This is a genomic window from Ruegeria aquimaris (genome assembly GCF_025751555.1).
Taxonomy (GTDB): domain Bacteria; phylum Pseudomonadota; class Alphaproteobacteria; order Rhodobacterales; family Rhodobacteraceae; genus Ruegeria_B; species Ruegeria_B aquimaris.
The window spans coordinates 55,860-143,036 of the sequence record NZ_JAOWLB010000010.1 but is presented as its reverse complement, the minus strand read 5'-3'; the positions used below and the strand labels follow the sequence as shown (position 1 = coordinate 143,036).

Annotated in this window: 87 protein-coding genes and 1 tRNA gene (1 of these 88 cut by a window edge); 54 read left to right on the top strand and 34 right to left on the bottom strand. The window is 63.1% G+C overall.

Annotated elements, in window-relative coordinates; all coding sequences use genetic code 11:
- From OE747_RS14800 to OE747_RS14790, 3 genes are all read left to right on the top strand, one after another.
- The coding region (locus OE747_RS14800; protein WP_450103999.1) for an oxidoreductase at positions 1 to 504 on the top strand (504 nt) is incomplete at its 5' end.
- A gap of 210 nt (positions 505 to 714) precedes the next feature.
- Positions 715 to 1,698 carry a tRNA dihydrouridine(20/20a) synthase DusA gene (dusA, locus tag OE747_RS14795; RefSeq protein WP_263829345.1) on the top strand — a complete coding sequence of 328 codons (984 nt, stop codon included), beginning with the start codon at positions 715 to 717 and terminating at the stop codon, positions 1,696 to 1,698.
- A 31-nt stretch (positions 1,699 to 1,729) separates the two neighbouring features.
- A complete protein-coding gene (locus OE747_RS14790) occupies positions 1,730 to 2,146 on the top strand; it encodes a VOC family protein (protein ID WP_263829344.1) in 417 nt (138 codons plus the stop codon).
- Between the two features lie 8 nt (positions 2,147 to 2,154).
- Here OE747_RS14790 and OE747_RS14785 read toward each other — a convergent pair whose 3' ends face one another.
- Positions 2,155 to 2,610 (bottom strand): Lrp/AsnC family transcriptional regulator, encoded by a 456-nt coding sequence (locus OE747_RS14785; protein ID WP_263829343.1) that lies wholly within the window; start codon positions 2,608 to 2,610, stop codon positions 2,155 to 2,157.
- A gap of 146 nt (positions 2,611 to 2,756) precedes the next feature.
- On the opposite strand from OE747_RS14785, the gene OE747_RS14780 reads away from it, so the two are divergent.
- The 5 genes from OE747_RS14780 (at position 2,757) to OE747_RS14760 (ending at position 7,593) form a co-directional block, all read left to right on the top strand.
- Positions 2,757 to 3,191, top strand: a complete 435-nt coding sequence (locus tag OE747_RS14780; RefSeq protein ID WP_263829342.1) for a universal stress protein — start codon at positions 2,757 to 2,759, stop codon at positions 3,189 to 3,191.
- A 23-nt stretch (positions 3,192 to 3,214) separates the two neighbouring features.
- Positions 3,215 to 4,759, top strand: coding sequence for an alanine/glycine:cation symporter family protein (locus OE747_RS14775; RefSeq protein ID WP_263829341.1), 1,545 nt, complete (start codon positions 3,215 to 3,217; stop codon positions 4,757 to 4,759).
- Positions 4,760 to 5,019: 260 nt separating this feature from the next.
- On the top strand, positions 5,020 to 5,805 hold the full coding sequence (locus OE747_RS14770) for an MBL fold metallo-hydrolase (protein ID WP_263829340.1): 786 nt from the start codon (positions 5,020 to 5,022) through the stop codon (positions 5,803 to 5,805).
- A 184-nt stretch (positions 5,806 to 5,989) separates the two neighbouring features.
- Positions 5,990 to 6,814, top strand: coding sequence for a sulfite exporter TauE/SafE family protein (locus OE747_RS14765; RefSeq protein ID WP_263829339.1), 825 nt, complete (start codon positions 5,990 to 5,992; stop codon positions 6,812 to 6,814).
- Positions 6,808 to 7,593: a hypothetical protein gene (locus tag OE747_RS14760; protein ID WP_263829338.1), complete on the top strand. Its 786-nt coding sequence runs from the start codon at positions 6,808 to 6,810 to the stop codon at positions 7,591 to 7,593. Before OE747_RS14765 ends, OE747_RS14760 begins: the two co-directional genes overlap by 7 nt.
- Before the next feature lie 71 nt (positions 7,594 to 7,664).
- Here OE747_RS14760 and OE747_RS14755 read toward each other — a convergent pair whose 3' ends face one another.
- From OE747_RS14755 to ccmI, 3 genes are read right to left on the bottom strand one after another with little or no spacing between them, the layout of a single operon-like run.
- Entirely contained in the window at positions 7,665 to 7,895 is a 231-nt protein-coding gene (locus OE747_RS14755) for a DUF1289 domain-containing protein (protein WP_263829337.1), read from the bottom strand.
- 11 nt (positions 7,896 to 7,906) lie between these two features.
- The gene (gene ruvX / locus OE747_RS14750; protein ID WP_263829336.1) at positions 7,907 to 8,371 is read right to left on the bottom strand and encodes a Holliday junction resolvase RuvX; all 465 of its coding nucleotides are present in this window, start codon (positions 8,369 to 8,371) and stop codon (positions 7,907 to 7,909) included.
- On the bottom strand, positions 8,368 to 9,591 hold the full coding sequence (ccmI, locus tag OE747_RS14745) for a c-type cytochrome biogenesis protein CcmI (protein WP_263829335.1): 1,224 nt from the start codon (positions 9,589 to 9,591) through the stop codon (positions 8,368 to 8,370). The genes ruvX and ccmI overlap by 4 nt, the downstream gene beginning before the upstream one ends.
- Positions 9,592 to 9,768: 177 nt before the next feature.
- Here ccmI and OE747_RS14740 point away from each other — a divergent pair, with 177 nt between their 5' ends.
- The 6 genes from OE747_RS14740 to OE747_RS14715 all read left to right on the top strand — a co-directional run bounded on the left by OE747_RS14740 (position 9,769) and on the right by OE747_RS14715 (position 15,952).
- Positions 9,769 to 11,013, top strand: coding sequence for a sarcosine oxidase subunit beta family protein (locus tag OE747_RS14740; RefSeq protein WP_263829334.1), 1,245 nt, complete (start codon positions 9,769 to 9,771; stop codon positions 11,011 to 11,013).
- Between the two features lie 80 nt (positions 11,014 to 11,093).
- Positions 11,094 to 11,423 (top strand): TfoX/Sxy family protein, encoded by a 330-nt coding sequence (locus tag OE747_RS14735; RefSeq protein ID WP_263829333.1) that lies wholly within the window; start codon positions 11,094 to 11,096, stop codon positions 11,421 to 11,423.
- A gap of 4 nt (positions 11,424 to 11,427) precedes the next feature.
- Positions 11,428 to 11,757, top strand: coding sequence for a sarcosine oxidase subunit delta (locus OE747_RS14730; protein ID WP_263829332.1), 330 nt, complete (start codon positions 11,428 to 11,430; stop codon positions 11,755 to 11,757).
- Between the two features lie 45 nt (positions 11,758 to 11,802).
- The gene (locus OE747_RS14725) at positions 11,803 to 14,835 is read left to right on the top strand and encodes a sarcosine oxidase subunit alpha family protein (protein ID WP_263829331.1); all 3,033 of its coding nucleotides are present in this window, start codon (positions 11,803 to 11,805) and stop codon (positions 14,833 to 14,835) included.
- On the top strand, positions 14,828 to 15,394 hold the full coding sequence (locus tag OE747_RS14720) for a sarcosine oxidase subunit gamma (protein WP_263829330.1): 567 nt from the start codon (positions 14,828 to 14,830) through the stop codon (positions 15,392 to 15,394). The genes OE747_RS14725 and OE747_RS14720 overlap by 8 nt, the downstream gene beginning before the upstream one ends.
- Before the next feature lie 135 nt (positions 15,395 to 15,529).
- Entirely contained in the window at positions 15,530 to 15,952 is a 423-nt protein-coding gene (locus tag OE747_RS14715) for a hypothetical protein (RefSeq protein ID WP_263829329.1), read from the top strand.
- 9 nt (positions 15,953 to 15,961) lie between these two features.
- On the opposite strand, the gene OE747_RS14710 is transcribed toward OE747_RS14715, so the two are convergent.
- On the bottom strand, positions 15,962 to 16,714 hold the full coding sequence (locus tag OE747_RS14710; protein WP_263829328.1) for an FkbM family methyltransferase: 753 nt from the start codon (positions 16,712 to 16,714) through the stop codon (positions 15,962 to 15,964).
- A gap of 102 nt (positions 16,715 to 16,816) precedes the next feature.
- On the opposite strand from OE747_RS14710, the gene OE747_RS14705 reads away from it, so the two are divergent.
- From OE747_RS14705 to rarD, 3 genes are all read left to right on the top strand, one after another.
- On the top strand, positions 16,817 to 17,416 hold the full coding sequence (locus OE747_RS14705; RefSeq protein ID WP_263829327.1) for a superoxide dismutase: 600 nt from the start codon (positions 16,817 to 16,819) through the stop codon (positions 17,414 to 17,416).
- A gap of 181 nt (positions 17,417 to 17,597) precedes the next feature.
- The gene (locus OE747_RS14700; RefSeq protein ID WP_263829326.1) at positions 17,598 to 18,365 is read left to right on the top strand and encodes an enoyl-CoA hydratase-related protein; all 768 of its coding nucleotides are present in this window, start codon (positions 17,598 to 17,600) and stop codon (positions 18,363 to 18,365) included.
- A 72-nt stretch (positions 18,366 to 18,437) separates the two neighbouring features.
- Positions 18,438 to 19,358, top strand: a complete 921-nt coding sequence (gene rarD, locus OE747_RS14695) for an EamA family transporter RarD (RefSeq protein WP_263829325.1) — start codon at positions 18,438 to 18,440, stop codon at positions 19,356 to 19,358.
- Here rarD and OE747_RS14690 read toward each other — a convergent pair.
- Positions 19,295 to 19,846, bottom strand: coding sequence for an LOG family protein (locus OE747_RS14690; protein WP_263829324.1), 552 nt, complete (start codon positions 19,844 to 19,846; stop codon positions 19,295 to 19,297). The two genes, rarD and OE747_RS14690, sit on opposite strands and share 64 nt — an antisense overlap.
- A 135-nt stretch (positions 19,847 to 19,981) precedes the next feature.
- Between OE747_RS14690 and OE747_RS14685 the strand changes: the two genes are divergently transcribed.
- The 3 genes from OE747_RS14685 to xrtE all read left to right on the top strand — a co-directional run bounded on the left by OE747_RS14685 (position 19,982) and on the right by xrtE (position 25,322).
- The gene (locus OE747_RS14685; RefSeq protein WP_263829323.1) at positions 19,982 to 21,742 is read left to right on the top strand and encodes a LysM peptidoglycan-binding domain-containing protein; all 1,761 of its coding nucleotides are present in this window, start codon (positions 19,982 to 19,984) and stop codon (positions 21,740 to 21,742) included.
- Between the two features lie 60 nt (positions 21,743 to 21,802).
- Complete coding sequence (locus tag OE747_RS14680) at positions 21,803 to 23,629, top strand: ABCB family ABC transporter ATP-binding protein/permease (RefSeq protein ID WP_263829322.1); 1,827 nt, start codon at positions 21,803 to 21,805, stop codon at positions 23,627 to 23,629.
- Between the two features lie 109 nt (positions 23,630 to 23,738).
- Complete coding sequence (xrtE, locus tag OE747_RS14675) at positions 23,739 to 25,322, top strand: exosortase E/protease, VPEID-CTERM system (protein WP_450103998.1); 1,584 nt, start codon at positions 23,739 to 23,741, stop codon at positions 25,320 to 25,322.
- A gap of 9 nt (positions 25,323 to 25,331) precedes the next feature.
- On the opposite strand, the gene OE747_RS14670 is transcribed toward xrtE, so the two are convergent.
- The 3 genes from OE747_RS14670 to OE747_RS14660 all read right to left on the bottom strand — a co-directional run bounded on the left by OE747_RS14670 (position 25,332) and on the right by OE747_RS14660 (position 30,815).
- Complete coding sequence (locus OE747_RS14670; RefSeq protein WP_263829320.1) at positions 25,332 to 25,574, bottom strand: VPEID-CTERM sorting domain-containing protein; 243 nt, start codon at positions 25,572 to 25,574, stop codon at positions 25,332 to 25,334.
- A 217-nt stretch (positions 25,575 to 25,791) separates the two neighbouring features.
- Positions 25,792 to 29,589, bottom strand: coding sequence for an efflux RND transporter permease subunit (locus OE747_RS14665; protein ID WP_263829319.1), 3,798 nt, complete (start codon positions 29,587 to 29,589; stop codon positions 25,792 to 25,794).
- The gene (locus OE747_RS14660) at positions 29,586 to 30,815 is read right to left on the bottom strand and encodes an efflux RND transporter periplasmic adaptor subunit (protein ID WP_263829318.1); all 1,230 of its coding nucleotides are present in this window, start codon (positions 30,813 to 30,815) and stop codon (positions 29,586 to 29,588) included. The genes OE747_RS14665 and OE747_RS14660 overlap by 4 nt, the downstream gene beginning before the upstream one ends.
- A gap of 250 nt (positions 30,816 to 31,065) precedes the next feature.
- Between OE747_RS14660 and OE747_RS14655 the strand changes: the two genes are divergently transcribed.
- From OE747_RS14655 to OE747_RS14635, 5 genes are all read left to right on the top strand, one after another.
- The gene (locus OE747_RS14655) at positions 31,066 to 31,731 is read left to right on the top strand and encodes a hypothetical protein (protein ID WP_263829317.1); all 666 of its coding nucleotides are present in this window, start codon (positions 31,066 to 31,068) and stop codon (positions 31,729 to 31,731) included.
- A gap of 62 nt (positions 31,732 to 31,793) precedes the next feature.
- Positions 31,794 to 33,110: a PQQ-like beta-propeller repeat protein gene (locus OE747_RS14650; protein WP_263829316.1), complete on the top strand. Its 1,317-nt coding sequence runs from the start codon at positions 31,794 to 31,796 to the stop codon at positions 33,108 to 33,110.
- Positions 33,111 to 33,159: 49 nt separating this feature from the next.
- On the top strand, positions 33,160 to 34,629 hold the full coding sequence (gene der, locus OE747_RS14645) for a ribosome biogenesis GTPase Der (protein WP_263829315.1): 1,470 nt from the start codon (positions 33,160 to 33,162) through the stop codon (positions 34,627 to 34,629).
- Positions 34,630 to 34,799: 170 nt separating this feature from the next.
- A complete protein-coding gene (locus OE747_RS14640) occupies positions 34,800 to 35,786 on the top strand; it encodes a fatty acid desaturase (RefSeq protein ID WP_263829314.1) in 987 nt (328 codons plus the stop codon).
- Positions 35,787 to 35,870: 84 nt separating this feature from the next.
- Positions 35,871 to 36,425, top strand: coding sequence for a helix-hairpin-helix domain-containing protein (locus OE747_RS14635; RefSeq protein ID WP_263829313.1), 555 nt, complete (start codon positions 35,871 to 35,873; stop codon positions 36,423 to 36,425).
- Positions 36,426 to 36,461: 36 nt separating this feature from the next.
- On the opposite strand, the gene serS is transcribed toward OE747_RS14635, so the two are convergent.
- The 3 genes from serS to OE747_RS14620 form a co-directional block, all read right to left on the bottom strand.
- The gene (gene serS, locus OE747_RS14630; protein ID WP_263829312.1) at positions 36,462 to 37,754 is read right to left on the bottom strand and encodes a serine--tRNA ligase; all 1,293 of its coding nucleotides are present in this window, start codon (positions 37,752 to 37,754) and stop codon (positions 36,462 to 36,464) included.
- A gap of 125 nt (positions 37,755 to 37,879) precedes the next feature.
- Positions 37,880 to 38,296, bottom strand: a complete 417-nt coding sequence (locus OE747_RS14625) for an SET domain-containing protein (protein ID WP_263829311.1) — start codon at positions 38,294 to 38,296, stop codon at positions 37,880 to 37,882.
- Positions 38,297 to 38,458: 162 nt separating this feature from the next.
- Positions 38,459 to 40,093: a mechanosensitive ion channel family protein gene (locus OE747_RS14620; RefSeq protein ID WP_263829310.1), complete on the bottom strand. Its 1,635-nt coding sequence runs from the start codon at positions 40,091 to 40,093 to the stop codon at positions 38,459 to 38,461.
- Positions 40,094 to 40,270: 177 nt separating this feature from the next.
- Between OE747_RS14620 and yajC the strand changes: the two genes are divergently transcribed.
- The 10 genes from yajC (at position 40,271) to OE747_RS14570 (ending at position 47,312) form a co-directional block, all read left to right on the top strand.
- The gene (gene yajC / locus OE747_RS14615; RefSeq protein ID WP_263829309.1) at positions 40,271 to 40,555 is read left to right on the top strand and encodes a preprotein translocase subunit YajC; all 285 of its coding nucleotides are present in this window, start codon (positions 40,271 to 40,273) and stop codon (positions 40,553 to 40,555) included.
- Positions 40,556 to 40,588: 33 nt separating this feature from the next.
- Positions 40,589 to 42,250, top strand: a complete 1,662-nt coding sequence (gene secD / locus OE747_RS14610; RefSeq protein ID WP_263829308.1) for a protein translocase subunit SecD — start codon at positions 40,589 to 40,591, stop codon at positions 42,248 to 42,250.
- A 1-nt stretch (position 42,251) separates the two neighbouring features.
- Positions 42,252 to 43,220 (top strand): protein translocase subunit SecF, encoded by a 969-nt coding sequence (gene secF / locus OE747_RS14605; RefSeq protein ID WP_263829307.1) that lies wholly within the window; start codon positions 42,252 to 42,254, stop codon positions 43,218 to 43,220.
- A gap of 68 nt (positions 43,221 to 43,288) precedes the next feature.
- Positions 43,289 to 44,044, top strand: coding sequence for a sulfite exporter TauE/SafE family protein (locus tag OE747_RS14600; protein WP_263829306.1), 756 nt, complete (start codon positions 43,289 to 43,291; stop codon positions 44,042 to 44,044).
- Position 44,045: 1 nt separating this feature from the next.
- Positions 44,046 to 44,399, top strand: coding sequence for an Mth938-like domain-containing protein (locus OE747_RS14595; protein WP_263829305.1), 354 nt, complete (start codon positions 44,046 to 44,048; stop codon positions 44,397 to 44,399).
- Positions 44,400 to 44,541: 142 nt separating this feature from the next.
- Positions 44,542 to 45,156, top strand: a complete 615-nt coding sequence (gene ccmA / locus OE747_RS14590; protein ID WP_263829304.1) for a heme ABC exporter ATP-binding protein CcmA — start codon at positions 44,542 to 44,544, stop codon at positions 45,154 to 45,156.
- Positions 45,153 to 45,809: a heme exporter protein CcmB gene (gene ccmB / locus OE747_RS14585; protein WP_263829303.1), complete on the top strand. Its 657-nt coding sequence runs from the start codon at positions 45,153 to 45,155 to the stop codon at positions 45,807 to 45,809. Before ccmA ends, ccmB begins: the two co-directional genes overlap by 4 nt.
- Before the next feature lie 45 nt (positions 45,810 to 45,854).
- Complete coding sequence (locus OE747_RS14580; RefSeq protein WP_263829302.1) at positions 45,855 to 46,628, top strand: heme ABC transporter permease; 774 nt, start codon at positions 45,855 to 45,857, stop codon at positions 46,626 to 46,628.
- Complete coding sequence (gene ccmD / locus OE747_RS14575) at positions 46,625 to 46,783, top strand: heme exporter protein CcmD (RefSeq protein WP_263829301.1); 159 nt, start codon at positions 46,625 to 46,627, stop codon at positions 46,781 to 46,783. The genes OE747_RS14580 and ccmD overlap by 4 nt, the downstream gene beginning before the upstream one ends.
- The gene (locus OE747_RS14570; RefSeq protein ID WP_263829300.1) at positions 46,776 to 47,312 is read left to right on the top strand and encodes a DsbE family thiol:disulfide interchange protein; all 537 of its coding nucleotides are present in this window, start codon (positions 46,776 to 46,778) and stop codon (positions 47,310 to 47,312) included. The genes ccmD and OE747_RS14570 overlap by 8 nt, the downstream gene beginning before the upstream one ends.
- Positions 47,313 to 47,450: 138 nt before the next feature.
- On the opposite strand, the gene acnA is transcribed toward OE747_RS14570, so the two are convergent.
- A complete protein-coding gene (gene acnA / locus OE747_RS14565) occupies positions 47,451 to 50,141 on the bottom strand; it encodes an aconitate hydratase AcnA (protein ID WP_263829299.1) in 2,691 nt (896 codons plus the stop codon).
- Between the two features lie 250 nt (positions 50,142 to 50,391).
- Between acnA and OE747_RS14560 the strand changes: the two genes are divergently transcribed.
- Complete coding sequence (locus OE747_RS14560) at positions 50,392 to 51,090, top strand: DUF1223 domain-containing protein (protein WP_263829298.1); 699 nt, start codon at positions 50,392 to 50,394, stop codon at positions 51,088 to 51,090.
- Here OE747_RS14560 and OE747_RS14555 read toward each other — a convergent pair whose 3' ends face one another.
- From OE747_RS14555 to purB, 6 genes are all read right to left on the bottom strand, one after another.
- The gene (locus OE747_RS14555) at positions 51,091 to 52,017 is read right to left on the bottom strand and encodes a lysophospholipid acyltransferase family protein (RefSeq protein ID WP_263829297.1); all 927 of its coding nucleotides are present in this window, start codon (positions 52,015 to 52,017) and stop codon (positions 51,091 to 51,093) included. It lies immediately after the preceding gene.
- Between the two features lie 9 nt (positions 52,018 to 52,026).
- A complete protein-coding gene (locus OE747_RS14550; protein ID WP_263829296.1) occupies positions 52,027 to 52,881 on the bottom strand; it encodes a DMT family transporter in 855 nt (284 codons plus the stop codon).
- 96 nt (positions 52,882 to 52,977) lie between these two features.
- The gene (locus tag OE747_RS14545; RefSeq protein ID WP_263829295.1) at positions 52,978 to 54,063 is read right to left on the bottom strand and encodes a flagellar motor switch protein FliG; all 1,086 of its coding nucleotides are present in this window, start codon (positions 54,061 to 54,063) and stop codon (positions 52,978 to 52,980) included.
- A 115-nt stretch (positions 54,064 to 54,178) separates the two neighbouring features.
- Complete coding sequence (locus tag OE747_RS14540; RefSeq protein ID WP_263829294.1) at positions 54,179 to 54,733, bottom strand: tetratricopeptide repeat protein; 555 nt, start codon at positions 54,731 to 54,733, stop codon at positions 54,179 to 54,181.
- A gap of 92 nt (positions 54,734 to 54,825) precedes the next feature.
- On the bottom strand, positions 54,826 to 54,990 hold the full coding sequence (locus OE747_RS14535) for an adenylosuccinate lyase (RefSeq protein WP_263829293.1): 165 nt from the start codon (positions 54,988 to 54,990) through the stop codon (positions 54,826 to 54,828).
- A 114-nt stretch (positions 54,991 to 55,104) separates the two neighbouring features.
- Positions 55,105 to 56,409 (bottom strand): adenylosuccinate lyase, encoded by a 1,305-nt coding sequence (gene purB / locus OE747_RS14530; protein ID WP_263829292.1) that lies wholly within the window; start codon positions 56,407 to 56,409, stop codon positions 55,105 to 55,107.
- 88 nt (positions 56,410 to 56,497) lie between these two features.
- On the opposite strand from purB, the gene OE747_RS14525 reads away from it, so the two are divergent.
- From OE747_RS14525 to OE747_RS14510, 4 genes are all read left to right on the top strand, one after another.
- On the top strand, positions 56,498 to 56,830 hold the full coding sequence (locus OE747_RS14525) for a hypothetical protein (protein ID WP_263829291.1): 333 nt from the start codon (positions 56,498 to 56,500) through the stop codon (positions 56,828 to 56,830).
- Positions 56,827 to 57,249, top strand: coding sequence for a DUF6314 family protein (locus OE747_RS14520; RefSeq protein ID WP_263829290.1), 423 nt, complete (start codon positions 56,827 to 56,829; stop codon positions 57,247 to 57,249). Before OE747_RS14525 ends, OE747_RS14520 begins: the two co-directional genes overlap by 4 nt.
- Before the next feature lie 139 nt (positions 57,250 to 57,388).
- Positions 57,389 to 57,946 (top strand): hypothetical protein, encoded by a 558-nt coding sequence (locus tag OE747_RS14515; RefSeq protein ID WP_263829289.1) that lies wholly within the window; start codon positions 57,389 to 57,391, stop codon positions 57,944 to 57,946.
- A gap of 12 nt (positions 57,947 to 57,958) precedes the next feature.
- The gene (locus OE747_RS14510; RefSeq protein ID WP_263829288.1) at positions 57,959 to 58,249 is read left to right on the top strand and encodes a hypothetical protein; all 291 of its coding nucleotides are present in this window, start codon (positions 57,959 to 57,961) and stop codon (positions 58,247 to 58,249) included.
- Between the two features lie 6 nt (positions 58,250 to 58,255).
- On the opposite strand, the gene OE747_RS14505 is transcribed toward OE747_RS14510, so the two are convergent.
- Entirely contained in the window at positions 58,256 to 59,476 is a 1,221-nt protein-coding gene (locus OE747_RS14505) for a bifunctional alpha/beta hydrolase/OsmC family protein (RefSeq protein WP_263829287.1), read from the bottom strand.
- Between the two features lie 113 nt (positions 59,477 to 59,589).
- The gene (gene dddP, locus OE747_RS14500) at positions 59,590 to 60,933 is read right to left on the bottom strand and encodes a dimethylsulfonioproprionate lyase DddP (protein ID WP_263829286.1); all 1,344 of its coding nucleotides are present in this window, start codon (positions 60,931 to 60,933) and stop codon (positions 59,590 to 59,592) included.
- A 125-nt stretch (positions 60,934 to 61,058) separates the two neighbouring features.
- On the opposite strand from dddP, the gene OE747_RS14495 reads away from it, so the two are divergent.
- On the top strand, positions 61,059 to 61,799 hold the full coding sequence (locus OE747_RS14495) for a heme-dependent oxidative N-demethylase family protein (RefSeq protein ID WP_263829285.1): 741 nt from the start codon (positions 61,059 to 61,061) through the stop codon (positions 61,797 to 61,799).
- Between the two features lie 51 nt (positions 61,800 to 61,850).
- Here the strand turns inward: OE747_RS14495 and OE747_RS14490 are convergent, their stop codons facing one another.
- From OE747_RS14490 to OE747_RS14475, 4 genes are all read right to left on the bottom strand, one after another.
- Positions 61,851 to 62,777, bottom strand: coding sequence for a hypothetical protein (locus tag OE747_RS14490; RefSeq protein WP_263829284.1), 927 nt, complete (start codon positions 62,775 to 62,777; stop codon positions 61,851 to 61,853).
- Between the two features lie 192 nt (positions 62,778 to 62,969).
- Entirely contained in the window at positions 62,970 to 63,761 is a 792-nt protein-coding gene (locus tag OE747_RS14485) for a lytic murein transglycosylase (RefSeq protein ID WP_404818322.1), read from the bottom strand.
- A 29-nt stretch (positions 63,762 to 63,790) separates the two neighbouring features.
- Positions 63,791 to 64,627 (bottom strand): amino acid ABC transporter substrate-binding protein, encoded by an 837-nt coding sequence (locus tag OE747_RS14480; protein WP_263829282.1) that lies wholly within the window; start codon positions 64,625 to 64,627, stop codon positions 63,791 to 63,793.
- Positions 64,628 to 64,788: 161 nt separating this feature from the next.
- Positions 64,789 to 65,367: a hypothetical protein gene (locus OE747_RS14475; RefSeq protein WP_263829281.1), complete on the bottom strand. Its 579-nt coding sequence runs from the start codon at positions 65,365 to 65,367 to the stop codon at positions 64,789 to 64,791.
- A 204-nt stretch (positions 65,368 to 65,571) separates the two neighbouring features.
- On the opposite strand from OE747_RS14475, the gene OE747_RS14470 reads away from it, so the two are divergent.
- Both OE747_RS14470 and OE747_RS14465 read left to right on the top strand, forming a co-directional pair.
- A complete protein-coding gene (locus tag OE747_RS14470) occupies positions 65,572 to 65,835 on the top strand; it encodes a DUF4242 domain-containing protein (RefSeq protein WP_263388135.1) in 264 nt (87 codons plus the stop codon).
- A 104-nt stretch (positions 65,836 to 65,939) separates the two neighbouring features.
- The gene (locus OE747_RS14465) at positions 65,940 to 67,178 is read left to right on the top strand and encodes an adenylate/guanylate cyclase domain-containing protein (protein WP_263829280.1); all 1,239 of its coding nucleotides are present in this window, start codon (positions 65,940 to 65,942) and stop codon (positions 67,176 to 67,178) included.
- Between the two features lie 113 nt (positions 67,179 to 67,291).
- Here the strand turns inward: OE747_RS14465 and glnA are convergent, their stop codons facing one another.
- Positions 67,292 to 68,698 carry a type I glutamate--ammonia ligase gene (gene glnA, locus OE747_RS14460; RefSeq protein WP_263829279.1) on the bottom strand — a complete coding sequence of 469 codons (1,407 nt, stop codon included), beginning with the start codon at positions 68,696 to 68,698 and terminating at the stop codon, positions 67,292 to 67,294.
- 32 nt (positions 68,699 to 68,730) lie between these two features.
- On the bottom strand, positions 68,731 to 69,069 hold the full coding sequence (locus OE747_RS14455; protein WP_164132641.1) for a P-II family nitrogen regulator: 339 nt from the start codon (positions 69,067 to 69,069) through the stop codon (positions 68,731 to 68,733).
- A 169-nt stretch (positions 69,070 to 69,238) separates the two neighbouring features.
- On the opposite strand from OE747_RS14455, the gene OE747_RS14450 reads away from it, so the two are divergent.
- Positions 69,239 to 70,882 (top strand): NAD(P)H-hydrate dehydratase, encoded by a 1,644-nt coding sequence (locus OE747_RS14450; RefSeq protein WP_263829278.1) that lies wholly within the window; start codon positions 69,239 to 69,241, stop codon positions 70,880 to 70,882.
- Here OE747_RS14450 and OE747_RS14445 read toward each other — a convergent pair.
- Positions 70,879 to 71,388 carry a Hint domain-containing protein gene (locus tag OE747_RS14445; protein ID WP_263829277.1) on the bottom strand — a complete coding sequence of 170 codons (510 nt, stop codon included), beginning with the start codon at positions 71,386 to 71,388 and terminating at the stop codon, positions 70,879 to 70,881. The two genes, OE747_RS14450 and OE747_RS14445, sit on opposite strands and share 4 nt — an antisense overlap.
- A gap of 208 nt (positions 71,389 to 71,596) precedes the next feature.
- Here OE747_RS14445 and OE747_RS14440 point away from each other — a divergent pair.
- Positions 71,597 to 71,681 (top strand) — tRNA-Leu (locus OE747_RS14440).
- A 69-nt stretch (positions 71,682 to 71,750) separates the two neighbouring features.
- Here OE747_RS14440 and OE747_RS14435 read toward each other — a convergent pair.
- Positions 71,751 to 72,179 (bottom strand): carboxymuconolactone decarboxylase family protein, encoded by a 429-nt coding sequence (locus OE747_RS14435; RefSeq protein WP_263829276.1) that lies wholly within the window; start codon positions 72,177 to 72,179, stop codon positions 71,751 to 71,753.
- Between the two features lie 104 nt (positions 72,180 to 72,283).
- On the opposite strand from OE747_RS14435, the gene OE747_RS14430 reads away from it, so the two are divergent.
- The 6 genes from OE747_RS14430 to OE747_RS14410 all read left to right on the top strand — a co-directional run bounded on the left by OE747_RS14430 (position 72,284) and on the right by OE747_RS14410 (position 76,054).
- On the top strand, positions 72,284 to 72,778 hold the full coding sequence (locus OE747_RS14430; protein WP_263829275.1) for an RrF2 family transcriptional regulator: 495 nt from the start codon (positions 72,284 to 72,286) through the stop codon (positions 72,776 to 72,778).
- 150 nt (positions 72,779 to 72,928) lie between these two features.
- Entirely contained in the window at positions 72,929 to 73,600 is a 672-nt protein-coding gene (locus OE747_RS24595; RefSeq protein ID WP_318527316.1) for a serine hydrolase domain-containing protein, read from the top strand.
- Between the two features lie 39 nt (positions 73,601 to 73,639).
- A complete protein-coding gene (locus tag OE747_RS24590) occupies positions 73,640 to 73,930 on the top strand; it encodes a serine hydrolase domain-containing protein (protein ID WP_318527315.1) in 291 nt (96 codons plus the stop codon).
- Positions 73,864 to 74,589: a calcium-binding protein gene (locus tag OE747_RS14420; RefSeq protein ID WP_263829274.1), complete on the top strand. Its 726-nt coding sequence runs from the start codon at positions 73,864 to 73,866 to the stop codon at positions 74,587 to 74,589. The genes OE747_RS24590 and OE747_RS14420 overlap by 67 nt, the downstream gene beginning before the upstream one ends.
- Positions 74,564 to 74,770, top strand: a complete 207-nt coding sequence (locus OE747_RS14415; protein WP_263829273.1) for a hypothetical protein — start codon at positions 74,564 to 74,566, stop codon at positions 74,768 to 74,770. The genes OE747_RS14420 and OE747_RS14415 overlap by 26 nt, the downstream gene beginning before the upstream one ends.
- A gap of 60 nt (positions 74,771 to 74,830) precedes the next feature.
- The gene (locus OE747_RS14410) at positions 74,831 to 76,054 is read left to right on the top strand and encodes a helix-turn-helix domain-containing protein (protein WP_263829272.1); all 1,224 of its coding nucleotides are present in this window, start codon (positions 74,831 to 74,833) and stop codon (positions 76,052 to 76,054) included.
- Here OE747_RS14410 and OE747_RS14405 read toward each other — a convergent pair.
- From OE747_RS14405 to OE747_RS14395, 3 genes are read right to left on the bottom strand one after another with little or no spacing between them, the layout of a single operon-like run.
- Positions 75,966 to 77,243, bottom strand: a complete 1,278-nt coding sequence (locus OE747_RS14405; RefSeq protein WP_263829271.1) for an MFS transporter — start codon at positions 77,241 to 77,243, stop codon at positions 75,966 to 75,968. The two genes, OE747_RS14410 and OE747_RS14405, sit on opposite strands and share 89 nt — an antisense overlap.
- Before the next feature lie 26 nt (positions 77,244 to 77,269).
- Positions 77,270 to 80,404 (bottom strand): efflux RND transporter permease subunit, encoded by a 3,135-nt coding sequence (locus tag OE747_RS14400; protein ID WP_263829270.1) that lies wholly within the window; start codon positions 80,402 to 80,404, stop codon positions 77,270 to 77,272.
- A 3-nt stretch (positions 80,405 to 80,407) separates the two neighbouring features.
- Complete coding sequence (locus tag OE747_RS14395; RefSeq protein WP_263829269.1) at positions 80,408 to 81,580, bottom strand: efflux RND transporter periplasmic adaptor subunit; 1,173 nt, start codon at positions 81,578 to 81,580, stop codon at positions 80,408 to 80,410.
- A 209-nt stretch (positions 81,581 to 81,789) separates the two neighbouring features.
- On the opposite strand from OE747_RS14395, the gene OE747_RS14390 reads away from it, so the two are divergent.
- From OE747_RS14390 to OE747_RS14380, 3 genes are all read left to right on the top strand, one after another.
- The gene (locus tag OE747_RS14390; RefSeq protein WP_263829268.1) at positions 81,790 to 82,743 is read left to right on the top strand and encodes a GlxA family transcriptional regulator; all 954 of its coding nucleotides are present in this window, start codon (positions 81,790 to 81,792) and stop codon (positions 82,741 to 82,743) included.
- A gap of 78 nt (positions 82,744 to 82,821) precedes the next feature.
- Positions 82,822 to 83,580 carry a BKACE family enzyme gene (locus OE747_RS14385; protein ID WP_263829267.1) on the top strand — a complete coding sequence of 253 codons (759 nt, stop codon included), beginning with the start codon at positions 82,822 to 82,824 and terminating at the stop codon, positions 83,578 to 83,580.
- The gene (locus OE747_RS14380; protein ID WP_263829266.1) at positions 83,577 to 84,899 is read left to right on the top strand and encodes an aspartate aminotransferase family protein; all 1,323 of its coding nucleotides are present in this window, start codon (positions 83,577 to 83,579) and stop codon (positions 84,897 to 84,899) included. Before OE747_RS14385 ends, OE747_RS14380 begins: the two co-directional genes overlap by 4 nt.
- A gap of 127 nt (positions 84,900 to 85,026) precedes the next feature.
- Here the strand turns inward: OE747_RS14380 and metG are convergent, their stop codons facing one another.
- The gene (gene metG, locus OE747_RS14375) at positions 85,027 to 86,745 is read right to left on the bottom strand and encodes a methionine--tRNA ligase (RefSeq protein WP_263829265.1); all 1,719 of its coding nucleotides are present in this window, start codon (positions 86,743 to 86,745) and stop codon (positions 85,027 to 85,029) included.
- Positions 86,746 to 86,827: 82 nt separating this feature from the next.
- On the bottom strand, positions 86,828 to 87,177 hold the 3' portion of the coding sequence (locus OE747_RS14370; protein ID WP_263829264.1) for an MFS transporter. It continues 874 nt past the right edge of the window; 350 of the gene's 1,224 nt are visible here — the last part of the coding sequence; the start codon falls outside the window, past its right edge; it ends in the stop codon at positions 86,828 to 86,830.

Below are 87,177 nucleotides of genomic sequence, written 5' to 3'. Positions count from 1 at the left end.
GAGATTGCCGAGGCCGTTCGCGCAACGCTTCCCGACGATGTTCCGCTGTTCTTCAGAACGTCGGCCGTGGATGGGCCCCCGGATGGCTGGACGCTCGACGATACGGTCGTACTCGCCAGTCGGCTCAAAGAGATTGGCGTGGATGTTATGGACTGCTCGTCCAGCGGGATTTCCGGCGCGGCAACTGCTGGCGCAGGCAGCAAGCGCCAGCCGGGTTTCCAGGTGCCCTACGCCGAACGGGTCAGGAAAGAAACCGGCATGCTCACCATGGCCGTTGGTCTGATCACGCACCCGGTACAGGCGGAGACGATCCTAGAGCGTGGACAGGCCGATCTGATCGCAATCGCTCGCGAGGCACTGGTGGACCCGATGTGGGCGCTTCACGCTGCGCGCGACCTGGGCCACGACACGGTTTTTGCAAGCTGGCCGAAACAGTCCGGCTGGTGGCTTGCCGCCCGACAGAAGACTTGCGAGTTCTACAATCCCGACAACCCCGCGGGTTGAGCCTGATCAAGAGGCTTGATCGGCGCTACTTGCAGCGGCAACATCGAAGGGAGGGCCTTCTGCTTGGGGAATTCGGTTGGATTGTCATTCAAATCACAGCGTGTTTCTACGCGCAAACGGCTCGCTTGCCTGTTGGTGCGACGCAGGCAGCAAGGTAACGCTGACGACGGACAGTGTGTGCAATTTTAGTTGAAAACAGGTGTTTTATCGGTGTTTAAATCATTGAAATATAATGCAAGATTGTCGGTCGCCCCGATGATGGATTGGACCGACCGGCATTGTCGCTATCTGCATAGGCTGCTGAGTGGGAGAGCGCTGCTTTACACCGAGATGGTGACCGCGCCGGCTTTGGTGCGCGGGGGGGCGCTGCATCTGTTGGCGTTCAGCCCCGAGGAGCATCCCGTGGCCCTGCAACTCGGCGGGTCGGACCCCGAGGAGCTGGCGCAGGCCGCGCGGCTGGGGGGGGAGGCGGGGTATGACGAGATCAACCTCAACTGTGGCTGCCCGTCGGATCGGGTGCAATCGGGGACATTCGGCGCGGTGCTGATGAAACATCCCGGGCTGGTGGCCGAGTGCGTGGCTGCCATGCGCGCGGCGGTCGATGTCGAGGTGACGGTCAAATGCCGGATCGGGGTCGACGATCAGGACCCCGAGACCGTGCTGCCGCAGTTCCTGGAGCAGATCGCCGGGGCCGGGTGCCAGCGGGTGACCATCCATGCGCGCAAGGCCTGGTTGCAGGGGTTGAGCCCCAAGGAGAACCGGGACATCCCGCCGCTCGATTACGATCTGGTGCACCGGATGAAGGCGCGGTTTCCCGAACTGCATATCTCGCTCAATGGCGGTATCGACACGCTCGCGGCGGCGCGGGCGCATCTGGAGGCGGGGCTGGATGGGGTGATGATCGGGCGGGCGGCCTATCACCAGCCCGCCGATATCCTGTGCCAGGCCGATCCGCTGATCCATGGCACCGGAGAGGCCAGCGACCCGGTGACGGCGGCGCGCGCCATGCTGCCCTATATCGAGGCGCATCTGGCCTCTGGCGGGCGGTTGCATCAGGTGACCCGGCACATGCTGGGCCTGTTTGCCGGGCGTCCGGGCGCGCGCGGCTGGCGGCGGATGCTGTCCGAAGGCGCGGTGCGCCCCGGTGCCGGGCCGGAGCTGGTCGAGGCGGCGCTGGGACAGGTTGCAGGGTAAACACCGCGACCTTGGGAAAAGGGAGGGTAAGATGATTGCTTACGTCACCGTTGGGGCCGATGACATTGCTGCCGCGAAACGGTTCTATTCGGCCTTTCTGCCGGCGCTGGGCTATGGTCTGAAAGAGGGGCCCGAGGGCCTCAGCTATGCGCTGCCGGTGGCGCCGGGACAGGTCCCCGTCTTTCCGGATTTCTACGTCAAACCGCCCTTTGACGGTGGCCCGGCCACAGCCGGGAATGGTGCCATGGTCGCCTTTGAGGCGCGCAATCAGGCGCAGGTGCGCGCGCTGCATGCCGCGGCCCTGGCGGCGGGCGGCCATGACGAAGGGCAGCCGGGGTTCCGCGCCGCTTATGGACCGCACTTCTATGTGAGCTATCTGCGCGACCCGCAGGGCAACAAGATCGCGCTGTTCTCCAGCAACCCGGCGGACCCGGGACGGGACGGGTAACGCCGCAGTCAGCGCAGGTGATAGCCGCGAAACTCCTTGACCGTCGACAGGCTGAGCAGCGTCTTCATCTGCGACACCGCCGGGATGGCCGAAAGTGAACTGCGATAAAGCGCCTCGTAATCGGCGGGGGACTGCACGCAGACCCGGATCAGGAAATCGAACTCGCCGGTGATCATGTGGCATTCCAGAATCTCGGGCATTGACAGGATCGCCTTTTCAAAGGCTTCCAGATCCTCGCGGCGCTGCGAGTTCAGTTTCACCTCGATGAATACCTGCACCTCCAGACCCACGGTCTGGCGGTCGATCTGGGCGGCATAGTTGCGGATGATGCCCTCTGCCTCCATCAGCTTGACCCGCCGGTGGCAGGCCGATAACGACAGCCCGATCCGTTCGGACAGGGCCGCCATCGAGATCTGGCCGTCCTGCTGCAAGACGGAAAGAATCTTCTTGTCCAGCTGATCCATCGGAAAACTTCTCATCTTGCCCCCAATTTTGGGATAATTTCCGAAAACTTTCCCACAGGCAAGGAATTTTCGTAACAAATCGCCTGGTCTGTGGTGTAGTTTACAAGTGCGTCAGAAGGACGCGCAGCAGTCCCAGGGAGGAAGACATGACAACCAAATTCGTCGTCGGTTACGACGGCAGCGCGGCATCCCGGCGTGCACTGGACTTTGCGATGGAGCGTGCGGCGGCTGTTGGCGCCACGCTGATCGTTGCACATGTGCTGGAGTGGTCGCCCTATTCGTTCCTGACCCCAACCGAGCTGGAAGAGCGTCACAAGCGCCGTGGCGAGGAACTGGCCCGTGCGGAAAACCACCTGATGGCGCCGCTGAAAAGCCAGCTTGCAGGGCAGGGTGTGACCGTCGAGACAGTGATCCGGTATGGTCACGTAGCCGATACGATCTGTGATATCGCGACCGATAGCGGCGCCGCCCAGATCTTTGTCGCGCGCAAGGGCGAAAGCGGCCTGGCCGCGCGTGTCTTTGGATCGGTTGCGGGCACCCTGGCGCAATGTGCGCCGGTTCCTTGCACCATCGTGCCGTAACTCTCCAACAGTCGAGGTAACACATGACATCTCTCTCCAAAGCAGCGGCATTGGCCGCGCCGGTTGCCATGCTGTCCGCAGTTCCGGCACTGGCTCAATCCGTCGATGAAAAGGTCAACCAGATCTTTGCCAGTTCGACCGGTTGGTTCGTCAATTTCATCTTCAGCCCGTTCCCCGGCACTTCGTTCCCCTGGATCGTGATGTGGCTGGTGATCGCCGCGACGGTGTTCACGCTCTATTTCGGGTTCATCCAGTTCCGGGCCTTCCCGCATTCGATCGCGCTGGTCAAAGGCGACTATTCCGACCCGAACGACGCGGGCGAGGTCAGCCATTTCCAGGCGCTGGCCACCGCGCTGTCGGGCACCGTGGGTCTGGGCAACATCGCCGGTGTGGCCGTTGCAGTGGGCATCGGCGGTCCGGGCGCGACCTTCTGGATGATCCTTGCCGGTCTGATGGGCATGGCGTCGAAATTCACCGAATGTACGCTGGGTGTGAAATACCGCAACGAATATGCAGACGGTACCGTTTCGGGCGGCCCGATGTATTACATGACCAAGGGGTTCGAAGAGCGTGGCATTCCGGCGGGCAAGTTCATGGCCATCCTGTTCTCGATCTTCTGTATCCTCGGCGCCCTGGGTGGCGGCAACATGTTCCAGGCCAACCAGGCGCATGCGCAGATCACCAATGTGGTGGGCGAGTTCCCGGGCTGGATCACCGGCCTGATCTTTGCCGGTATCGTCTTTGCGGTCATCGTCGGCGGTCTGAAATCCATCGCCAGCGTGACCGAAAAGGTCGTGCCGTTCATGGGCGTGCTCTATGTGGCCACCGCGCTGGTGATCATCGCGATGAACGCGGACATGATCGGCTGGGCCTTCGGCCAGATCTTTGCCGGTGCCTTTACCGGGCTGGGCATTGCCGGTGGCATGGTCGGCGCGCTGATCCAGGGCTTCAAGCGGGCGGCGTTTTCGAACGAGGCGGGCGTCGGTTCGGCCGCCATCGCCCACTCGGCGGTGCGCACCAAGGAACCGATCACCGAAGGTTTCGTGTCGCTCCTGGAGCCGTTCATCGATACCGTGGTGATCTGCACCATGACCGCGCTGGTGATCATCATCACCGGTCAGTTGGTCAGCGATCCGAATACCGGCCTCTACCTGCTGGACGAGGGCGCAAGCACCATCCAGACCGTGGACGGCAACAAGGGCGTGGCGCTGACCTCGGCGGCCTTCTCCTCGGCCTTCCCGTTCTTCAAGTACATCCTGGCCATCGCGGTGATCCTGTTTGCCTTCTCGACCATGATCAGCTGGTCCTATTACGGCCTCAAGGCCTGGACCTTCCTGTTCGGCGAAGGCCAGACCAAGGAACTGGTGTTCAAGGTGATCTTCTGCATCTTCGTGGTGATCGGCGCGTCGGCCAGCCTGGGCCCGGTCATCGACTTCTCGGATGCGGCGATCTTTGCCATGGCCGTGGTCAACATCATCGCGCTCTACCTGCTGATGCCGATCGTCAAGCGCGAGCTCGACTCCTATCTGTCGCGGCTCAAGTCGGGCGAGATCAAGAAGTTCAGCTAACTGGCTGAGGTTTCGATGAAAAGGGCGGGGAGAACCCCGCCCTTTTTGTTGGGCAACTTATGTGAGCCTAACGCACCTACGGTCGCTCGCACTTTGGAGACGCAACACCGCCCCGGCCTAACATTGAGATGCGGCTCTATCTTGGGGTCATTTATCAAAGGGCTGGATGAGCGAGCTTTCCTGACGTTCGAGTGACTTCGTTTTTGAGCCGCTTTCGGCTATGCTGCTCTCCAATTCTTGAATTTCGCATGGTGAACAACATGAAGATCCGGCTGTTAAACGAGAACCTCGTGTCCGATCTTTGCTGGCTTGCGGAATATGGATTTTCGGCATGGATTGAATACGGCGATACGAACATCCTCTTCGATACGGGCTGGTCCGATGTTTGGCGTCGAAACGCCAAGACTGCGGGTATTGATCTGGACAAAGTGGGCGTAATTGCCCTGTCCCACTTCCACAGCGACCATTCTCGTGGCTTGCTGTATCATTCCTTCACACAGAAGAAAAAGCTTGTTCTGCACCCGCGCGTCATGACTGCGCTCCTCGATCCATTCATCGAGCCGGTTGATCGCCATCTCCCTCACAAGTACGCAGAGATTGAGCAGAAGATCCGCGCCGATTTCCAGGTTGTTGAAGCAAAAGAGCCGTTGGAGTTTGCCCCGGGAGCTTTCTTCCTTGGCCAAATTCCCAGGGTCACACCGTTTGAGCGCGGATATTACTACGAAGACCCGATGGACGACGACACTGCTTTGGCCTTTCGGACTAAACGCGGAGCGGTAGTGGTCACAGGATGCTCGCACAGTGGTATCTGCAATATTTGTACCCATGCCAAGGAAGTCACAGGGCAGGACTTGTACGCCGTCATCGGCGGATTTCATCTGGTCAATCCAGAAAAGCCTGCGGTGAATGAAACAATTGAGTGGTTCAAGACGGAGAATATCCCACATCTTTTTCCCGTTCACTGCGTCTCATTCGACATTCAGGCCCGCCTTCAAACCGAGTTTGGCTACGAACGTCCTGGTGCCGGTTCTTTGATCGAACTCTAGCAAGTGATCTGGCAGCTCTGGGCTCAATGTTGGCTTCGGCATCTCACAGAACTCCCGTGGCCGGATGATGACGCGACAGTGAACTGCATATGGGGTCCCGCACGGGGACTGACCCCACAAGACCGCTTTTCCTTGTCTTGCCGGCGTTGTACCCCTGTCGGAACCAAAGCGCGGAGACTGACCGATGCCCGACATGATGCTGCTGATGCAGATGCTGGCCCTGCTGATCGTCATCGGCGCCTTTGCCGGGGTGCTGGCGGGGTTGCTGGGTGTGGGGGGCGGTATCGTGCTGGTCCCGGCCTTCTTCTACGCCTTCCAGACGCTGGGCTATGGCGGGCCGCAGTTGATGCAGATGTGCCTGGCCACCTCGCTGGCCACCATCATCGTGACGTCGCTGCGCTCGGTCCTGGGCCATAACAAGAAGGGCGCGGTGGACTGGGATATCCTGCGTGGCTGGGGGCCGGGGATCGCGGTGGGTGCGGTTCTGGGGGTGATGGTCGCGGCCTCGCTGCGCTCGGTCGCGTTGCAGGCGCTGTTTGGCGTGCTGGGGATCGTGATCGGCGCCTATCTGGGGCTGGGCCGTGCCCATTGGCGGCTGGGCGAGGCGATGCCTGTCGGTCCGCGCCGGTTGATCCTGTCGCCCATGGTGGGCTTTCTGTCGGTGCTGATGGGCATCGGCGGCGGCAGCTTTGGCGTGCCGCTGATGAGCCTTTACAACACGCCCATTCACCGCGCGGTCGCCACCGCCGCGGGCTTTGGCGTGATCATCGCGGTTCCTTCGGTGCTGGGCTTCCTGCTCTTGCAGATCGACCCGGCGCAGCGGCCGCCGCTGACGGTGGGGGCGGTCAATCTGGTGGCCTTCGGTGTGGTCATCTGCATGACCCTGATCACCACCCCCTGGGGGGTGAAACTGGCCCATGCGATGGACCCCAAGCCGCTGAAACGCATCTTCGCGGTGTTCCTGACGCTGGTGGCGCTCAACATGCTGCGCAAGGCGCTGGGATGGTAGAGGATTTCCTGCGCCGGGGCTGGCTGCGGTTTCCGTTCGACCCGGTATTGGCCGGGTGGGTCAATCATGTTCTGCCTGCCGCGCGGCATGCGGTGACCGATCCGGTCCATTCGCAATGGCTCGATTGCGAGGGAACATGGTTCATCGGCGTCGATGCGCTGGACAATGACGAGATGGGCCGGGTGGGCGACGGTCCGGCGCTGGCGGGCCAGGCGATCGACTTCATCACCCGTCACCTGGGCATGCTGCCGCTGCATCGTGGTCAGGTCTCGGTCACCTATCCGGGATACCCCCGCCCGCGCCGGCGCGAGGGCGAGGCGGCCTTTCGCTATCGCCTGAACCGGGGGGCGGCGCATGTGGATGGGTTGAAACCCGAAGGCCCCGACCGGCGCCGCCATGTGGACGAGCCGCATGGCTGGATCCTGGGCCTGCCGCTGAGCGAGGCGCCGCCCGAGGCCGCGCCGCTGATCCTGTGGGAGGGTAGTCACCTTATCCTGGGTCCCGCGCTGGCGCGCGCGATGGAAGGGTATCCGCCCGAGGACTGGCCGCGCGTCGACGTGACCGAGGCCTATCAGGCGGCACGCCACGAGGTATTCGAAACCTGCCCCCAAATCGCCCTGCCTGCGCGGCCGGGCGAGGCCTATCTCTTGCACCGTCATTGCCTGCACGGGGTCGCGCCTTGGGCAGAGGGCGCCACTGCCGGGCCGGACGGTCGCATGATCGCCTATTTCCGTCCCCTAATGCCCGGTGGAGTGCCCACCTGGATCGGTGCGACCTGACCAGCTTTGTCTTTTCGGAAACTGCTCCCGCCGGAAGCTTGGCCCTTCAGAAGAAAGGACCAAACGGGGCGTCAGCCTCTGAGCCGCGCGGCGCGGCCGCCTCTGCGCTTGCTCAGGTTGGGGGCGCGGGCCGGCAGTTCGGCCATGATCTGGGCGCGCTCGTCGCTTTCCATGCGTGACCAGCGCGAGATCTCGTCGATGGTGCGAAAGCAGCCGGTGCAGATCCGCTCGGTCGGGTGCACCACGCAGATGCGGATGCAGGGCGAGTCGATTTCGTTGCGTTTCCAGACCGTGTCGGTCATCGCCGAAGCTCCTAGAGGTTGCGCAAACGATCCAGCGCGCCTTGCAAGATATAGCCCGCCGCGACGTGATCAATAACCTCGGAGCGACGTTTTCTGGTCGTATCCGCCTCGAGCAGCGCTTTTTCGGCGGCAACCGTGCTGAGCCGTTCGTCCCAGAAGGTGATCGGCAGCTCTGTCAGGCGGCTGAGGTTGCGGGCAAAGGCGCGGGTGGATTGGCAGCGCGGTCCCTCGGAGCCGTCCATGTTGCGCGGCAGGCCCAGCACCAGACCGGCGATCTGGCGCTTCTGGACGATGGTCAGCAGGTCGGCCGCGTCGAGCGAGAATTTGCGCCTGCGGATGGTTTCCAGCGGCGAGGCGACGCCGCGCATGGTATCGGAAACCGCGACGCCGATGGTGCGGTCGCCAAGGTCGAGCCCCGCCAGTGCGCCAAACGCGGGCAGAGCGGCGGCAAAATCCCGGATCTCGTCGCAGATCATTGACCGAGTCCCGCCTGTTGAGCGGCGGATTCGATCAGAGCCAAGGCCTCGGGGGTTTCGGCATAGACCTGGCGCGCTTCGGTCAGGATCGCGCCTGCGCGCTCTGTCTCGCCCAGCACAGAGAGGGCGCCGATCAGGCGCGCCCATTCCTGCGGCGTGCCGCCGTCGGTGGCCAGCCGCTCGGACAGGCGCTCGACCATGCCGCGGATCATCTCGTTGCGGGTATCGGGGTCCATCTCGGACGCCGCCTGCATGTCCTCCTGGCTGGGGCCGGGCAGGGCGGCGACGGGGGGCGGGGTGTAGTCCACCCCGGCGCGCAGGGCAACCTCGCCGATCCGGGTGCGGATCGCCTCGGCCCAGGACGCATCGGCAGGGGCGGCTTCGAGCGTGCGGGCCCAGATTTCAAAGGCAAGATCCGGGCGCCCGACCTGGATCAGCATCACACCCCAGTAATAGCGCGCGGGGCCGTATTCCGGGTCGCGCAGCAGCGCCTGGCGCAGAACCGCCTCGGCCTCGGGCGAGACATAGCCGCCGGCGGCCATGATCATCAGTTCCGCCTGTTCGGAGTAGTCGGCCGCCGTGGTGTCGCCTTGCAGCAACTCGATCACCCGCGCCTTGGCCGCGTAGGCGGCGCGCAGGTTGCCGGTATTGGCCTCGTGCTGGGCCAGCAGCATATGGCCCTGGATGTCGTCCGGGCGCTGCGCCACCGTCTCGCGCAGCTTTTGCAGCAGATCCGCGTATCCGGGTTCGATCTGGGGCTGCGCCTGGGCGGGCATGCGGGTCTCGGCCTCGCCCTGCGCCGGGCGGTCGGTCCGGTTCTGTTCGGCAATTTCAAGCCGGAGTTTCAGCGGCAGGTCGCCATAGCCCGGCGCGCCGAGGCTGGAATAGAACCACAGCGATCCGGCAACGATCACAAGGGCCGATGAAAGCGCAACGATCATCGCACCCCGGCGGGTCTGTGCGGGGTCCTTTGCCTCGGCCTGGATCTGGGTATCGGCGGCCAGAATGCGGCGCGAGATCTCGGTGCGGATGCGCTCGGCATCGGCGGCGTCGATCACGCCGCGCGCAAGGTCGCGGTCCACGCCCGCCAGCTGGTCGCGATAGACGCGCAGATCATAGGCCGCCGCCGGTTCGGCGGTGTTGCGCGCCCTGAGCGCGGCCAGCGCCAGCAGCCCCGCCACCGCAAGTGCCATCAGAGAGACGAGTATCCAGAAGATCATGAAAGCTCCGCTTTGTTCCCTGTCATCTAGCGGTGCACGACCGCCGAAAAAAGGGGCAAAAGGACGCGAGGCGGTCTCATGTCGCAATCTTGCGATATTGCGGCGGTATGCGGCGGGGGTATTCTGGACGTGCACGGCATACCTGCCGCAAGACACGAAACCGGATCGGATTCGCACATGAAGCACTATTCTGCCTTTGCCGTGGCGCGCGAAGCGCTGCGTTATCACACCGGATGGGAACGCGCCTGGCGTTCGCCTGAGCCGAAGAAACGTTATGACGTGGTGATTGTCGGTGCGGGCGGGCACGGGCTGGCGACGGCCTATTACCTGGGCAAGAATTACGGCATCCAGAATGTTGCGGTGATCGAGAAGGGCTGGCTGGGCGGCGGCAATACCGGGCGCAATACCACCATCATCCGCTCGAACTACCTTCAGGACCCTTCGGCGGCGATCTACGAGAAGGCGCGCGGTCTCTACGAGACCATGAGCCAGGACCTGAACTATAACGTGATGTTCAGTCCGCGCGGCGTGATGATGCTGGCCCAGACCCAGCATGAGGTGCGCGGCTACAAGCGCACCGCGCATGCCAACGCGCTGCAAGGGGTCAAGACCGAGTGGATCGGCCCCGAACGGGTCAAGCAGCTGGTGCCGATCATCAACCTGCACGGGCCGCGTTACCCGGTGCTGGGCGCGCTCTGGCAAGAGCGCGGCGGCACCGCGCGCCACGATGCGGTGGCCTGGGGTTATGCCCGGGCCTGTTCGGCCATGGGCATGGATATCATCCAGCAATGCGAAGTGACCGGTGTGCGCAGCGAGGCGGGGCAGGTCGTGGGTGTGGACACGACCAAGGGTCCGATCGATTGCGGCAAGCTGGGCATCGTGGTGGCGGGCCATTCCGGCCAGCTGGCCGAGATGGCGGGCTTCCGCCTGCCGGTCGAGGCGCTGGCGCTTCAGGCGCTGGTCAGCGAGCCGATCAAGCCCTGCATGGACGTGGTGGTGATGGCCAACACGGTGCATGGCTACATGTCGCAATCCGACAAGGGCGAGATGGTGATCGGCGGCGGCACCGACGGGTTCAACAACTTTACCCAGCGCGGCAGCTTCCACCATATCGAGGAAACCGTGCGCGCGCTGAACGAGACCTTCCCGATGCTGAGCCGGCTCAAGATGCTGCGGCAATGGGGCGGCATCGTCGACATGACCGGCGACCGCTCGCCCATCCTGTCCAAGACGCCGCTGGGCGGCTGTTTCATCAACTGTGGCTGGGGCACCGGCGGGTTCAAGGCGATTCCCGGTTCCGGCTGGGGCATGGCGCAGCTGATGGCCACGGGCCATTCGCCGCTGACCGAGGCGTTTTCGCTCGACCGCTTCAAGGAAGGCCGCTTCATCGACGAGAGCGTTGCCGCTGGGGTGGCGCATTGACCCAGATTTTTTCAATAAAAATCTGGTCCAAAGTTTTGTTCGAAAACTTTGGTGCCCTCCGGGTCCGGAGGGCGTGACCGGTGGCCTATTCCGAGACCATGGCCGAGATCATGCGCGCCGATCTGGGGGTTGAGCCGGGCCTGTCCGAGAAGAAGATGTTCGGCGGGCTCTGCTTTCTGTTGCATGGCAACATGGTCTGTGGCGTTACCCGCGACGGCGCCATGTACCGCCCCGGCAAGGCGCAGGAGGGCGCGGCGCTGGAACTGGGGGCGCAACCGCTGTCCTTCACCGGCCGCCCGATGGGCGGCATGGTGGAACTGGACGCCGGCACCTTTGAAGACGACGCGCTGCGCGCGAAACTGACCGAATTCTCGCTGGCCCATGCTGCCAGCCTGCCGCCGAAAGGATGACGATATGCTGATCCTCAACTGCCCCTATTGCGGCGTCGATGCCGATGAGACCGAGCTTGCCGCCGGTGGCGAAGCGCATCTGAAGCGTTTCGGACCGGGATCGAGCGATGACGAGCTGCATGACTATCTCTTCACCCGCGAAAATCCCAAGGGCGTGCATCTGGAACGCTGGCGTCATGCCTCGGGCTGCGGCAAGTGGTTCCATGCCGCCCGCTGTACCGCCACGCTGGAGGTGTTCGGCACCTACAAGGCGCAGGTCAGCGGCCCGCCGCAGGAAATCCGCGACGCGATCAGCGCAAAACGCCCCGGCTGGAGCTGGAGGGAATTCTCCTGATGTCCGCCACTTTTCCGTTCTTCTCTTGCGAAAGGTTCACGTAAGATGAGCACCCGTCTCGCAAAACAGGGCCGCCTGATCGACCGTTCGAAACAGGTGACCTTTACCTTCAACGGCACCACCATGCGCGGGTATGAGGGCGATACGCTCGCCTCGGCGCTGCTGGCCAATGACCAGATGATGATGGGCCGTTCGTTCAAGTATCACCGCCCGCGCGGGGTGGTGGCCAGTGGCGCCGAAGAGCCCAACGCGCTGGTGGGTCTGGGCGAGGGGACGCGGTTCGAGCCGAACCAGCGCGCCACCACGACCGAGCTCTTCGATGGGCTCAAGGCCGCCAGCCAGAACCATTGGCCGAACCTCGATTTCGATATCGGGGCGGTGAACACCTATCTGTCGCGCTTTCTGCCGGCGGGCTTTTACTACAAGATGTTCATCCACCCGGCGCCGTTCTGGAAACATGTCTACGAGCCGATCATCCGCCGCTCGGCCGGTCTGGGCAAGGCGCCCGACAAGGAGCTGGTGGATGCCGATACCTATGAGCATTTCCATGTCCATACCGATGTGCTGGTGATCGGCGGCGGCGTGGCCGGGTTGCAGGCGGCCAAGGTGGCCGCAAGCTCGGGCGCGCGGGTGCTGCTGATCGAGCAGACCGCCCATTGGGGCGGTCGCGCGCCGGTCGATGGCGGCACCATTGACGGCTTGTCGCCCGACGAATGGGTGAGCCGCACCGTGGCTGAGCTGGAAGCGATGGACAACGTCACCCTGCGCGCCCGCACCATGGGCGCCGGTGTCTACGACCACGGCTATGCGCTGGGATACGAGCGGGTGGCCGACCATACCCCCGGCGTGCCCGGGCCGCGCCATCGGTTGTGGCGGATTCGCGCCAAGCAGATCGTCAGCGCCACCGGAGCCATCGAGCGGCCGCTGTCCTTTGCCGGCAACGATGTGCCCGGCGTGATGCTGGCGGGCGCAATGCGCGACTATGTGGTGAACTGGGGCGTGACCCCTGGTCAGCGCGTGGTGGTTGCCACCAATAATGACGACGCCTATCGCACCGCGATCATTCTGAAAAAGGCCGGAGTCGACGTGCTGCGCATTCTCGACGCCCGCAAGGAGGGTGGCGGAGCACTGGCCGACGAAGCGCGCGCGCTGGGCATCCGGGTCGATCCCGGCAAGGCGATTGCCAAGGTAAAGGGCGGCAAGCGGGTCAGGAAGATCTCGATCTGCAATCAGGACGGCGTCGGCGGCGCCCGCGAAGAGGTCGAGGCCGACGCGGTCGCGATGTCGGGCGGCTGGTCGCCGGTGGTGCATATGTGGTCCCATTGCGGTGGCAAGCTGATCTGGGACCGCGCCAATGCGCATTTCCGCCCCGATCCCGACCGCCCGCCGCTGGGCGCGGATGGCAAGGGTTTTGTCTTGGCCGCCGGGTCCGCCAACGGCCCCTTGGCGCTGGATCAGGTGATGGCCGACGCCGATGCCGCGGGCAAGGCCGCGGCCAAGGCGGCGGGCTTTACCCCCAAGCGCACCAAGGCGCCCGAAGGCGCGGCCGAGGGCGAGAACGCAATGGAAGCGGTCTGGCTGATGCCCGCCAATGCGGAAATCCAGCTGCGAATGAAATCCTGGCTCGACTTCCAGAACGACGTCAAGGTCTCGGACGTACAGCTGGCCGCGCGCGAGGGGTATGAAAGCGTCGAACATACCAAGCGCTATACCACGCTGGGCATGGCGACCGATCAGGGTAAGTTGAGCAATATCAACGGTCTGGCGATCCTTGCCGATGCGTTGAACGCGGATATCCCGCAGGTCGGCACCACCACCTTCCGCCCGCCTTATACGCCGATCTCGATGGGCGCCATCGGCGGCGAGGCGCGCGGCGAGGTGTTCCAGCCGGTGCGCAAGACGCCGATCTATGACTGGAGCAACGCCAATGGCGCCGACTGGGAACCGGTGGGCCAGTGGCGGCGTCCCTTTGCCTATGTCCGTCCGGGCGAAAGCGTGCATGATGCGGTCAATCGCGAGGTCAGGAACACGCGCGAGAACCTCGGGCTGCTCGATGCCTCGACGCTGGGCAAGCTTATCGTCAAGGGGCCGGATGCGGGCAAGTTCCTCGACATGCTCTACACAAATATGATGAGCACCCTGAAACCGGGCAAGTGCCGCTATGGCCTGATGTGTTCGGAAAACGGGTTCCTCATCGACGACGGCGTGGTGGCGCGGATCGACGAGGACACGTTCCTGTGTCACACCACCACCGGCGGCGCCGAGCGTATCCATGGCCACATGGAGGAATGGCTGCAAACCGAATGGTGGGACTGGAAAGTCTATGTCGCCAACGTGACCGAGCAATATGCCCAGATCGCGGTGGTCGGCCCCAAGGCCCGCAAGGTGCTGGAAAAGCTGAACGCCAAGGCGGGCGGTGGCATGGATCTGTCGGCCGAGGCGCTGCCCTTCATGGAATGGCGCGACGGGCGGATCGGTGAATTCGACGCACGCGCCTATCGCATCTCGTTCTCGGGCGAGTTGAGCTATGAGATCGCGGTTCCGGCAAGCCAGGGCCTGGCCTTCTGGGAGGCGCTGGTGGATGCGGGCAAAGAGTTTGGCGTCATGCCTTATGGCACCGAGACGCTGCACATCCTGCGTGCCGAAAAGGGCTTCATCATGATCGGGGACGAGACCGACGGCACCGTGATCCCGCAGGATCTGGGGCTTGGCTGGGCGATCTCGAAGAAGAAGGACGACTATCTTGGCAAGCGCGCGCAGGAGCGCAGCCACATGGCCGACCGCGACCGCTGGAAACTGGTGGGTCTGGAATCGGTCGATGGTTCGGTCCTGCCGGATGGCGCTTATGCGGTGGGCGAGGGAGTCAATGCCAACGGTCAGCGCAACATGATCGGGCGGGTCACCTCGACCTATTACTCGGCCAATCTGGGCCGTGGCATCGCCATGGGTCTGATCCAGCACGGGCCGGACCGGATGGGCGAGATCGTCGAATTCCCCGGCACCGATGGCAAGACCTACAAGGCCAAGATCGTGGACCCGGTTTTCTATGACAAGGAAGGGGCGAAACAGAATGTCTGAACCTGTCAGCGCATTGATGGGTGCCGCCTATGACGGCATCGTGCGGGTCGAGGAATGCGGCCTGCAAGGCATGATCACCCTGCGGGGCGATCTGGCTTCGAGTCGGGTCATCGCGGCGGCCACCGGCGCCTCCGGGCAACAGATGCCCGGCCAGCGCCGCGCCAATGTGACGGGCCAAAGCGGACTGTGCTGGATGTCGCCCGATGAGTTGCTGGTGCTGGTGCCCCATGCAAAGGTCGGCGACAAGCTGGCCGCCATGACCAAGACCCTGGGCGATGCTCACAGCCTGGCGGTGGATGTGTCCGACGCCCGCGCGATGTTCCGTGTCTCGGGCGCAAATGCGCGCGAGGTGATGGCCAAGCTCGCCCCGGTCGATTTCGCCCCGGGCGCCTTTGGCCCCGGCGATTTCCGCCGCTCGCGCCTGGCGCAGGTGGCCGGGGCCTTCTGGATGGAGGAAGATGGCAGCTTCTGCATCATCTGCTTCCGTTCGGTCGCCGATTACGTGTTCAAGCTGCTGAAAGTGGCCGCTCAACCCGGAAGCGCTGTCGGCGTGTTCTGAAGCCAAGGGCGGCAGTCCCGCCCGCGAATGCATGGCCCGGCCTGGTATGTGGCCGGGCTTTTTCGTGTTCAGAGGCCGCCGTTTGCCCAAAAAGCCCTATCTGCCCTATGCTGTTGTCGAGAAAGGAGAGAACGCATGCCTTCCTCTTCAAGCTTTTTTCGGGTGGCGATACTGGCTTTGCTGGGATCTGTGTCGACCGCATCGGCCGCGAGCGCGGATACGACATGGGACTGTTCGTTCAAGGGGGCGGGCAAGGATCCTTATATTCCCGCCTCCGTTCGCTTTGTCATCGACGAAGCAAAGCTGACCGGTACGGTTCAGGATGCGCTGGTACTGGCCAAGCATGGCGGCCCGATCGCCGTCAGCATGTCCAAGCGCGACGGCAAGTCCTGGACCATCCTGTGGGAGGTCGAAGTGCCGTTTTCGCGCAACCGGACATCGCAGGCCGATTACCGGGTGATCCTGACGCATACCAGCGGCAAGGCGTCGATGCGGGCCGACGTGCCGGGGAACCTTGAGCCTTCGATGGGCCGGGGACAGTGCCGCCGGGCGGGATGATCCTTCACCTTACCGGGTGTACAGGAAACTGCGGAACCGGCTCAGCGCGTCGGGCGCGGTGAGGTCGGCGGCGGCGCCGGTCTCGTCCGTCGCGCGGGCATAGAAGTCGAGGTTCCGCGCCAGCCCGGTCATGGCCCCGGCCCGTGCGTTCTCCTCCAGAAATGGCGCGTGGGTCGACAGGTAGAAGGCCGGGCGATGGGCGCGCAGCCAGTCGGTCAGCGTCGGCACCACACCAAACTCTGCGCCCTCTACATCCATCTTGACCAGCGAGACGCCGGACAGGTCGACGGTTTGTGCGAACTGGTCCCAGCCGATGGTCAGCGCCTCGGTGCCATGGGTCCCGTCGGCCAGCAGTGAGGTCATCGAATCGCCGGCCTCGCCCCCGAAAGACGCCATGCGGGCCAGTCCGAACCCGTCCGACAGCGCCACGCCAAAGGCCGAGACATTGCGGATGTCGTTCAGCTCCAGGTTCCAGAGCAGATGGCGCAGCGCCACCGGATCGGGTTCGAAACACCAGACGTGGCGTGCGCGGCGCGCGGCATAAAGCACGGTCGGCCCGATCCAGGCGCCGATATCGACATAGTCGTGGTCCGGCGACAGATATTGGTCGAGCACGGCAAAGGTTTCGGGTTCCCAGGTGCCGGAACTGGCCTTGCGCCAGAATTTGGAATGATAGGGGTCGAGCCGGAACGGTTCGCCGTTCAGACGGCCGGGCACATGGCCACGGGCGCGGTAGATCATCTTGCGTATTCTGGTCAGCATCCGCCTCTTCCCGCCGCTTTTCTTGCATCGGCCCTTGACCTGCGGGCATGCCCAAAGCATGTAACCTTGGGAACGCAACATCAATTTCAACAGGGGGCCAAGATGGCTTTTGAACTTCCTGATCTTCCTTATGCACATGACGCGCTGGCATCCAAGGGCATGAGCGCCGAGACGCTGGAATATCACCACGACCTGCACCACAAGGCCTATGTCGACAACGGCAACAAGCTGATCGCCGGGACCGAATGGGAATCGAAGTCGATGGAAGAGATCATCATCGGCACCTATAACAAGACCGCCGTGGCGCAGAACGGCATCTTCAACAACATCAGCCAGCTGTGGAACCACAACCAGTTCTGGGAGATGATGGGGCCGGGCGAGAGCAAGATGCCGGGCGAGCTGGAAAAGGCGCTGGTCGAGAGCTTTGGCTCGGTCGACGAGTTCAAGTCGCAGTTTTCCGCCGCAGGTGCCGGGCAGTTCGGTTCGGGCTGGTGCTGGCTGGTCAAGAATGCCGATGGCTCGCTGGCGGTGACCAAGACCGAGAACGGTGTCAACCCGCTCTGCTTCGGTCAGACCGCGCTGCTGGGTTGCGACGTGTGGGAGCACAGCTATTACATCGACTTCCGCAACAAGCGTCCGGCCTATCTGTCGAACTTCCTCGACAAGCTCGTGAACTGGGAAAACGTCGCCTCGCGGATGTAATTCTGCGCAAGGCGTGTTTCTTCGGGCCCGGTCCCCGTTTGGGGGCCGGGTTTTTCTTTGGGCGGGAGGGGGCGCTGCCCCCGTCGCGCCTTGCGCGACTCCCCCGGAGTATTTTGGGCGAAATGAAGGGGCTGGTCAGGCCGGGCCATGCGCGGCATTCTGCGGCCGGGAGGATCAAGGCATGAACGAGATGTCGCACGGGCTGGTGAGCGAGGCGTTGAACGACGGCGTGCTGACCCTGACACTGGGGCGGGCGCCGGCGCATCCGCTGTCACGGGCGATGATCGGAGCGCTGCATGATGCGCTCGGCCGGGCCGGGCAGGACGATGCGGTCAGGGTGGTAGTGATCCACGGGCCGGGGCGGATCTTTTGCGCGGGTCACGATCTGAAGGAAATCGCGCGGCATCGCGCGGATGCGGATGAAGGCCGGGCCTATGTCGAGGATCTGTTCCAGGCCTGTTCGGCGATGATGCTGGACCTTACCCGGATGGTAAAGCCGACCATTGCGATGGTCGAGGGCATTGCCACCGCCGCCGGGTTGCAGCTGGTTGCGGCCTGCGATCTGGCCTATGCCACGCCCGAGGCCACGTTCTGCCTGCCCGGGGTTCAGAATGGTGGTTTTTGCACAACGCCTGCCGTGGCAGTGTCGCGTGCGATCGGGCGCAAGGCGGTGATGGAGATGGCCCTGACCGGTGCGGCCTATGATGCGGATTGGGCGCTGGCCGCCGGGTTGATCAACCGGGTTGTTCCGCAGGACGCGCTGCACGGGATGGTGCGCGATCTGGCCCGGACGCTGGCCGCGCGCAATCCCGGCCCGGTGGGATTGGGCAAGCAGACGCTCTATCGGCATCTCGAGCTGTCGCTGGAAGAGGCCTATGCCCTGGCGACGCCGGTGATGGTCGATCACTTCATGGATCCGGGCCGCAGACATCTGGACTGGAAGGTCTGACGCGACGTTCCCGTCTTGCCAATCCGGCCCGGGCGCGGCAAGAGCGGCGGGGAACAACATCCGGGGCAGGGCATGGGCGAGGTCGGGCGTGGCATTCTGGCGATGATCGGGGCCTGCGTGGTCTGGGGCCTGTCGCCGCTCTATTACAAGCTTTTGACGCATGTGCCGCCGCCAGAAGTGCTGTCGCATCGCACGCTGTGGTCCGTGCTGCTGTTCGGGGTGTACCTGACGCTCCAGGGGCGGCTCGGAGAGTTGCTGCGCGCCTATTCCGGCCTGCGCCAGACCGGACTGATCCTGCTGGCGGCGCTGATGATCTCGCTCAACTGGCTGGTGTTCATCTTTTCGGTGCAGGCGGGTCATGTGACCGAGGCCTCTCTGGGTTACTACATCTTTCCGCTGATGGCGGTGCTGGCGGGGCGGTTCATGTTTGCCGAACAGCTGGCGCGGGCGCAGTGGCTGGCCATCGGTCTGGCGGCGCTGGCGGTTCTGGTTCTGACCTGGGGGCTGGGGGTCGCGCCCTGGGTGGCGCTGATCCTGTCGACCAGTTTCGCGCTCTACGGCGCGGTCAAGAAGGGGTTGGCCCTGGGGCCGGTGATTTCGGTGACGACCGAAATCGTGATCCTGATGCCGATCTTTCTGTCGGTGTTGGCCTGGGCACATCTGCGTGGCGCGGGGGCGTTTGGCGCCGATCTGACCACATCATTGCTATTGATCGGGTCCGGGCCACTGACGGCGATTCCTCTGATCCTGTTCAGCTATGCCGCGCGGCGGGTGCCACTGTCGACGGTGGGCGTGTTGCAATACATCAACCCGACCCTGCAATTCCTGTGCGCGGTGCTGGTGTTCGGCGAGATCTTCACCCCATGGCACGGGGTGGCCTTTGCCCTCATCTGGCTGGCGGTGGCGGTGTTTTCGCTATCACTTTTGCGTCAGGACAGGCTGGCGCGCAGGGCGGCCATGGCCGCGACCGGCGTGTCGACCCAGGTCAGGTAATCCGCCAGCGAGGCATCGGCAAAACCCTGATCCACGGTGCGTTCGATCAGGCTGCGCAGCGGGTTCCAGTAGCCGTCCACATTCATCACCAGGATCGGTTTGTCATGCAGGCCGAGTTGCCGCCAGGTGAGCGCTTCGAACAGCTCATCAAGGGATCCGGGGCCGCCGGGAAGGACCACGACGGCGTCAGCGTTCATGATCATCACCTTCTTGCGTTCATGCATGGTCTCGGTCACGACAAAGGTGCTCAGGTCGGTCTTGCCGACCTCGCGGCGCAACAGGTGCACCGGGATCACGCCAAAGGTCTGGCCACCCGCCTGCTGCGCGGCGCGGGCAACCTCGCCCATCAGCCCCACGTCGCCCGCGCCATAGACCAGGCGCCAGCCCGCGTCCGCCAGCAGGCGTCCAAGGTCGCGGGCGGCTGCGGCATAGGCAGGCATTGCTCCGGATCGCGATCCGCAATAGACACAAACGGATTTGACGGTCATGGCGGCCTTTCCGGATTTCCTGTATTGGGGTGAAATCCTGATAGCGGGAATGAAAGCCGGGCTCAACCGGCGTCATGGATGGGGATATGGCCAGAGCAGCCGCAAAGCGGGCTTTGGGTATGGGGAAGGACGAAGATGGCCAAAGAAGCCGGAACTGGGGGGCTCAGCACGGGGGGCTGGGCGGTTGTCGCGGGCGGTGCGCTGTCGGCGGGATTGATCGCGCTTTATGCCTTGGGGGTGATCGGACCACGAGGGGCGGAGGAGACGGCGACGGCGGTACCCGCCCCGGCCCAGGAGGCCGAGGCCGACAAACCCGTGGCGGCAGAGACCAAGCCCGACGAGGCGGTTACGCCCGAGCCCAAGGCGGATCCTCAGGCCCAAGCTGCAACCGAGACTGTCGCGGAACCGGACGAGGCCAAGCCCGAACCGGAAGCCGCGCCCGCGGCCGAGCAGGCCGCCGCGCCCGCACCCGCCCCCGAACCTGAGCCGCAAGACGTTGCGCTGGCCGTGCCCGTGCTGGATCAGATTTTTGTCGAGCGGGACGGCACCCTGCTGCTGTCCGGTAGCGCCGAAGTCGGGAGCCGTATATCGGTGCTTCTGGACGGGGCAGAGATGCACGGCTTCGACGTGGCGGGCGACGGCAAGTTTGCCGAATTCCTGACGCTGTCCTTCAGCGAGGCGGCCCGTGTTCTGACCCTCAGGGCGGCCCGCGATGGCCAGTCGGCGATGTCGGGCGACTATATCATTGCGGCATTGCCCGCACCCGAACCGGTGCAAGCGGCGGAGGCCGCCGAAGAAAGTGCCGAGCCTGCCGCTGTGGAAACCGCCGAGGGGCAGACCGGTTCCGCGCCGGTACCTGCCGAAGCGACACAACCGGCGGTGAACGCGGATGCAACCGCGCAGGTTTCCGACGCGGCAAGCGACGTCGGGGCTCAGAACAAGGTGGCCGAGGCCCCGCAGCAAACGCAGCCCGTGCCGCAGGCTTCGCAGGCTGAAACGGTGGCGGTCGCACAGCCGCCAGCGCCGATTGCGTCCGAGACCGCGACGGAGGCCAGGGAAGAGCCGCAGACACAACAGGCCGAAGCTGCCCTGGCGCCCGCGCCGGTCGCAACAAGTGGTGAGGCGTCCGCCCCCGCGACCGACGCCCCGGCGGCGGCATCCGCGCAGCCCGAACAGACGGCGACAGCCGAGCCGGTCGCAACCGAGCAGGCCCCCACCAGCCCTGCGCCGGTCGAGGCTGAAGCTCCGGACACGGCCACCGCGGCGCAAGAGCAGGCCGCGCCTACGGTCGCCGCGACAGCGGAGCAGCCCGGGGCAGGAGAAGCGGTTGCGGCGCAAACCGCGCCGGTCGCCGTTCTGCGGTCGGATGCCTCGGGTGTCGACCTGGTGCAGGCACCGGAAGTGAAATCTCCGCTGGAGCCCGTGCGTGTGGCGCTGGACACGATCGGGTATTCCGATACCGGCAGCGTGCGCCTGACCGGACGGGCCAATGGCGGATCGGTGGTGCGGGTCTATTTCAACAACCGCGCGGTTTCCGATGTCTCGACGGATGACAAGGGCAAATGGCGTGGCGAGATCGATGGGGTCGAACCGGGCGTCTACACGCTGCGGCTGGACGAGTTGGGGCAGGGCGGCACGGTTCTCAGCCGGTTGGAAACGCCGTTCAAGCGAGAGGCCCCGGAAATATTGCGCCCGGCCGATCCGCAATCCGGCGAAGCTCCGGCGCGGCCACTGGTTCATGCTGTCACCGTACAGAAGGGCGATACGCTCTGGGCGATTTCGCGGGAGCGCTATGGCGAGGGCTTGCTGTATGTGAAGGTGTTCGATGCCAATCGCAGCAGCATCCGGAACCCTGACCTGATCTATCCGGGGCAGATATTCACTCTGCCGGATTAAGCCGCTGGACGGCCCGCCAGGGGCCGGTTTCCAACTACGTACCCAAGTCATAGGCACGCAATGAGACGACTGGCCCACACAGCACCGGCAGAGCAGAGCGCGGATGCCGAACGGCGTTCCGGTTGGCGCACGATCCGGCGGGTCGCGCCTTATCTCTGGCCCGAGGGCGAGGGATGGGTCAAACGCCGGGTGGTTCTGGCGATGGCGATGCTGGTGCTGGCCAAGCTGATCGCGGTCTATACCCCGATCCTCTACAAGGGCGCGGTCGACGCGCTGGCGGGCGAGGGCGTGCCGCCACTGGCGCTGGGCGCGGTCGGGTTGACCGTGGCCTATGGCGTGGCACGGATGATGACAGTGGGGTTCCAGCAATTGCGCGATGCGCTCTTTGCCCCGGTCGGGCAGCGCGCGCTGCGCGCGCTGGCGCTGGAGACCTTTCGCCATATCCACCGGCTGTCGATGCGCTATCATATCACCCGCAAGACCGGCGGGTTGAGCCGCATCATCGAGCGCGGGGTCAAGGGGGTCGAGTTCCTCCTGCGCTTCATGCTGTTTTCCATCGGGCCGCTGATGCTGGAACTGGTGCTTGTCGCGATCATCCTGATGTACCTGTTCGACATCTGGTATCTGGTGGTCGTCGTTGTCACCATCGCGCTTTATATCTGGTTCACCTTTGCGGTGACCGAGTGGCGGGTGAAGCTGCGCCGCGAGATGAACGACCAGGACACCGAGGCCAACCAGCGTGCCATCGACAGCCTGCTGAATTTCGAGACGGTCAAGTATTTTGGCGCCGAGGAGCGTGAGGCCCGCCGGTACGACCAGTCGATGCGGGCCTATGCGCAGGCGGCGCTGAAGACCGCGTATTCTCTGGCTTTCCTCAATTTCGGCCAGTCGATGCTGATCACCTGCGGCCTGATCGGGGTGATGGTTCTGGCGGCTTATGGCGTGCAGGCGGGACAGTTGACCGTGGGCGATTTCGTCATGGTCAACGCCTATATGATCCAGATCACCGTGCCGTTGAATTTCCTGGGCACCGTCTATCGCGAGATCCGCCAAGCGCTGGTCGATATGGGCGAGATGTTCGACCTGCTGGAACAGCCCGCCGAGGTGAGCGACAAGCCAGGCGCCGCGCCGCTCAAGGTCAGTGGCGGTGAGATCACGTTGAAGGATGTGCGCTTTGGCTATGAGGTGGAACGCGAGATCCTCAAGGGCGTATCGCTGACCGTACCGGCGGGCCAGACCGTGGCAATCGTGGGGGCCACCGGCTCGGGCAAGTCGACCATCGGGCGGCTGTTGTTCCGGTTCTATGATGTGACCGGCGGTGCGCTGAAGATCGACGGGCAGGACATCCGGGATGTGACCCAGACCAGCCTGCATGACGCTATCGGCGTGGTGCCGCAGGACACGGTGCTGTTCAACGATACCATCCGCTATAACATCGCCTACGGGCGCGAAGATGCGACCCAGGCCGATGTCGAGATGGCGGCGCGTGCGGCGCAGATCCACGATTTCATCGCCTCGCTGCCCGAGGGCTATGACACCAAGGTGGGCGAGCGCGGTCTGAAACTGTCGGGGGGAGAGAAACAGCGGGTGGGCATCGCGCGCACCCTGCTCAAGAACCCGCCGATCCTGCTGCTGGACGAGGCGACCAGCGCGCTGGACACCGAGACCGAGCAGGAGATCAAGGAAGCGCTGGCGCTTGCGGGCGAGGGGCGCACGGTTATCACAATCGCGCATCGTCTCAGCACCATTGCCGAGGCCGACAAGATCGTGGTGCTGGAGAAGGGCGAGATCGTCGAACAGGGCACCCATGACGCGCTGCTGTCGCGCGGCGGACGCTATGCCCAGCTTTGGACGCGCCAGCAGGCAGGCGAGGACGAGGCGGCCTGAGCAGCCCACCCACCATGGGACGGTCATTTATCCTTCATAGTCATGCCCATTTTACGCGATAGGGAACACGCGTTCTCGAGAGTGGGCAGACTACGGAATAGATCAGACGTTGCGACACCAGTTTTACAAGTTGACAGTGCTATTCGCCCTGGAGATGCTGGCCATCGTCCTGATCTTTCAGGTGTTCTCGTCGGTCGAATGCCGCTTGACCGGGATCGAAACCGTCTGTCGCGCGCTGCGCAGCGCCACCATCCGCATACTCTGTGTCGGAATCGGTCTGGGTCTGTTCATCTGGTTCCGCCCGCATCTGCACCGCCGTCTGGTAACCGCCGCCGACTCCGTGGATGGCGAGGCGCGGCGCTGGTGGGCGGTACATCTGATCGGCCTGGGCCTGATCTTTGTGCCCTGGCTCCGGGCGGATCCGGCCAGTCTGAACGCCGATTTCCAGGCGCATCTGGTCACGCTGCTGGCAGGGGCGGTCCTTGCGTCAACTGGTGCGCTGTTCCTGCTGGTGCCGCGCCGCGACGTTTCGGCCTTGCTGCGCGAGGGCGGCGCGGGTCTGGCGCTGGTGGTGCTGGTGGCGGCGCTTATCCCCGATCTGGCGGATGCGCTGGCGCCGCTCTGGTGGGCGTTTCGCGGCCTGATCCTGGCCACCTTCTATGGGGTGGCGGTGGTCCTGGCGGCGCTGGGCTTTCACGTGGTGCTCAACCCGGATTTCGCCACCATCGGTACCGAGGGTTTCTTTGTCGAAATGGCGGGCACCTGTTCCGGGATCGAGGGCTTTGCCCTGACCACCGGTTTCTTTGCCATCTATTCGGTGCTGATGCGCGATACGCTGCGGCTGGGCCGGTTCTGGATGATCGTCTTTCCGCTGGCGCTGCTGGTCAGCTGGCTGTTCAACGTGCTGCGTATCGCGGCGCTGATCGCGATCGGGGCGCGAGTCTCGCCCGAACTGGCGGTGAACGGGTTTCACAGCTTCGCGGGCTGGCTGTTCTTTACCGTGCTGGCACTGGGGGTGATCTGGGTGGTACAGGCGCGCCCTTCGCTGCACCGGGCTCCGGCGGCGGCGACCGGGACCGGGGTGGTCATTCCCTTTCGCGAGGATCCGAGCGCGGCGCTGATTACCCCCTTCATCGTGTTCATGCTCTCCGGCCTGCTGGTGCAAAGCCTGTGGCAGGCCCCGGCGCTGGGCTATCCGCTTCAGGCGGCGCTGATGGCGGCGGCGCTGTGGCTGTTTCGCAAGCCGTTGCTGGCGCTGGACTGGCGGTTCGATCCGGTTGCCCTGCTCGCGGGGGCGGTGGTCGGGGTCGGTTGGATCCTGTCCTTTCGCGGCGGTCCCGCGCCCGAGGGGCAGTCAGAATTGACAGGTGCGGCGCTGGCTGGCTGGATCCTGTGCCGGACCCTTGGCACCACATTCCTGGTGCCGGTGATCGAAGAGGGGTTTTTTCGGGGCTATCTGTTGCAGCTGCTGGGCGGGCGGGCGATGTGGCAGACCGCGCTGGCGGTGGCGGTTACCAGCCTTGCCTTTGCGCTGTTGCATGGACGCGTGATAGAGGCCGGTCTGGCCGGTCTCGTCTTTGCCTGGGTTGCGTTGCGCCGGGGGCGTCTGGGTGACGCCATTGTGGCACATGCGGTGGCCAACGGTTTGATCGCGCTGACCGCGCTGATCACCGGGGACTGGTCGTTGATCTGACGGGTAGGATCAACGGCTTTTGCGATGGCGGATCTCGCGCGCCAGCAACAGCCCGGCCGCCACGGCAGCCAGTGCCAGCGCGCCGGTCGATGCGTCGATCTCGGGTACCGACGAGCTGCTGCCGCTCCCGCCGCCATAGCTCCAGCCGCCCCACCAGGACCACCAGCTATAGGACTGCGCGGCGGCGGATGTGGATGTCAGGAACAGCGCCGAAATCGCTGCGCTTGCGGTCACGATGCCTTTTTGGAGCATGGAGCAGATTCCCTTTGTATGTCGGTGTCGAGGATGCCGAACTGCCTTGATTTTTACAAGTTTTTGCCACGTTTCGGCGCATCTGTGGAAACGGTGGCGTTGCCGTTTGCGAATTGCAGCTGATCCGTGATCAATCCGGTCGCACAAGCCACCCCGGATCGGTATTGCGGGGCGCGCGAGGCAGGCGACGTTTTTGGCGAAGCGTCGCGTGCCGTTCCTATTCCGCCGCCTTCAGTGTATGCTCCGGTGCGATCTGGGGCGGTTCTTCCGGCATCGGATCCCAGATGATCTCGGTCGCCTTCAGCTTCTTGGCTGAGCGGCGCAGGCGCATGTCGCGGGCGACGCGGCTGGAGCGTCCGGAGGTGATGCGCGCTAAGCCACGCCCGATCATCACCGCGTAGGTCGAGGCCCAGACACGAAGTGCCAGCAGGGACGGCGTGACAATCAGCGTCAGCACCGTCGCGATCCCCAGACCGAACACCACGGCGGTGGCCAGCTGCTTCCACCAGAGCGCGGTGGGGCTATCGATGGAGTAACCGCCATTGATGAAGTCGAGGCTGAGCCCGAACATCATCGGCGTCAGGCCCGCCATGGTGGTGATCGTGGTCAGCAACACCGGGCGGATGCGGGCCTCGGCGGTGCGCACGATGGCTTCGATCCGGGGCATGTAGCGGCTGAACTCCTGATAGGTGTCGATCAGAACGATGTTGTTGTTCACCACGATGCCCGCCAGCGCCACGATGCCGGTGCCGGTCATGATGATCGAGAAGGGCTGGTTCATCACCATCATCCCGATCAGCACGCCGGTGGTGCTGAGGACAACCGCCAGAAGCACCAGAACCGAGTTGTAGAAACTGTTGAACTGGGCGAGCAGGATGATGAACATCAGCCCCAGTGCGGCCAGAAACGCCTTGGACAGGAAGGCCTGGCTTTCCGACTGGTCTTCCTGATCGCCGGTCCATTCCCAGTCGATCCCTGTGGGGAAGGGGGTGGTTTCCAGCCACTCGGTCACCACGGTAATGCGTTCATTGGCATTGATCGGGGCAAAGCGGGCTTGTCCGGCGTCGATCATCTCCTGCATCCCGGCGATGCTGTCGGCCCCGGTCAGCATCACAAGTTCGAACCGCGCTCCGTCAACCGGACGGGTCAGAACCTGAGCTTTCGGCTGCACGCCGTCGGACAGGGCCCGCACAACGGCAAGGCGGGATTCGCCGCCTTCGGGCGCGTCCATGACCACCTTGCTCAGCCCCGGTTCGACATCCGACTTGACGTCGAAGTAGCGCTGCTGGTCGACGCGGCTGATCTTTGCCAGTTTTTCAACCGGCTTGCGGGTGATGAAGTTTGACAGCGGCACCAGCCCATCGGGTGTCCGGACCTTGAGCGTGTCGAGCGTCGACAGAACCCGGTCCTCTTCGGGAAGGCGCACGCGGATCTCGATCTCGTCATCCGCATCGGCGGGCCGGTATTCTCCCAGCAGAACGCCCCGCGTGACCAGCTGTACCATGGCGCCGACCGTTGCCACATCGGCACCGAAGCGGCCCGCCTTGGCCACATCCACGTCGATCTGCCAGTCGATGCCGGGCAGGGGCAGGGTGTCTTCGATCTTGATCAGTCCGGGCGTGGCTTCGAATTGTTCGCGTGCCCGCGCCGTGGTCGCCACCAGGTCATCCCAATTGTCGCCCTTGAGGCGGAGATGCACCGGCTTGGCGGATGCCGGGCCACGGCCAAGCGGCTCGATCTCGGTCACGAAGCCAGGCAGAAGCGCAAGTTGGGCATTGAGCTGTTCCAGCACAAAATCGCCGTCATATTCATCGGCGACCACTTCCTCTTGAAAGCCGAGCCAGTTGGTGAGGCGGCTGCCAAGCCAGCCGGTCAGCGGGTGCTGTTCGGTGGGACGGTCTTCCCAGGGGATGATCTCGAACTGGATCTGTCCCACGGTATCGGCAGGCGCCTGGGCGCCGCCGGTGTTCTGGTTCAGCCCGCCTTTGCCGGCAAAGGAAAACACGTTCACCACCGCCGGGTGGGCGCGAATGACCTCTTCGGCCTGGCGGACCATCTCGTCCTTTTCGGCCAGCGATAGGTTGCCTCGGGCCCGAACATAGGTTGTCGCCTGTTCGGGCTCGCTTTCGACAAAGAACTCGACCCCCAGCGACCGCTGCGGGAACATCACGAAGGTGATCTGATAGACCGCGAAGGCGATGACGACGATCGACACGATCGGCATGATCGGGTTGCCTGCGATGAAATTGATCACATGGCCAAACGGGGTGTGCCCGCTGGACGTGGCAACGCGCCGCTGCGGCAACTCGATCCGCGCGGCGGTGAGAGTGACCGAGGCGGCAAAGGCGCTGAGCAGGAAGAGCACCGCACCGATCAGGGTTCCGCCCGGTACGCCCGGTGGCAACAGGTAGGCGGGGTTCAGCAACTGCATCGCGCCCATGAACATCCCGTAGAGCGCCGGCGGCACCATCAGCGCCCTGACCACCCAGGGGGTGCGGGCGCGCAGCCAGTCGGACATGCGGCCAAAGGTGCGGCTGATGCGGCCGGAAACACCGCCCATGACCGGCAGATAGATCAGCGCCACGACAAGCGAGGCCGAGAGCACAAAGATCAGGGTGACCGGCAGCATGCCCATGAACTCGCCCGGCACGCCGGGCCAGAACAGCATCGGCAGAAAGGCACAGAGCGTTGTCGCGGTGGACGAGACCACTGGCCAGAACATCCGCTGCGCCGCCTCGACATAGGCATGCATCGGGCCGATGCCGTCCTTGATCCGCTTGTCGGCATATTCCACCACCACGATGGCGCCATCGACCAGCATGCCCACGGCGAGGATCAGGCCGAACATCACGATGTTCGAGATCGACACGCCCATCGCCGCCAACAGGGCGAAACACAGCAGGAACGATGTGGGGATGGCGAAACCGACCAGAAGCGCCGCGCGGCTGCCAAGGCTGGCGAGCACCACGATCATCACCAGCGCAATTGCGGTCAGCACCGAGCCTTCGAGCTGGCTGACCATCGAGCCGACGACACGGCTCTGATCGTTGGAGGTACCGACCTGCACCGCCGCCTTCATCTCTTCGGGCCAGGCGTCTTTTGCCTTGGCTACCGTGGCCTTTACCATGTCCACGGTGTCGATCAGGTTGTAGCCCTTGCGCTTGACCACTTGCAGCGCGACGGTGTTTTCACCGTCGAACCGGGCGGTGCCTTCGCGGTCTTCGAACGTGTAGTTGATCTGCGCCAGCTCACCCAGCGTCACCACGCGGTCGCCATTGACCTTGATCGGCAGTTCGTAGACGTCACGCGCGGATTTGAAGGAGGAGGGGATCTTGACCGAGAAAGCGCCCTGTTCCGACTCGACCTCGCCCGCCGCGATCAACTGGTTGTTGTTCTGGACCACATTGATCAGTTCCAGCGCCGTGACGTTGTAGGCTTCGAGCCGCAGCGGGTCGATGATGACCTCGAGCATTTCGTCGCGATTGCCGGCGATGCCCGCTTCGAGCACCGCGTCGAGTGCTTCCAACTCGTCCTGAAGATCCTTGGCGATGCGCGCCATGGTGCGTTCCGGGACCGCGCCAGTAAGGTTCACAATGACGATTGGGAATTCGGAGAAATTGATCTCGGTCAGGGTGTATTGTTCGGCCCCGGTCGGGAACGATGCCTGGGCGGTATTCATCGCGTCGCGGACATCGGCGGTGATGGCGGACTTGTCCCAGCCGAACTCGAATTCGAGCGCAACGCCTGCATAGTTCTCGGCGGCGGTGGACGACATCTTCTTGAGCCCGTCCAGATCGGCCAACTCGGTTTCCATCGGCTTGACCAACAGGCTTTCGCTGTCTTCCGCCGAAATGCCCGGGAACTGGACCGAGACGAAGAGCGCCGGAATCTCGATATCCGGTTCCCCCTCTTTCGGCAGGTTCACATAGGCAAAACCGCCAATCAGGATCGAGATTGCAATGAAGGCAAGGACCATACGCGCCCGGGACGCGGCCCAGTCGACGATGCCGATCATTCGGACGCCTCCCGCCAGGTCGGTTCCACGGTCACGCCTTCGATCACAAAGTCCTGACCCACGACGATCACATCCGCGGTTTCCGGCAGGCCGGTAAGCCAGACCCCCAAGGGTGTATCGCGCACAACTTCAACAGGGACAAACGCGACGACATTGCCGGGCCCAACGGTGCGGACGCCCAGTTTGCCGTCATTGTTAAGGGTCAGCGCAGATTGCGGCAGGCGATGCGCCTTTGCACCATCGGAGGAAATCGCGATGGTTGCCGTCTGGCCGTCGCGGATGAGCAGTTCGGGATTGTCTACGGTGATCTCTACCTCGAAGGTCCGGGTGTTCGGATCTGCCGAACGGCTCAGGAAGGTGACACGGCCTTGCACCTGGAGCCCGGTGGCCAGCTCCGCGCCCGCAAGCGCGCCGACCTGCACCCGGTTGACCGCGGTTTCGGGGACATAGCCCACGACCTTGATCGGGTTGAGCTGGATGATGGTCGCGCAGAGCGAACCCGGCTGCATCAGGCTGCCAAGCTCGGCAGTGTCGCTTTCCAGCAGGCCCTGGAACGGGGCCTCGATGGTCAGCCGGTCGATCTCGCGCTGCGCCGCCGCCACGGCTGCGGTTGCCGCCTCGATACTGGCGCGGCTGGTTTCCAGACCGGCCTCGGCGGATTTGATTCCGGCTTCGGCGGAACTGACGGCGGCCTGGGTCGAGATGCGCCGCGTTTCGGAGGCATAGCCTGTCTCGGCCAACTTCTGTGCGGCATTGTTGTTGATGAGCGCCTCTTCCAGCCGGGCCTTGGCCTCTTCTAGGCGCGCTTGCGCTTCGGGCATCGAGCTTTCGGCCTGCGCTTTGCGAGCCTTGGCCTCGGCAAGTTGGGCAGGCCGGGTGCCCGGATCAAGCTCGCACAGCATATCGCCCGCGGTGACGAATGCCCCCTTGCGCTTGGGTTCGGAAAGGACGGTCGAGGTGGTCTCGGACCTGACATCGACCTGACGAATGGCGCGGGTCTGTCCGCGCAGGACCACCGCGCTGTCGATCTCGCTGGCGTCAGAACGCAGGACCACGACCCGCATCGCGTTGGGCGCGGGCTGACCGGCGGGGGGCGAGGTGGTCTCTTCTGTTGCAGGTGTCGTTGTTTCGGCCTTGGCAAAGGCCATCAGTTCGTCGCGTTCGAAGACGAGCAGGTATAATCCTACGGTCACCAGAATCGCGGTGAGGAAGGGGACCAGACGCATCGAACACCTTTCTTCAATAACGACGCATGCCGTGAAATTGATACGGAACATGCCGACTTGTGGAGTGAGACATGGGGTTTGAGCTGTCGGATGTCCAGACTGAACTGATCAGTTCAGTTCGATTTTTTGAACGGTGCGGCGCACGTGCATAGGCGCCAGGCATGTTGACGGTCTTGGCTTGCCCGCAGGGGCGCGCTATGAGGGGCGGGTATTCAATGGGCAATGAACCGAAAGACAGACAGGGACCGGAATGAGCGACACCGACAGTTTCATCGACGAGGTCACCGAAGAGGTCCGCCGTGACCGCATGTTCCTGCTGCTCAAACGATGGGGCTGGGTCGGAGCGCTGGCGGTGGTCGCCATCGTCGGCGGCGCCGCCTGGAACGAGTACTCCAAGGCGCAGACCACGGCCAAGGCGCAGAAACTGGGCGATGACATCATTGCGGCGCTGGCGTCGGATGACGGCGCCGGGCGCGCTGCGGCGCTGAGCGGGATTGAAACGGATACCGCGGGTGGTACGGCTGTGCTTGGCATGCTGACTGCCGCGGCCGAAAGCGCCAATGACAAGGCGGCTGCGGTGCAGCGGCTGGAGGCCATCGCCACGGACGGCGCTCTGCCGGAAATCTATCGCGAGATTGCCGGGTTCAAGTCGCTGATTCTGCAAGCGGAGACATTGCCCGCCGCCGATCTGCGCCAACGCTTCGAGGCGCTGGCCCGGCCCGGTGCGCCGCTACGCCTGCTTGCATCGGAACAACTGGCCCTGATCGACATTTCCGAAGGGAACGTGGACGCGGCCCTGACGCGTTTGCGGGCGATCCGGGAAGACGCCGAAGTCAGCTCAGACTTGCAACAGCGCGCAACTCAGTTGATGGTGGCGCTGGGGGCCGATCCCGCACCGCTGGCGCAGCAGGGCTGATACCAGGCATGCGGATGGCGGCGAAGGTGCGGAACAAAAACGATAGACAGGCGAGTTCGACCATGGTGACCAGCTCATTCTCCCGGATCGGGGCGGCCCTGATGGGTGGTGCATTCCTGCTGCTTGCGGGCTGTGAGGAGCCAGAGGTGATCCTGCCCGGCGTTCGTGAAGACATCCGCCCGGCGGCGGAGGCGGAACAGGCCAATCAGTCGCGCGCGATCAAGCTGGCCGCGCAGCAATCCAACGCCGAATGGACACAGAGTTTCGGAACACCTGCGTTCCGCACGGCGCATCCCGCCTTGCGGTCGTCCCCGCAATTGGTCTGGTCGGTGCCGATCGGGTCCGGTGACAGCAAGCGGCAGCGCATCACCGCCGATCCGGTGGTTGCGGGCGGGCTGGTCTATACCCTGGACAGTGCCGAGCGGGTGTCGGCGGTGACACCGGGCGGCGGTCTGGTCTGGCAGAGCGACCTGATCCTGCCGGGCGAGGCCGAGGGTCAGGCCACGGGCGGTGGCATGGGCTATGCCGACGGGGTGCTCTACGTGTCCTCGGGCTATGGCAACCTGACGGCGCTGGACGCCAAGACGGGAACGGTGCGCTGGCGGCAGAAACTGAACGCCACCGGCTCGGGCTCGCCCACCATCCGGGACGGTCTCATCTATCTGGTGGCAGGCGACGATACCGCCTGGGCCGTCAATACCAAGGATGGCCGGATCGCCTGGCAGATTCAGGCGACGCCGAGTGTCGGAAACGTGTTGGGGGCGCCCGCTCCGGCGCTGAGCAGCGATCTGGCTATCTTTGCCTTTGGCTCCGGTGATCTGGTTGGCGCGTTCCGCAAGGGCGGCGTCCGGCGCTGGGGCGCCTCGGTCACCGGCGAGCGCAAGGGCCGCGCGGCGTCGCGCATCGGCGATGTGACCGGCAGCCCGGTGATCTCGGGCAGCACGCTCTACGCGGGCAACCACTCGGGCCGCACCGTGGCTTTCCGTGTCGATAACGGCGAACGCCTGTGGACCGCGTCAGAGGGCGCGCTGGGGCCGGTCTGGCCTGCGGGCGACAGCATCTTCCTGGTCAGCGACCGCAACCAGATCATTCGCATGAATGCGACCGATGGCAGCGTGATCTGGGCGCAGGACCTGCCGGGCTTTGTCAAGGACAAGCCCAAGAAGCGTGGGGCGAGTTATGCGCATTACGGGCCGGTGCTGGCCGGTGGCCGGGTCATTGTCGCCTCGAACGATGGTTTCCTGCGTCTCTACAACCCCGAGGACGGGGCGCTGTTGCAGCGCATCGAGGTCCCCGGCGGGGCCACCACCGGGCCGGTCGTGGCGGGCAGCACGCTCTATGTTGTTGGGGCCAAGGGCCAACTGCACGCTTTCCGTTGACGCGCGGACGCGCTATAGGGCGCGTCTGAGTCTAGAAAAGTAGAGTGCCATGTCTCTGACCCTCGCCATCGTGGGGCGGCCCAATGTGGGCAAATCCACCCTGTTCAACCGTCTGGTCGGCAAACGGCTGGCGCTGGTCGACGACCAGCCGGGCGTGACCCGCGACCTGCGCGAAGGTCAGGCGCGGCTGGGCGATCTGCGCTTTACGGTGATCGATACGGCGGGGTTGGAGAACGCCACCGACGACAGTTTGCCCGGCCGGATGCGGCGGCTGACCGAACGTGCGGTCGACATGGCCGATATCTGCCTGTTCCTGATCGACGCGCGCGCCGGTGTCACCCCCAATGACGAGATATTCGCCGATATCCTGCGCCGTCGCTCGGCCCATGTGATCCTGGCCGCCAACAAGGCCGAGGGCGCTGCCGCCGATGCCGGTGTGCTGGAGGCCTATGGGCTGGGGCTGGGCGAGCCGATCCGCCTGTCGGCCGAGCATGGCGAGGGGATGAACGACCTTTACACCCGGCTGATGCCGCTTGCCGACGCGATGGAAGAGGCGGCCGAGGATGTGGCGCCTGAAACCGATGTCGACATTTCCGAGGATGACGAGGAGGACACCGAAGGGCGCGCCGATGAACCGCCCGCGATCACTGCCGAAAAGCCCTTGCAGGTTGCGGTGGTGGGGCGCCCCAACGCGGGCAAGTCGACCTTGATCAACAAGATCCTCGGCGAGGAACGGCTGTTGACCGGTCCCGAGGCCGGGATCACCCGCGATGCCATTTCCCTGCAAATCGACTGGGACGGCACGCCGATGCGGATCTTTGACACCGCCGGCATGCGCAAGAAGGCCAAGGTGCAGGAAAAGCTGGAGAAGCTCTCGGTCAGCGACGGTTTGCGCGCGGTCAAGTTCGCCGAGGTCGTGGTGGTCCTGCTCGACGCGGCCATCCCGTTCGAACAGCAGGATCTGCGCATCGCTGATCTGGCCGAACGCGAAGGCCGGGCCGTGGTGATCGCGGTCAACAAATGGGATGTCGAGGAAAACAAGCAGGACAAGCTGCGGGAACTGAAGGAAAGCTTTGAGCGCCTCTTGCCGCAATTGCGTGGTGCGCCGCTGGTCACGGTATCGGCCAAGACGGGCCGGGGGCTGGACCGGTTGCACGATGCCATCCTTCGGGCACATGCGGTCTGGAACCGGCGCGTGCCCACCGCCGCCCTGAACCGCTGGCTGATCGGCATGCTGGAACAGCACCCGCCGCCCGCGCCGCAGGGCAAGCGGATCAAGCTGCGCTACATGACCCAGGCCAAGACCCGGCCGCCGGGGTTCGTGGTGATGTGCAGCCATCCCGACAAGATGCCGGAGAGCTACTCGCGCTACCTGGTCAACGGTCTCAGGCAGGATTTTGACATGCCCGGCACGCCAATCCGGCTGACCCTGCGCGGGCAGGGTGACAAGAACCCCTATAAGGGGCGGCGCAAAAAGAATGCCGGCGCCTTGACCAAACATCTCAAAGCGCGGTCTTAAGGCTCAAGAACTGCTACATATTTTCGCAAGGGGCGTGACAGCGCCACTTGCTTCGCGATAGCATTCGCACATCGGGCGCAATTCATCCGCAGGCGGCTTGTTTGCGGGTGCAGCTTTATTAAGTTGTGATGAAAGTCGTTTAGCGTTCAGGTCTGGGGGAGCAGACGATCATGGATCTGAGGGCCTATACACGCCAATTCGCCGTCCAGGACAATCGCTTGGCGGGGTTGAGCTATTTTGGGACATTCGCGGTGTATTTTGCCGCCCTCTATCTGGCGATCACCCATGTGGACCGCTGGTTTGCCATGATTCCCGCCGGGGTTGTCTTTGCCTTTGCCGCGGTGCGTCTTTACGTCCTGCAACACGATTGCGGGCATCACTCGCTGTTCGAGACACGGCGGCAGAACGAGATTGCCGGTCATGTCCTGTCACCGTTCACGTTCGCGCCCTTCGAGGTGATGAAACAGAACCACAACCTGCATCACGCGGGTGTGGGCAATCTGGAGCATCGGGAGACCGGCGAGATCCATACCATGACCCTGCGGGAATGGCAGGCCGCCGACTGGAAGACCCGCCTGATCTATCGGCTGTATCGCAACCCGTTCATCCTGATCCCGCTGGGCGCGGCGTTTACGTACTTTATCCGCTACAGATGGCCCAAGAACGCGACCCGCTTCGGTGCCCTTGGGGTGGTTGCGCATAATGGCGCTATCGCGGTTTTCCTGGGCTTGCTGTGGTGGATGGCGGGAACGACGGGGGTGCTGGTCTGGCTGATCTTCTCGTTCCTGGGCGGGATGCTGGGGGTGTTTCTTGTCTATCTCCAGCACAATTTCGAGGACACATACTGGGATCGCCGCCCTGATCTCGATCCGCAGCTTGCGGCGTTGCAGGGGTCGTCGGCACTGGATTTCGGATGGTGGTTCGACAATGCCGTGGCCTGCATCACCCTGCATGACATTCACCATTTCAATGCGCGCATCCCGTCTTACCGGTTGCGTGCGTGCCATTACGGGTTGCCGCCCGAATATGCGCCGCGCCGGATCAAGTTCGGGGAAGCGGTCGCGGCGTTGAACCTGAAGTTGTGGGACGAGGACACACGGCGGCTGGTGCCGTTCCCGCCGGGGCGCCCTGTGGCCAAGGCCCGGGTCGCCGGGTAAAACGGGCGAAGCCGCGTTTGGGGCGGATTTGCAAAACACAAATCGAACAGTTTCCGGAAGATAGTGGACAGGACGAGAGCTGAGATGAAATCGGTAAACGAGATTGAAGGCGTTGGCCCAGCTTTGGGCAAGTTGTTGACAGAGGCCGGGTTCAAGAGTGCTGAAGCCGTCGCGAAAGCCAGCCTGGAGCAGTTATGTGCGATACCGGGAATTGGAGCGGCACGGGGTGCCGCGATCCTGTCCGCTGCTCAAGCGCTGGTCGGCAGTTCGACGACGGGTAAGGCCACTGCGGCAAGAACCCCCTCGCAACGGCGGAACCCGGTTGCGCGGCCTGGGCGTTTGGCGCGGGGCAAGACGCCGCGCAGCGCGCCTGTCGTGCCGGTTCAACGGGCGGTAGCCGTGCGCAGCGAGGCGGAGATCGCGCAAGCGGATGCTGCGGCAGTGGCGGAAATGGCCGAAGACGAGGTCAAGGACAAGAAAAAGGCCAAGGCCGCCGCCAAGGAAGCCAAGGCCAAGCAAAAGAAGAAGGACTTCGAAGAAAAGATCAAGAAGGCCAAGGAAAAGGTCAAAAAGAAGTCCGACAAGAAGAAGTCCGACAAGAAGAAAAAGAAGAAGGACAAGAAGAAGGCGAAGAAGTAGCTTCTTCGCCTTTCCAGGTCCATCTTGCGGTGGAGGTCAGACCAGGATGCCGTCGCGCGTCAGGGTCAGCTTTCCACCCAGGTAGGGTGACAGCGCCTCGGGCAGGGTGACGGTGCCGTCTTCGTTCTGGCCGTTCTCCAGCACCGCGATCAGGCAACGCCCCACCGCCAGGCCCGAGCCGTTCAGCGTGTGCACGAATTGCGGCTTGCCGCCATCGGCGGGTTTGAACCGGGCGTTCATGCGGCGGGCCTGAAAATCGCCACAGGTCGAAACGGAACTGATCTCGCGATAGGTGTTCTGACCGGGCAGCCAGGCTTCGATGTCATAGGTCCGGCGGGCGCCGAACCCCATGTCGCCGGTGCAGAGCACCACAGTGCGATAGGGGATGCCCAGCTTTTCCAGGATCCCTTCGGCGCAGCGCAGCATGCGTTTCTGTTCCTCATCCGAGTTGTCGGGATGGGTGACCGAAACCATCTCGACCTTTTCGAATTGGTGCTGGCGCAGCATGCCGCGGGTGTCGCGGCCTGCCGAACCGGCCTCGGACCGGAAGCACAGCGAATGCGAGGTGTAGCGGCGCGGCAGATAGCTTTCCTCGATCGTGTTGCCGTTCACGATGTTGGTCAGCGAAACCTCGGAGGTGGGGATCAGCCACCAGCCCTCGCGGGTCTGATAGCTGTCTTCGCCGAATTTCGGCAACTGGCCGGTGCCCTGCATCATTTCGGACAGCACCAGAACGGGGCCGTTGACCTCGGTCAGCCCGTTCTCTCCGGTGTGGGTGTCGAGCATGAACTGCGCCAGTGCGCGGTGGATGCGCGCGACACCGCCCGAGAGCAGAACGAACCGGGCGCCCGACAGTTTGGCGGCGGTTTCGAAATCCATCCCGTTCTGGACGGCGGGAATGTCGAAATGCTCCTTTGGCGCAAAGGCAAAGCTGCGCGGGATGCCCCAGCGGTTGATCTCGACATTGTCGGTCTCGTCGGCGCCATCGGGCACGTCGTCGGCGGGCAAGTTGGCGATGCGCGACAGCACATCGGCCAATTGGGTGTCGAGGTCTTTTGCCTCGGCCTGCATCTGGGCGATTTCGGCCTTTTTCTCGGTCACCACGGCGCGCAAGCGTTCGAATTCGGCCTCGTCGCCCCGGGCCTTGGCGGCGCCCACTTCCTTGGACGCCTTGTTCTGTTCGGCCTGCGCGGTTTCGGCCGCCAGAATACGGGCGCGGCGCTCTTCGTCCAGGGCGAGGATTTGCGACGACACCGGCGCATCCCCGCGGCGCGCCAGGGCGGCGTCAAAGGCTGTGGGATTCTCGCGAATGGCGCGGATGTCGTGCATGGGTCTGGTCCTCGAAAGGTGAATCACTGCACGGCGTTATGCACCAAATATGGAACGGGGTGTAGCGCCCTTGGAACCCAAGCTCGGGTGGTGGGGCTGCGGGCCAGTCGCAGCCCCGCCCGGTCTCAGTTCAGCATCACCTGCGGTGGCACCAGCCTGTGGCGCGGCGGATACATGCGGATCTCTCCGGTCATGAAATCCGCATAATCGCGGGTCAATTCGGTTCCGGCCGGAATATCCGCCAACGCGATCCCCCAGATCCCGTCCGAATAGTCCAGGTTGGGATACATCGAGTGATTCATGAAGCGGCCTTCGTCGCCTTCGAGCATCCGGTAACCCGGGCGGTGGATGTCGGGATAGCTGTAGCGCTCCAGAAACTCGCGGACATGCGGTTCTACATTGTCGATCTTGGCTTCCGGGAATGTGATATCGAGCATCCTGTCGTGCCGCCAGACCTTGTCGCCGCGTTGGATGTCGTCATGGCAAAATACGCCCAGCCCTTCGATTTCGGAGGGGGCGAGATAGCAGCGCACCATCATCATGCGCCTGTTCCTTCTAGCAGATTGGCCGGGCCGCTTCCCGGTCTGGAACACCAAAGTAATTTCGTTGCGCACAGCGGTTCGCGCCAGCAAATCAAGGCACTGATTCGCGCTGCAAAGCAACGGAAATCACCAGACATTCCCGAAACAGCCTACAACAGCCCGCTAGGCTTTGGATTGTCCCGATTCGCCGGTATTCTGATGCGCCAGCTTGCCATCCCAGCGCGCGGTCGCGACCTTGGCGTCGACCGGGTCGGCGACATAGGACGGGGTCATGATCTGGACGCCGTTCTCGGTGAACACATCGAGTATGTTGCGGTGCAGGTCGGATTTGATCCGAGGAATGATCGCACCTTGGGTCGTGTAGGCGTTGATCTGATAATTGACGGCATAGTCCGCCAGCGCCGCCCAGAGCACGAAGGGGGCAGGACGGTTCTTGAGGCCATTGGTACGTCTTGCCGCCTCGATCAGCATGGCCTCGACCTTTTCGGTGGGTTCCTCGTAGCCAATACCGACTGTCGTGTGGACCAGAAGGCCGTTGGCGTCGGCATGTTTGGAATAGTTGACGACTTCGGAATTCAGCAGCTGTGCGTTCGGGATCGAGATCAACTCGTTCTTGATCGAGCGTAGATGGGTTTCCATCATCTTGATTTCGACCACATCACCCAGATGCTCGCCGATCTTGATGCGGTCTCCGATCGACGTGGACCGGCGATAAATCACGAAGAGTCCCGAAATCAGATTGTTCATGACCGAGTTCGAGCCGAGCGACAGCATCGCCCCGACAAGGATGGTCAGCCCCTGAAAGGCGGCCGACTCCGATCCGGGGATATAGGGAAAGGCAAACACCAGAGCGATCAGGATCAGAATGGCTCGGACGATGTTGAAAGTGGGAATGACCCAATGCCGTTCGAAGTTGCCGATTTCGAAACTGCCGGCCTCGACCGCCTCGAAGAAAATCCGCAGGCCACGGATGATGTATTGCGTGACAGCCGCGATGATCAGCAGCGTGACGAGATTGGGAAGGTAGTTGATGAAGCCAAGGACGATGTTAAGAACCGGCCGGGTGACATAGGTCAGCAGAAGCTGAGCCACGTAACGCGTCTCGGCAAAGGCCAGCAGAATGAACGACAGGTAGTAGTAGACGCCCAGGAAGAAGATCGACAACAGGACGAAGTTGATCCCGAACCGGATCAGCGCGGCGATGGCATCGGCGCGAACATGGGCCCGGGTGGCGGACTCAACCTCGGCCAGGTTTCTGTGGACCAGTCTTGTAATCCGGGTGTTGAGGAACCTGCGAAGAAGGAAGCCAAGGAAGGTGAAGAGCGCAAAGGCCAATGTCCACCCCATGGCATAGATCGCGCCCTCGATCCGGGCCTTGTCGGATCGTTCCGATCTGTAGGACAAGATCGCCTCTTTAATGACCTTGGCATGCACGTCGGCCAGCAACGCCAGATCGATCCTTTCCAGAGCGGCGTCGGCTTGTGTGACCGTCAGGATTTCAACGCCATCCGCCAAGATGACGAAACCAAAGCGTTCTTCTCGTTTCTGGATATTGACGGTATTGCTGTTGGAGGCCGTGGCAACCTGAACAAGCCGTTCATGTACCTCCAGCGCGCGCCGTTCGGCGGGCATGCCGCTGACGCCGCGCAAAAGGAAAAGCTCGGACCCGTCCAGGATGACAGGGGCCTGAAACACACCCGACGACATTGGCGCCGAGGCCGATGTGTCCTGTGCCGATGCCACCGATACACAGAGTGTCTGAACAACAAGTACCGCTATCACCAACAGGCGGATCATGGCTGGATTTCCCCTCAGCTGTCGAACCGACTATACCTGCGGATTGAAACCTGACCAGAAGGGAAAATGCGCAAAGAAACCTGCTTTTGTGCTCGACTTGCAAAGGAACGGTTCTGCGCATAGGTTCCCGGCGAAATCTGCGGGGCTCTCCCGCCAGCCAGCACAAAGGATTCTCCCATGGAAGGTGGCGCAATCGCCCAGTTTCTCCCGCTTATCCTGATCTTTGCGATCATGTATTTCCTGCTGATCCGTCCGCAGCAAAAGAAGGTCAAGGAACATCAGGCGATGGTGGCTGCGCTGCGTCGCGGCGACCAGGTGATCACCCAGGGCGGTCTGGTTGGCAAGGTTGTCAAGGTCAAGGATGATGGCGAGCTTGAAGTCGAGATCGCCGAAGGCGTGAAAGTGCGTGTCATCAAGGCGACCATCGCCCAGGTCCTGAGCAAGACCGAACCGGCGAAGTGAGAACTCGCCACAACCTCCTGAAAAGGCAGGCTTATGCTGCAAATTGATACCTGGAAGCGGGTGCTGATCATTCTGGTCTGTGCGGCCGGTCTGCTGCTGGCCCTGCCCAACGCGTTTTACACCCGTGTCGAACAAAGCAATGACGCCCGCGCCGCGATGGAGGTTCAGGGGGCAACCGCTGAACTGACGCAGACGGCAGGGCAATGGCCGTCCTGGATGCCGTCTTCGCTGGTCAATCTGGGTCTGGATCTGCGTGGCGGCGCCCATCTGCTGGCCGAGGTGCGGGTCGGCGATGTCTACGAGGCCCGCATGGAGGCCATGTGGCCCGAAATCCGCAACGCGCTGCGGGGCGAGCGGGACACGGTCGGCACGATCCGCAAGCAGCCGTCCCCAAGCGACGAGATTCGGATCAAGATCAGCAAACCCGAAGGCATGACCCGGGCATTGGAGGTCGTGCGCGGTCTGGGTCGCCCGATCCAGACGCTGACCGGGGCCGGCTCGAACGATATCGAGGTGCGCGGTGCCGGCGACGAGATCGTCGTGACCCTGAGCGAGGCCGAGAAACTGGCCACCGACGACCGTACGGTCCGGCAAGCTCTGGAAATCGTGCGCCGCCGTATCGACGAGGTGGGGACGCGCGAACCGACCATCCAGCGCCAGGGGGCGGACCGGATCCTGATCCAGGTGCCGGGAATCGGCAGCGCCAGCGAGTTGAAGGCCATCATCGGCACCACGGCGCAGTTGACCTTCAACCCGGTCGTTTCGCGCGGCACCGACGCCGAGGCGCGCGCCGAGATCGGGCAGAAGGTGATACCGGCCCTCGACCAGCAAGGGGTCTATTACACCGTGGAGGCGGCCCCGGTTGTCACCGGAGAAGAATTGGTGGATGCGCAGCCCGCCTTTGATCAGAACGGGCGGCCCGCGGTGAACTTCCGCTTCAACACCTCGGGTGCCCGCAAGTTCGGTGATTATACCCGCGACAATATCGGCGCGCCCTTTGCCATCGTGCTGGACAACGAAGTGATCAGCGCCCCAGTCATCCAGTCTCACATCCCCGGCGGTTCGGGTATCATCACCGGCAATTTCACCGTTGAGGAAAGCACCAATCTTGCCGTTCTGTTGCGCGCGGGCGCTCTGCCGGCGGGTCTCGATTTCCTTGAAGAGCGTACAATCGGGCCAGAACTGGGTCAGGACAGTATCGACGCAGGCAAGGTCGCGACCGTTGTCGCCTTTGTCGCGGTGCTGGGCTTTATGTGGGCCAGCTATGGTCTTTTCGGTATCTTTGCCAATATCGCGCTGATGATAAACGTCGGGCTGCTTTTTGGCCTGCTCAGCCTGATTGGCGGGACACTGACGCTGCCCGGGATCGCCGGTATCGTTCTGACCGTCGGTATGGCGGTCGATGCCAACGTTCTGATCTTTGAGCGGATCCGCGAAGAGCTGAAAACCGCCAAGGGGCCTGCGCGGGCCATTGAGCTGGGCTATGAAAAGGCGCTGAGCGCCATTCTGGACGCCAATATCACCACGTTCATGACCGCCGTGATCCTGTTTGCCATGGGCTCGGGTCCGGTGCGCGGCTTTGCCATTACCCTTGGTCTGGGGATCCTGACCTCGGTCTTCACCGCGATCTTCGTCACCCGCCTGCTGGTGGTGATGTGGTTCGAACGCCGCCGTCCCAAGACGATCGAGGTCTGACATGCGCTTGAAACTCGTACCCGATGTAACCTCGTTCGACTTTTTCGGACGCTGGAAACTGTGGCTGGGCATCTCGGCGCTGATGGTGGTGGTCGGCTTCGCCTCCTTCGCTGTGCAGGGGCTGAATTTCGGCATCGACTTTCGCGGCGGAACCACGATCCGCACACAGAGCACACAAGCCATCGACGTCGGCGCCTATCGCGATGCGATCGCCCCGTTGGGGCTGGGCGACGTGACCATCACCGAGATTTTCGACCCGACCTTTGGCCCGGACGAAAACGTGGCGATGATCCGTATTCAGGCCCAGGACGACGCCGAAGCGGTCAGCGCGGAGACCATTGCCGCCGTCGAGGCGGCGCTGTTGGCAGCGACGCCCGATATCGAGTTCGTATCGGTGGAATCCGTCGGTCCAAAGGTGTCGGGCGAACTGATCCAGACGGCGGTTCTGGCGGTGTCGTTGGCGATCCTTTCGGTGCTGGTCTACATCTGGCTGCGGTTCGAATGGCAGTTCGCCCTGGGCGCGGTGGCCGCGCTGATCCATGACGTGGTCCTGACCATCGGCGTGTTTTCCGAGCTTCAGATCCGCTTTGACCTTGCGATCATCGCGGCGCTTTTGACCATTGTCGGCTATTCGCTGAACGACACGGTGGTCGTGTTCGACCGGGTGCGGGAAAACCTGCGCAAATACAAACAGATGGAACTCAAGGATCTGCTGAACCTGTCGATCAACGAGACCCTCAGCCGGACGCTGATGACCTCGATCACGACGCTTCTGGCGCTCATCGCGCTGTATGTGCTGGGCGGTGACGTGATCCGGGGGTTTGTCTTTGCGATGATCTGGGGCATCGTTGTCGGTACCTATTCGTCGATTTTCGTGGCCTCGACCATCCTGCTTTGGCTGGGCGTCAAGCGCGACTGGACGAAAAACACCAACAATACCGGGAACCAGTTCGGCGATATCGACGCCTGATGCTGGCGACATACCTGCTTCGCCGCTGGCACTAAGGGCCGGCGGCGAAACCGGTAAGGGTGGCCGCCATGATCCTTGTACCTGAACTGTCGCTTTCGGACATGGGAATCCTTGTCGCCGCGGCATATCTTGCCGGGCTGGTCCGGGGGTTCGCGGGCTTTGGGACCGCGCTGATCTTTCTGCCCTTTGCCGGTATGGTCCTGTCGCCGGTGCAGGCGATCACGGTTCTGGTGCTGATGGATATCGTCGGGCCATTGCCGATGCTGCCGCGTGCTGCGCGCCATGTGGACAGGGGCGATCTGGCCCGGTTGCTTGGCGGGGCGGTCGTGGCGTTGCCGCTGGGGCTCTATGCCTTGTTCCTGCTGGACGCGCAGGATTTCCGCTATCTGGTTTCGGGTGTTTCCCTGCTCATGCTGAGCGGTCTTGTCCTTGGCTGGCGCTATGGCGGGGCATTGCCTCCGGGGGCCGTTGCCGCAACCGGTGCCGCATCGGGCTTTCTGGGCGGTGTTGTAGGGGTTCCGGGGCCGCCGGTCATCTTTGTCTATATGGCCAGCCCAAAGCCCGCCTCTTCCATCCGAGCCAATATCACCTTTTATCTTTTCGGCTATGACTGGATGGTTCTTGCGATGATGGGGCTGGCCGGGAGGCTCGATCCGGAATTCCTGGTGACCGGTCTGATCCTGATCGCGCCGAATATGCTTGGCACCCTGTCGGGTGCGGCGTTATTCGTGCCCGGGTACGAACGGGCCTACCGGCTGGCCGCCTATGGGCTGATTCTGGGCGCGGCGCTGTCGGGCCTGCCATTCTGGACTGCGGGAGAGTGAAATGCGCCTGACCGAAGTGAACTATAGCGATGCGCAACCGGTTGACGGCTATGGTCCCGGGTTCTTTCGGATCGGCGGTGTGGTGCGGCATGGCCCCGTGTTGACCGGCGCGGCGGGGACTGCGGCCTGGGCGGGGTACGAGGATGCATCACCTTTGCTGGCGCTCTCGGGTCAGGTGGATGTGCTCTTCATCGGTACCGGGGCCGAGGTTGCGCATATCCCGTCGGCCTTGCGTGACGCTCTGGAAGGGCAGGGTATCGGGGTTGAAGTGATGAACTCGCCCTCTGCCTGCCGCACCTACAACGTTCTGCTGTCCGAAGGCCGCCGGATCGCACTGGCAGCACTGCCCGTCTGAGCGCCCTTCTCTTCATTTCGCTAGAAATACTCCGGGGAGCGCGAGGGGCTGGCCCCTCGCTTGCGCCTGCTGGCAGGGCTCAGGCGGTGGATGCGTCATTTCCAGCCTTTTGCCCCCGGCACCAATGAGATAAGCGAAACATATGACACTCACCGTCACCGACCTTGCCATTGCCCGCGGCGGCATACCCGTGCTGGAAGGGCTCAGCTTCAGGCTCGAGTCCGGCCAGGCTCTGATCCTGCGCGGTCCAAACGGTGCGGGAAAGACAACCCTTCTACGTACCCTTGCGGGCCTGCAACGCCCGCTGGCGGGGCACATCGACGGGGCCGAGGACCGGATCGCCTATGCCGGGCATTCCGACGGGCTAAAACCGACGCTCAGCGTGACCGAGAACCTGACATTCTGGGCCTCTGTATTTGGCGGGCGCGATATCGGTCCGGCCCTGCAGGCGTTTCGTCTGGACGATCTGGCCGATCGCCATGCGGGCAATCTGTCGGCCGGGCAGAAGCGTCGCCTTGGCCTGTCGCGGCTGCTGGTCACCGGGCGGCCGATCTGGATGCTGGATGAACCGACCGTGTCGCTTGACCGCGAGGCGGTTGCGATGTTTGCCGACGCGGTGCGCGCGCATCTGGCCCAGGGTGGGTCAGCCCTGATCGCCACCCATATCGACCTTGGGCTTGACGGAACCATCCTGGACGTGGGGCCTTACAAGGCCAAGCCGGTTCTGGACAGCGATTTCGATGGAGGTTTCCTGTGATCGCGCTGTTGAAACGCGACCTGGTGCTGGCCCTGCGCGCCGGTGGCGGCTTTGGGCTGGGCCTTGCCTTCTTTCTGATCGTCACTGTTCTGGTGCCTTTCTCGGTCGGACCGCAGTCGTCGCTGCTGGGTACCATCGCACCGGGCGTGCTGTGGCTGGGGGCCTTGCTGGCCTGCCTCCTGTCGCTTGACCGTTTGCTGGCCCTCGATTGGGAGGATGGCACGCTCGACCTGTTGGCAACGGCACCCCTGCCGCTGGAATCGGTGGTCACGATCAAGGCGCTGGCGCATTGGCTGACGACCGGCTTGCCACTTGTGCTGGCTGCACCTGTACTGGGCGTGCTGCTGAACCTGCCTGGGCCGGGTTTTTTGTGGATGGTGATCTCGCTCGCCCTTGGTACCCCGGCACTCAGCGTCATCGGCACATTTGGCGCGGCGCTGACAGTGGGGCTGAAGCGTGGCGGCCTGCTGTTGTCGCTCCTTGTGCTGCCGCTCTATGTCCCGACGTTGATCTATGGGGCCGAGGTCGCACGTCGCGGCGCCGAGGGCATGACCGTGGCAACGCCGCTGATGATGCTGGCCGGGATCAGTGCGGCGGTGATCGCGCTTCTGCCTTTTGCCAGCGCCGCCGTGCTCCGCGTCAATCTGCGTTGACGCAAGTCAATTGAGAATGCCTCTGCTTCAGACTAGATAGGGCCCATGTCGATATCAACGAGACTCAATGCGCTCTGGGAATATGCCAACCCGCGCAAGTTCCTGGCCACCACCGAGCGGGTGCTGCCGGTTCTGTGGCTGCTCACGGCCGTCACACTGGTTGGCGGGCTTGTCTGGGGCTTCTTCTTCACGCCCGACGATTACCGGCAGGGATCGACGGTCAAGATCATCTATATCCACGTGCCCTCGGCCTTTCTGGCGACCAGTGCCTGGTTCATGATGCTGATCACCTCGCTGGTCTGGTTGATCCGCAGGCATCATGTCAGCGCGCTGGCCTCGCGCGCGGCGGCGCCAATCGGGGCGGTGATGACCCTTATCGCGCTGGTCACCGGGGCGATCTGGGGCCAGCCGATGTGGGGCACATGGTGGGAATGGGACCCGCGCCTGACCTCGTTTCTGGTGCTCTTCCTGTTCTACCTCGGGTACATGGCCCTGTGGGAGGCAATCGAGGATCCCGATACCGCCGCCGATCTGACCTCGGTCCTTTGCCTTGTCGGCTCGGTTTTTGCCGTGCTCAGCCGCTATGCCGTCTATTTCTGGAACCAGGGGCTGCATCAGGGGGCCTCGGTGCTCCGCGCCGGGGCGGTTGCCGGGACCGATACCACCGAGAAGGTCAGCAATGTCTATGCCTATCCGCTGCTGCTTTCGATGGCCGGTTTCTTTCTGCTGTTCGTGGCACTGGTCTTCTACCGGACGGGGACCGAGATCCGCGCCCGCCGGATCAAGGCGCTGTTGGCGCGTGAAAGGGTGAACGGATGATCCCGGATCTTGGAAAATACGCGGGCACGGTGCTGTCCGCCTATGGCACATCCATCGTGCTGCTGGTGGCGCTGGTCGCGCTGAGCATTCGCCGGGGACGCAAGGTCCGGGCGGAAATGGAACAAGTCGAACAGAGGATGTCGCGCAATGGCTAAGGTCTCGCCGCTGATGCTGGCGCCGCCGCTGATCTTCGGCGCATTTGTTCTGCTGGCCGCTGTCGGCATGTTCCGGGAGGACCCTCAGTCGTTGCCGTCGGCCCGCGAAGGGCAACCGGCTCCGGCACTGGTGATGACCGAGTTTCCGGGCGCGCCGGGGTTCGACGATGCGACATTGCGCGATGGCGAGGTCAAGCTGGTCAATTTCTGGGCCAGCTGGTGCGCGCCATGCCGGGCGGAACATCCGAGCCTGGAGAAACTCGCCGCCGAAGGCATCCCGATCTATGGCGTGAACTACAAGGACAAGGTCGAGAACGCGCAAGGTTTCCTCGACGAGCTTGGCAATCCCTTCCGCGCCCTGGGCCGGGACGAACAGGGGCGGACCGGCCTCGACTGGGGCGTCTACGGCGTGCCCGAGACCTATGTCATCAAGGGTGACGGAACCATCGTGCTGCGCTTTGCCGGTCCGATCACTTCGCGGGTAATAGACAGCACCATCCGACCGGCGCTGGAAAAAGCCGCGCAATAGACTGTTCAGGGTCGGAAATCCTCCTAGGCCCTGCATTCCGGCTTCTTTCTGGCAAGAAATACTCCGGAGCGCGAGGCAGAGCCTCGCAACAAAAACGGGCGCCGAAACGGCGCCCGCTGTCTTTTCTTTGCTGCGGTCTCAGCTGGCTTTGGCCAGGTTGCGCAGCACGTAGTGCAGCACGCCGCCATTCTCGATATATTCGATCTCGGGAGCGGTATCGATCCGGCACTTGACCTCGATCGTCTTGCTGCTGCCATCGGCGAAGGTGATGTCGCAAGGTACGGTCTGAAGCGGCTGGATGGTGTCCAGACCTCGGATCGAGACGGTTTCATCGCCCTTCAGGCCCAGCGACTGGCGGGTGTCGCCGCCGGTGAACTCGAACGGGATGACGCCCATGCCGACCAGGTTCGAGCGGTGGATACGCTCGAAGCTTTCGGCGATCACGGCCTTGACGCCCAGCAGTGCGGTGCCCTTGGCTGCCCAATCGCGCGACGAACCGGCGCCGTACTCCTTGCCGGCGAAGATCACCAGCGGGGTACCGGCCTCCTGATAGGCCATCGAGGCATCGTAGATCGAGGTCTGCGCGCCATCGGGGCCTTTGGTAAAGCCGCCTTCGACACCGTCCAGCATCTCGTTCTTGATGCGGATATTGGCGAAGGTGCCGCGCATCATCACCTCGTGGTTGCCACGGCGCGAGCCATAGGAGTTGAACTCGCGCGGCTGCACCTGGCGCTCGGTCAGGTACTTGCCTGCCGGGGTGTCAACCTTGAACGAACCGGCGGGCGAGATGTGGTCGGTGGTGATCATGTCGCCCAAGATGGCCAGAACGCGGGCGCCCTCGATATTGGTGATCTCACCCTTTTCAGGGGACATGCCCTGGAAGTAGGGCGGGTTCTGGATATAGGTCGAGGTCGCGGGCCAGTCATAGGTCTCGCTGTCGGTGGTCTCGACCGCCTGCCACTTGGCGTCACCCTTGAACACGTCGGCGTATTTCTTGAGGAACGCCTCGCGGGTCACGGTGGCGTGCACCAGATCGGCGATTTCCTTGTTCGACGGCCAGATGTCCTTCAGATAGACCGGCTGGCCATCCTTCGAGGTGCCGAGCGGCTCGGTGGTCAGGTCGATGTTCATGTCACCGGCCAGCGCGTAGGCGACGACGAGCGGCGGCGAGGCCAGGTAGTTTGCACGCACGTCAGGGCTGATCCGGCCCTCGAAGTTGCGGTTGCCCGACAGCACGGCGGTGGCAACAAGGTCGCCCTCGTTGATCGCCTTGGAGATCTCGGGTTGCAGCGGGCCGGAGTTGCCGATGCAGGTGGTGCAGCCATAGCCCACGAGGTTGAAGCCGATGGCATCCAGATCCTCTTGCAGGCCAGCGGCCTCCAGATACTCGGTTACCACCTGGCTGCCGGGGGCCAGCGAAGTCTTGACCCAGGGCTTGCGGTTCAGGCCCAGTTCACGCGCCTTGCGGGCAACCAGACCGGCGCCGATCAGCACATAGGGGTTCGAGGTGTTGGTGCAGGAGGTGATCGAGGCGATCACGACCTTGCCCGAGGACATGGTGTAATCTTCGCCCTCGACGGCGACTTCTTTGTCGGCCGGGCGCTTGAAGGTCTCGGCCATTTCGCGGGCAAACGCGGACTTGGCACCGGTCAGCGGCAGGTAATCCTGCGGGCGCTTGGGGCCCGAGATCGCGGGCACGATGGTGCCCATGTCCAGTTCCAGCGTCGAGCTGTAGACCGGCGCATAGTTGGCGCCGCGCCAGAAACCGTTTTCCTTGGCATAGGCCTCGACCAGGGCGATGCGGTCTTCGTCGCGGCCGGTCTGGCGCAGGTAACGCAGGGTCTCGTCGTCGATCGGGAAGAAACCGCAGGTCGCGCCGTATTCGGGCGCCATGTTGGCGATGGTCGAACGGTCGGGCAGGGGCAGTTTATCGAGGCCGGGGCCATAGAATTCGACGAACTTGCCCACCACGCCGTGCTTACGCAGCATCTCGACCACTTTCAGCACCAGGTCGGTGGCGGTGGTGCCTTCGACCATCTCGCCGGTCAGCTTGAAGCCCACAACCTCGGGGATCAGCATCGAGATCGGCTGGCCCAGCATCGCGGCCTCGGCCTCGATACCGCCGACGCCCCAGCCCAGCACGGCCAGACCATTGACCATGGTGGTGTGGCTGTCGGTGCCGACCAAAGTGTCAGGATAGGCAACGGTGTCACCATTCTGGTCGGTGTCGGTCCAGACGGTCTGCGCCAGGTACTCCACGTTGACCTGGTGACAGATGCCGGTGCCCGGCGGCACCACGCGGAAGTTATTGAACGCGTTCTGGCCCCATTTCAGGAAGGTGTAGCGTTCCAGGTTCCGCTCGTATTCACGGTCTACGTTCATCTGGAAGGCGCGCGGGTTGCCGAACTCGTCGATCATGACCGAGTGGTCGATGACCAGGTCGACCGGGTTCAGCGGGTTGATCTTCTGCGCGTCGCCGCCCAGGCCCTTGATGCCGTCGCGCATCGCGGCCAGGTCGACCACGGCGGGCACGCCGGTGAAGTCCTGCATCAGCACGCGGGCCGGACGATAGGCGATCTCGCGCGGGTTCTTGCCCCCCTTGGCGCCCCATTCGGCGAATGCCTTGATGTCCTCGACCGAAACCGAGAAACCGCCATCCTCGAACCGGAGCATGTTTTCCAGCACCACCTTCAGCGAGGCGGGCAGGTTCGAGAAATCGCCAAGACCGGCTTCGGTCGCGGCGGGAATGGAGTAATAGGAAATGGATTTGCCATTGACGCTGAGCGTGCGGCGCGTCTTGGCGGTATCCTGTCCGACTGTGATGGGCATCTTGGCCTCCCTCTGAAGGAACGTGGAAATGGGATTCGCTGCGGGTTATCTGCATCACGCCCGCCTTGTGTTCAAGCACCAAGACGGGGGGTGCGTCAATTATGGTATACCATTGCACACATGCGATCGCAATATACTGCATGCAATGGTATACAATTTGCTTTGACGTACTCAAGCAACCTTGATTGGCGCCGTGATTGGACAGGCGGTAGGCTTGGGCTAAATCCCCCGGACAGGAAAGATAACCGTGATGAAATCCACCGCCCTGTGTCTTCTGCTGACCGTGCTGTTCATGTCCGCCGCCGCCCGGGCCGAGCAGCCGGTTGTGGTGGAGTTGTTCACCTCGCAAGGATGCTCTTCGTGCCCGCCAGCGGATGAGATCATGCATCGGCTTGCAGAGCGTGACGACGTGATCGGGCTGGCGCTGCATGTGGACTATTGGGATTACATCGGTTGGAAAGATGCCTTTGCCAGCCCGGCCCATACGCTTCGGCAACAGGCCTATGCGCGGTCCGGCGGGCGCTCGATGATCTATACCCCGCAGATGGTGGTGCAGGGGGTCGAGGACGTGGTAGGCGCGCGTGAGCAGGACGTTGTGTCGCTGATTGAGGCACACAAGAAGCTACCCGCGCAGGCGGATCTTTCGGTGACTCGCACGGGGCAGGAGCTATCGGTTGCGCTGGCGCCGACTGAGGCCAGCGTTGCGGAGGACCATGTGGTACAACTGCTCCGCTATACGCCGCTGCGCCATGCGTCGATCAAGCGGGGTGAGCTTGCAGGACACGATCTGGACTATGCCAATGTGGTCGAAAGCCTGAGCGTCGTGGGCCGCTGGGATGGCCGGTCGCAGATGGACCTGAGCGTACCGGTCGAAGGTGACTTGCCGATCGTCGTGCTGGTGCAGCAGGCTGGCGCCGGTCCCATCGTGGCTGCAGCCCGCGTCAAGTAATCAGGCGGCATCCGTTGTCGGCTGGGGTTCGGCGTCGAGCCAGGGTTTCCAGCGGCGGTGTATCCAGAACCATTGCCCCATGTGTTTGCGCACCATCTTTTCCAGATCGTCGTTGATGAACTGGGTCATTGTGGTGGCGTCGCTATGTGGCACCGGGTCGTGCAGAACGATCTCGAAATCCAGCCCGTCAGGCTTGCGCACCGCATAGCAGGGGATCATCACCGCATCGTATTTCAGCGCCAGTTCGGCATTCAGAACCGATGTGACCGCGGTCTGGCCGAAGAAGGTCAGTTCCTCGCCGCCATGAGCGTGCAGGTCCGAAACGATGGCGATGATACCGCCCTGTTTCAGAGACCGGACCATTTCCATCATGCCGCGCCGCCCCTGTTCGAACATCGGCTCGCCGGTCTGGTGAAAGGCGTCTACGTAGATCTCGTTGAAATAGGGGTTGGCCATGCGGCGGTAGAGGCAGCCAATCGGCTTGCCGCCCCGGGCCTGCAACGCGACGCGTGCGGCCAGATAATGGCCGAAATGGGCCGTGATCATCATTACAGGCTTGCCCGCCGCAACCGCCGCGTCGAACGCGGCAATACCGGGGCCGGTGATCTCGGCGCTTTTCTGGCGTTGGGTGAAGCCTTCGGGCGAGAAATGCTCCATGATCGCGCGGCCGGCATTGTCGGGCACGGCGCGGCACAGGCGGCGAACCTCGGTCTCGGGCAGATCGGGGCAGGTCAGAGCGAGGTTGTCGCGGATGCGCTTGCTGAAGCCCACCAGCGGGCCGAGTGTGCGCATCAACCGGCCCATGGCGGCGATACGGGTGTCATAGGGCAGCATCCGCATGCCGCCGATCAGCCCGCGCAACACCAGATACTGGGCATAGTAGGACGCGCGTGCGCCACGGCTGAGTTCGGATTTTTCCAGGGGCATCGGGGTCTCTTACCGGCTGTGCATTTCGCGATGCCACACATATAGGCCCGCCCCCGCGATCACAAGCGCGCCCAGGACCGTCCATGTATCGGGATATTCGCCAAAAAATATGGCGCTCCAGACAGCGGCGAAACCCAGGCCGCAATAGGCATAGGGGGCAAGCATGGCGGCTTCGCCCTGTGAAAAGGCGCGGATGAGGCTGAGCTGGCCCATGGTGCCGAACCCCACGACCAGCATGATCAGCCCCCAGGCACGCGCGTCGGGAGGCTGCCAGTAGGCCGGGACGAGAGCGCTGAGAAGGACCGTGCCCACAAGCCCGGTATAGAGGAGCGAGGTCCACACATCCTCGTCAGGGCCGACGCGGCGGGTGAGCAGGGCATAGGTCGAGTAACAGGCGGCGGCGGCCAGCGGGAACAGGGCGGCAGACTGGAACAGGCCCGTGCCGGGGCGCAGGATGATCGCCGCCCCCACCAGCGCGATGGCGATGCCAAGAATGCGGCGGGGTCCCAGTGCCTCGCCCAGGAACAGAGCCGCGCCGAGCGTGATCAGCACTGGATTTACCGCCATAAGCGCGCTGGCGTCGGTCAGCGGGATGCGGCTTATCCCGATGAAGAAGAACCAAGTCGCGCCCATCAGCATCAGCGACCGCAAGAGTTGCAGGCGCGGGTACCTCGTGCGCGCCACGTGGCGCAGCCGGGGCAGTACCAGGATCAGGACCAGCACCATCTGGCCCGTGTACCGTGCCCAGAGCGATGGGATGACGCCGATACGCGGCGCCAGTGCCTTGACCGATGCATCCATCAGGGTGAAGAACAGCATCGCCGACACCATATAGAGGATGGCCTGACGGGAAGACTGGCTCATCGGGCGGTGACCCGGTGCTGGAGAGGCAATTCACTGAACATGTGAAGCTGATAGCGCCGCCTTCGCCCACTGTCTATGGCCGCGCCGCGCCGCGGCTCAGCTCTCCTCCTCGTCCGGGTCGATGAGCGTCAGCGCGCCTTCCTCTTCCAGCGCCCGGATGATGGCGACCAGTGCGGTCATGGCGGCTTCGCCTTCGGCCCGCTTGATCTTGCCGCGTTCCCGTACTTCGTCGCGCAGGTTGTCGGCCATGCGGGCTGACATGTTGCCGAGCAGGAACTCGGCCACGGCGGCCTCGTCCCCCTCGGTGGCGGCGGCAAGGGCCACCACAAGTTGATCCGGATCTGCGCCCCGGACGACGGAGGGCACGTCGCGGGTCGCGACACGTCGGGGAATGTCGGCAAAGGTGAAGAGTACTTTGCGTACCGAGGTGGCAAAGGCGGCATCCTCTTCGTCCAGCGCGCTCATCACCTGTTCGCGGGTGGTCTGCGCCGATTGGTTGAGGATGTTTCCGACGCGTTTTTCGGGCCGGTCGGCAAAGGCCAGGATCGGCCGTGCGTCGATTTGCGTGGCCAGGGACCAGCCGATTCTGTCGACCGCTTCGGGTGTCACCTTACCTGTCTGCGAGATGGCGTAGGTTATGCGCCGCGCCACCGGTCCCGGCAGTTTCCCCAGCAGGGCTGCCGCCTTGGCGGTATCCAGCTTGGACAGCATGACGGCGGCCACTTCGGTGCTTTCCGCCTCGGCGATTTCGGCGAGTTCCTCGGGGGGCAGGGCGCGCAGGCGCTGCCAGGGGTCGCCCATCTGCCTCACCCCCGCCTCGCGCCGGAGGCGCGCGGCCGTGGTCGGGGTGATCTTGCCGTCCATGGCGGAGAGGGCGCCCGCCAGCCCGTGTGGAAAGCTGAGGCCGATCCCTTCGAGCGCCTCGGCGAATTCCTCGGCCACCGCATCAAGGGTCACCCGGTCGACCAGTCCCATGCTGCCCATCTGCTTGATCAAACGCGCCTGCAAGTCTTCGGGCAGGGCCTCCAGCGGAAGATCGGCGCCTTCGTTCAGCAGCAGGCGCACCACTACGGCCGCCTTTTCCAGATTGGAAAGCGCGCGCGGAACACGGCGGGGGGGATCGTCTGGTTGCGCGACACCACCGCTCGACACCCGCGCAGGTGGTGTGTCGATGTCAAACATCTCGGCGTCCAGGGGCGCCAACGCGTTTCTGTCCTGCATCTGCCTGCGTCATCCGTGATCAGAGTCGCAGACAGGTTAGCGCCGGGGGCGTAAAGAAACGCTAAACCGACGGCGGTCAGTAGCTGTATGTCAGGCCGGTGCGGATCGCCTCGCGCAGCGAAACCTCGGCCCAGGTTCCTTCGCCGCCGCGCGCCTTGATCTCGCGCCATTGGGCGATGGCAAGATCGGTTTTGCCCTCTTCGACAAAGCCCTGACCCATGTAGCTGCGGGCGAGGATATTGTCGGGATTGGCCTGGATGGCGGCCTGATAATAGAAAGCGGCGCGGTCCAAGTTGCCCATCTTGCGATGGGTGAAACCCCAATATGTCAGAACGCGGTCATCCGACTGGTCGGGCATGGCGGCCAGAACGCCCTGTGCGTCTGTGTAGCGCCCGGCATAAGCCAGTTCCCGAACCGCGCCATAGTGCGTGTCGCTGTCCAGCGACGAATTCTTGGGGGCGACGCATTTGCCGGTCTTTTCATCCCAGACCTTCACGCCCTTGCAGTTCTTGCTCGTCTGCGTCTCCTTGGGTGGGTTGGTCCATGTCGAACCGCCGCCGCTGTCGCTTCCGGCAGCAAAGGCGCTCAGGGGCAGGGCAGCGGCAAGGGCGATGACGGGAATGAGGCGCATTGGGATACTCCGAAACGAGAACAAAAGTCACACCAGTTACGTATCGGGTGCAGCGACGCGCACCCGCCTGGCATTGCGATGCCTGGCACCGCTTAGCTGTTGACGACCTGCACGCAGCTTTGCGAGGCGGCATCCCATTGGGTGCCCGGTGCGCAGGATTGCGTCTGCTCGTGGCCGCGGCTGGAACAGCCCATGGCCAGCGCCGAAAGCGGCGCCATCGCCAGAACCACTGCGCAAGTCAAAGTCTTGAGGGTCATCGGGGTCTCCTCCCATGGCTTACTGGCGAGGAGTGTAGCGCAGCTTCTCATTCGGTCAAAGAGGCGCTCACGCGGATGTGTCGGATCGGCCAGCACTGGCCGATCCGGCCCGGATCACTTGCCGAAAACGCGGGCAAAGATCGTGTCGACATGTTTGGTGTGATAGCCCATGTCGAATTTCTCGTTGATGCCGTCCTCGCCCAGCGCGGCGACCACATCGGCATCGGCCAGGAGTTGCTCGCGGAAATCGACCCGCTCTTCCCAGACCTTCAGCGCATTGCGCTGCACCATGACATAGGCGTCCTCGCGGCTGACACCGGCCTGGGTGAGGGCGAGCAGCACCCGCTGGCTCATCACCAACCCGGGGAACTTGTTCATGTTGTCGAGCATGTTCTCGGGGAAGATCAGCATCTTGTCGACCACGCCGGCAAGGCGATGCAGGGCGAAATCCAGCGTCACGGTGGCGTCGGGGCCGATGCCGCGCTCGACCGAGGAATGCGAGATGTCGCGTTCATGCCAGAGCGCCACGTTTTCCATCGCCGGGATCACCGCCATACGCACCAGACGCGCCAGACCGGTCAGGTTCTCGGTCAGAACCGGGTTCTTCTTGTGCGGCATGGCCGAAGAGCCCTTCTGCCCCATCGAGAAGAACTCGGCGCCTTCCAGCACCTCGGTGCGCTGCATGTGGCGGATCTCGATGGCGATATTTTCGATCGAGCTTGCGATCACGCCCAGCGTGGCAAAGAACATCGCGTGGCGGTCGCGCGGGATGACCTGGGTGCTGATCGGCTCGGGCCGCAGGCCCAGCTTGGCGCAGACATGCTCTTCGACCGCGGGGTCGATATTGGCGAATGTGCCGACCGCGCCCGAGATGGCGCCGGTGGCGACCTCCCAACGGGCCTTTTCCAGCCGGTTCTTGTTGCGATCCATCTCGGCATAGAAGCGGGCGAAGGTCAGGCCCATGGTGGTGGGTTCGGCATGGATGCCGTGGCTGCGGCCGACGCGCACGGTATCCTTGTGCTCATATGCACGTTTCTTGAGCGCGGCGAGCACCTTGTCCATCCCTACCAGCAGCAGGTCGGCGGCCCGCACCAGTTGCACGTTCAGGCAGGTATCCAGAACGTCCGAACTGGTCATGCCCTGATGCACGAACCGCGCCTCTTCGCTGCCCACATGTTCGGCCAGATGGGTGAGGAAGGCGATGACGTCATGTTTGGTGACCGCCTCGATCTCGTCGATGCGGGCAACGTCGAATTCCACATCCTTGGCTTTCCACACGGCCTCGGCGTTCTCCCGCGGGATCACCCCCAGATCGGCCATGGCGTCACAGGCATGGGCCTCGATCTCGTACCAGATCTTGAACTTGGTCTCGGGCGACCAGATTGCAACCATCTCGGGGCGGGAGTAGCGGGGGATCATTGGCAGCGACACCTTTTTGTGATTGGCAGGACCTGTTGGCGCGGGTCATAGACCCAGCCGCATCGCGGGACAAGGCAGGAGCACAAATATGAGACGGTTTGCCCTGATTTTGGCGGCTGTGCCCACCTGGGCGATGGCGGATGGGTTCATGCCGCTGGCCGGAGACGAGATCCGCGCCGCGCTGGCAGGCAGGGAGCTGGTCTATGAAGGCGGCGCGCGGCAGAGCTTTGACGCCTCGGGCGGGACGTTCTATGTGACCGACCGGCCGAGCCAGGGCCGGTGGAGCCTGCGAGGCGATCTGTATTGTTCGCTCTGGCCGCCCTCCGATCTCTGGTCCTGTTACACGGTGGCCAGCGACGGCGAAAGGATACGCTTTTTCGGGCAGGGGGGCGATATCACCGACGGGACCTATGCCGAATGACCCTGCCGCAGGACATTGCGGAGTTCGAGGGCGACTGGCTGCTGAGCCGCGTCATCGACGACCGTCTGGCGGGGCAAAAGCTGCGGGCCGAAGGGCGCGCGACGCTGCTTCGCAGCGAGGGCGGGCTGACCTATGACGAGCAGGTGACGCTGTTCATGCCGGACCAGCCGCCGTTTCAGGGCACCCGCCGCTATCTGTGGCGTCCGGGACCGGGTGGCATCGCCATTCATTTTGACGATGGCCGGTATTTTCACCGGTTGATGCTGGGACAGGCGGAACCGGCTGACCATCACGATTGCCCGCCCGACAGTTATGACGCGCGCTACGACTTCGCCCGCTGGCCGCTCTGGAAGGTGCGCTGGCGCGTGAGCGGGCCGCGCAAGGACTATGACATGGTTACCGAATACCGGCGGCGATAGCGGGATATCTCGCGTCGTTGGGCGCGGGTGCTCCAAACTCCAGGGCGCAGACATGGCCCCGGTGTCGGGCCATTTTGGTTGATTTTCCGGGGTTGGATGGAGACACTCGACCCGGGCAACATCAGGAAAGCCGTTTGTCATGCCAAGATCATTAAAGTCTCTGCGCTGGCTAGCGCTTGTAGCGTCCCTGCTGCCTATGTCGGCGGTTGCCGACATGCCGCTCACCTATGTTTCCGACGGCGAGGCGCTGTTTCATCTCAAGGCACCGGATTTCTGGCAGGTCCGCAGCGGCGGTCCGCGCGCGTTGACGCCACCGGGCTCGGAAGAGGCGCGGCTGATCAACCGGGTGATCGGCTTAGAGCCCGAAGCCGAACCGGGGGTCTGGGTCGGCTTCATGTCGCCCAACGGGGTCTCGACCTTTGCCCAGGCCGAGGAATACCTTCGCAACATCGGCAAGTCGGTGGTCAGCGATCCTGAGTTGCGTGAACAGAACAGTATTCGCGTCGGCGGGCTGCCGGCAGCCCGCTATGCGGGAACCGGGCGGCGCAATGGTCGTGCGGTCGAGTTCACCGCAGTCCTGGTCGATCTGCCTGGTAGCCGGGTGGCAATTTCGCTGGCGGTGGTCGAGGCGGTCGCCCGGCCCGAACTGGTCGAGGATATCAACGCGATCTACGCCTCGTTCCGGGCGGCAAACTAGGAGAACGGCGCCATGCGTGTTGCAAAACTTTCCCTGACCGCTGGTCTTTGCGCTGCCGTTCTTGGCCTTTCGGGGTGCGATCCGAACGCGACTGGCAGCGGATCGGTCTATTACGACTCGATGCTGTGGAACGACTATTACTATGGCTACCCCCGTCCGCCTCGGCCGGACCGTCCGCGCCCCGAACACCCGATCGAGCGGCCCCCGGTGAAACCGGTACCACCGATTGCCCGCCCGCCCATCGCACGCCCGCCGATTCACCGTCCACCAGTCGCCCGACCGATGCCCGCCCGCCTGCGCTGAGGCTTGTCAGGCGCCGGAGGACAGGCGCGTGACAATCCGCGCAGTCCCTTCAAGCGTGCGGTGAACCGGGCATTTGTCGGCGATCTCCAGCAACTTGGCCCGCTGCTCGTCGCTCAGCGGACCGGCGAGCTTGATGACCCGCGTAAAGGCGTCGATCTTTCCACTGGCGCCTGTCTCGGCGTCCTGGGCGTGCACCTTGTCATGACAGACATCGACGCTGATCCCGGTCAGGGGCCAATTCTTGCGCTGGGCATACATGCGGATGGTCATCGAGGTGCAGGCGCCCAGCCCGGCCGAGACGAAACCATAAGGTGACATGCCGCGATTGGTGCCGCCATAGGACAATGGCTCGTCGGCCTGGGTGTGATGGTCCGGCCCGGACTGCACATCCTGGAGGAAGCCGTTCGCGTCCACCTCGGTGACGCGCACCACGCCCTCGGGCGCGCCGGGCGGTGGCGCCGGCGGCGACAGGTTCACATAGCGACCGACCCAAGCCGCGATCACATCAGCGGCATATTCGGCATCCTGCGCGCGGCTGATCAGGTGATCGGCATCGTCAAGCGTGACAAAGCTCTTGGGGTGTTTCGCGGCCAGGAAGATGCGGCTGGCGTTGTCTATGTCCACCGTCTCGTCGCGCGGGGCGTGCAGCACCAGGAGCGCCGCGCGCAGATCGGCGATGGCCGGTTGCAGCGCGCTTTCGGCGATATCCTCGACAAAGTCCCGCCCGATGCGGAAAGGCCGCCCGCCCAGACAGACCTCGGCCGCGCCCTCGGCCCGGATGCGGGGCAGGGCATCCTGGAAATGATGCGCCACATGGCCCGGGTCGGCGGGGGCGCCGATGGTCACCACGGCGCGGACCGAGGCGATGCGCGCGCGGGCACGCAGCACCGCCGCCCCGCCCAGCGAATGCCCGATCAGCAGCGCCGGCGCCATGTCGCGTCCGGCCAGATAGGTGGCGGCGGCGTCCAGATCATCGACATTCGAGGTGAATGTCGTGTTGGCGAACTCGCCCTCGGAATGGCCCAGCCCGGTGAAATCGAAGCGCAGCACCGCGATCCCCATCGCCGCCAGCCGTGCCGCGATCCGGCGCGCGGCGGGAATGTCCTTGGAACAGGTGAAGCAATGGGCAAACAGTGCCGTGGCCAGAACTGGCCCCTCCGGCAGGTCCAGCCGGGCAGCCAGTTGGCTGCCGTCATGACCGGCAAAGGTGATCCGTTCGGTGGGCATGAGGTCACTCCTGATCGGTTTTTTGTAGATTGGGCAGGCAAGCCGCCCGCCACAACCCACATGTCAGGAACTTCACGCGGAGGTGACTCGCCGCAAGCGCGGCAAACCTCGTGTCAATCGGCACCCATCAGGGCCGCATCAAACGGATAGCTGGTCAGGTTCTCAAACCCGTCCTCGGTGATCAGAACCTGATCCTCCAGCTTGATGGTGAAATCACCGCCGACCTCGCCACAGCAGGCCTCGACACACAGCACCATCCCGGGTTCCAGCGCATAGTCGAACGCGCCCGGCACGGCCTTGTCCGGATGCGCGACCAAGGGCCATTCGTCACACAGGCCCACACCGTGCATCAGACAGCCGTATTTCTGCGCATTGTACTTGGCCGGGTGCTTCATGCATTGCGCGATCAGGTCGGGGATCATCAATCCGGGTTTCAGCAGCGACATGTTGTAGTTGATGAACTCATGCGCGTGTTTCATCGCCTCGATCATGTCTGCGCGCGGTTTCTGGTCGCCGATCCACCAGGTGCGGGAGATGTCGATGCAGATGCCGTAAGAGCCGATCAGATCGGTGTCGAAGGCGATGATCTCGTTCTTCTGCGTGATGCGCGGGCCGCATTCCTGAAACCAGGGGTTGGTGCGCTGCCCCGAGGCCAGCAACCGGGTCTCGATCCATTCGCCGCCGCGGCGGATATTCTCGGCATGCAGCACTGCCCAGATGTCATCCTCGCTGGTCTTGCCGTCGCCCACATTGGCGCGGGCAAATCGCTCCATCTCGGCGATGGCGCTGTCGCAGGCATGATGGGCGCAGCGCATGGCGAGGATCTCGTCGGTCCCCTTGATGGCGCGTGTCTTTTCGGTGACCTCCTCGCCCTCCATGATCTCGAACCCCTGCGCCTCGAGCGCGCGCAGCCCGTGCAGCATGACCTTGTCCACTGCAAGGCGCTTGTTGTTGCCGCCGTGTTCCTCGATCAGCACGCGAACTTCGTTCGACAGGACATCGGCGGCGATATCCACCTTGTCGCCCCGGTCGAAGTAGAACAGGTCCGCGCCCGAGCGTTGTTCGCGCACCAGCGGGTTGAATGTGCTCAGAAAGGGCGAGTTCTTGTAGTCCCAGATCACCATGTAGCCATCGGCACACAGCAGCACCGCGCGGAACGGGTTATGCGTGTTCCAAAGCTGCATGTTGGTCGAGTCGGTGGCATAGCGGATGTTGAGCGGGTCGAACATCAAGAGGCCGCCATACTCGCGATCGACAATGGCCTGGGTCAACCGTTTCCAGCGAAACTCGCGCATCCGGGTCAGGTTGGGCAGCTCCAGCCCGGCGGCAGCCCATTCGGAAAACGCCAGTTGTGTTGGCCCGATTTCGATCCGGTCATTGTCATTGGGCGATCCATCGCCCAGCGTGGCGCCACGGGTCGGGTCGATCTTGCGGGTGTCGCGGTAGTGGTTGTTCAAGACAGGGTCTCCCTTTGACTGCCCAAAGGTCACCCGGAAAAACGCATGAGTCGCACGCTCTCGCGACGTCAAACCATGTCGTTTTCGACCTGACGCACTGTTTCTTCGGGTGATATGGGAAAAAGATGAAAGAGATTCTGCAAAAATCGCTGCCCTATGATGTCTTGGCGCCCAGACCGCTGCCGGGGATACAGCCGCTGGACATGGCGGATTGGTTGCGGCGCGATGAGGCCTTCAATGGTCAGATGGCACGCCGGGATGTGTTGATCGCAACAAAGGCGGAAACCGTTCTGGCCCTGTCCGAAGAGGCGCGTCCGGCGGCCGAGGAGTTGCTGGATACGGTTCTGACGGCGGCTTATCCCACGGCCGGGGATCGTATCCAGCGCCCCGACGGCGTGACGGTCGAGGTCGACCGGAGACAGCCGATGCGGACGCTGGGGCGTCTGGTTCAGGAGGACTTTTGCATCTTGCAGAAACAGGGTGACGAGCACGTTTTGACCGCGGCTGTGCTTTGCTTTCCTGCAAGCTGGACCCTGGCAGAGAAGTTCGGCCGCCCCCTGATCTCGATACATGAGCCTGTCGCCAGCTATGACACCGACGTGGCACGCCGGGTGCAGCGATTGTTTGACGGTGTACAGGTCGGGCGCCCGCTTTGGCGGTTCAATGCCTTATGGTATGCTGACGCCGAGTTGCACCAGCCGCGCAGCATTCACAACCGGCGGCGTGTTCCGGTGCCGGAAGACGCCGGTTTCCTGCGCAGCGAAAAGCAAAGCATCCTGCGATTGCCGCAATCTCAGGCGGTCGTGTTTTCAATCCATACCTACGTTATTGCTCGGGCGGATGCGCCAAGAGTGCCGGGGCACTAAAAAGGCCTCCGCCTGATCCGGCGAAGGCCTTGGGCCGTTATCTACCTGTTGTTAGAGCGGCAGGAATGACAGGACGCTTGTCATGGCGCCCGAGCTTTGCATGAAAACCATTGCGGCGGTCAGCGACAGGACTTGTGTGTTCAGGCGAAAATCCTCGCCACGGATCAGGTTCACGGCGGCGAGTGAAACTGCGATCGGCGCCGAGACAAAGGCGAGACAACCGGTCATGCCCCAGCTCGCCAGTCGGCGAATATCGTTCTGGGCTCTCTCCTCTGGGGTGAGGCCATCCAGTTCGTCGGGGCGCGGGTCGCTGCGAAAGGCAAGGGCCAGGGCTTCCTGTTCCGTCAGCTCGATGAGACCCGTTTCTCCCTGATGCGCCGTCTGACCCATGATCGTGTCATATCGGGTTGCGAGACCGGGCGCGGTTTCGTCGATCGAGGCAAAGCGGTCGCCTTGATTGTAAATGATCTGCTGGCGTCCGCGCACCCGCCGCGGCGAGATGTTGGAGAACGCGCCGAGAAACTGTTCGACCGTCAGTTTCACATTCGGGTCCAGCCATTCGATCAGCTCGCTGGCGTAGAGATCGACCATTCGATACAGCATCACCACCAGCATGAGTTCTGTGACATCGCGGTCTTCGGAGCACTCGGAAACCGGGGTGATCGCAATGACGAGACGGTTTCGGGGGCGTATCTTGGCCATGTGCATACGGCGGTTTAGGCCTGCCGCCTCGTCAAGGAGACGGGCACGCGGGTTTTCTTCGGCGTCCGCTTCGAGCGTCAACTTGACAAGAAACTGGCTCGAGACGATGCGGGCTTCACGATCACTCAGTAGCGTCTGACGCTCGACGGCGTGCCCGTAATCCTCGAGGGTGGCGGTAACGATCCGACTGAAGCGATCGAGAACGCCTTCTTCGTTTCCCAGGAATACCAGTCCACCGTGATACTTGCCTGCCTGTGCCACAGTGAGTTCCTCCATACGTGTTCATCTGAATCCAAATCTAGGCGGGTATGGTGGAGAAAATGGGGCCGAAAAGGCATGATAGGAGGGCAATTCACCTTTTCTGTTCAAATTGGTTCGGGACTGGAAACCAGTATTTTAGCTAAAAACCTCATCAATTGTGGCAGGAGTTTGTCACCCGGACGTCGTTCGATTGACTGGATGCAACTATTAGCTGTCGATTCTCCGCGCCATGATAGCGATCGCCTGCTGGTAGACCGAAGCCGCGTTCCATTGCTTGATTACTTCGAAATTGGGTTCTCCGGGCTGGTATCCGCGGCCCGGTTTCCAGCCCTTCTGGCGCAGAAAGTTGGCGGTCGAGGCCAGTGCGTCGGTCATGTTGTAAAAATCGACCTTTCCATCTCCGGTTGCGTCGACGCCATAGGTCAGGGCGTTTCCGGGAAGGAACTGAGTGTGCCCCAGCTCGCCGTGCTTGGCTCCTTTGGTATTGGCGGTGATCGCCTTGCGGTCAACCAGCTCCAGCGCGGCCAAGGCATGGGGGATAAAGAAATCAGACCTGCGGCAATCATAGGCCAGGGTGGTGATCGCAGCTACAACGGGGCTGTCGCCCATAAAGCTGCCAAAGGCGGTTTCCATGCCGTGCAGTGCAATCAGGATGCCCGCTGGCACGCCGTATTGCCGTTCGAGAGCGGCATAGAACTCGGGATTGCGCGCCTTGCGCTTGCGGCCCTGTGCGACGATGGTCTCGGCGCCACGCACCTGCATGAACTTTTCCAGCGAGTACTTGAAGCTCTTCTGGCCGCGATCCGCACGGATCGTGGCCGTTGCATAGCTGGCCTGTTCCAGAGCGCTTAGACCCGCTTTGCCGATGCCGTTTCGCCGCGCCAACTGCGCGAACTCGGCCTTCCAGGCATTAAACCCCGTAGCGGTGTTGCCGCAGGTCAGAGCGGCGCTGATAGAGGGAAATTGGGCCAGGAACAGGGCCAGAAGGAGTGGACGCATGTCGGGTACCATGTCAGTTCTGTCAGATGTCAGGGCAGCGTGGGCGCGATCAGGAACATCGCCTTTAGCGCAGCGCCCGGTTGGACACCGGGCAGCGCTTCGCGAAAGACGCGGTCGATGGTGCCGTCGGCATACATTTCAGACAGCAGCGTATCGACCAGAAGACGGAAATCGCTGTCGCCTCGGGGCAGGGCAAGCGCTTGTTTTTCAAGCGTCAGGATCTCGTCCATAAGCTGGAAGCGGTCGGCCATCTTGCCCGCAAGATAGTTATATATCAGGATCGATTGATCGGCGAAATAGGCGTCGAGTGTACCATCGTTCAGCGCTTTGAACCCGGCCTTGTGATCGGTGAAGCGTTCGAAACGGGCCTCTAGCTCGGCAGCCTGAAACGAGTTCAAGACAGCCTGTTCGGTGGTGGTGTCGGCGCGAAAGCCTATGGTCTTGCCCGCAAGGTCAGACAGGTGAGTGCCCGCACCGCGCCGCGTGATAACGGAAGTCCCGTCCACATAGACCGGGATCGAGAAATCGACGATCTTCTGCCGCTCCAGCGTCACGGTCGCCGCGCCGCAGAGAATGTCGATTTCACCCTTGGCGATCCGTTCGAACCTGTCCGTGGTCGTAACCGGCACAAAGCTCGCCTTCAATTCGGCCATGTCCAGCCGGTCGGCCATTGATTGCGCCAGCCTGTCGCAGAGCAAAGGTGTATACCCCGCAGGTCGACCTTCGGCATCGGCAAAGGAGAGTGGTGCGGCGTCGACGCGGAATCCTATGGTGATTTTCCCGGTGTCGCGAATACGCTCGATGGTCTGGGCCGCAACAGTGCCGGCGGTCAGTGTGATCGCCAGTGTCAAAGCAAGAAGCCGCATGAAATAGTCCTTTGCCAGTAATACACATTCAGACTAGCCGGGCAGGGGCTTGGCTCAAAGGGGAATATGAACTCTGCTCGGGTCAAAAGGCGTAGGTAACTTACTTGGTGCCTGCCCGCCGCTGGGAGAATGCTCCGGACGTGGAAACAGCGTGGTGCGGATCAGCGGCACTTGAGTGACATCACCTTCGCTTTCCGCTCCAATCCAGAAGACATGGTATAGGCGGCTCCAACCGCTGCAACCTGGGCTGGCACGGAGCTTCTCGCATAGAGTGTGGTCGCCTGCTTGGTTTGCCCATCTCCGAGCAAAGTCACCATCTCGTGCCCGACTGCGATGATTTCATCTGCGCTCGCTTCGATCTCGTCCATCCGGGCCACAGCTTCGTCATCCATTCCTAATCGGCGGCCCGCGATCAGGATTGATTTTATCTCGCTTTGACCTTTGTCCATACGCTTGCCGAGAAACCCGGTTGGCCCAAAAAAACCACCGTCATCGAGGCTGCTGATCACGACATCGTGGTCAACTTCTAGAATGGCTTCGGATTGCGCTTGCATCAGAGTTCCGATCTCAAGGTGAAGTCTGCGAAAAACGGCAACAGCTTCTTGTTGTCGAAAAAGTTCTTGAACCTGGCAATCAGCGGATTGCGCAATCGAACGGACCGGCGCAAAGACCGCGATTGCACTGGATAGCACAACAGTCGAAACACGGAGAACTTGCGCAACTGCAAGTTTGGTTATCATGGGGCTGTCTCCTGGTTCGGAAGCCTAAGTCTAACATAGTTTGCTGAACTTGTCTGACCTGCGCAGAATGTATCGGCGGCGCTGAGCGGCGGCAACTTGGCGTCCGGAACCTCGTGGAAAAGAAAAGATGCTCAATTGCTCGTTCTACCGACGAAGGCTTTGTTGTATGATTTGACATCAACGGAACCGAGGAGTGGGAGGCGGATGCCGGTATTTATGGTAGAGCGCGATCTCAAGGGGATCGCTATGGAAGACCTGGCAGGGGCGCAGAAGGCCGCGATTTCGAAGGCGGCGGAAATGCGCGCGGCGGGAACCGAAATCCGATATATCCGGTCGACGTTTGCGCCGCAGGACGGACGTTGCATGTGTCTTTTCGAGGCCGAGACAGCCGACGACGTGCGCGCCCTGAACGACCAGGCGGGCTTGCCCTATAGCGGTATCGTCACGGCGATGGATCTGACGCCATAGTCTTTGACGATTGGCCTTGAAGAATCTCATTTGATCTCCTGACCAAGGGTCCAAGGTTGAATTCAGACACGGAAACGAAAGTCGATTTGCCAACGTTTCAAGCCATGCGGGAACGTGAGGCGGCATCGCGTGACATTCTTCAGGTCATTACCCGCTCTCGCGAAGACAGCCTCCCGGTATTCGATGTGATCCTGGCCCATGCGCGCCGGTTGTGTGACAGCCTGCATGCAGGGCTTTTTCTTTTGTCGGATGACGGGCAGGAACTGCAATTGACCGCTTATCAGGGCGAAGACGAATGGCTGGTTGCGTTGCATTTCCAGAAACCGCCCCGATTGGAAGACGTTGCCAACCCGCTGGTGCGCGCGGCGGTATCGAGAACGGTTGTTCATATTCCCGATACCGAGGATGTCGCCACAAGTCAGGATACCGGCGCGGCAAGAAGTATGCTGCACGTCCCTTTACTGGCGCGTGATCGGTGTCACGGCGTTCTGAGCCTGGCCGGACGCGTTCCCGGGGCCTTTTCAGGCACTGATATCGAGCTGATCCAGTTGTTTGCCGACCACGCAATGATCGCCGTCGAGAATGTCCGGCAGTTTTGTGCGCTGAAGGACAAGACCGAAGAGGTGGAAACACTCAACCAATCGCTGCAAGATCGGGTCGACACGCAAGTGGCCGAGATCGAACGCATGGGGCGGCTCAAACGGTTTCTGCCACCCGCGGTGGCCAATGCCATTGTCTCCTCAGGTTCGGACAGAATGCTGTCCAGCCACCGCGCCCTGCTGGGGGTGTTGTTTTGCGATATTCGCGGATTTACCGCATTTTGCGAAACCGCCGAACCCGAAGAGACCATCGAGGTCTTGCAGACTTATCATGAGGAGATGGGCAAGCTGATCAATGCCCATGGGGCGGGCGTCGATCACCGGATGGGGGATGGGATCATGGTTTTGTTCAATGATCCGATACCCTGCGATAACCCGGCCGGCCAAGCCGTGCGGTTGGCCGTTGCGATGCGCGAAAGGATGGCGGACCTCGGTCGGCAGTGGAAACGGCTGGGGTACCGTCTGGGATTTGGTGTTGGTGTATCGATGGGGTATGCCACTGTCGGAATGGTCGGGTCCGAAGGGCGGTTTGATTACACCGCGTCCGGGACCGCGATAAACCTCGGTTCCAGACTTTGCGACGAGGCTGAAGACGGAGAGATTCTTCTGAGCACGAGAGCGGCTATCGCGGTCGAAGATGAATTCCGGGTGGTTTCACGTGGTTCCCTGCATCTGAAAGGAATACGGGAGCCGATTGAGGTTTTCAGGCTGGAAGACAGCCCGGAAGCAACTCAGTTGCCTTAAGTGCTTGACGATTGAGCAATTGCCGATTCCAGCCCTGAATTCGCTGGACTATGAACCAATCAAAGAAAGAGGGCGCCCCGAAGGACGCCCCCCATCTGAGATACAGGCTGAGATCAGCAGCTGTAGTACATGCCGAATTCCACCGGGTGCGGGGTGTGCTCGTACTTGTGGACCTCTTCCATCTTCAGCTCGATATAGCCTTCGATCTGGTCCTTGGTAAACACATCGCCCTGCAACAGGAAGTCGTGGTCTGCCGCCAGGCATTCCAGCGCTTCGCGCAGCGAGCCGCAGACGGTCGGGATGCCGGCCAGTTCCTCGGCGGGCAGGTCGTAAAGGTTCTTGTCCATTGCCTCGCCCGGATCGATCTTGTTCTTGATGCCGTCAAGACCGGCCATCAGCAGCGCGGCAAAGGCCAGATAGGGGTTTGCCGACGGATCGGGGAAGCGGGCCTCGACGCGCTTGGCTTTCGGCGACTCGGTCCATGGGATACGAACGCAGCCCGAGCGGTTGCGGGCCGAATAGGCGCGCAGAACGGGGGCCTCGAAACCGGGGATCAGACGCTTGTAGCTGTTGGTGCCCGGGTTGGTGAACGCGTTCAGCGTCTTGGCGTGCTTCAGAATGCCACCGATGAAATAAAGCGCTTCCTGGCTCAGATCGGCATATTTGTCGCCGGCAAAGAGCGGCTTGCCGTCTTTCCAGATCGACATGTTGACATGCATGCCCGAGCCGTTGTCGCCATAGATCGGCTTCGGCATGAAGGTGGCCGACTTGCCATAGGCGTGGGCCACGTTGTGGATCACGTATTTGTATTTCTGGATCTCGTCGGCCTGCTTGGTCAGCGTGCCGAAGATCAGGCCCAGTTCGTGCTGGCAGGACGCCACTTCGTGGTGGTGCTTGTCGACCTTCATGCCCATGCGCTTCATGGTCGAGAGCATTTCCGAACGCAGATCCTGCGCTTCGTCGGTCGGATTGACCGGGAAATAGCCGCCCTTGAGACCGGGACGGTGACCCATGTTGCCGGTCTCGTATTCAGTATCGGTGTTCCAGGACGCGTCGGTTGCGTCGACTTCATAGGATACCTTGTTGATGGTGTTCGAGAAGCGCACGTCGTCGAACAGGAAGAACTCGGCCTCGGGGCCCATATAGGCCACATCGCCGATACCCGATGCCTTGAGATAGGCCTCGGCCTTGGCGGCGGTGCCGCGTGGGTCGCGGTTGTAGGCCTCGCCGGTGTCGGGCTCGACCACCGAGCAATGAATGCAGATGGTCTTTTCCGCGTAGAACGGATCGACATAGGCGCTCTCGGTGTCGGGCATCAGTTTCATGTCCGATGCTTCGATCGACTTCCAGCCGGCAATCGACGAGCCGTCGAACATGAAGCCTTCTTCCAGGAAATCCTCGTCGACCAGATCGGCCACGACGGTCACGTGCTGAAGTTTGCCCCGGGGGTCGGTAAAGCGGATGTCGACATACTCGGCACCCTCGTCCTTGATCAGCTGAAGAACTGCGTCCTTGCTCATACTCTGTTGTCCTCTGCTAGAGTGTGTTCGGGTCAAAGCGCGTCCGAACCGGTCTCGCCGGTACGGATGCGGATGGCTTGTTCGATGGTCGAGACAAAAATCTTGCCGTCACCGATCTTGTCGGTCTTGGCGGCGCCCACGATGGCCTCGATGGCGGCGTCGACCTGATCGTCGTCCAGCACCACTTCGAGTTTCACCTTGGGCAGGAAATCGACCACATATTCGGCACCGCGATAGAGCTCGGTATGGCCTTTCTGACGGCCAAAGCCCTTGACCTCGACCACGCTGAGGCCCTGGACGCCCACGTCTTGCAGCGCCTCTTTCACCTCGTCCAGCTTGAACGGTTTGATGATCGCTTCGATCTTCTTCATCGCGGTGCTCCTTGCAAGCTTGTCAGCCCGCCTCAGATCACGTCTAAGCTGAGGTCACAATGCGATTGCCGAAATCAGCCGGTGCAGATGCGGCAAAAATGGGCATGAGGTGAAAATTTCATCATGACGCACAAAAAAGCATCAAAATTGAATCGCGAGTGATCGGAACATGGCTGAACTGCTCACCGCAGCACAGATGCGGGCAATAGAACAAGCGGCCATTGCCTCGGGCGAGGTAACCGGGCTGGAGTTGATGGAGCGCGCGGGCCGCGGCGTGGTCGAGGCGATTTTCGAGGAATGGCCGGAACTGGCGGAAGAGCGGGGGCCAGCCCCCGCACCCCCGGGATATTTGCAGCAAGAGGAAGGGGCATGGCGCGCGGTGGTCCTGTGCGGGCCGGGCAACAATGGCGGTGACGGGTTCGTGGTGGCGCGGCTGTTGCGCGCGCGCGGCTGGGCCGTGGAGGTATTCCTTTATGGGGCGCCCGATAAGCTGCCGCCGGATGCGCGGGCGAATTATGAACGGTGTTGCGAGGCGGGGAAGGTTCAGGCCTTTGCGGAGTTTGAGCCAGAAAACTGGAATTGGCAAACCGGAGAGGTTGGAGAGGTCGATCTCATAGTGGATGCGGTTTTTGGCACTGGGTTGGTTCGCCCGGTCGGCAGCGAGATCTGGCTGCATGAGAAGATCGGTGTGCTCACATCTGGGGTGGTCAACGCGCGTCGCGTGGCAATTGATCTTCCTTCTGGATTATGTGCCGACAGCGGAAAGCCTCTCATTGATACCCAAGATGAGATCGGGCGTGGAAAGCTGGAATTTGAACTGTCTGTGAGTTTTCATCGCGAGAAAGTTGGGCATCGAATTTCAGATGGACCGGCTTTTTGCGGAAAAACAGTGGTGAAGAGCATCGGCTTGGATGACTTGCCATCAAGTCGCGCTGCCGCAAGGGAGCTTGCCAGCGAAATTGTGCGCCTGACGCAACCAAGGCTGTTGGACAAGGCGGCGGAGTCCCACAAATACACGCACGGCCACGCCCTTATCCTCTCCGGTGGGTCCGGCAGGACCGGCGCGGCGCGGTTGGCGGCGCGCGGTGCGCTCCGGATCGGGGCGGGGCTGGTGACGCTGGGGGTGCCACCCAACGCGCAGCAGGAGGTTGCCTGTCAGATCACCGCGCTGATGCTGGCGCGGATCGACGGCGCCGAAGGGTTTGCGGCGGTGTTGGATGATACCCGCCTGAATGCACTTTGCCTGGGGCCGGGCATGGGCATCGAACGGGCGCGCGATCTGGTGCCGGTGGCGCTGGCCGCGCGGTGCGCAACGGTGCTGGATGCCGATGCGCTAACTGCCTTTGCCGAGGATCCGGCCGAACTGTTTGCCCAACTGCATGAGGCTTGCGTTCTGACCCCGCATGGCGGCGAGCTTGCGCGGCTGTTCCCGGATATTGCCGCGAAGCTGAACGCGCCCGCAATGACGGGACCGGCCTATTCCAAAGTGGACGCCACCCGCGAAGCGGCAAAGCGCGCGGGCTGTGTGGTGCTGTTCAAGGGGGCAGATACGGTGATCGCGGCGCCCGACGGGTGCTGCTCGGTCAACTCGGCCCATTACGAGCGCTCCGCGCCCTGGCTGGCCACCGCCGGGTCGGGCGACGTGCTGGCGGGTTTCATCACCGGGCTGCTGGCGCGCGGCTTTGCGCCCATGCAGGCGGCCGAGACCGCCGCCTGGCTGCATGTGGAATGTGCGCTGGAATTCGGCCCCGGGCTGATCGCCGAGGACCTGCCGGAGCAATTGCCGGCGGTATTCCGGAAACTGGGCGTCTAAGCGGCGAGGCGGCCCGCGGCGGGCAGGCATTGGCCCGCCACTTCCAGCCCGCCGGCATAGAGCACATGAGCGGCGTCGAAATGCAGTTGGAACAGCTGCATGTCACGCGGACCCAGATCGCAGATGAACTCTCCATCCACCAGCGCATCGGCCCGCACCATGGCCTGCTTGGTGCCAAACAGCGCCTGCGCCCGCCAGTCGCGGATCAGAACGGCTTGTCCGGCGGGCAGGATCAGGTCGCAATCGGGCCGCGTATCGCCCAGCGACCCGGCGGCAAAGCGGATTGCACGCACGGTCTGGCGCGCGCGGGTGACGTGATGCAGCGGGGCAAAGCCATGGTCGCGGGTGATGATCCGGTCCCCCGGCGACACAAATTCGACAGGTAGCTCTCCATCCTGCGTCAGCAGGGAAGTACCGGCCAGAAAACCTGCTTCGGGCGCCGGCTCAATTTCCGGGTTGGGGTACGACGCTTTGCCCGCAGCAAGCGCGGCTGCCTTTGCGCTCATGTTTGTTCCCTCAGTCTGCTCGATATTTTTTGGGACAGGAATATGGCAAAAACATGTATATGTCGCGGCGCATTGCTGTCGATTTTAGATAAATTCGAGCAGGCGTGACTTTACGGTATCGTGTCATGTGCGGGCAGATTGCCTCTCGCGCTTGGCTGAAAGCTTTGCTATTCAGCGCGTCACGGTACCGCTCCATCGGGCCGTGACTGCGGGTGTGGCGGAATTGGTAGACGCACCAGATTTAGGTTCTGGCGCCGCAAGGCGTGGGGGTTCAAGTCCCTTCACCCGCACCAATCTCAAATTCTGAAACTGTGTATCTTGCTGCGGCGCCCGGATCCTGTGCCAACGTCGCCTGATATGCCTCAGGCCGGCAGGCGGGCACCGGTGGCCATACGGTTCCACAGGTTGATCATCGCGACCGAGGCAGTGAGCGCTGCCACTTCCTGTGTCGACAGCTCCGCGCGCGCCACCGCATAATCGGCATCCGACACTTCGGACCCTTCGAGCCGGGTCAATGTCTCGGCCCAGGCCAGCGCCGCCCGATCGCGGGCGGTGAAGACACTTGTTTCGGGCCACACCGCGACCAGATGCAGCAGCATGTCAGGCAGCCCGTCCTGCTGCGCCTCTTTCACATGCATGTTGACGCAATAGGCGCAGCCGTTGATCTGCGACACCCGGATCTTGGTCAGGTGAACCAGACGCCTGTCGGGATTGGCCTGCGTGATGGTGGCGTCCAGCGACAGCATGGCGTCATAGACCCGGGGTATTTCCTTGGTGAAGTTGAAGCGCATGGTTTGGTGTCCTTTCATGCAGGTGGTTGCGCGAATCGTGGATACTTTATATCCACGAATGATCATGGCAAGCGGGATCGGCAGAGCCAGAGCGGAGGCAGGGCATGCGGAGATTGGGCGACGGCGTCGAGGTGGCGTTGCATTGCGCGGCGGTACTGGCCGAGCTTCCGGCGGGCAAGGTCCTGTCGGGCCGCGACCTGGCGGTTCTGCATGGTGTCTCGGAAAGCTACCTGCTCAAACATATGCGGGCATTGACCGCCGCCGGGGTCACCGAGGCGGTGCCGGGGCCGCGCGGCGGGTTCCGTCTGGCACGCGCGCCGGAGCAGGTCTCGCTGCTTGATGTGGTCGAGGCGGTGGATGGCCCCGGCCCGGCCTTTGTCTGCCGCGAGATCCGGCAAAAGGGCGATGTGACCAGCAACGACCCCTGCGCTTATCGCAAGGACTGTTTTATCAAACGTCGCATGCTGGCCGCCGAACAGGCCTGGCGCGCATCACTGCGGGGGCAGACGCTGGCCGATCTTATGACGGATGCCCGAGCCGAGATCGGGTCCGGCAACTTACGCGCCGTCGCTGGGTTCATCGAAGAAAAACAACGGTGAGGCGCGCTGTCCTCTTTCGATGATACAGTGCGTTTCGAGCAAGAAACCCGGGTTCCGTTGTCCTTCCCTATAGGGAGAGACGACAGGAAGGGGGTGGGTCTGGTTCCGGTGGCAGGGAACTGATTTCCCCCAACCAGAAGGATCCATTTCATGTCTTATCTCGATATCAACGCGCTTGAAGCGACCCCGCAGCGGGTGCTGGACCAGTTCGCCGCCGCCAACTCCTCTGCGCCCGCGGTGCTGATGGAGGTTTGGCGCGCCGGGGCGAGCGTTGCCAAGGCCCATGGCGTGACCGAACTGGGCAGCGGTCCGGCGGCCAGCGCCGATGATCGGTTCGAGGTCGGCTCGCAAAGCAAGATGATGACCGCCGTCCTGGTGCTGCAACTGGTGCAGGAAGGCAGCATCGGGCTTGACGACAAGCTCAGCGATCACCTTGACCTGTCTGGCCTGCCCGATATCGCCAATCTCGAAACCGCCACCATCCGGCATCTGCTGGCCAACCGGTCGGGTATTCCCGATTTCGACACGGTCATGGGCGATAGTGGCCTGCCGGTGTTTATCGAGAATATCATTGCCAATCCGGATGTGCCGCAGGGACCCGACGAGATGCTGGCCATTGCCGCCGGGCATCCGGCGGCATTTGCGCCGGGGCAGGGCTATGAATATTCCAACACCAACTTTCTGCTGCTGGAGAAACTGATCGAACAGGTCACCGGCAACAGTATGGGGCACGCGCTGACAGCCCGCATTTTCGATCCGCTGGGCATGGACGATACCCTGCCAGGCGCGTTGGAGCGGCCCGCCGATATCCTTCACTCCTAAGCCACCCTTCCGGACGGCACGCCTCTGGAGGTCACCAATGTGCCGATCAATCTGGGCGGCTCGGGCGGGGTGGTTTCGACCTCCGCCGACATGATCCGGTTTCTCGATGCGCTCCTGGTCTCCGAGACGCTTCTTTCGCCCGAGATGCTGGCGCTGATCACGGATTACCGCGATGCCGACAACCGGCCCAGCGGCGATGGCAACGGGCTGGGGCTCGGCGCCTCCGAACTCAAGGGCCAGCATTTCGGGGGTTTTTCGGCGGCATGCTGGGCATCAATTTGGGCACCATCCTGCATGTGGAAAGCGGCACCATCGTTTCGGTCGCGGTAACCCATTCGGGGGTAGAGCCACCGACCCTGGTGCTGTCTGCTTTCGAGCAGATCTTTAGCGATGGTCGTTGGGCCAGCTTCGATCCCAACGATGGCAGTTTCATCATCGAAGGCGCGACCGCCGAGATCGACCTCTACGAGGATATCTCGGCCACGGGTGCGGTTGAAACGGTGCTGACCAAGGGCGATGTGTCGCTGTCCTTTGCCGGAGACATGGCCGGGTTCGACGCGGTGCGGTTGAGTTTCTCCGATGGATCGGTGCTGCGTGTGGCCGATGCGGGTGGCGAACGGATCGACATTCTATATAATACGCGACTTTCGGCTGGGGACGATGCCGGGTCGGTTGGTCCGGGCAGGGCCGACAACCGATTGATCGGTCTGGGCGGCGATGACAGCTTGTTCGGCGGTCACGGCGATGACCGGATCAGTGGCGGCGCCGGCAATGACCGGTTGAGCGGTCGGGATGGCGATGACAGGCTGGACGGTGGCGCCGGACCCGACCTGCTCGATGGGGGACGGGGCGACGACCAGCTATCGGGGGGTGCTGGCAGCGATCATCTCAGCGGCGGGCGCGGCGATGACACGCTGGCGGGGGGCGCCGGGCATGACATGTTGAGGGGGGGCGGATGTCTTTGTGTTTGGCTCGGGCAGCGGCCATGACCATGTCCTGGACTTTCAGGCGGGGGTCGACCGTCTGGGCCTTTCCGCCGCTGGCATCAGCTTTGCCGATCTCACGATAAGCGCGCCTGCCAGCGGCTTTGCGCATGTTGCCTTCGGTCAGACCGAGATCACCCTGACCGGTGAGTTTTCCGTCCTGACCGAGGCCGACTTCCTGTTCTGATCATGCTAACACCGGGCGGCGCGGCTATGGACGCGCCGCCCGCCACTGCCAAGGATTCCAATGGCCCCGTCTGTGAATGCTCCGGATATTGCGACCTTCGAAGTGGCGCTTACCATGGCGATGCTTGTTCTGTCGCTGTTCTGCACCCATGCGTTGTGCCTGTCGCGCAAGGGGCTGGCGGTGCGCTGGCCGCTGGTTGCGTTCTTTGTACTGAACGCCATCAGCCTGTTGCGGTACATGTTGCGCGGGCTCGATCCGGGGATGGAATGGCCGCGGCTTCTTTTGCTGATGGAGCTTGGCAATATACCCGTCAACTTGGCGCAGCCGCCGCTGATTTGGTTCTATGTCTGCCTTCTGACCGGCGCCGGGCGTCCGACCCTCCGCAGGCGCCAGCTCTGGCACTTGCTGCCCGCGGCTCTGGCGGTGGGGTTTGCCGGGTTTTCCTTTTGCCAGCCGCAATCGACCTTTGACAACCTGATCCTTCCCTTTGCTGAGATGAGCTGGGTCGAGCGGGGGCTTGTTCTGGGTTTCTATCTGGCCACGGCGCTGTTTCACCTGATGGGGCCGGTCTTCAGCGTCATGGTGATCCGGCGGCTGATGCACTATCGCATCGCGCTAAAGGACCTCTTCGCCAGCACCGAGCGGCGCGAGATGCGCTGGTTGCGCTGGCTGGCGCTTATGTCGCTGGGATTCTGGTGCGTCAATATCGTCGAGGTGCTGCTGGAGGTGCTCGAGATCGGCTTTCACCCGGTCAATCCCTGGCTGGAACTGGCGGTCCTGGCTGCGGCGCAGTTCCTGTTGATCTGGGTGCTGGGCCTTTGGGGTCTACGGCAGAAACCAGGCCTGATGCCGCCCCCGCGCCTGTTGCCGCCGATGTCCGTGTTCACACCCGAGCCGATGCCGCCCGCGCCGCGCAAATACGGCAACTCGGCGCTCAGCGATGGCAGGATGGACCGTTTGAGCGACAAGATCCGCCTGCTGATGAAGGTCGAACACCTCTATCGCGATCCGGACCTGACGCTCTGGGATCTGGCGACCCGGCTGGGCGCCTCGACCAACCATGTCTCACAGGCGCTGAACGACAGGGTGGGGCAGTGTTTCTTCGATTATGTCAATGAATGGCGCGTGCGCGACGCGGCCATCCGGCTGTGCGGTTCGGAAACGGCGGTGCTGGATGTGGCCTTTGCCGTGGGGTTCAATTCGAAATCGGCGTTTTACAAATCGTTTCGTCGGGTGTTCGAGATGACGCCGATCCAGTATCGCCAACGCCATCGCCCGGCTTAGCCCCGGACCACAGCCGCGCCGCGATCAAACACCCGATCACGCCCAGCAGCGCCAGCACTGTCAGCGCCCCCTGCGGCGGGACGACGGTGGCCAGCCAGCCGGCCAGTGGATAGGCCAGCAGCCAGCAGGCATGGGAGAGCGAGAACTGCGCCGCAAACAGCGCGGGCAGATCCTCGGATCCGGCCGAGCGGCGCAACAGGCGGCCCGAGGGTGTCAGCGCCGAGGCAAAGCCGATGCCGCTCACGAACCAGGCCAGCAGCAGCGGCGGCGCGCTCAGACCCGTTAGAGCCACCCAGAGCGCCAGCGCCAGCCCGGTCACCGCCATCGCCGCGCCGCCCGCCAGCATGATTGGCCGGTCGCCCAGACGCGCCAGCAGCCGGGGCAGGGCAAAGGCCGCCAGCATCGAACCGCCGCCATAGGCCCCCAGCGCCAGCGCCACCATCCGGTCCGAACCACCCAGTTCGCTCTTGACCAGAACCACCGTGTTGACCAGCACCATGGCGCCGGGCATCGCCACGGCAAGGTTCAGCGCCAAAAGCCCGCGCAGCCGGGGGATCGAGAGATAGAGGCGCAGGCCCCGCAGGCTGCGCGTCGCCAGCCCGCCGCTGCGGCTGGTGCCGGGCTTGGGCAGAACGACCGAGACTACCAGCAGCGCCGAGCCGACAAAACCCAGCGCGGTGCCCAGAAACAGCGCGTTGAAGCTGACCAGCCCCAGCAGCAGCGCCGCCAGCGTGGGGCTGACGAGGCTTTCCAGATCATAGGTCAGGCGGCTGAGTGACAGCGCCTTGGTATAGTCCTCTTCCTCGGGCAGCAGGGAGGGGATGGTGGCCTGAAAGGCCGGGGTGAACCCGGCCGAGGCGGCCTGTAGCACGAAGATCAGCAGGTAGACCTGCCAGATCTCGGTGACCAGCGGCAGGCAGGCCGCCGCCGCCGCCCGCACTAGGTCCAGCGCGACCAGCACTCGGCGCCGGTCCATCGCCTCGGTCAGGGCGGCGGCGAGCGGCGAGAGAAACACATAGGCCAGCATCTTGATGGTGAGCGCGATGCCCAGCACCAGACCGGCGCGCGGCCCTGCCAGATCATAGGCCAAGAGGCCCAGCGCCACGGTGGCGAGCCCGGTTCCGGTCAGCGCCACCACCTGCGCGGCAAAGAGATGCCGGTAGGCACGGTGGCGCAGCACGTCGAACATGAGTGCCCTCTCTCAACCCATCATGGTCATTCGGCGGCGGTTGGGGGCGGCGTCTTGGGGCTGCCCTTGATGCGCTCGCGCACGCCCTGCATCACCGCATAAAGCACCGGCACCAGAACGACACCGATCACCGTCGCGGCCAGCATGCCGCCAAACACCGCCGTGCCGATCGCCTTCTGGCTGGCGGCACCGGCGCTGTTGGCGGTCAGCAACGGTACCACCCCCAGGAGGAAGGACAGCGCCGTCATCATCACCGCGCGAAAGCGCTGATGCGCCGCCTCGGCGGCAGCTTCGCGGATGCTCATCCCCTTGGCGCGCTGTTCCATCGCGAATTCCACGATCAGGATACCGTTCTTGGAGGCCATGCCGACCAGCATGATCATGCCGATCTGGGTATAAAGGTTGATATCCGACCCGACGATGGCGACCGCCAGCACCGCACCGAACATCGCGACGATGACCGACAGCAGGATCGAGACGGGCATCGACCAGCTTTCGTATTGCCCGACCAGGAACAGGTAACCGAACAACACCGCCAGACCCAGGATCACCTGGACCATCCCGCTCGAACTCAACTGTTGCTGCGCGGTGCCGGTCCATTCAAAGGCATATCCGGGGGGCAGGGCGTTGGCCGTTTCCTCGGTCATCACCTGGATCGCGTCACCGGTGGACAGGCCAGGGGTGGGAACCGCCGTCACCGTGGCGGAGCGGAACAGGTTATGCCGTTTGAGCAGCACCGGCCCGAGCACGTTTTCGACATCGACCAGCGTGCCCAGCGGCACCATCTCGCCCTTGGTGGAACGGACGTAGAGGTTGCCGATATCCTCGACCTTGTCGCGATAGCTGCCCTCGGCCTGGATCATCACCCGGTAGACCCGCCCGAACAGGTTGAAGTCGTTGACGTAATACGATCCCAGATGCGCCTGCATGGTCTGGAACACCTCGGCCACCGAGACTTGCAGAGTCTTGGCCTTTTCGCGATCCAGATCGACAAAGAGCTGCGGCACGTTCGCACGGAAGGTGGTGTAGCTTTGCGCGATCTCGGGGCGCTGGTTGGCGGCATAGACCAGCGAACCGACGGCCGAGGCCAGATCCTGGGCCGAGCCGCCGCCGGTCTGCTGAACCTCCATCTCGACGCCTGCCGACATGCCCAGGCCCTGGATCGGGGGCGGGTTGAAGGCCACGATCGAAGCCGCGCTTTCGCCCCAGGCGATGGCCAGGATCTGGTCCAGGATCGCGTTTGCGCTCAGATGCTCGTCTTGCCGTTCGCTCCAGTTCTTGAGGTTGACGATGATCATGGCGCCATTCGGGGTCACGCCGTTCAGCATCGAAAACCCGTTGACCAGAACAGTGTTGGCGACACCGTCAATGGCCCGGAACTGTTCGTTCAGCCGGTCGGTGACCGTTTCGGTCCGCGCCAGCGTGGCGGCGTCCGGCAATTGCACGTCGACAAACAGATAGCCGTTATCCTCCAGCGGCAGGAACCCTTTGGAGGTATTGCCGAACAGGGTCCCGGTTCCCACACCCAGCGCCGCGATGATGCCAAGCGAGACGACCGGCACGATCAGCAGCTTGCGCACGATGGCGACATAGCCGTCGCGGGTCTTGCCAATGACCCCTTCGAACAGGGCCAGGAGGCCGGTGGGCGGGCCGGAGCGGGCCTTGAGCACCAACCCGCAAAGGGCCGGCGACAGGGTCAGCGCGTTGATCGAGGAGATCACGACCGCGGTCGAAATGGTGATGGCGAACTGCGAATAGAGCCGTCCGGTGATGCCCGGCATGAAGGTGACCGGAACAAACACCGCCAGCAGCACCAGCGTGGTCGCGATCACCGGGCCGGTGATCTGGCCCATCGCCTTGCGCGTCGCCTCGGGCGGGCTCAACCCCTCTTCGGCGATGATACGTTCGACGTTTTCCACCACTACGATGGCATCGTCCACCACGATGCCGATGGCCAGCACCAGTGCAAACAGCGAAATGGTGTTGAGCGACATGCCAAAGGCCAGAAGAAAGGCGAAGGTGCCGATCAGAGAGACCGGGATCGCCACTGCCGGAACCAGTGTGGCCCGCCAGCTTCCCAGGAAGACGAATACCACCGACACCACCAGAACAAAAGTCAGCATCAGGGTCGAGACCACGTCATTCAGCGACTGTTCGACAAAGTCGGTGGTGTTGAAGGGAATCTCGTATTCGACATCGGCTGGAAAGGCCCGCGAGAGCCGTTCCAGCTCGGCGGTGACACGCTCGGACACCGCCAGCGCGTTGGCACCCGGCGCCTGATAGATCGCCAGGATCGTCGCCTGCTTGCCCTGGAAATATCCGGACGCGTTATAGAACTGGGCTCCCAGTTCGACACGGGCGATATCCCGGACCCGCACGATCGCCCCGGCATCGCCGGTCCTTACCACGATATTCTCGAATTCCTGGACCGAACTCAGGCGGCCCTTGGATTTGATCGTGTACTGAAAGGTCTGACCCTCGGGCGCAGGCGGTGCACCGATCTGGCCCGCCGATACTTCGAGGTTCTGTTCCCGGATGGCGCCGATCAGGTCGCCGGGGGTGATCCCCAATGCGGCCATCTTGTCCGGGTCCATCCACATGCGCATGGCATATTTCAGGTCGGTCAGCACGTCGGCCTTGCCCACCCCCTGAACCCGCGCCAGCGCGTCCTTGAGGTTGATCGAGGCGTAGTTCGACAGGAAAACGCTGTCATATGTGTCGTTGGGCGAAGTGAGCGTGACAACCATCAGCATGTTGGTCGAAGACTTCTGGGTCACCACGCCCGAATTCGTCACCTCGGTCGGCAGCGCGGACAGCGCCTGCGCCACCCGGTTCTGCACGTTGACCGAGGCGATGTCGGGATCGGTGCCGACCTCGAAGGTCACGCTCAGCGAATACGATCCGTTGTCGGCCGAGCTGGACGTCATGTAGAGCATGTCGTCGACGCCGTTGACCTGCGCCTCGATCGGGGCGGCCACCGCGTTTTCAACCGTTTCCGCGTTGGCGCCGGTATAGTTGGCCGAGACACTGACCACCGGCGGTGTGATATCCGGGAACTGGGCGACCGGCAGGGCCATGTAGCCGATGGCCCCCATGATGGTCAGAACCAGAGAGATGACAAAGGCCAGTTTCGGCCTGCTGATGAAAAGCGCCGAGAACATGGCTTATTCCTTGGGCTGTTCGGCGGCCACGACGGCGTCGACGGCCACACCGGGTCGGACGCGTTGCAGGCCTTCGACGATGACGCTTTCACCTTCGCGCATGCCGTCCAGCACGATGATGGCGTTGCCGACCGTGTCGCCGGTGGTAACATAGCGTTGTTCGACCATCTGCTTGTCATTGACCACCAGCGCAAACTCGCCGCGCTGGTCGCGCTGCAAGGCCGCCTGGGGGACCAGGACCTGTGTTGTCGGCTCCAGCGCCGAAATGCGCACATGCACAAAGGAGCCGTCCACGATCAGCCGTTTCTCGTTGGCGAATTCGGCGCGCAGGATAATGGCGCCGGTCAGCGGGTCGATCCGGTTGTCGATGAACACGATACGTCCGGTTTCATCCAGGTTGGTACCGTTGGGCAGGGTCACATGCACATCGGGGCTGCGCTGGCTATGGGCCAGGCTGTCCGTGGTTTCCCCCAGTTCCTGAAGCACATTGACCAGCTGTTTTTCGTTCAGGGCGAAGCTGACATAGATGGGCGTCTCGCGCACCAGGGTCACAAGCGGAGGGTTGCTGGGCCCCACCACATCGCCTTCCGAGGTGGCGACGCGCCCCATGCGGCCCGGGAAGGGCGCGCGGATCTCGGTATAGCTGAGGTCAAGCTCGGCCTGCTGGATCGCCGCTTGCGCCGATTTTACCGCCGCTTCGGCCACCAGTTCGTTGGCGCGGGCGATATCGACCTCGGAGGCCGGGGTTGCCTCACGCCGCAGCAATTCTTCCTTGCGCGCCAGTTCCACCTTGGCCAGTTCCAGATTGGCCTGGGCTTTGTCCAGGTCCGCCTTGCGGGCGTCAAGCGTCGCTTGATAGAGGTCGGGTTCGATGCGGAACAGCAGGTCATTCTCGTTCACAAGGCTGCCATCCTCGACCTTGCGCTCTTCGAGAAAGCCGTTCACGCGGGCCACGATATCAACCTTGTCGATGGCTTCGCCCCGGCCGATAAACACCGCCTCCTGCGTGATGTCCTGCGAATAAGCGGCAGCCACGGATACTTTGGGGGCGGGTTGGTCGGACGATTGCGCCGATGCGGAACAGGCAAGACCAAGGCCCAGTACGAGAGAGAGGGTCGTTGCCCGCCGCCCCGCGCCCGCTCTGGAAAATCCGAAAAAGGAAAAAGTGCCTGGCATGGAGAACCTCTTCAATAAAGTGTCTTGGCCGATATCGCCCGGGTTCGCCGATCTGCGCTCCGAGTCGATCAGGGTTTGTATCGACAATGACCGCAACGGCCGGAATTCTCAAGCAAACCGTGACCTTGTATGCCAGGGCGCGGTGTGGGGTTCCCTGCGGGGTTGGCGGGGTCTAGTCTTGACGGATCTGAAGAAAGCGGGAGACCGCCATGAGCAGGCCCGATGACGGCAGGCATTTTGTTTTTGTCCTCGACGAAGGCTTCACCATGCAGGCGTTTTCTTCGGCGGTCGAGGCGCTACGCCTGGTCGAGCGGGTGCGTCCGGGCTCGGGCTATACCTATAGCGCCGCCAGCCTGTCGGGTGAGCCTGTGGCAGCCTCGAACGGGTTCCGGCTGATTCCTGATTTTGCCGCCGCGCAGGTGCCGCCCCGGTCTGTTGTCGTGGTCGTGGCAGGCGTGCGCGCCAATCGCAGCGCGGAACCGGCGCTGGCGGCCCTGATCCGGCGTTGGGTGCGCCGGGGGCACCCGGTCTGGGGCATTTCGTCGGGCGTGGTGCGGCTGGCGCAGGCGGGCATTCTGGACGGTCGCCGTGTGGCTGCCCATTGGGAGGACGTCGCCTATCTGCGCGATTGCCACCCGCAGGTCAAAGTCAGCGCCTCCTTGTTCCTGACGGATGGCCCGATGATGACCTGTGCGGGGGGCGGGGCCGCGACCGACATGATGCTCAGCGTGCTGCGGCGCGATCTGGGCGCCGAGGTCGCCGACGAAATCGCCGCCCGGCTGGTGATCGACGCGATGCGCAGCGGTCAGGTCCAGCAGCGGCGCGCGCTTGAGATGCGGTTCGAGACGGTTGATCCCGTCGCCTTTGCCGCCCTGCGCCTGATGCGCGCCAATCTGTTCTCGCCGATGCCCATCGCCGACATAGCGCGCGTTCAAGGGGTAAGCGAGCGCAGGCTCGAGCGCGTCTTTGCGCAGCAGTTCGGCAAGACGCCCAATGCGCTCTATACGGAACTCCGCCTGACCGAGGCGCGGGCCGAGGTGCAGACGGGCCGTCGCAGCCTGACCGAGATCGCGCTCGACTACGGCTATGGTCCGGCAGGGTTCGGCCGTGCATACAAGCGGGTGTTCGGCCTGTTGCCATCGCAGGATCGTTTGTCGAATTAGATCAATCAGTGTGTCGTTTCTGATCAAGTTGGTTTCGAGCCCCTGTCGTAGGTTAAGCTCGATACCGATGGAGGTCCAATGACCCAACCCCTGATTATGGTTGCCCCAAACGGGGCGCGGCGTGGCAAGGAAGATCATGTCCGCCTGCCGCTCGACCTCGTAGAGATCGTGGCGGAGGCCCGCCTCTGCCACGCGGCCGGGGCCGATGCCTTGCATCTGCATATCCGCGACACATCCGGTATGCACTCGCTGGATGCGGGCCTCTATCGCGAGGCGCTGACTGAACTGGCGCGCTCCGTGCCGGGCATTGCGGTGCAGATCACCACCGAGGCGGCGGGTATCTACAGCCCGACCGAGCAATATGCCTGTCTCGACGCGCTGCGCCCGGCCTGGGCCAGCGTCTCGCTGCGCGAAATCGCCCGCGATCCGGATCTGGCACCGCGCCTTTATGCACTGGCCGCCGATCAGGGCATCCGCCTTCAGCATATCGCCTATGACCGCGGCGATCTGGACCTGTTGGCGCAGAGCCGGGCGACGGGCATCATCCGCGCCGAGCAGGACGAGGTGATCTGCGTACTGGGCGCCTATGCGCCGCCGCGGGCGGGGCGGCCCGAGGAACTGGCCGCACTTGCCCCGGCGCTGGATGGTTTGCGGCTGGGCCTGTGTGCCTTTGGTCCGCAGGAACAGGCCTGCCTGCTGGCCGGAGCGCGCGCGGGTGCCGAGGTCCTGCGCGTCGGCTTTGAAAACAACTTGCTGTCGCCCGATGGCACCCCCTGGCCCGATAATTCCGCCGCGGTGGCATCCCTGCGGCATCATCTGGAAAGGAAAGCGGCATGAGCCATGTCTTCCCCCGTCACTGTCACGCGCAACTGCCCACTGCCGTGGGCGGCGAGGGCTGTTACCTCATAGACAGCACCGGCAAGCGCTATTTCGACGCCTCGGGTGGGGCGGCGGTGTCCTGCCTTGGCCATTCCAACGACCGCGTGAAACAGGCGATCAAGGATCAGGTGGACCGGCTGGCCTTTGCCCATACCGGCTTTTTCACCTCTGATCCGGCCGAGGATCTGGCCGATCTCTTGATCGCCAACGCGCCGGAGGGAATCGAGCGCGTCTATTTCGTCTCGGGCGGATCCGAGGCGATCGAGGCTGCGATCAAGCTGGCGCGGCAGTACTATCTGGAAGTGGGGCAACCCGAACGGCGCCACCTGATCGCCCGGCGGCAGAGCTATCACGGCAACACGCTGGGGGCGCTGGCGGCGGGCGGCAATGCCTGGCGGCGGGCGCAGTTTGATCCGCTGTTGATTGGGGTCAGCCATATCGCGCCTTGCTATGAATATGCCGAGCGGGCCGAGGGCGAGAGCCTCGCCGAGTATGGACGCCGCGCCGCGGACGAGCTGGAGGCCGAGATCCTGCGGCTGGGCGCTGACACGGTGATGGGGTTTATCGCCGAGCCGGTGGTGGGCGCAACCCTGGGTGCGGTGCCTGCGGTCGAAGGGTATTTCGCCCGCATCCGCGAGATCTGTGACAAGTATGGCGTGCTCCTGATCCTGGACGAGGTGATGTGTGGCATGGGGCGCACCGGTCATCTCTTTGCCTGCATGGGCGAGGGAGTGCGGCCCGATATCGTCACCATCGCCAAGGGGCTGGGGGCGGGCTACCAGCCGGTGGGGGCGATGCTGTGCTCGGGGGCGATCTATGACGCCATCGCCAGTGGCTCGGGCTTTTTCCAGCACGGGCATACCTATATCGGCCACCCGGTTGCCACCGCCGCCGGGCTGGCGGTGTTGCGTGAGATGCTGGAGCGTGACCTGCCTGCGCGGGTGCGGGCGCTGGAACCGGTCATGGAACGGGAGTTGCGCAAGGCGTTTGGCCAGCATCCCAACGTGGGCGACATCCGAGGCCGGGGGCTGTTCTGGGGCGTGGAGCTGGTCGTCGATCGCGATGGCAAGGTGTCGTTTGACCCGGCGAAAGGCGTGGCGGGCAAGCTCAAGAAAGCCGCCATGGCGCAGGGGCTGATCTGCTACCCGATGCCCGGGACCCGTGACGGGCGCAATGGTGACCACGTTCTGCTGGCGCCGCCGTTTGTCATGGCCGAGGCGGATGCCGGGCTGATCGCCCAAAGACTTCAGGCCGCACTTGAGGACGTGTTGCGTTGACAAGCACAGCGGCTGAACGGGGCAGGAATTTGTAGTAAATTCCTGTCTCCAGCGCCTTGGAAAGGCGCTGGAACACGATTTGAATCAAATCGTGTTTACAAGGTTTCGGTGAAACCTTGTCGTGCGGTCAGGACCGCACGCCGGAAAACCGCTGCTGCCAGTCTTCGCGATCCTCGTCCGAGATCTTGGCAAACAGGACTTCGGGCACCGTGAAGGCGTGACCCGGGGCCAGAACGCTCAGCGCGCCTGCAACATCCTCGGGCCAGCTGTCGTCTGTCGTCTGCATCGCCTCCAGCATCCGCGCCGAGGAGGCGGGAATGAACGGGGCCGAGAGCACCGCGTAAAGCCGGATCAGGTTCAGACCCAGCCGCACCTGCGCCGCCGCCTGCACCGGGTCGGTCTTGAACAGGGTCCAGGGAGCGGCGCTTTGCAGATACTCATTGCCTGCCGCCCAGATCGCGCGCAACTCCTGCGCCGACTTGCGGACCTCCATCGCCTCCATATGCCCCTCGTAGGCGCGCACCCGCGTCGTCAGTTCCGCGATCAGCGCCTCTTCCTGCGGGCCATAGGTGCCGCCCTCGGGCACTTCCTCGCCGAACTTCGAGCGGCAGAACTTGGTGATCCGGCTGACGAAATTGCCCAGCACATCGGCCAGGTCCTTGTTCACGCTGGCCTGGAAGTTCTCCCAGGTGAATTCGCTGTCGCTGTTTTCCGGCGCATGGGACAAGAGCCACCAGCGCCAATAGTCGGCGGGCAGGATCTCCAGCGCCTGATCCATGAACACGCCACGACCCTGCGAGGTCGAGAACTGACCGCCATCGTAATTCAGGTAGTTGAAGGATTTCAGGTGATCGACCATCTTCCACGGCTCGCCCGAGCCGATCAGGGTGGCCGGAAAGCTCAGCGTGTGGAAGGGCACGTTGTCCTTGCCCATGAACTGCACATAGCGCACGTCATCCGCACCCTTGTCGGTGCGCCACCAGCGTTCCCATTCCGCGTCGCTCTTGCCATGCGCCTGGGCCCATTCGCCCGCGCAGGCGATGTACTCGATCGGCGCGTCGAACCAGACATAGAAGACCTTGCCCTCCATCCCCGGCCAGTCCTGCTCGCCCTTCTTCACCGGGATGCCCCAGTCCAGATCGCGGGTGATGCCGCGATCCTGCAAGCCGTCGCCGTCATGCAGCCATTTCTTGGCGATCGAAGTGGTCAGCAACGGCCAGTCGGTTTTCGAGTCGATCCAGGCGTCGAGCTGATCCTTGAGCGCAGACTGACGCAGGTAGAGGTGCTTGGTCTCGCGCACCTCCAGATCCGTCGATCCGGAAATGGCCGAGCGCGGCTCGATCAGGTCGGTCGGGTCCAGCTGCTTGGTGCAATTCTCGCACTGGTCGCCGCGCGCCTTGTCGTAACCGCAATTGGGGCAGGTGCCCTCGATATAGCGGTCGGGCAGGAACCGGCCATCGGCATTGGAATAGACCTGCCGCTCGCTCACTTCGCGGATCAGGTCGTTCTCGGCCAGCTTGCCTGCGAAATGCTGGGTCAGCCTGTGGTTCTGCGGGCTCGAAGAGCGCCCGAAATGGTCGAAGCTCAGGCCAAAGCGGCGGGCGATATCGGCCTGTACCCCGTGCATCTCGGCGCAATACTCGGCAACCGGCTTGCCCGCCTTGGCAGCTGCCAGCTCGGCGGGGGTGCCGTGCTCGTCGGTGGCGCAGAGGAACATCACCTCATTGCCCCGGCCGCGCTGATAGCGCGCATAGAGATCGGCGGGCAGCTGCGAACCCACCAGATTGCCGAGGTGCTTGATCCCGTTGATATAAGGGATCGCCGAGGTGATCAGAATACGTGCCATAGTCCCACTTCCGCGAAAATCGTGTGGGCTTCCTTTAGCGCAGGCGGGCAGGGGGAGAAATCCCCCTTTTCGGGGCAGGCCCTTAATTCTCTTCGCGCGAGCGTTTCAGAAGGCGCCCGATGGTGAACGAGGTCCGGGGCGAGAACACATAGCTGGTGCGCTCCTCGGGCGTGGGCCGGGCGCGCATGCGGGTCAGGCCAAAGCCGATCAGGAACAGATGCGCGGTGGCGATCAGGCCAAAGAGCGCGGGCGGTCCGAACCCTTCGATCAGGGTCGAGGCAAGGTAAGGCGCGGCGATGGCGCCGAGCGCGTACCAGAACATCAGCGCCGCCGACAGTTCCACGCGCTGTTCCGAAGTGGCGAAGTCGTTGGCATGGGCCGCCGAGATCGAGAAGATCGGGAAGGAAGTAAAGCCGAACAGCCCCGCCGCCA

Bases quoted from the DNA above. Each gene is read 5' to 3' on its own strand.
- OE747_RS14490 (WP_263829284.1), bottom strand. From the start codon at position 62,777: ATGGAGGAACTCACTGTGGCACAGGCAGGCAAGTATCACGGTGGACTG.
- yajC (WP_263829309.1), top strand. From the start codon at position 40,271: ATGGAAGGTGGCGCAATCGCCCAGTTTCTCCCGCTTATCCTGATCTTT.
- OE747_RS14620 (WP_263829310.1), bottom strand. From the start codon at position 40,093: ATGATCCGCCTGTTGGTGATAGCGGTACTTGTTGTTCAGACACTCTGT.
- OE747_RS14780 (WP_263829342.1), top strand. From the start codon at position 2,757: ATGACAACCAAATTCGTCGTCGGTTACGACGGCAGCGCGGCATCCCGG.
- OE747_RS14640 (WP_263829314.1), top strand. From the start codon at position 34,800: ATGGATCTGAGGGCCTATACACGCCAATTCGCCGTCCAGGACAATCGC.
- OE747_RS14555 (WP_263829297.1), bottom strand. From the start codon at position 52,017: ATGCCCCTGGAAAAATCCGAACTCAGCCGTGGCGCACGCGCGTCCTAC.
- OE747_RS14595 (WP_263829305.1), top strand. From the start codon at position 44,046: ATGCGCCTGACCGAAGTGAACTATAGCGATGCGCAACCGGTTGACGGC.
- secF (WP_263829307.1), top strand. From the start codon at position 42,252: ATGCGCTTGAAACTCGTACCCGATGTAACCTCGTTCGACTTTTTCGGA.
- OE747_RS14715 (WP_263829329.1), top strand. From the start codon at position 15,530: ATGCCTTCCTCTTCAAGCTTTTTTCGGGTGGCGATACTGGCTTTGCTG.
- OE747_RS14410 (WP_263829272.1), top strand. From the start codon at position 74,831: ATGGCCCCGTCTGTGAATGCTCCGGATATTGCGACCTTCGAAGTGGCG.
- OE747_RS14450 (WP_263829278.1), top strand. From the start codon at position 69,239: ATGGCTGAACTGCTCACCGCAGCACAGATGCGGGCAATAGAACAAGCG.
- glnA (WP_263829279.1), bottom strand. From the start codon at position 68,698: ATGAGCAAGGACGCAGTTCTTCAGCTGATCAAGGACGAGGGTGCCGAG.
- OE747_RS14550 (WP_263829296.1), bottom strand. From the start codon at position 52,881: ATGAGCCAGTCTTCCCGTCAGGCCATCCTCTATATGGTGTCGGCGATG.
- OE747_RS14395 (WP_263829269.1), bottom strand. From the start codon at position 81,580: ATGCCAGGCACTTTTTCCTTTTTCGGATTTTCCAGAGCGGGCGCGGGG.
- OE747_RS14755 (WP_263829337.1), bottom strand. From the start codon at position 7,895: ATGACCGACACGGTCTGGAAACGCAACGAAATCGACTCGCCCTGCATC.
- acnA (WP_263829299.1), bottom strand. From the start codon at position 50,141: ATGCCCATCACAGTCGGACAGGATACCGCCAAGACGCGCCGCACGCTC.
- OE747_RS14545 (WP_263829295.1), bottom strand. From the start codon at position 54,063: ATGTTTGACATCGACACACCACCTGCGCGGGTGTCGAGCGGTGGTGTC.
- OE747_RS14775 (WP_263829341.1), top strand. From the start codon at position 3,215: ATGACATCTCTCTCCAAAGCAGCGGCATTGGCCGCGCCGGTTGCCATG.
- purB (WP_263829292.1), bottom strand. From the start codon at position 56,409: ATGATCCCCCGCTACTCCCGCCCCGAGATGGTTGCAATCTGGTCGCCC.
- OE747_RS14505 (WP_263829287.1), bottom strand. From the start codon at position 59,476: ATGCCCACCGAACGGATCACCTTTGCCGGTCATGACGGCAGCCAACTG.
- der (WP_263829315.1), top strand. From the start codon at position 33,160: ATGTCTCTGACCCTCGCCATCGTGGGGCGGCCCAATGTGGGCAAATCC.
- OE747_RS14650 (WP_263829316.1), top strand. From the start codon at position 31,794: ATGGTGACCAGCTCATTCTCCCGGATCGGGGCGGCCCTGATGGGTGGT.
- OE747_RS14665 (WP_263829319.1), bottom strand. From the start codon at position 29,589: ATGATCGGCATCGTCGACTGGGCCGCGTCCCGGGCGCGTATGGTCCTT.
- rarD (WP_263829325.1), top strand. From the start codon at position 18,438: ATGGGCGAGGTCGGGCGTGGCATTCTGGCGATGATCGGGGCCTGCGTG.
- OE747_RS14445 (WP_263829277.1), bottom strand. From the start codon at position 71,388: ATGAGCGCAAAGGCAGCCGCGCTTGCTGCGGGCAAAGCGTCGTACCCC.
- OE747_RS14790 (WP_263829344.1), top strand. From the start codon at position 1,730: ATGATTGCTTACGTCACCGTTGGGGCCGATGACATTGCTGCCGCGAAA.
- OE747_RS14420 (WP_263829274.1), top strand. From the start codon at position 73,864: ATGCTGGGCATCAATTTGGGCACCATCCTGCATGTGGAAAGCGGCACC.
- OE747_RS24595 (WP_318527316.1), top strand. From the start codon at position 72,929: ATGTCTTATCTCGATATCAACGCGCTTGAAGCGACCCCGCAGCGGGTG.
- OE747_RS14700 (WP_263829326.1), top strand. From the start codon at position 17,598: ATGAACGAGATGTCGCACGGGCTGGTGAGCGAGGCGTTGAACGACGGC.
- metG (WP_263829265.1), bottom strand. From the start codon at position 86,745: ATGGCACGTATTCTGATCACCTCGGCGATCCCTTATATCAACGGGATC.
- OE747_RS14625 (WP_263829311.1), bottom strand. From the start codon at position 38,296: ATGATGATGGTGCGCTGCTATCTCGCCCCCTCCGAAATCGAAGGGCTG.
- ruvX (WP_263829336.1), bottom strand. From the start codon at position 8,371: ATGATCTGCGACGAGATCCGGGATTTTGCCGCCGCTCTGCCCGCGTTT.
- OE747_RS14655 (WP_263829317.1), top strand. From the start codon at position 31,066: ATGAGCGACACCGACAGTTTCATCGACGAGGTCACCGAAGAGGTCCGC.
- OE747_RS14740 (WP_263829334.1), top strand. From the start codon at position 9,769: ATGAAGCACTATTCTGCCTTTGCCGTGGCGCGCGAAGCGCTGCGTTAT.
- ccmI (WP_263829335.1), bottom strand. From the start codon at position 9,591: ATGATCTTCTGGATACTCGTCTCTCTGATGGCACTTGCGGTGGCGGGG.
- OE747_RS14525 (WP_263829291.1), top strand. From the start codon at position 56,498: ATGAGACGGTTTGCCCTGATTTTGGCGGCTGTGCCCACCTGGGCGATG.
- OE747_RS14765 (WP_263829339.1), top strand. From the start codon at position 5,990: ATGCCCGACATGATGCTGCTGATGCAGATGCTGGCCCTGCTGATCGTC.
- OE747_RS14475 (WP_263829281.1), bottom strand. From the start codon at position 65,367: ATGATAACCAAACTTGCAGTTGCGCAAGTTCTCCGTGTTTCGACTGTT.
- OE747_RS14470 (WP_263388135.1), top strand. From the start codon at position 65,572: ATGCCGGTATTTATGGTAGAGCGCGATCTCAAGGGGATCGCTATGGAA.
- serS (WP_263829312.1), bottom strand. From the start codon at position 37,754: ATGCACGACATCCGCGCCATTCGCGAGAATCCCACAGCCTTTGACGCC.
- OE747_RS14705 (WP_263829327.1), top strand. From the start codon at position 16,817: ATGGCTTTTGAACTTCCTGATCTTCCTTATGCACATGACGCGCTGGCA.
- OE747_RS14600 (WP_263829306.1), top strand. From the start codon at position 43,289: ATGATCCTTGTACCTGAACTGTCGCTTTCGGACATGGGAATCCTTGTC.
- OE747_RS14670 (WP_263829320.1), bottom strand. From the start codon at position 25,574: ATGCTCCAAAAAGGCATCGTGACCGCAAGCGCAGCGATTTCGGCGCTG.
- OE747_RS14405 (WP_263829271.1), bottom strand. From the start codon at position 77,243: ATGTTCGACGTGCTGCGCCACCGTGCCTACCGGCATCTCTTTGCCGCG.
- OE747_RS14480 (WP_263829282.1), bottom strand. From the start codon at position 64,627: ATGCGGCTTCTTGCTTTGACACTGGCGATCACACTGACCGCCGGCACT.
- OE747_RS14560 (WP_263829298.1), top strand. From the start codon at position 50,392: ATGAAATCCACCGCCCTGTGTCTTCTGCTGACCGTGCTGTTCATGTCC.
- OE747_RS14400 (WP_263829270.1), bottom strand. From the start codon at position 80,404: ATGTTCTCGGCGCTTTTCATCAGCAGGCCGAAACTGGCCTTTGTCATC.
- OE747_RS14430 (WP_263829275.1), top strand. From the start codon at position 72,284: ATGCGGAGATTGGGCGACGGCGTCGAGGTGGCGTTGCATTGCGCGGCG.
- OE747_RS14535 (WP_263829293.1), bottom strand. From the start codon at position 54,990: ATGACCCTCAAGACTTTGACTTGCGCAGTGGTTCTGGCGATGGCGCCG.
- OE747_RS14685 (WP_263829323.1), top strand. From the start codon at position 19,982: ATGGCCAAAGAAGCCGGAACTGGGGGGCTCAGCACGGGGGGCTGGGCG.
- ccmA (WP_263829304.1), top strand. From the start codon at position 44,542: ATGACACTCACCGTCACCGACCTTGCCATTGCCCGCGGCGGCATACCC.
- OE747_RS14710 (WP_263829328.1), bottom strand. From the start codon at position 16,714: ATGCTGACCAGAATACGCAAGATGATCTACCGCGCCCGTGGCCATGTG.
- OE747_RS14390 (WP_263829268.1), top strand. From the start codon at position 81,790: ATGAGCAGGCCCGATGACGGCAGGCATTTTGTTTTTGTCCTCGACGAA.
- OE747_RS14570 (WP_263829300.1), top strand. From the start codon at position 46,776: ATGGCTAAGGTCTCGCCGCTGATGCTGGCGCCGCCGCTGATCTTCGGC.
- OE747_RS14725 (WP_263829331.1), top strand. From the start codon at position 11,803: ATGAGCACCCGTCTCGCAAAACAGGGCCGCCTGATCGACCGTTCGAAA.
- OE747_RS14720 (WP_263829330.1), top strand. From the start codon at position 14,828: ATGTCTGAACCTGTCAGCGCATTGATGGGTGCCGCCTATGACGGCATC.
- OE747_RS14635 (WP_263829313.1), top strand. From the start codon at position 35,871: ATGAAATCGGTAAACGAGATTGAAGGCGTTGGCCCAGCTTTGGGCAAG.
- ccmD (WP_263829301.1), top strand. From the start codon at position 46,625: ATGATCCCGGATCTTGGAAAATACGCGGGCACGGTGCTGTCCGCCTAT.
- OE747_RS14380 (WP_263829266.1), top strand. From the start codon at position 83,577: ATGAGCCATGTCTTCCCCCGTCACTGTCACGCGCAACTGCCCACTGCC.
- OE747_RS14485 (WP_404818322.1), bottom strand. From the start codon at position 63,761: ATGCGTCCACTCCTTCTGGCCCTGTTCCTGGCCCAATTTCCCTCTATC.
- OE747_RS14785 (WP_263829343.1), bottom strand. From the start codon at position 2,610: ATGGATCAGCTGGACAAGAAGATTCTTTCCGTCTTGCAGCAGGACGGC.
- OE747_RS14510 (WP_263829288.1), top strand. From the start codon at position 57,959: ATGCGTGTTGCAAAACTTTCCCTGACCGCTGGTCTTTGCGCTGCCGTT.
- OE747_RS14760 (WP_263829338.1), top strand. From the start codon at position 6,808: ATGGTAGAGGATTTCCTGCGCCGGGGCTGGCTGCGGTTTCCGTTCGAC.
- OE747_RS14435 (WP_263829276.1), bottom strand. From the start codon at position 72,179: ATGCGCTTCAACTTCACCAAGGAAATACCCCGGGTCTATGACGCCATG.
- OE747_RS14660 (WP_263829318.1), bottom strand. From the start codon at position 30,815: ATGCGTCTGGTCCCCTTCCTCACCGCGATTCTGGTGACCGTAGGATTA.
- OE747_RS14455 (WP_164132641.1), bottom strand. From the start codon at position 69,069: ATGAAGAAGATCGAAGCGATCATCAAACCGTTCAAGCTGGACGAGGTG.
- OE747_RS14465 (WP_263829280.1), top strand. From the start codon at position 65,940: ATGCGGGAACGTGAGGCGGCATCGCGTGACATTCTTCAGGTCATTACC.
- OE747_RS14515 (WP_263829289.1), top strand. From the start codon at position 57,389: ATGCCAAGATCATTAAAGTCTCTGCGCTGGCTAGCGCTTGTAGCGTCC.
- OE747_RS14495 (WP_263829285.1), top strand. From the start codon at position 61,059: ATGAAAGAGATTCTGCAAAAATCGCTGCCCTATGATGTCTTGGCGCCC.
- OE747_RS14770 (WP_263829340.1), top strand. From the start codon at position 5,020: ATGAAGATCCGGCTGTTAAACGAGAACCTCGTGTCCGATCTTTGCTGG.
- OE747_RS14680 (WP_263829322.1), top strand. From the start codon at position 21,803: ATGAGACGACTGGCCCACACAGCACCGGCAGAGCAGAGCGCGGATGCC.
- OE747_RS14690 (WP_263829324.1), bottom strand. From the start codon at position 19,846: ATGACCGTCAAATCCGTTTGTGTCTATTGCGGATCGCGATCCGGAGCA.
- secD (WP_263829308.1), top strand. From the start codon at position 40,589: ATGCTGCAAATTGATACCTGGAAGCGGGTGCTGATCATTCTGGTCTGT.
- OE747_RS14580 (WP_263829302.1), top strand. From the start codon at position 45,855: ATGTCGATATCAACGAGACTCAATGCGCTCTGGGAATATGCCAACCCG.
- OE747_RS14730 (WP_263829332.1), top strand. From the start codon at position 11,428: ATGCTGATCCTCAACTGCCCCTATTGCGGCGTCGATGCCGATGAGACC.
- OE747_RS14540 (WP_263829294.1), bottom strand. From the start codon at position 54,733: ATGCGCCTCATTCCCGTCATCGCCCTTGCCGCTGCCCTGCCCCTGAGC.
- OE747_RS14385 (WP_263829267.1), top strand. From the start codon at position 82,822: ATGACCCAACCCCTGATTATGGTTGCCCCAAACGGGGCGCGGCGTGGC.
- OE747_RS14520 (WP_263829290.1), top strand. From the start codon at position 56,827: ATGACCCTGCCGCAGGACATTGCGGAGTTCGAGGGCGACTGGCTGCTG.